This window comes from Streptomyces hokutonensis, from assembly GCF_000376565.1.
Lineage (GTDB): Bacteria > Actinomycetota > Actinomycetes > Streptomycetales > Streptomycetaceae > Streptomyces > Streptomyces hokutonensis.
In genome coordinates, this window is sequence record NZ_BARG01000025.1 from 1 (window position 1) to 112,427 (window position 112,427).

Consider the following 112,427-nt stretch of genomic DNA (forward strand, 5'->3'; position numbering starts at 1 on the left):
AACGGATCGATCCATGTCGAGTCATCCGCTGGAGTCACCCCTCCTACGCCTGCCCACGCAACAGTTGGCCCGCTGGCTACGGAACTGCCTGCAAACTCAGAGGGCAGTGCAACATCCATGAGCAGACCTTCTGTTGCTCCAGCCACTTGAAGACTTCGGCTCGCTTGTAGAGGATCTTGGCGTTCCTGCCTCGGCCGAGCTTGTAGCCCTTCAAGCCAAGTTTTGATGCCTCCCTGTAGACCCAGCTCGTGGACATATTGAGCATTACAGCGACCTGAGAAGTATCCATAGGACGGGCTCGATGCTGCGGCGCCGGTGCGACGAGTCGACATCAGAGCGAGTCTCGGCGGGATGCGACTGCGGTTCCACGTGCAAGATGGCTCCTTGAGGCTGGCCCGAGCCCTGTGACGGCGGCGCTCGCGCTCTGCTCTGGCCCAGTTCTAAACGTTCTTGACACTCGCCCCTGTGCCAGAAGCCACCGGCCGAGCTGCAGACATGGTCATCAGGGACGCCGGTCTGGCTTGGCCGTGATTCAGCGCTATATGGCCCCGCCGCGTCGGCCGCTCAGGCTTCCTGGAACTGCGGTCACCTCTTCCTGCGGGCCGGAATGAGAGAGGGGTGGCCAGTTGACCGAAGGCGGCACGTGGCCCGATTTCCGATCGTGTGACTTCGCACCTGATGACCGTCCAGACCGTCCGAGTGGCGATGCTCACTGACGTCCTTCAGATGGTGCTGGGTAGGCTCGGGTCGTCGTCGCGGTGGCGTCCGCGACAGTGATGGATGCCCTCTTCGGTCGCCTGACGAGGTGTCAGGAAAGTCGGCAAGTGGTCAGCATGAGTCCTGAAAAACCCAGGGAAAGCTGCCCGTACATGCGACTCGTTGTAGGGTGAGGAAACAGCCCTTGACCTGCAAAAACGCAGGCAGGGAGCCTACCTGTGGGAGCACCCCGATGTTGCGCACCATGTTCAAGTCCAAGATCCACCGTGCCACCGTCACCCAGGCCGACCTGCACTATGTCGGCTCCGTCACCATCGACGCCGAGCTGCTGGACGCCGCCGATCTGCTGCCCGGCGAGCTGGTCCACATCGTCGACATCACCAACGGCGCCCGCCTCGAGACGTACGTCATCGAGGGCGAGAGGGGCTCGGGCGTGATCGGCATCAACGGTGCCGCCGCCCATCTCGTCCACCCCGGAGACCTGGTGATCATCATCAGTTACGCTCAGGTGTCCGACGCCGAGGCGCGGGCGCTTCGGCCCCGGGTCGTGCATGTGGACTCCGCCAACCGGATCGTGGGCCTAGGTGCCGATCCGTCCGAGCCGGTGCCGGGTTCCGAGCAGGCGCGCAGCCCGCAGGCCGTCACGGCCTGACCACCACACCAGGAGAAGGCCCATGAGCGAGATCGAGATCCGCGACGACCGGGCGGCGGGCCGCCTGGAGGCGATCGGCGACGGTGAAGTCGTAGGCCACATCGAGTACTTCGTCCTCGAATCCCCCGCGCGCGCCCTCGTCCCCGTCCACACCATCGTGGAACCGGCCCACGAGGGAAAGGGCATCGCGGGTTCCCTGGCCCGCGAGCTGTACGGCATCGCCGCGCGCGAGGGCATCGTCGTCGCCCCGCTCTGCCCCTACGTCGTGAAGTGGGCGGCCCGCCACCCCGACGAGGCCCCGGCCGCCGACCCCGCGCTGCAGAAGGCGGCGATGGAGTGGCTGACGGCGCATCCCGGCCGGTTCTAGACGGATATCGGCAGCGGTTCCAGAAGGAAAGGCCCAGCCCGCGTGCTCGCCCTGCTCCACACCTCGCCCGCCCACGTCCCGGTCTTCGACGTCCTGCGCGACGAGGACCACCAGGGCCTGGAACTACGGCACTACGTCGAGGAGGACCTGCTCGCACGGGCCCGCCGCGAGGGCCCGGAAGCGGTGACCGACGCGGTACGGGACGTGCTGCGGGAGGCCGTCGCCGACGGTGCCCGGGCGGTGCTGTGCACCTGCTCGACGATCGGCGCGGTGGCGGAGTCGGCCGGGGTCGGTGTCGGCGTACCGGTGCTGCGCGGCGACCGCCCGATGGCGGCGGCGGCCGTCGCCGCGGGTGCGCGTGTCGTCGTGGCCGCCACGCTGGAGAGCACGCTGCGACCGACCGCGGCGCTGATCGAGGAGGAGGCCCGCCGCATCGGCCGCTCCGTCACTGTCCGCACCCTGCTCGTCGACGGCGCCTGGGCCCACTTCGAGTCCGGCGACACGGAGGGCTGCGCCCGTCTGGTCGCCGATGCGGTGAACGCGGTGGGGGACGCCGACGCGATCGTCCTCGCGCAGGGGTCCATGGCTGGCGCCCAGCAACTGACCACCACGCCCGTGCCGGTGCTGTCGAGCCCGCGGCTGGGGTTGGGGGCGGGGGCTCGGGCGGTGCGCTTCGGGTGAGTCTGGGTGGCCCGCGCCCCGCGTGAGCCCGGCCGGGTGAGTGGTGGCGCGGGTGACGGGTAGGCGGGGGAGTAGTCCAGAGCCGATGTACCCACTGGCTGGAGGACACCATGACCAACCCGTACCCCGACCCCGTGCCACCCGGACCCACTCCTGGGCCCGACCCCGTACCTCCGGGACCGACCCCGGGCCCTGGTCCCGTACCGCCGGGTCCCACACCTGGCCCGGACCCGGAACCCCCGACGCCCCGGCCCACACCGCCGCCGGGCCCCTTCCCCGGCCCGTCCCCGGTCCCGCCCGGCCCGACCCCGGAGCCCTCTCCGTCGCCCATCCCACCGGGCCCGGAACCCGTGCCGAACCCGGAGCCGGGACCGCCGCTCACCTGAAGCCGGCCGTATGAAGCCGGGCGGGTGCACGTCGCCCACCTGGAGCCGGCCGGCGACCGTGACGCCCGCCGGCCGCGCTCAGCGCGCCCTCCTGGCAGGATGGCCGACATGGAACGTGTGCTTGGAATCGGCGGACACTTCATGCGGGCCGGTGACCCGGCGGCGCTCGGCGCCTGGTACCGCGACTGCCTCGGCCTGGACGTCGACGAGCACGGGCTGTGGCAGCAGGAAGCCGGGCCGACGGTGTTCGCGGCCTTTCCGGCCGACACCGACTACTTCGGGTCCCGCACCCAGCAGACCATGCTCAACTTCCGCGTCCGCGACCTCGACGCGATGCTCGCGCAGCTGCGCGCCAAGGGCGCGGACGTGGACGCGGAGACGCAGGACATGGACGGCGTCGGACGGTTCGGCTGGGTCACCGACCCCGAGGGCAACCGCATCGAACTGTGGCAGCCCGCCTGACCGGATCCCCGGCAGGCGGGCTCGGCACAGCGGCAGACGTCAGCCCGTGACCTCCGAGCGGTCACCGCCCCAGAGGGTGTGGAACGAGCCGTCCCGGTCCACCCGCCGGTACGTGTGCGCCCCGAAGAAGTCCCGCTGCCCCTGTGTGAGCGCCGCGGGCAGCCGCTCGGCGCGCAGGGCGTCGTAGTAGGCGAGGGCCGCCGAGAAACCGGGCGTGGGGACGCCCTGGCGGGTCGCCGCGACGACGACTTCGCGCCAGTCGTCCTGCGCCGCCGCGATCTCCTGCGCGAACGTCTCGTCGGACAGCAGGCTCGGCAGGTCCGCGCGGGCGTCGTACGCGGCGCGGATACGGTCGAGGAAGGCCGCGCGGATGATGCAGCCACCGCGCCAGATCGAGGAGACCGCGCCGAGGTCGACGTTCCAGTCGTACTCCTCGCTGCCCGCAGCGATCTCGTGGAAGCCCTGCGTGTACGACACGATCTTCGACGCGTACAGCGCCTGCTCGACCCGGTCCGCGAAGGCCCCCGCCTCGGCCTCGCCCAGGGGAGTCGCCGTCGGTCCGGCCAGCCCGCGTGAGGCCTCGCGCAGCGCCGCGTGCCCGGAGAGGGAGCGGGCGAAGACCGCCTCCGCGATACCGGAGACCGGGACGCCCAGGTCGAGGGCGATCTGCACCGTCCAGCGGCCGGTGCCCTTCTGCTCGGCCTGGTCGACGACGACGTCCACGAACGGCTTGCCGGTGGCCGCGTCCACGTGGGACAGCACCTCGGCGGTGATCTCGATCAGGTAGGAGTCCAACCGGCCCGTGTTCCAGGTGCGGAAGATCTCCGCGATCTGCGCGGGGGAGTACCCGGCGACATCGCGCAGCAGCTGGTACGCCTCGCCGATCAGCTGCATGTCGGCGTACTCGATGCCGTTGTGCACCATCTTCACGAAGTGCCCGGCACCGTCGGGACCCACATGGGTCACACAGGGCGCCCCGTCCTCCGCCTTCGCGGAGATCTTCTCCAGCATCGGACCGAGCGAGTCGTACGACTCCTTCGGGCCGCCCGGCATGATGCTCGGCCCGTTCAGCGCGCCCTCCTCGCCGCCGGAGACGCCCATGCCGACGAAGTGGATGCCCTGTTCGCGCAGGTCGCGCTCGCGGCGGCGGGTGTCCGCGAAGTGCGCGTTGCCACCGTCGATGATCATGTCGCCGGGTTCGAGGAGCGGGGCGAACTCCTGGATCACCGCGTCCGTCGGCTCACCGGCCTTGACCATGATGACCAGGCGGCGCGGACGCTCCAGCGCGGTCACGAAGTCCTTGGCCGTCTCCGCCGCGATGAAGTCGCCCTCGCCGCCGAACTCCTCCACCAGGGCATGGGTGCGGGACGCGGTCCGGTTGTGCACGGCGACCGTATAGCCGTTGCGCGCGAAGTTCCGGGCGAGGTTGCGGCCCATGACCGCGAGGCCCGTGACGCCGATCTGCGCTGAAGTGCTCATTCGGTTGGCTCCTAAGGATCAGGAAGGTCCTGAACATCGGTGGTACCGGTCGTGCTCGCCAGTATTGCCGCTCGGTCCATCCTGGCCTGCCGCTACCCCGGCCGCACGTGCTCACCGCAACCGGAGCGGCCCGCTCGCCACTTGAGCCACAGGGCGGCCGGTTGCCGTCTTGTCATGGCCTGTTCGGGGCGCTTACTTTTGGCCCTCCTGACATATGTCGAGGGGGATTCTCCATGGCCGTACGCGGCCGGCACCGCCGGTATCAGCCGAACAGGATCAACCGTTCCTCGCTCCTCACGGTCACGGCGGGCGGTGCGGGCATCGCGATCCCCCTCGTCGGCGCCGGTGCGGGCAGTGCCCAGGCGGCCGATGTGAGCACCTGGAACAAGGTCGCCGCCTGCGAGTCCAGCGGCGACTGGAGCATCAACACCGGCAACGGGTACTACGGCGGGCTCCAGTTCACCCAGTCCACCTGGGAGGCCTACGGCGGCACCGCGTACGCGCGCCGCGCGGATCTGGCCACCCGGGACCAGCAGATCGCCGTCGCCGAGAAGGTGCTCAAGGGCCAGGGCCCCGGCGCCTGGCCGGTGTGCTCGGTGCGCGCCGGGCTCACCCGGGGCGGCGACACCCCCGACATCCACGTCGGCGGCACCAAGACCACCGGCACGGCGAAGGCCAAGAGCAAGGCCGAGGACGCCAAGACGCAGACCGTCAAGCGGTCCGTGAAGGACGTACAGCCGCAGACCACACCGCAGTCCCGCGCGGGCACCGTCGAGATGTACACGGTGGTGCGCGGCGACACCCTCTCCGGGATCGCCGAGACCGAGCGCGTCGACGGCGGCTGGCACGAGCTCTACACCGCGAACCGTACGACCGTCGGCGACGACCCGGACCTGATCCTGCCGGGCCAGCGGCTGAGCCTGCACTCCAAGACCGAGGCGAAGACCCGTACGGCGACGAAACCGGCCACCAAGGCCGAGACGAAGAAGACCACCACCAAGAAGTCGACGAGTCACTCCCTCGTCGCCCCTGTCAACGCCCCCATCGGCACGGCGTACCACGCGGAGGGCTCCGCCTGGTCGAAGGGCTACCACACAGGCGTCGACTTCCTTGTCCCCACCGGCACTTCGGTGAAGGCCATCGAATCGGGACAGGTGGTCACGGCCGGCTGGGGCGGCTCCTACGGCTATCAGGTGGTGATCCGGCACGCCGACGGGCGGTACTCGCAGTACGCCCACCTGTCCGCGATCTCGGTGCGGGACGGCCAGTCCGTGGGCGCCGGGCAGCGCATCGGGCGGTCGGGGTCCACCGGCAACACCACGGGCCCGCATCTGCACTTCGAGGTGCGGACGGGGCCCGGGTTCGGTACCGACATCGACCCGCTCGCCTATCTGCGGGCCGGTGGCGTCACGATTTGACTCGGGTGCGATGCCGGTCGTGGACCGGCATCATCACGTACAGCCCGGCGTGGAACGGGCCGAAGTAGCCCGGCGCTTCGGCCGAGCCGGCCGGTTCCAGGGTCCCGTAACCCTCGTCGGCCGGGATCGCCGCCGGGGCCGGGACGAGAATGTCCCCGGCCGTGACGCCGAGCTCCGCGTCGACGTTCGCGCTCACGTCGACGGGCTGTCCAGGGAGGGCGTCGAGCAACTCCTCGATGGGCGACGGCGCGAGGGGAGGCGCCGTGGTGGACGGTGCGTGCTCGCTCTCCAGCCGCTCCGTGGTCAGCAGGATCAGGCCACCGGCGGCGACCACTCCGGCGCTCAGGGCGAGCAGGGTGCCCGTCGTGCCGTAGCGGAAGGTCTCGCCGAACATCGTGATGCCGACGACGGCCGCCACCACCGGGTTGACGACCGTCAGGACGGCCAGCGGAGCCGCCAGGCCCGCGCCCCGGTAGGAGGCCTGCGAGAGCATCAGACCGGCGACCGCGAACACGGCGATCACGGCCAGGAAGGGGATGTCGGTCGCCGATATCGCGCCGTTGTCCCAGTCGACCGTCACCGTCTTCGTGAACACCGAGGACATGCCGAACGCTATGCCGGACGCGGTCGCCAGCAGCACGCTGCGCACCGCCGGGTGCCGGTGTGCCGCGCGGCCGGCGATCATCAGGGTCGCGACCACCGCGCCGGTGAACACCGCCACGGACACCCGCTGGGCGGTGCTCAGCGAGTGGCTGTCGGACGCGCCGACCAGGGAGAGCAGACCGGCGAGACCGATCGTCGCCATGATCGCGCCGCGCCAGGCCGTGGAACCGGCCTTGCGGCCGACGAAGAGGGCCGCCATCGGCAGCGCGAACACGATGGTCAGCGCGCCCAGCGGCTGCACCAGGCTCAGCGGGCCGTAGGCCAGCGCCACCACGTGCAGCAGACCGCCGGTGCCGTTCAGCGCGACCGCCGCCCACCAGCTCGGGCGGCGCAGCGGCGCGTACTCCTGGTCGGGAGAGGACACCGCGACGCGCTCCTGCACGATCGCTCCGCCCGCGTAGGCCACGGCGGAGACGAGCGACAGCACGATGGACAACGCGAGGGCGCTCATCGGCAGCTCCTCTGCGTCAGGCGGGCACCTCTGGCACCACGCGGCGAACGGTCGGCTTTCATACAGAACACGATGCCTGTCGATGTTCTTCCCGTCGTCGTACCTGAGCACCGATTGGGTAGTACTGCCGATGGAGTACGAAACCGCCCTTGTCCTCCCCAAGGTGGGTGACATCAGGGGGACACCCCCTGGGTGGAACCCCTAGAAGCCTTGGTACTACTGCTGTTCGTGGACCTCGACCCCGAACTCGCCGCGCTCCGCGCCCTCGGCGGCTTCTTCGTACTACGCACGGGCGCGGCCCCGAACGGCCCGCTGCCGACGCTCGCGGCGACCTACGAAAACCCGGTGCCGGATGTTTACGGAAATTCCCTGACTTTCCGTGTCCATGCCGTCGCGGAACGTCTCCAGGCCCCTGAGGTGCGGATTGCCGCCTCGATCGCACAACAGGCGCTCGCGGCCCGCTTGTGGTCGGCTGCGCTGGGCTGCGCCGCCCTCTACGGCCGCATCCCGGACCTCGACCCGCGCCTGCTGCACTGGGACGCGGGCAGCAGCGCCCCGGACGACCTGTGGCTGGCCGAGGTCCGCCCGCTGCCCGTCGACGCCCTGGTGGACGTCGTGCTCCACGGCCACCTGGAGCCCCTGAACGCGGCCCTGGTCGCCCACCACCACATGTCCGCCGGCCTCCTGTGGGGCAACGCGGCCTCCGCGCTGGCGGGCGCGGCCCGTGAACTCGACCGGTGGGCACGCGCGCGTGGCCGTCCGGAAGTGGCCACGCGCGCGCGTGCCCTCACGGCGGAACTGCTCGCCCATCCCCTCCTGGCGGGCACCGGAACCCTCACCGGAACCGCCTTCCGGCGCCGCAGCTGCTGCCTCTACTACCGGGTCCCCGGGGGCGGGGTCTGCGGCGACTGCTGCTTCACACAGCCGCCCGGCCCTTCCGCGAAAGCCGCTTCTGGGTGACCATGAGTGCAATCAGCCGCTGAGAACAAGGGGTTACGGGTGCGAGTGGGACTGCTGACCCGGGAGTACCCGCCGGATGTGTACGGCGGCGCGGGCGTCCATGTGGAGTTCCTGGCCCGGGAGTTGAGGCCCCTGGTCGACCTCGACGTGCACTGCTGGGGCGAGGGCCGTACGGAGGGCGTCGTACGCCACCGCTCCTGGCCGACCCTGGACGGCGCCAACGACGCCCTGCGCACCTTCTCCGTGGACCTCTCCATGGCCGCCGCGCTCGAAGGCCGCGAACTCGTCCACTCCCACACCTGGTACGCCAACCTGGCCGGCCACTTCGCCAAGCTCCTCTACGGCGTCCCGCACGTGATGACCGCCCACTCCCTGGAGCCGCTGCGCCCCTGGAAGGCCGAGCAGCTCGGCGGCGGATACGCCCTCTCCAGCTGGGCCGAGCGCACCGCGATCGAGGCGGCCGACGCCGTGGTCGCCGTATCGGGAGCCATGCGCGAGGACATCCTCGCCTGCTACCCGTCGCTGGACCCGGCAACGGTGCGGGTCATCCACAACGGCATCGACACCACGCTCTACCGCCCCGACCACGGCACCGACGTCCTCACCCGGCTCGGCATCGACCCCGACCGCCCCTACGTGCTGTTCGTCGGCCGGATCACCCGCCAGAAGGGCGTGCCCCATCTGCTGCGCGCGGTGCGCGGCCTCGACCCGGCCGCGCAGGTCGTGCTGTGCGCGGGCGCTCCCGACACGCCGGAGATCGACCGGGAGTTCCGCGACCTCTTCGAGGAGCTGAGCCGGGTCCGCGAGGGCGTGCACTGGATCCCCCAGATGCTGCCCCGCCCGGAGGTCATCCAGCTCCTCACCCACGCCACCGTCTTCGCCTGCCCCTCGGTCTACGAGCCCCTGGGCATCGTCAACCTGGAGGCGATGGCCTGCGGTACGGCCGTGGTCGCCTCGCGTGTCGGGGGCATCCCCGAGGTGGTGGCGGACGGCGAGACCGGCCTGCTGGTGTCCATCGAGGAAAACTTCGAGGAGAACCTGGCGGCGGCCCTCGACTCCGTGCTCGCCGACCCGGAGACTGCGAAGCGCATGGGCGAGGCGGGGCGGAAGCGCGCGGTGGGCGAGTTCGGCTGGGACGCCGTGGCGCTGCGCACCGCGCGGCTCTACGAGGAGATCCTCAAACAGGCTTAGTGTGCGCTGCTCAGGGGCAGGCTGGGATCAACCAGGGTGAGGGGAGCGGCCATGCGTCGTGGTGGTCCTTCGGTGCTCGGAATCGTGCTCGCGGGCGGTGAGGGCAAGCGACTGATGCCCCTGACCGCGGACCGCGCGAAACCGGCGGTCACGTTCGGCGGGACGTACCGTCTCGTGGACTTCGTGCTGTCCAATCTCGTCAACGCCGACGTCCTGCGCATCTGCGTCCTCACGCAGTACAAGTCGCACTCGCTGGACCGCCACATCACCACCACCTGGCGCATGTCCAGCCTGCTCGGCAACTACGTCACACCGGTCCCGGCGCAGCAGCGCCTGGGCCCGCGCTGGTACCTCGGCAGTGCGGACGCGATCCTCCAGTCGCTGAACCTGATCTACGACGAGCGCCCCGAGTACGTCGCGGTCTTCGGCGCCGACCACGTCTACCGCATGGACCCGCGGCAGATGCTCGCCCAGCACATCGACAGCGGCGCGGGCGTCACCGTGGCCGGAATCCGCGTCCCGCGCGCGGAGTCCTCGCAGTTCGGCGTGATCACCCCGGGCTCGGACGGCCAGACGGTCGAGCGCTTCCTGGAGAAGCCCGCCGACCCGCCGGGCCTGGTCGACGACCCGGAGTGCGTCTACGCCTCGATGGGCAACTACATCTTCACCACCAAGACCCTGATAGAGGCCCTCCAGCGGGACGCCGAGGACATCGGCTCGGTGCACGACATGGGCGGCTCGATCCTGCCCGCGCTCACCGACCGGGGCGAGGCCGCGCTGTACGACTTCAGCGCCAACCACGTCCCCGGCGAGACCACCCGCGACCAGGGCTACTGGCGGGACGTCGGCACCCTGGACGCCTACTACGACGCCCACATGGACCTGATCGCCGAGCGCCCCGCCTTCAACCTCTTCAACCGCAACTGGCCCATCTACACCCACTCCGGCCAGCTCTCCCCGGCCCGCTTCAACGCCGGCGGCATGGCCAGCGAGTCGATCATCAGCTCCGGGTGCCTCATCCGCGGCCAGGTCACGCGCTCGGTGCTGTCCCCGGGCGTGGTGGTCGACCCGGGAGCCGTCGTCCAGGGTTCGATCCTGCACGACAACGTCCACATCGGGCGGGGTGCCGTGGTCCGGGGCGCCGTCCTCGACAAGAACGTCGAGGTGCCGCCGGGCGCGACGATAGGCGTCAACCCGGAGCGCGACGCCGACCTGTACACGGTCTCCAAGGGCGGGGTCATCGCCCTCGGTAAGGGCCAACTGGTCACGTAGATACCGAAGATCGGCCCCGGTGCGTCTCGACCGCACCGGGGCTTCGCCGTGCCCTGACCCTGGCTTGTCATGTCCCTGGACGGAAGGCGGAATCCGTGTTGTCATGCCAACTGCTGCCCATGACAACGTTGTTATGGAGGTTCCATGCGCATCAGACGTCTCAGAGACCGACTCGCGCTCCTGCTCGCCCTGGCACTCGGCATCGCCGCCCTGGCCGCCGTCCCCGCCGCGAGCGCCACTACCGCCGACGACCCCGTCGAGATCCACGGCCTGAAGGGTGAGTACTACACCCAGTCCGCCCCCGGCGCCTTCGACTTCGCCGACCTCAAGGCCACCGGCGTCGACCCGAACCTCGACTTCGACAACCTCGAACCCCGACTCGCCTTCACCACCGGCCGGTCGGACGACGTCAGCATCCGCTGGACCGGAAAGATCGTCCCGACGAAGTCCGGCCCCCACACTTTCTCGATCATCGGCGACAACGGCTTCCGCCTCTGGATCGGCGGACAGCTCGTCATCGACCACTGGGTCGACGACTGGGACACCGAACAGACCGCCGCCCCCGTCGAGTTGACCGCCGGCACGGCCTACGACATCAAGGTCGAGTACTTCGAGCACTACGGCGGCTCCAACCTCCACCTCCGCTGGACCGAACCCGGCGGCACCAAGGTCCCCGTCCCGCAGTCGGCCTTCCGCCTTCCCGACGGCTACGACTACGACGGCGCGATCGCCACGACGGTCACCAGCACCGGCCGCACTCTGAAACTCGACTTCGCCCAGCCCCTCGCCACACCCCCGGCCGACCTCACCGACCACCTCGAAGCGGTGATCGGCGGCGCCAAGTGGCCCCTGGGGACCGCTCAGTTGGACCCGGCGGACGCGCGGACCCTGCTCATCCCGCTCACCGAACCCGTCGTCGGCAACAAGACGGGCACCGCCCCCGGTACCGCGGACATCCGCTACGACGGCGCAGCCGGCCTCGGCACGGCCAATGGCAACGTTATCAACGCCTTCTGGAGCACCGGCCCCAACCACTCCACCCACGAACTGCGCACCCAGTGGGCCGACCAGGTGGGCCCGCACAACGCCCTCCCCGAGTACCCGCGCCCCCAGCTCACCCGCACCGACTGGCGCAACCTCAACGGCAGTTGGCAGTTCGCGGCGGCCACAGCGGGCGAGTCCCCGCCCGTCGGCCGGACACTCGCCGAGCGCATCCTCGTCCCGTACCCCGTCGAGTCCCAGCTCTCGGGCCTGGAACGGCACGAGGACCGCATGTGGTACCGCCGCACCTTCACCGTCCCCGCCGACTGGAGGATCGGCTCGGGCAAGCGGCTGATGCTCAACTTCGGTGCCGTCGACTGGCGGGCCGAGGTCTACGTCAACGGCACGAAGGTCACCGAACACCAGGGCGGCTACGACAAGTTCGGCGTCGACGTCACCGACGCCCTGAAGCCCGGCCGCACCCAGGAACTGATCGTCGGCGTCTACGACCCCACCGACGCGGCGAACGGCGAGAACCCGCCGATCGGCAAACAGCGCCTCGACCCGAGCGGCATCTGGTACACCCCCACCTCGGGCATCTGGCAGACGGTCTGGATGGAACCGGTCGCCCCCGACCACGTCGACTCCCTCAAGCTCACCCCGGACGTCACCAAGAGCCAACTCACCGTCGAGGCAAAGGGAGTCCGGGACGGCGTACCGATCACGGCGACGGCGTACGACGGAAAGCGAGCGGTGGCCACCGCACATGGCCGCACCGGTGACCCGCTCACCCTGACCATCACGAACCCCCGACTCTGGTCGCCAGACAACCCGTTCCTCTACGACCTGAAGGTCACCGTCGGCCAGGACCGCGTCGGCAGCTACTTCGGGATGCGCTCGATCGCCGTCGAGAAGGTCAACGGCGTCCCGCGCACGGTCCTCAACGGCAAGCCCATCTTCATGATGGCCACCCTCGACCAGGGCTTCTGGCCGGACGGCCTCTACACCGCGCCGACCGACGAGGCACTGGCCCATGACCTCGAGGTGCACAAGGAGTTGGGCTTCAACGCGGTGCGCAAGCACATCAAGGTCGAGCCCGACCGCTGGTTCTACTGGGCCGACCGGCTCGGCCTCATGGTGTGGCAGGACATGCCCGCGATGACCGCCGGGGTGAACCCGTCGCCCGCCGCCCGCGCCGAGTACGAGCGGGAGATGAAGCAGATGATCGACCAGCACATCAGCAGCCCGTCGGTCGTCATGTGGGTGACGTTCAACGAGGGTTGGGGCCAGTACGACGAGGCCCGCATCGCCGACCAGGCGAAGGCCTGGGACCCGACGCGGCTCGTCAACAGCATGTCCGGCATCAACCTCGGCGTGGACGGCGGCACCGGCGACATCATCGACGAGCACGGCTATCCCAGCCCCGCCCTGCCACCCCACCCGGACGGTCAACGCGCCCTGGTCAGCGGGGAGTACGGCGGTCTCGGGCTCGCGGTGCCCGGACACGCCTGGTCGGTCCAGCAGTCGTACGTCGACGTCGACCCGGCCGCCTACACCGACGACTACCTCGCCAAGCTCGCCGAGGTGCACGCCCTGACGTGCCAAGGGAGCAATGGCGCGGTCTATACGCAAATCTCCGACGTCGAGGGTGAGTTGAACGGCCTGATGACGTACGACCGCCGGGTGCTCAAGCCCGACGCGCAACGGGTGAAAGCCGCTCAGCAGGCCCTGATCCGCGACGCCTCGCAGGCGACCCCCGCAGGGTGCCCCACCACCTGAACTCCCCTGGAGGACCCATGAGATGGACCCGGCGCCTGCGGTTGTGCATGGCGGGGGCGGTGGCAGTCTCCGCGCTGTTCGCCGCCCCCGCCGCAGCCGAGGCCTCTGTCGACGGTCAACTCACCGACCTGGTCAACCCGTTCATCGGTACCGAGAACGACGGCAACACCTATCCCGGGGCCGCCGTGCCCTTCGGCATGGTGCAGTTCTCGCCGGACACCGGCCACAACACCGGCTACGACTACTCCCAGAACCACATCCGCGGCTTCTCCCTCGTGCACCTCTCCGGCGTCGGCTGCGGCCTCGGCGGCGATCTGCCCGTACTGCCCACGACCGGCGAGGTGACGCAGACGGACTACGCCCAGTACGCGGCCGAGTTCAGCCACGACGACGAGCACGCGAGCCCCGGCTACTACCAAGTCGGCCTGAAAACCGGCATCGAGGCCGAACTGACGGCGACCACGCGCACCGGCGTTCAGCGCTACACCTTCCCGGCCACCGACAAGGCCAACGTGCTCCTCAACGCGGCCCAGTCGCTGCACAGCGGCGTCGCCTCGAAGGTCGAGGTCCTCGACAACAGGACCGTGCGCACCACCATCACCGGCCGCGGCTTCTGCCAGGACACCAAGCCGTACACCGTCTACACGGTCACGCGCTTCGACCGGCCTTTCACCGCGTACGGCACCTGGAACGGTCCAACGGTGACCGCCGGTTCCAGGACCGGGAGCGGCGGCGCGTACGTCCGCTTCGACACGACCAAGGACCGTACGGTCGAGGCGACCACGGCCCTGTCGTACGTCGACGCGCACGGCGCGGCGGTCAACCTCCGTACGGAGGGCGGGAGTTCCTTCGACGCCGTCCGCCACCGGGCCCAACGGGCCTGGGAGGGCCGGCTCGACGACGTACGCGCGCAGGGCGGCTCCGACAGTCTGCGCCGGACCTTCTATTCGTCCTTGTACCGGTCCTTCCTCGCGCCGAACGTCGGCAGCGACGCCGACGGCCGCTACACAGGCTGGGACCAGAAGATCCACCGCGCGAAGGGCTTCACGTACTACCAGAACTGGTCCCTGTGGGACACCTACCGCACCCAGTCCCAGCTCCTCGCCCTGCTCGCACCCCGCGAGGCCCGGGACATGGCGATCTCGGTGATCAAGATCGACGAGGAGAGCGGCTGGCTGCCCAAGTGGGGCTACGGCACGGTCGAGACGAACATCATGACCGGCGATCCGGTCACTCCGTTCCTCACCAACGCTTACCAGCAAGGCCTGTTGAAGGGCTACGAGGAGCGCGCCTACCGGGCGTTGAAGCAGAACGCCGACGGCGTGCCGCCCACCGAGTCGGCGGCGGTCGGGCGGGAAGCGAACAGGGAGTACATCGCCGAAGGCTTCGCGCCGTACATCAAGGACCGTCCGCACGCGAAGCCCGGTGACTCCGACTACGACCACGGGGCCTCGGCCACCCTCGAGTACGCCCTCTCGGACGCGATGCTCGCGCAGATGGCCCGCGACCTCGGGCACGGCGCCGACGCCGCCCGCTATGCCGCCCGTGCCCAGAGCTACCGGAACATCTTCGACCCGTCGACCGGCTTCTTCCGCGCCCGCGACGCCTCCGGTGCCTTCGTCGGTCCCGCCGACCCGGCGCAGAGCGAGGGCTTCCACGAGGGCACGTCGTGGCAGTACCAGTGGCTGGTGCCGCAGGACCTGCCCGGCATGGTCGACCTCATCGGCGGGCAACAGGCGGCCAACGCCCGGCTGGACTCCTTCTTCGCCTACGACCAACTGCTCGCCGACCCCGCGAAGACGGCCCGCGAGGTGTGGGTCAACGGGCCGTACGACTACTACAACGCGGACAAGTACAACCCGCAGAACGAGCCGGACCTGATCGCCCCGTACACCTATCTGTCGACCGGACAGCCGTGGAAGACGACCGATGTCGTCCATGCGGCGCTGACCCTGTTCACGGACGGTCCGACCGGCATGACCGGCAACGACGACCTCGGCACGATGTCCGCGTGGAACGTGCTGTCGTCGATCGGGATCTTCCCGGTCCAGCCCGGCTACGACACCTGGGGCCTGTCCACGCCCGTCTTCGAGCGGGTCGACCTGACTCTGGACCGCCGCTACTACCCGCACGGCGCCCTGACCATCAAGGCGCCCGGCACGTCCGCCGGCGACCGTTACATCCAGGCGGCCCGGACGGACGGGACGTCGTACGACCGCACCTATCTGACCACCGGGCTGCTGAGGTCCGTACGGTCGCTGGACTTCACGGTCGGCCCGCACCCGTCGGAGTGGGGTACGTCACCCCAGGCGGGACCGCCGGCACTGAAGTGACCTCAGGCGCCACTGGAGTCCCGCCCCTCCCACGGGGGCGGGACTGGGGCTGGATGTAATCTGCTGTTAACTGTGCGTAGCTTGATCGTACTTGACCGTAATCGCTTGTCGGCGCTTGACTGCTTGCTCACCCCTAGTCGACGCGAGGCAAGCCTTTGACTTCTGACCTGCTCGCTCCTCTCGACCTGGCGTTCTGGAACATCGAGTCCGACCGGAACCCGATGCACCTGGGCGCACTCGGCGTCTTCTCGGCACACTCGCCGACCGCGGGAGCCCACGCCGCCGACCTCCTCGCCGCCCGTGCCGCCGCCGTTCCCGGGCTGCGGATGCGCATCCGGGACGTGTGGCAGCCGCTGTCCCTGTCCTTCGGGAGCGCCACCCGCGAGGAGGACCCCGACTTCGACCCGCTGCACCACGTCCGGCTGCACGCCCCGACCGCCGACTTCCAGGAGGTCGCGGGCCGGCTGATGGAACGTCCGCTGGAGCGCGACCGGCCCCCGTGGGAGGCGCATGTGCTGCCCGGCGAGGACGGTGTCTCCTTCGCCGTGCTGTTCAAGTTCCACCACGCCCTGGCCGACGGACTGCGGGCGCTGACCCTCGCCGCCGCGATCCTCGACCCGATGGACATGCCCGAGCGGCGGCCCCGCCCCGAGGAGCCCGCGCGCGGCCTGCTGCCCGATGTGCGCAAGCTGCCCGGGCTGCTTCGGGGTGCCCTGTCCGATGTCGGCCGGGCCCTCGACATCGGGGCGTCCGTCGCCCGCTCCACGCTCGACGTCCGCTCGTCGGCGGCGCTTGCCTCCGAGCCGTCGGGCACCCGTCGTACGGCCGGAGTCGTCGTCGACCTCGACGACGTGCACCGGATCCGCAAGACCGTCGGCGGGACCGTCAACGACGTGCTCATCGCCGTCGTCGCGGGCGCCCTGCGCCGCTGGCTCGACGAACGCGGCGACGGCAGCGAGGGCGTCGCGCCCCGTGCCCTGATCCCCGTCTCCAAACGCCGTCCGCGCAGCGCGCAGCCGCAGGGCAACCGGCTCTCCGGGTATCTGATACGGCTGCCCGTCGACGACCCCGACCCGCTCGGGCGGCTCGACTCGGTGCGCGCCGACATGGACCGCAACAAGGACGCGGGCCCCAACCGGGGCGCGGGCGCCGTCGCCCTGCTCGCCGACCACGTACCGGCGCTCGGCCACCGGCTCGGCGGACCGTTCGCCGCGCAGGCCGCCCGGCTCTGGTTCGACATCCTCGTCACCAGCGTCCCGCTGCCCAGCATCGGTCTGAAGCTCGGCGGCAACCCGGTCACCGCGGTCTTCCCGTACGCCCCGCTGGCCCGTGGCCAGTCCCTCGCGGTCGCCGTCTCCACCTTCCGCGGGCACGTCCACTACGGCCTTGTCGCGGACGCGGCGGCCGTACCGGATCTCGATCTGTTCGCCCGCGCGCTCACCGAGGAGGTGGAGACACTCATCACCGCCTGCGGGTCGTGACGTGGAACGAGTTTGGTGCTGCGGCCCGGCGCTCCGTAAAATTCCCTGTTCGACGGCCGGTGCGCTCTGAGCGCCGCCGCGGACGACCCAAGGAAACGGCAGCGCGATGACGGTGACAGAGAACGGCTCCACGACCCCGGACGAGGTCGTGTACGGGCCCGGCATCGACCCCGAGCGGCTGGCCGTCTGCCTCAGCGTGCTCGACGAACTCGAGAAGATCGACGTCGACCACCCCGACGCGATCACCGTGCGCCGGGCCACCGCCGGCATCTACCGCAGCGTCAAGCAGCGCCGCCGCCAGGAGCGCCGGGCCGCGAAGACCGCGCACGACAAGGCCGTCACCGAGTCCACCGCGACCGGCTCCGCCCAGCGCATCGACGACGAGACCGAGGGACTGCTCCCGTCGTCGGTGACGGAGGAGGGCCGCATCGCCGGGATACTCCAGCGCCCGCGCTCCTGCTACACCTGCAAGACCCGGTACGTGGAAGTCGACTACTTCTACCACCAGCTCTGTCCCGACTGCGCCCGCCTGAACCGCGAGAAGCGCGACGTCCACGCCGACCTCACCGGCAAGCGCGCGCTGCTCACCGGCGGTCGCGCCAAGATCGGCATGTACATCGCGCTGCGGCTGCTGCGCGACGGCGCGCACACGACGATCACCACGCGCTTCCCCAAGGACGCCATCCGCCGCTTCAAGGCCATGGACGACTCGGGGGACTGGCTGCACCGCCTGGAGGTCGTCGGCATCGACCTGCGCGACCCGGCCCAGGCCGTCGCCCTCGCCGACCAGATGGCAGAGGCGGGCCCGCTCGACATCCTGATCAACAACGCGACGCAGACCGTACGACGGCTGCCCTCCGCCTACGCCGCGCTCGTCGACGGCGAGAGCGCGCCGCTGCCCGCCGGTGAGCTGCCCGCCCACCACGTCATCGGCGCGTTCGGCTCCGGCGCGGTCGACGGCCTCGCCGCGCTGCCCGTCGGGATCTCCGGCCTCGACGCCCAGCAGGTGGCCGACCTCGCCCTGGTCGCGGGCAACGCCAGCGTCGCCCGGCACCTCGACGGCACCGCCATCGACGCCGGCGGTCTGGTCCCCGACGTGGTCGACACCAACACCTGGGTGCAGACCATCGAGCAGATCTCCCCGGTGGAGCTGCTGGAGACCCAACTCTGCAACTACACCGCGCCGTTCATCCTGATCAGCAAGCTCCGCCCGGCCATGGCCACCGCCGCGAAGACGGCGACGAGCGGGCGCTCGTACATCGTCAACGTCTCCGCGATGGAGGGCGTCTTCGGCCGCGGCTACAAGGGCGCCGGACACCCGAACACCAACGCCGCCAAGGCCGCGATGAACATGGTGACCCGCACCAGCGGCCAGGAGATGTTCCAGACCGACGGCATCCTCATGACCTCCGTCGACACCGGCTGGATCACCGACGAACGCCCCCACTACGACAAGCTCCGCCTCGCCGAGGAGGGCTTCCACGCCCCGCTGGATCTGGTCGACGGGGCGGCCCGGGTTTACGATCCGATTGTGCGCGGCGAGCAGGGCGAGGACCTGTACGGCGTCTTCCTGAAGGACTACGCGCCCGGCAAGTGGTAACCCGCCGCCCCGGACCCGGGCCCCGGTGACCGCCGGTCCCGGCCCTGGTGAGGACCGCGCGAGGAGTTCCCATGGCCAGTTCACACGGCATCGATCCGAGGGCCTTCGAAGACCCGCGCAACCACTACCCGACCGACGACCAGTTCTACGCGAGCGACCGTCCGGCACACCCCGTACTGCCGGAGGACCGCCCGCGCGGCGGCGGGCCCACGACCGCGGTGAAGCACCGCGGGACCTGGGCCACGGTCGCACTCGTCGCCGGGATCGTCCTGCTGATCCTCGTGGGGATCGCCCTGTTCCCGTGAGCGAGTCGGTCATGAGTGCGGCGGCCCCGCCGACCTCAGCCGGTCGTGGACGGCGTACCCGCCCGACGTGTACGCCGCCCGCACCCGGGTCCCGCCGTCCACCAGCAGATCCGCCCCGGTGATCCACTCGGCTTGGTCGGAGGCCAGCCACAGCACGGCCTGTGCGATGTCGGCCGGTTCCCCGATCCGGCCGAGCGGCAGCCCGGCGGCGACCTCCGCCTCGCCCGGCTCCCACACGAAGCGCGCCATCTCGGTGCGTACGAGTCCGGGGGAGACGGAGTTGACCCGCACCCCCGGCGCGAGTTCCCCCGCGAGCTGCTGCGTGAGGTGAAGGAGCGCCGCCTTGCTGGTGGAGTACGCCCCCACGTTCGGCCCGACATGCCCGGCACCCTCGGTGCACACGTTGACCACCGACCCGCCGTGCTCCCGCATCCACGCCCGCCAGGCGCACTGCGTCAACCGCAGTGGCGCCTCGACGTTCACGGCGAACGCCGTCCGCCAGGCATCCGGATCGGCTTCCATCAGCGGGCCGTACGGCTGGTTCGTCGCCGCGTTGTTGACGACCACGTCGATCCGCCCGAAGGCGCGCAGCGCGAACTCGGCCAACTCCCGGGGGTGTTCGGGGTCGCCGACATCCCCGGCCAGTCCGACCCCGCCCAACTCCTCGGCGGCACGCGCCACTTCACCGGCGTCCCGCGCGCTCACGCACACCAGCGCCCCGGCCCCGGCGAACGCCTCGGCGACCGCGCGCCCGATCCCGCGCGTACCGCCGGTGACCAGGACGGCCCGACCGCGCAGACCGTACGACGACGACGTCATCGCCGTACGATCTCATGACGGACCGTCAGTCGACAGCCCCCAGGCGGGAGTTGGGCAGATGCGAGTTCCTGGCGGCCACTATGCCCAGGACCGTGCGCCAGTCCTCCAGGACGCCGGCGTCGAGGCCGACGACCTTGGCCGCGTCGTCGGCCTGGCGGAGGGTGATCGCGTCGTCGGCGAGCGGATCGCGCTCGAAGGCGGCGGCCTCGGCGTGGGACATGGGGCCGCCCTGGGCGCGAAGGGTCAGCGTGCTCTGCGCGGACAGGTCGTGGTCCGGTGAGGCGGTGGCAAGGTAGCGCTTCGCGGGTACGTGCAGCCGGACCAGGTGGGCGACCCGGTCGCCGAGCAGGGCGTGGACGGCGTCCGCCGCGTGGCCGGCGTGTCCGGCGTCGTCACCGGGTTGCAGGAGATGCCCGATGTCGTGGACCAGGCCGGCGACCTGGAGTTCCTTGTCGGCGGGGCGACTTCGGCGCAGCAGCGCCGCCGTCTGCAGTGCGTGGTCGTGCAGATCGACCGGATCACCGCTCCGGTCCGGGGTGTCCCAGGCGCCCCGGCAGGCGTACAGCAGGTCCATCAGCTCCTCGACGCTGCGCAACTCCACGCGTCAGTCCTCCCGCGAGACAGCCTGTGCGGAACGCCAGGAGATCATGGCGAGCTTTCGGACCGGCCAACGGGACTTGAACTGCGCGACGCCTTCAGTGACGTAGTTCATGCGCTGACGCGGGTGTTGGTGTCACCGGGAGTCGGGCCGTGTGCGGGCGGAGGCCTGCCCGGCCAAACCGTGCAGAAGCGTGTCGACCATCCGCTCGATCCGGTCCTCCTCGACGGGCTGCCGGACGAGCAGTGCCCTGAAGTGCAGCGGTGCGACGAGCAGTTCGAGGGCGAGCTGGTGATCGGCGTCGGCCGGCAGCTCGTGGCGGTCGATCGCGCGGTCCACGATGACTCGGGTGACGTCGTAGCGGGTCCCCCAGAACTGGGCGCGGCTCTCGGCCAGTTGGGGATCCTCCTCGGCCGTGGCCATCGCCTGGGCGAGTGCGACGCCCAGGGGGGTGTTCAGGTAGGCCGCGATCAGCCGGGCCAGCGCGACCATGTCGTCGCGGAGGTTTCCGGTGTCGGGGACCGGCAGTTGTTCCTGGCTGTAGGACAGCAGCGCGTCCAGGATCAGGTTCGGCAGGGCGCCCCAGCGCCGCTGGATCGAGGTGGCGTGGACACCCGACCGCCGAGCGATCTCGCTCACCGTCAGGCTGCTCGTGCCGTTCTCGGCGAGCGCCTCCAGGGTGGATCGCAGGACGTCGGCGCGGACCCGCGCGGACCGGCCGCCCGGACGGCGGGACGCCTCTGTCTGCTCGCTCATCTCGCTCTTGCTCACCGCCTCACGTTAACGCACAAATCTTGCGTTTGCGCACGAGAGGGCGTAGCGTCCACTAACGCAGAATATCTGCGTTAGCGACTCTGTTGCGGAACGAACGGAAGGAGCCGTCATGCCCTACCAATGGCCGCTGGACGCGTCGGAGCTGTTCGGCGAGCGGTATCCGCAGATGGTCAACACCGGGCTGCCGGTGGCCGACGTCGACGCCGTGCGGGCCGCGGTCACCGAGATGTGGGCGGACGCTCCGGGCGGCTGGGTCCACGAATGGTCGAAGCTGGCCGCGGCCTACGCCGACGCGGGAGCCCATGAGCAGGCGGCGCTGGCCTACGGATGGGCGAAGTTCCCCACCCTGGCCGACGAGAGCAAGCGCGTCGCGCTCGCCAAGCAGCTCGAGCAGTACCGGCTCGCCGCTCCCGGCTTCGGGGTCGAGTTCCAGCGGTACGTGCTGGAACTGCCGTACCAAGGGAACACGACCAGCGTGCCCGTTCACCTGCTCGCGCCCTTCGACCTCCCCGCCGATCGGCCGGTGGTGCTCGCCAGCGGGGGCGTGGACAGCTGGAAGATGGATGTGCACGGGCTGATAGTGCTTCTCGCCGTCCACATCCGGGCCCGGGTGCTGGTCTTCGACATCGCGGGGACCGGTGAATCGACCGTGCCGATGACCGGCGCCGGTGGCGCGGAGCTGGTCACCGGGCTGATCGGGCACGCCCGGTCGCTCGGCAACGGCGTCGTCGCGCACATGGGCATCTCCATGGGCGGATATTTCTCGGCCCGGTCGGGGCTCGGCGGTGAGGTCGACGCCGCCGTGGTGCTGGGCGGGCCGGTCGAAGCGGCGTTCACGGATGAGCGCAAGGACGCCTTCGGGATGGACGGGATCCTCGGCAACGCGATGGGCTTCGACGCGCCGCCCACCCCCGGGCAACTGGTCGCGGGCAGAGCCGAGTTCTCCCTCCGCCCGCTGCTCGACCAGGACCGCAACAGCCCCATGCTGGTGGTCAACGGAGCCGACGACGTCCATGTGCCGCAGCACGACACGCTGGTCTTCCAGGGCCGCCGCGACACCGTCGTGAACCTCGTCCCCGACACCGGCCACTGTGCGGTGAGCAAACTGCCCGAGGTGTTCCCGACGATCATCGGCTGGCTGGACCGCGCGCTGGCCGCCACGGCGGAGACGGACCGGTGAGCGGCCGTATTCCGGCCGGTCATGGCTTCCGGGTGGCCCGGTGTACGAAAGCGGGCGGGAGGTTCGGCCACACCACGGTCGAGCGTTCCAACTCGCCGAAGCGGCAGGCCAGTTCGGCGGTGAAGTGCCGGGCGGGTGGGGTCCAGGACGCGTGCAGATAGGCGAAGGTGGTGAACCGGCCCCCGGGCGTGAGGACTTCGGCCACGGCGTCCAGGATGCGCCCGCGCTGTTGCCGAGGCATGACCGTCCACGGCAGCCCGGAGACGACCGCATCGGCCGGTTCGCCTGCCACGGCCGCCAGTTCGGCCGCCGAGCCTCGCACCACGGTCAGGCGTGTGTCGCGCCGGGTCGCCGACAGCCGTGCTGCGAGCACCGGGTTGAGCTCGATCGCGACGAGTCGTGCGGTGGGCGCGAGCCGGGCGAGGATCGCGTCGGTGAACACCCCTGTTCCCGGGCCGAGTTCGACCACGAGCCGGGCCTCCTCCAGGCCGATGCCCTCGGTCATCGCCGACGCGAGCCGTCGTGAACTGGCCGCCACGGCACCGGTCATGAGGGGCCGTCTGAGGAATTCGGTGGTGATCGACATGGCGGCCATGGTGGAAGCGCCCGGGGTGGCCGTACGTCGTGTCCCCGGCCGGTGCGTGTACGACCGTGGGAGGACCCCATGACGCCCGCCGGGACGATGTGGGGGAGCGGCCCCGGCCGTAGCGTGAAGTCGTGCTTCGGCTGATCGAGACCCTGTCCCGCCTGCGGCGGAGCCACCCGTGGCTCGCGGACGCCCTGCTGGTCGTGCTGGTGGCCGTGCCGCCGGTGATCCGACCGGAGCCGGGCTGGCGGCCGGTCTGGGTGCAGGTGGTCGTGTACGTCGCCCTGGTACTGCCCCTGTTGTGGCGTCGCCGTCGGCCGGTGCTGGTCGCGGCCGTGGTGACGGCGGTGTTCTGGGCGCAGTTCCTCGGACAGGTGTGGGGGCAGGAGCCGGGACGCGGCGCCGTCGCCCTGGCCGCGGCCCTGGCCACCCTCACGGTGCGCGGCCTGCGCCGCGCCGCCGCCGTGACGGTGGTCTGCGCCGCCGGCTGCGTGCTGCTGTGGATTCCCGCGTGGCAGCGGGACTACGGCGGCGGCCCGGGCGCCCGGGGGGCATGGCTCACTCCGCTCGCGGTGGGGCTCCTGCTGGCCGGGGCCTGGGTGTTCGGCGAGTACGTCCGGGCCCGGCGCGCCTACGTCGCCGAGTTCGAACGGCGGGCCGCGCTCGCCGAGTCCGAACGCCTCGCCCTGGCCAGGGTCGCCGTCGCCGAGGAGCGGGCGCGCATCGCCCGCGAGATCCACGACGTCCTCGCGCACAGCGTGAGCGTGATGGTGCTGAACGCCGAGGGCGGCAGGCTGATGCGGCAGATCGACCCAGCCGTCGTCGATCGCACCCTCGAGGTCATCAGCGCGACGGGCCGCGAGGCCCTGGGCGAACTGCGCCGGCTGCTGGAGGTGTTGCGCACCCCAGACGCCGACGCCCCCGACGGCGACTCCGGCACCGGTCCCGACGAACACCTCTCGGCCGATCTGCGGCGGCTGGTCGGACGCCTCAACTCGGGCGGAAGACAGGCCAAGTTGGACCTTCGCGGAGAACGGGACGGCCTTCCGCCGGATGTCACCGCGCAGACATACCGCATCGTGCAGGAGGCGCTCACCAACGTCGTCAAACACGCCCCGCCGGACGCCACGGTCCACGTACGGGTCGACACCGGTAACCAGGGGCCCGGGCGGCTGGTCCGCGTCAGGGTGGAGAACTCGGCCGGAGCGAGCGCCGGAGCGTCGGCCGGGCGTCCCGCCCCGCTGCTCCCGTCCGGTCGCGGACTCACCGGTATGCGCGAGCGCACCGCCCTGTACGGCGGACGCGTCGACGCGGGCCCCACGCCCGACGGCGGCTACCGCGTCGTAGCGACCCTGCGTCCTGCCGAGCCCGGGCCCCAGCCCACTGGGGCGACCCCATGACCGGCCTCGACCAGGCCCCGTCATCGTCCCGTGTGCTGATCTGCGACGACCAGGAGCTGATCCGGATGGGGCTGCGCATGGTCGTCGACAGTCAGCCCGATCTCTCCGTGGTGGGCGAGGCCGCCGACGGCGACGCGGCGATCGCGGGGGTGGCCGCGCTGGAGCCGGACCTCGTCCTGATGGACGTCCGCATGCCCGGTCTGGACGGGCTCGCCGCGACCGAGATCCTCTGCGCGCTGCCCGATGGGCCGCGCATCCTCCTCGTCACCACCTTCGACCTCGACGAGTACGCCTACGCGGCGCTGCGGGCCGGTGCGAACGGCTTCCTCGTCAAGGACGCCCCCGCCGAGGAGATCCTGGTGACGGTCCGCGCGGTGCTGCGGGGCGAGACCATGGTGGCGCCCTCGCTGACCCGGCGCCTGGTCGAACGCTTCGTCCTGCACGCCCCCGCGACCGAGCCCGCCCAGCGCGGCCGCCTGGCGGCCCTCACCGAGCGGGAACGGGAAGTCCTGGCCCTGGTCGCCAAGGGACTTGCCAATGGCGAGATCGCGGACCGCCTCTTCGTCGGCGAGACGACCGTCAAGACCCACCTCGGCCGGATCCTGACCAAACTCGGCCTCCGGGACCGTGTCCACGCGGTGATCTTCGCCTACGAGAGCGGGCTGGTACGGGTCGGGGACTGAGTGGTGAGGCCCCGAAAATCGGAATACGGACACTACCTCCGATGGCTACAGTGAGTGACATGACGATCACGTTCCGCCCGGCATTCGGGAGGGTGGTGGCGGCCGCACTCCTGGCCGTGGCCGCCCTCCCGGCGACCGCGGTCGCTGTCCCGCAGGCCTCGACCACACCCGCCGACCTGTCGCCGGACCACCGGCACCTCGTCTGGAAGACCTGCACCCGTGGTCCCGACGACGACACCGGCAAGGCTCTCGACAGGGCCGGCGCCCAATGTGCCGACCTGACGGTCCCTCTGGACTACGCGTCGCCCGGCGGCCGGACGATCGGCATCGCGGTGGCCCGCCTCCGGGCCGCCGACCCCGCGCACCGCATCGGCACGCTGCTCTACAACATGGGCGGACCGGCGGATCCAGCGATCGAGTCCCTGCCGGCCGTCGGCGCGGCGATGGGGGAGACGGCCCGCCGCTACGACATCGTCGGCGTGGACCCGCGCTTCACCGGCCGCAACACACCGCTCAACTGCGGCTGGCGGACCGAGACCTACTTCCGCTCGGCGGGATCGGACCGGGCGGGTTTCGAGCGTATGCGCGCCTTCGAGCGCGGCCTCGCCGAGCAGTGCCGCGACCGTGCCGGAGCCCTGCTGCCCTACGTCTCCACGCGCAACGCGGCCCGTGACATGGACGCCGTCCGCGCCGCCCTCGGTGAGCGCCGGATCTCCTTCTACGGCGTTTCGTACGGCACTTATCTGGGTGAGGTCTACACGGCGATGTTCCCCGGCCGTACCGACCGTGTCGTCCTCGACGGCGTGCACGATCCGAGCCGCCTCGCCCCCTGGGCGGAGTACGGCACGGAGCAGGTCAACGAGGACGCCCTGCGCCACTGGGCGGGTTGGGCGGCGGCCCACGACCGTACCTACGGGCTGGGCGCCACCGCCGACGCCGTGCTCGCCACCCTCGACGGCATCCAAGCCGCGGCCGTCAGGCGGCCGTTGTCCATCGGCGCGTACCGGGTGGACCGGCACGTGGCACCGCTGTTCGACTACGCGGTCCTCGGCGACGACACGGAGGAGGGGGACGCGCTCATCGCGGGTGTCTTCCGCACCCTCAAGCAGGCCGCCGACACCGGGCACGCCGAGCCGGACGCGTTCCTCACCGCCTTCCTGGCGGCGACCCTGACCGGCGACGGCTCCTCGTACGGCAGCACCCAGACCGCGTACCTGTGCGCCGACACACCAGGGCCGCGCGACACCGAGGTCCACTGGCGCGCGATCGAACGGACCCGGGCCCGGCACCCGCTGTTCGGCCCGATCCTCAACAACGTCACCCCGTGCTCCTTCTGGCCGCGGCCGAAGGAGCAGCCGATCACCACCGTCCACAACAACATCCCGGCCCTCATGGTCAACACCACCGGCGACCCCCGGGTGCCGTACTCGGAGGCCCGGCAGATGCACGCCCGCTGGCCCGCATCCCGGCTCGTCACCGTCACCGGCTCCTACCGGCACGGGGTGTACGGCACGGACTACGGCGACGCCTGCGTCAACGACACCGTCAACGGCTACCTCGCCACCGGGCGGCTCCCCACGGCCGACCTCAGGTGTGGGCCCGTACGGCCGACGCGGCCATGAAGGGGCGTCGCCCCGGTCTCCCGAACCCGGAAGTGCCGGTACGCGGCACCGAACTGACTGTCCGTCAAGCTGCGGGGTCAGAAGGGAGACCCGCTGTGGCGACGGGGCTCTGCCCGCCTGCGGCGGGGACGAGATGGTGGGCGACGCTGCGCAACTTCTCGCAGGTTTCCTCGTGTTCGCGTTCGGGCCGGGACTGCGGTACGACGCCGGCCCCGGCCTGGATCCAGCACCGGCCGTCCTGCCGGAAGACGCTGCGCAGCACGAGGGCGGCGTCGAGGGTGCCGTCGGCGTCGCAGGTCAGGACCGCGCCCGCGTACAGGCCCCGGGGCCTTCCTTCGAGGGTCCGGATCAGGGGATACGCCGGAGCCTTGGGGATTCCGGTCGCGGTGACCGCCGGGAAGAGGGCCGCGAACGCGTCCCAGGGGCCGCGGCCGGGTCGGAGACGGCCGGTGACGGTGGAGGCCAGATGCTGGACGGTGCCGCGGTCGAGGACGGTCATGTATGCGCTGACATTGGTGTCGTCGCACACCGTGTCGAGCTCTTCCAGCGCGAGTCGGACCGAGATGGCGTGCTCGTGGATCTCCTTCGGGTCGCCGAGGAGGGCGGCGCGCAGCCGGGCGTCGTCGGCGGGCGTTCCGGTCCTGGCCCGGGTGCCGGCCAGCGGGCGCGTGGTGACACGGCCGTCGGCCGTGACCTCGGCCACCGTCTCCGGACTGAACCCGGCCGCCTGGATGCCGCCGAGGTCGAGCAGGAACGAGCGCGCGGGGGTGTTGGCCCGCCGCCCCGCGACATAGCTGGCGACCAGGTCCACCGCGGCCGGCACGGGGACCTGCCGGGAGAGGATGACCTTCTCCAGCGGGCCCTGCCGCCGCAGTTCCACCAGGGCAGCCGCGACCGCGGCCCGGTAGTTGCCGGTGTCCTCCAGGGGGAGTGCGATCCGTCCGGGCGGTTCCGGTGGCGCGCCCGGGGCGGGGGACCGGACCAGGTCGGCGATCAGGTCCAGCCGTCCGGGGACGGCGGACCGGACGAGGACCTCCGTCCCGTCGGTGCGCACCTCGTCGGTGGGCACGATCAGGTGCAACAGGGTCTGCGTGGGGTCCGGGTCTTGCTCGGCCAGTACGGCGCCCAGTTCGAACGCGGCCCAGCCGTACGCCCGCCAGCCCCGCACCGGAGTCTCGGCGAGGCGTGCCCCCACGCTGCCGAACTCTGCGGCGTCCTCTCCGGTCAGCCTGACCGAGGCCAGGACGCCGCCGGCCAGGGACCAGCCGACGCCGCTCTCGTACACCACGTACGGGTCGAACAGGCCGCTGCGGACCAGCCGGGCCATCAGTGGCAGCGGGTCCTCCCGCAGCGGCAGGCGCAGTTCCCGGTAGGTGTCGCGGGTCATCGGGGTCCGTCCTTCTCGCTCTCGTGCGAGCGGCGGCCCCGCGCGCTGATCAGGGGGTAGGAGTTGACGACGAATTCCGGGTGCCTCAACAACGCCTGGAACCGGGCCAGTTCAGCGGCCGACACACCGGAGCGGGCCAGGCCGTCGGCGACCTGGTCGGTGTTGTGCCGGTGCAGGGCGATGCCGGTACTGCCGCCCGGCCATGCCTCGGCGTAGGTGCTCGCGGTGATGTCGCTCAGTCCGGCGGCCGCCATCGCTCCCAGCGTGCGGCGCCCCCACAGCGGATCGGCCCCGGCCTCCGCCAGCAGGTCCATCAACGCCGTGTGGACCCGGTCGAACAGGGCCGCCGACGAGGCGTCGGGCGCGGCCAGCACCGGGGTCCAGCCGCAGTCGAACTCCTCCAGCACCAGCCACCCGCCCGGTCGCAGAGCCGCCACGAGCTTCTCGAGCACCCCCAGCCGCTCCGGCAGGTGGAGCAGTACCAGCCGGGCATGGACGAGGTCGTAGTCCATGCCCGGCAGCGGATCGTGGACGATGTCGTGCCGCAGCAGACGGACATGATCCGGACGGTGCCGCGAAGCGGCCCACCGCGGTTCGAGCTCGGTGACCGTCACCTCGCCCCGTGGTCCCACCCGTTCCCCGAGCCAGTCGCCCAACGAGGCACTGCCGCCGCCGACTTCGAGGCATCGCCAGCCCGTGGCGAGCCCGGTCAGTTCCAACTGACGGCGGGAGACGGGGTCGTAGCACGACTCCAGAGCGGAGAAGCGGCCGGCGGCCTGCGCGGCGGCGCTGTCGAAGAGGTAGTGGGACACGGACTGCCTCCATGTACAGGAGGGAACAGTGCTTTCCCATGGTCACGGAGTGAGCGGGAGTCAATACACGGCGCTCAAGAGGCAGCCCGGTCGAAAGGCGTACCCTGGCTCACTCGCGGGCCGGACGGTTGTCGAACTCCGCGTCCTGGCTCCGTAGTTCACACACGGCGGGCCGGTCCCGCCCTCGTCAGGCCTCCTCCTGCCGTGCGAAGTCGGGGAGTTCGGTGGACAGGAGGTGTTCGGCGCCGCCGTCGAGGAGCCGTTGCATCTCGGTGGAGCGGGGCAGCAGGGTCTTCTCGTAGGCGCGGAGGGCGTCGTCGACGCAGTGGTGGTTCGCGAGGGCCAGGGCCAGTTCGCAGGCGTCGAGCATGGCGAGGTTGACGCCGACGCCGAGCGGGGGCATGAGGTGGGCGGCGTCGCCGAGCAGGGTGACGGTGGGGTTGTGGTCCCAGGTGTGCGGGACGGGCAGGGCGTGGATGGGGCGGTCGACGTAGCGGCCGTCGTTGTCGCCGATCAGCCGACGCAGCGCCGGTGACCAGTCGCGGAACCGTTCGAGCAGCAGTGCCCGGATGCCGTCGGTGTCCTGGACGGTCAGGCCGCTCGCGGTGATCCAGTCGGCGGGGACGCGCTGGATGACGTAGACGCGGATGTGGTCGCCACTGCTGCGCTGGGCGAACAGCGCGCGGTCGCCGTCGGCCGCGGTGGCGCTGCCCTGGCCGACGAGCTGGGCGATATAGGGGTGCCGGTTCTCGACGTCGTGGAACCAGGCTTCGAGGAAGCTGACGCCGGTGTACCGGGGGACGGCGGGGGAGAGCGCACGGCGGACCCGGGACCAGGCGCCGTCCGCGCCGATGACGAGGTCGGCCTCGACCGTGGTGCCGTCGGCGAAGTGGAGCTGCCGGGGGCCCTCTTCGGGACCGGCGACGGCTTCGAGGGTGCGGCCCCAGCGGACCGTGCCCGGCCGAAGGGAGTTCAGGAGGAGGTCGCGCAGCTGGCCGCGGTCGATCTCCGGCTTGAAGCGGTCGCCTTCCCCGGCGGTGTGGTGGAAGAGGAGCGTGCCCTGCGGGTCCAGTTGGCGCATCTCCTGCCCTTCGGGGCGGGACAGCCGGAAGAACTCCTCCAGCAGTCCGGCTTCGCGCAGGGCGATCTGGCCGTTGTCCTCGTGCAGGTCGAGGGTGCCGCCCTGATCGCGGGCGTCGGGACCTGAGGCGTGGTCGTGGACGGTGACGTCGATGCCGTGCAGCTGGAGAATCCGGGCGCAGGTCAGGCCGCCGGGTCCGGCGCCGATGACGGCGATGCGAGGGGTGGGTGAGGTGTTCATGGTGGTGTTCCGTTCATGTCGTGGGAGGCCGCGGTGAGGGTCGGTCAGCCGGCCGCAGCGGCGGGGGCGGTCTTGATGCCGTCGGTGTCCTTCGCGGGTCCGCCGGCCTTCTTCAGCGGGACCTCGATGACGAGGAGCGCGGCGAGGAGGGCGAGGGCGGACAGGATCGCGCCGGTCAGGAAGATGTGGCCGGTGCCGTCGGTGACCGCGTGGAGGTAGGCGTCCCGGGCGCTCGCAGGGAGTTTCCGCAGGGCGTCGGCGTCGGTGCCGCTGCCGGGCAGGTGGGACTGGACGGCGCGGGTGAACATCGAGCCGAACACGGCGACGCCGAGGGAGCCGCCCAGGGTGCGGAAGAGGTTGACCGAGCTCATCGCGGCACCCATGTCCCGCATCGAGACGCTGTTCTGCGCGATGGTGCCGGCCATCTGCAGGGTGAAGCCCAGGCCGATGCCGATGAGCGCCATGTAGAAGCCGGTCAGCAGGCGTGACGTACCGGTGTCCATGGTGGCGAGCAGAGCCAGGCCGCCGGTGAGGAACGCGGCCCCGAGGACGGGGAAGACCTTGTACCTCCCGGTGGCGGACATGATCTTGCCCGCGAGGGTGGACACGATCACGACCGGGATCATCATCGGCAGCATCAGCAGACCGGAGTTGGTGGCCGAGGCGCCCTGCACGGTCTGCTGGAACAGCGGCAGATACAGACCCGCGCCGAACATGACCACACCGGCGACCAGGAGCATGACCATCGCGAGCGGGTAGTTGCGGTGGCCGGTGAACACGGAGAGGGGCAGCAGCGGTTCGCTGACGCGCTTCTCCACCAGGACGAACACCGTCAGCCCCACGACCGCGGCGGCACCGAGGCAGAGGATCTGCCAGGAGCCCCAGGCGTACGTGCTTCCCGCCCAGGTCGCGGCCAGCACGATCGCGGAGATGGCGAGGGTCAGCAGGGCGATGCCCGCCCAGTCGATCCGCGCCTCGATGCGCTGGGCGGGGGTGTGCAGCTTCAGCCACAGCCACACGAGGGCCACGACGCCGAGCGGCAGGTTGATGTAGAAGGCCCATCGCCAGTCGAAGTGGCCGGTGATGAACCCGCCGAGCAGCGGCCCTCCGATGGTGCCGATCGCCATGACGGAGGCGGTCATGCCCTGGTACCTGCCCCGCTCACGAGGCGGCACGAGAGCGCCGATCAGCGCGAACGCGCCCGCACCGATCCCGCCGGCACCGACACCCTGCACGACACGGAAGGCGATCAGCTCGCCCATGGACTGGGCGGCGCCGCACAGCGCGGACCCGGCGATGAACACGGCGATCGACGCGAGATACATGGGCTTGCGGCCGTACAGGTCACCGAACTTGCCCCAGACCGGGGTGGTGACGGCCGTGACCAGCGTGTAGGCGGTCACGACCCAGGAGATGTGCTCCAGGCCGCCCAGGTCGGACACGATCGTGGGCATCGCCGTGCTGACGACCATGTTGTCGAGCATGGACAGCAGCATCGCGAGCATCACGCCGAGCAGGACCCAGCGCACGTTCTTCGGCACGGCCTGCTCGGCGTCGGCGGACGCGAGCGACTCGGTCGTAGGCATGACTGATCACTCCTTTCGGAGGGAGAGGCGAAGAGGTAGGGGGCCGGCCGGGCAATGCCTCGCGGCCGCGGCTCCAGAAAAGCACAGCTGCTCAATAAGTGCAACGACTCAACTTTTGAACTCGGTTCACCATGGGGGGTAGGATGGTGGTCATGACCGAGACCCGGAGCGAGCCCGTCCCGGTGGGACGCCGCGAACGCAAGAAGGCCGCCACCCGCCAGGCCATCGCCGACGCCGCCCTGCGGCTGTTCCTGGAACGCGGCTACGACGACGTCGGCATCCGCGAGATCGCGGACGCCGCGGACGTCTCCACCACCACCCTTTTCAAGCACTTCCCCGTCAAGGAAGCCCTGGTCTTCGACGAGGACGCCGACCAGGAGACCCGGCTGCTCGCCGCCGTACGCGAACGCCCCGACGGTCAGTCGATCCCCGCCGCCCTGCGCGAGCACGCACTGCACCACCGCAGGGCCGCGGCCGGTGATGACCCCCGTTTCACCGCCTTCTTCGACCTGATCAACAACACCCCGGCCCTGCGCGACTACGCCCAGGCCATGTGGCTGCGGCACAGCGCCGCCCTGGCCCGGGCCATCGCCGAGGACAGCGGCCTTCCCTCCGACGACCCCGCATGCGCCGCCCTGGCCCACTTCGCCCTCGAAGCCCCCCGCGCCGCCCGCGGGCACGGCGACACCGAGGAAGCCGTCACCCGCGCCTTCGACCTGCTGGACAAGGGCTGGAGCGCGGTCGCCGCCGGCCGGTGAGCCGGGCGCCCTTTCCCGCACCGATCGGCCCTCTTCGGTAGGTCGGGAGCCGCTCGGACGCTCACCCGTCCGGCCCGGTCCTGCTGCACGGAGCGGGCCTTCGGCCGAGGCTGAGGTGGCTGACCGCGCGCCGGTGAAGCGCCCGCGCGTCCGCGTGAGCCGCCCGGGGCGCAGCATCGAAAGGACGGCGTTCATGGCGAAGGCGTATCTGGTGGGAAGCGGTATCGCGTCGCTGTCGGCGGCGGCGTTCCTGATCCGTGAGGGCGGGTTCGCCGGGTCGGACATCGTGATCCTGGAGGAGCAGGACCGCAAGGGCGGCAGCCTGGACGCGGCCGGCTCGCCCGAGACCGGCTACACGATGCGCGGCGGCCGGATGTTCGAGGTCCACTTCGACTGCACCTACGACCTGTTGGGCTCGATCCCCTCCCTGGACGACCCGTCGAAGTCGGTGACCGAGGACACCTTCGCCTTCCACGAGGACTTCGCCTGGGACGACCACGCCCGGCTCGTCGACGCGGCGGGCAAGGTCGTCGACTCGCACTCGATGGGCTTCTCCGAGCGCGACCGGCTGGAACTGGTCAAGTGCGTCGGCACCCCGGAGAAACTGCTCGACGGCAAACGCATCACCGACTGCTTCAGCGAGGGATTCTTCCGCACCAACTTCTGGTGGATGTGGTGCACCACGTTCGCCTTCGAACCCTGGCACAGCGCCATCGAGTTCCGCCGCTATCTCAACCGCTTCGTGCACCTCTTCAAGACCTTCGACTCCATGTCGGGGATCTACCGGACCCGCTTCAACCAGTACGACTCCATCGTCCGCCCGCTCCTGAAGTGGCTCACCGGGCAGGGCGTGACCGTCCAACTCGGCACGCGGGTCACCGACTTGAGGCTCGCCGAGGGCGACGCTCTCACCGTCGAGGCGTTCACCTGGACGCGGGAGGGCCGCAGCGAGGAGACGGTTCTCGCTCCCGGCGATCTGGTGCTGGTCACCAACGGCTCGATGACCGCCGACTCGACACTCGGCTCGACCGACACGGCGCCCGTGCTCGACACCTCCGGCGCGGCCGGCGCCTGGCAGTTGTGGAAGACGCTCGCGGCGAAACGACCGGGCCGGCTGGGCGACCCGTCGGTCTTCAACTCCTCCATCACGGACTCGACTTGGGCGTCCTTCACGGTGACGACGAAGGACCCGACCTTCTTCGAGCTGATGGAGAAGTTCAGCGGCAGCGAGGCCGGCAAGGGCGGGCTGATCACCTTCAAGGACTCCAACTGGCTGCTGACCATCGTCCTCAACCACCAGCCGCACTTCCGTGAGCAGCCCGAGGATACGTTCGTGTGGTGGGGCTACGGCCTCTTCCCGGACAGGGAGGGCGACTTCGTCCGCAAGCCGATGCGCGAGTGCACCGGCCGCGAGATCCTGGACGAGGTGCTGCGGCATCTGCGGTTCGAGGAAGGCCCGCAGATCCTCGACCACTCGATCGTGATCCCGGCGCTGATGCCGTACATCACCAGCCAGTTCCTGGTCCGCAGCGCGGGAGACCGCCCGCAGGTCGTCCCGGAGGGCTCCACGAACCTGGCCTTCATCGGCCAGTACGCCGAGGTCCCCGACGACGTCGTCTTCACCGTCGAGTACTCGGTCCGCACCGCCTGGACCGCCGTGGCGGGACTGCTCGGCCTGGACCGGCAGCCGCCACCGGTCTACAAGGGCGGGCACGACCCGAAGGTCCTGGTCGAGGCGCTGGGGACCATGCACCGCCGGTGAGTTGACGGCTTGCACGGTTGCGCCGGTCCTGGTTGTCCCGGGGCCGGCGCAGCCGTGTGTGCCGCCGGGCGCGCGGTCGTCGATGTCTGCCCTCGCGTGATTTCCGCGTACGTCGAGTGCGGACCGGCCGGCTCCTGAACAACCCTGGGCCGGGTCGGCCCGCGAAAGACGAAGTGGAGTCCCGGCGTGGACAACCCCCGCTCCGGCGCGCTCAGTCCGGACGGGTGGTGCACGTTCGGCCACGCAAACACCGGGCTCCTGCACACCAAGCTCCGCGAATCTCCCGCACCGGACGGCCCCCGCGTGTCGCCCTTTGCACAGGCGGTCGTGAGCACGACAGAATCGCCCTCGAGCGTGAGGACGGTGATCGCCGGCGCCCGCTCAAGGCCATCGCGGACCAGCGCAGGCGACCGCGGACGACCACGACGTCTTCGACACTTCGACGTCGTAGCGGCCGCGCAGGAATTCACCGCCCCAGTACCGGAAGGACGACATGACGGCCTCCTCCGAGGATCCGACGGGGGAGGCCGCCACGGCCGCCCGGACCGACCAGCCCGACACCGCGCCGCTGCCCCTGCCACGCCGGTCGAGGGGCCCCTCGGCGATCGCCGAGGCCGCCGCCGCGCTGGGACCCGCTCCCGCTCCCGCCTCCGACCCCGGGTCCGCGCCTCCGCCGCCCATGTCTGCGGCGGCGGCCGAGTTCGCGGCATCCACGGAGCGCGCGCCGGACGCCGGGACATTAGGGAGACGTACCGACCTCTTCGCAGGCGATCTGACCGACCGCCGCGCCGGCGCCACACCCGCCCCGAGCCGCTCCGTCCCCCGACCCGCACAGCGCCGCCGCCGGATGCTGTTCGCCGTCGCGGCAACCGCCGCCGTCCTGCTGACCGGCACCCTCTTCCTCATGGACGACGACGGCAAGGGACGTTCGGCGGCCGGCACCGGATCGGACACCGTCCGGGGCAGCGGACAGAACGAGGGCGTGACCGACTCGTCCGACTCCGCCTCGCCGTCGGGTGAATCCTCCGCACTTGAAGCCGACTCCACCCGGCAGCCGACCCCGAAGGCCGGTTCGTCGGCATCAGGGAAGAACACCGCTGATGCCACGGCCAGTTCGAAGGCCGGCACCAAGAACGGCGTTGCGCCGTCCGGGAGTTCCTCGCCGGCCGCCGATTCCGCCGCCGCTGCCAAGGGTGTTCTGCTCCGGGGGCACGGCTCCGGCCGCTGCATCGACGTGACCGGAGGCAAGCCGGTGGACCACACCCGCCTGCAGATCTGGGACTGCACGGGTGCCGCCCGGCAGAAGTGGCAGTTGGGGGCGGACGGAACGGTTCGCGCTCTGGGCAAGTGCATGGACGTCGACGGCGGTTCGCGGTCGGACGGCGCGTGGATCAAGCTCGTCACCTGCAACGGCACCGGGGCCCAGCGGTTCCGGCTCACCGCCGCGGACGATCTCGTCAACATCCAGGCCGACAAGTGCGTCGACGTCACGGACGCGGGGACCGCCAACGGCGCGGAACTGCAACTGTGGAGCTGTACCGGCGGGGACAACCAGAAGTGGAGCACGGGCTGACGGCACATCCCCTGGGTGTGTTGTCCGGAGAGGTTGGCTGACGTGGGCACGCGGGGGCGGGGCTACCGATACGTCGGTCCGGCCGAGTTGAAGGCCGCGGTGCGGCCTGGTGGCGGCGGGCGTCGGATCGGCTCGGCGAGTGATTTCGCCGGCTGGATCGTGGAGCAGTCCGTGGCGGAGCTGACCGAGCCGTTCACGTTCGTGGTCGGTATGGACGGCGCGCTGAGGCTGGCGCCCCGGCGCAGCGAGCACGTGGCCTGTGCCGGCGGGGACATGGTTCTGGGCGCCGGCGAGATCAGCTTCCTGTGCGAGGCGGGCCGGTGGACCGTGAGCGAGGTCAGCAACCAGTCCACCGGGTACTGCCCGGACGTCAACTCCTGGGCGGAGGTGGCCCGTTCACTGGATGCTGCGGAGCTCCGGAGGCCTTCCGGCTTCACCTACGAGGTCGTGTTCCGGCGGTGCCCCGACTGCCGGGAACACAACATCGTGCGTGAGGACGACTTCGTCTGCGTCTTCTGCGGCAGCGATCTGCCCGCCGCGTGGAACGTGGATCCCACGGCGTGACGGCCGAGGATCACAGAAACCGATACACCGCCTAGGCGGACGCGGACGCCACGAAGAACGGAATCGCGACGAGGAAGCGGCCCGCCTCCGCACGACGACGCTGTTCCGCGAGCCACTCGTCCGCCCGGTCACGGTCGACGGCGCCGCCTGCGCAGGCCGGTTCGGCGAGCCGCGCGAGGAGCGGGAGCATCGCGGGGGCGGTGAACACGCCCGGCCGACCAGCCGCCTCAGGACGCGTCCCGCACCGGGAACTCCAGCCGCAGTTCGTAGCCGCCGTCGGCCGTGGGGCCCGCGCTGACGCTGCCGCCGAGCAGTTCGGCACGCTGGCGCAGGCCGACCAGGCCGTGGTGGGAGCCGGGGAGGGGGAGCGCGGGGCGTTGCGGGGCGGAGTTGACGACCACGACGTGTACGGTCCCGTCCTGCTGCCCGATCCGGATCGCGGCCCTGGAACCGGGAGCGTGCTTGCGAATGTTGGTCAGCGCTTCCTGGACGGTGCGGTAGACCGCGCGCTGCACCGCGGGCGGGAGTTCCTGCGGCAGTTCGGCCCGTAGTTCGGCCTCGATGCCGCTGCCGTCGACCAGTTGGGGCAGGTCGGCGAGCAAGGGCTGCGGCGTCAGTTCGGTGGGGCGGCTGCCGGCGGCGCGCAACACGCCGACCATGTGCCGCAGTTCGTCCAGCGTCCGCACGGCGAGCCGCCGGATGTCGGCCGCGGCCTCCTTCGTCTCCGGGTCCCGGTTGCCCACCTGGAGCGCCCCCGCCCGTACGGCGATCAGGCTGACCTGGTGGGAGACGACATCGTGCATCTCCCGGGCCAGTTGGGCGCGTTCCTTGGCCAGCACGTTCTGGGCGAGCAGCCGGCGTTCGTGCTCGCGCGCCTCGGTGATCTCGGTGAGGCGCAGTCCGAGTTCGCGCCGGGCCTGGACGAGCTGTCCGAGGAAGACGGGGGCCGTCGCCGTGGCCAGACTGTAGGTGATCGTGATGAGCGTCGAGGCGTCCGTCGGGTCGGCGAACTCCGGTACCGGCCACGACCACGCCGTGGTGTCGCCGACCGTGAACACCGCCGCGCAGCCGGCCAGCAGGACACGGCGGCGGGAGAGCGAGGCCAGGGTGTACAGCGCGGCGAGGGTGGCGAACACGGAGTCCGTGACGAAGGTGGCCGGCAGCGCCAACAGATAGGTCAGCAGCGGCAGTCGGTGACGCAGCACGAGGGAGAAGGCGCCCAGCAGGGCGCAGGCCATGGCGATACGGTCGCCGGGGTCGACGTGGACCCAGACGTCCAGCAGGGCGGCGGCGAGCAGCGCGGCGTCGAGCCAGGGAGCGGGCGGGCGGCGGGGAGTCATCGGCCCTCCGGCGCCGGCGGCGATTCCCTGAGCAGGCCGGCGCGGTCGGCGAGCAGCGCCGCCTGGACCCGGCTGCCCACCTCCAACTTGGCCAGGACGGCGCTCACATGGTCCTTGACCGTCGCGGAACTGAGGTGCATCCGCTCGGCGATCCCGGTGTTGGACAGCCCCTCGGCGACCAGGACGAGCACGGTCCGCTCGCGCTCGGTCAGCCGGCCGATGCCGAGGGCGGCCGGGCCGCGCGGATCGGCGTCCAGATAACCGCCGACGACGGTACGGGTGACCTTGGCCGACAGGACGACCCCGCCGTCGGCCAAGGAACGTATGAGATACGGCAGTTGCTCGGGATCGGTGTCCTTCAGCAGAAAGCCGGACGCGCCGGAGCGCAGGGCCGCCGCCACGTACTGGTCCATGTCGAAGGTCGTGAGCATCGCGACCACCGGCGGCTCCGCCATGCGGCGCAGTTCGGCCAGCACGGTGAGCCCGTCCACGTCCGGCATCCGGATGTCGAGCAGCACGACGTCCGGACGCGTCTCCCGCACGGTACGGACCGCCGCGCCGCCGGACACGGCCGCCACCACCTCGATGTCGTCCGCGGCATCGAGGATGTGCCGGAAGCCCGTACGGACCATGGCCTCGTCGTCGACCACCAGAACCCGGATCATGTGCGCACCGCTCCCCGCCCGATCACTGTCGGACCGCTACGACGCCGGGATCCGCCCAGCGGTTCCGCGAGTGCTTCCGCGCGCCGCCCCTCGGCGGGGGTGCCCCGCCGATCGGCGGGGTCAACTCCGGTCAGCTGCCGGATGGTTGGGAAGCCCGCCGCGCCCGATCCTGAAGCACATGACACAACCAGCGCCGCCGGTCTTACCCCACCCGCCCCCGCAACCGCCCTCGCACACACCGGACCCCCCGCCGCCCTCCCGCACACCGCCGACAGGACGGCTCGTCGCCGTCGACCTGGCCCGCGGACTCGCGGTCCTCGGCATGTACGCCGCGCACGTCGGCCCCGATCCCGCCGTCGGCGGGCCACTGGGCTTCGCCATGGAGCTGGCACGCGGCCGTTCCTCCGCCCTGTTCGCGCTGCTCGCCGGGTTCTCGCTGGTGCTCATCACCGGTCGCCCGGAACCCCGCACCGGACGCGCGGGGCGGCAGGCCGTGGGCCGGATCGTCGTCCGCGCGCTCGTCCTGATGGCACTGGGCTACGCCCTGACCGCGCTGAACACCGACGTCGACGTGATCCTGTCCTGCTACGGCCTTCTCTTCCTCCTCCTGCTGCCGCTGCACCGGCTGAGCGCCCGGACACTGGCGGCCGTCGCCACCGCCGGCGCGCTCGTCCTGCCCCAACTGCTGTACGCGGTACGGCAGTCCATCGAGGGCGGCGACTGGGCCGACGCCGTCGTCGCCGCCGATCCACTCGCCGGGGTCACCGGCACCGACGGCTTCATGGACCTGCTCTTCACCGGCGCGTACCCGGTGCTCACCTGGATGCCGTTCATGGTCGCGGGCATGGCACTGGCCCGCCTCGACCTCACCCGGGCCGGGCTCCGCTCCCGCCTGCTCCTCACCGGCGGCGCCCTGACCGTGCTCGGCTACGGCGGTTCCTGGCTGGCCCTGCACCTCGTCCCGCACGCGCTCACCGCGGTCGGCGCGGCGACGAACGGCGGTTCCGCATCCTCGGCCTGGTGGTCCGACACCGTAGGAGACCTCGGCGACGACACCCCGGCCGCCTGGCTCCTGGTGGCCGCACCGCACAGCCAGACGACGTTCTCCATCCTCGGCAACACGGGCGTCGCGCTCACCGTCGTAGCCCTCTGCCTCTGGACGACGGACCGGCTGCCCCGGCTCACCCGCTTGACCGCATCCGTGACCTCGGTCGGCATGACCGCGCTGACCGCCTACGTCCTGCACATCCTCGCCATCCGCGCCGTCGGCATGGAGGAGTCGACAGGCCCGGCGCTGCTGTCCCTGTTCGTCTTCATCACCACCTCCCTGCTCCTGGCGACCGCCTGGACCCGACGGTTCCGCCGCGGCCCGCTGGAACACCTGCTCCACGGCACGACCCGCATCGCCGACCGCATCATGTGATCCCGCCGGCCGGACCCGGTGGCTTCGTGCCGGTCACTGTGACTCCTAGGATGAGGCGTTGCTGGCTGCCCGCCTTGAGGGCGCCGACCATGGGGGCCATGACCCCGTCATCCCGTTCTGCGGCCGCCGTCCGAAGCGCGGGCGGTTCCGCGCAGCCGGCCGTCGGCCTGACCAGGGCCGGTCTCGCCGTGCTGATCACCGCGGTCTTCCTGCCTCAGGTCGACTTCTTCATCGTCAACGTCGCACTCCCCACGATCCAGTCGTCGCTCGCGGCGAGTCCTGGCGCGCTCGAACTCGTCGTCGCCGGCTACGGGACCGCCTATGCCGCGACACTGGTTCTCGGCGGGCGGCTGGGCGACATGATCGGCCGCCGGCGGATGCTGCTGACAGGGCTGTCCGCCTTCGTGCTCACCTCGCTGGTCTGCGGCGTGGCTCCCGGGATCGGTGTTCTGCTCGCGGCGCGGATCCTGCAGGGGGTCGCGGCGGGCCTGGTCGTCCCCCAGGTGATCGCGACGCTCCACGCGACGCTGAGCGGTGAACGGCGGCACCGGGCCCTGGGGCTGTACAGCTCGGCCGCGGGCGCGGCGATCGTGGTCGGCCAGCTCGTCGGTGGCCTGCTGGTGACCGCCGACGTCGCGGGCACCGGATGGCGGCCGATCTTCCTGGTCAACGTGCCGGTCGGTGCGGTGGCCCTCATCGCGGCCCGGCGTCTCGTCCCGGCGTCCCGCTCACCGCACCCGCTCGGGCTCGATCTGGTGGGGACGCTGCTGTTCGCCGGGACGCTGGTGGCCTTGCTGGTGCCGCTCGCGGAGGGACCGACGATCGGTTGGCCTCCGTGGAGCTGGGGCGTGCTGGCGCTGGTACCGGTGCTCGCGGCGGCGACGGTCGTCGTGGAACGCCGCGCCGAGGCGGCCGGGCGGGTTCCGCTGTTGCCTCCTTCGCTGCTGCGGCTGCGGTCGATGAGGCGCGGCTTCACGATGCACCTCCCCTTCATGCTCACCTACGGCGCCTTCATGTTCGTGTTCGCCCTCACCGTCCAGACGGGCCTGCACAGCGGGGTGCTCGGCGGGGGTCTCGCGGTTCTGCCGCTGGCGGTCGCCTACTTCACCGGGTCCCTCGCCGCGCCGCGCGTCATCGCCCGGTTCGGCGCTCGTCGCGTCGTCGCCGTCGCCGCGGTGGCCGTCGCCCTCGGCCTCCTGGTGCTCGTCCTGGTCACCGTGACCACGTGGCCGTACACCGACTACTGGGCGTTCGCACCGGGACTCGTACTGGCCGGGGCCGGCCAGGCGCTCGTCTTCGCCTGTCTCTTCCGGCTGATCCTGCTCGACGTTCCGGAGCATCTGGTGGGGGTCGGGGGCGGTGTGGTCACCACGGTGCAACAGTCCGGTCTGGCGCTCGGGGTGGCGACACTGGGCACGTTGTTCGTCGGGCTCGAGAAGACCGGCGTCGGCACCGCCTTCGTGGTGTCGCTCGCGGTCCAGGCCGCGATCATGCTCGCGATCGCGGCCGGCTCGTTCGCCCTGCCCCACCTGAATGCGCGACCGGGGGAGACCGGGGTCGTGGTCGATGTGTGACCGCCCGCGGACCGCAGGAGTGGCGTGGCCCAGAACGGGTTGATCCGCCGCCGCGGCTGATCGTCGGGCACGCGCCGCTGACCGGGGGGCGAACGGCGAGACGGTGGCCGATGCCGCTCCGGCCGGTCTGCTGCGCAGCGGGGGGCTGACCCGACGACGGGGCCGACTGAGCGCGGGGCCGGCTCAGCCGGCGTCGGCGACCAGCCTGGTCAGCCGCTCGTCGGTGTCCGGGTCCGCGGGGAGCAGCACCTGTAGCCGGGTCGTAGAGCCGGGCGCGACCCACGTGTTGGAGACGGTGAAGGTCATCCGACCGACCTCCGGGTGGTCGATCCGGCGCGGCACACCGGCGTCGACTCCGCGGACGGAGTGCCGGTCCCACAGTTCGGCGAACTCCGGCGACTCCGCGCGCAGCCGCGAAACCAGCGCCTTCCATCGGCCGTCGTCGACGTGCTCGGCCATCGCGACGCGCAGATTCGCGACCTGGCGAGCAGCGGCCTGCTCCCAGTCGACGACGCGCTCGCGCCAGCGGGGCTCGGTGAAGGTGAGCCAGACGCAGTTGCGCTGTGCGATCGGCACCTCGTCGAGGTCGGTGATCAGCAGGCGCATCGCGCTGTTGTAGGCGAGCAGGTCGAACTTGCCGTTCTGGACGCAGGCGGGGTACGGGTCGAGCTTGTCCAGCACCGCGTGCAACTCGGTGCTCACGGCGTTGCACTCCACGACCACCGCGTCGTCCGCGGCACCGGCGAGCCGGTAGAGGTGGTGGCGCTCGTCGTGGTCCAGGCGCAGCGTGCGGGCGAGGGCGTTGAGCACCTGCGGCGAGGGGCGTACGTCGCGGGCCTGCTCCAGGGCCGTGTACCAGGTGACGCTCATCCCGGCGTGCTGAGCGACCTCCTCCCTGCGCAGACCGGGGGTGCGCCGCCGAGTGACCGCCATGACACCGAGCTCGGTCGGCGACATGCGCTCGCGCCGGCTGCGCAGGAAGACGGCCAGCTCTCGGCGCCGCACAGCCGCGCCGTCGGAGGCGACACGGCTCTCGAGACCGATGGCACGGGCGGAATCGGGCGACGGGTCGGCAGGCTCCTCGGGCCGCGGCACGGTGTACACAACCATCAGGATCCTCCGGAGACCGATCGGCCTCCACTCAGTCGTGAAACTAGTATCAGCAGTGACTTGATACCAGTCTTGAAGGCGGAAACGATACGGCCATCGGCCTTGTGCACCCTGCTCAGAAGGAGCTCTCCCATCGTGTCCGCCGTTACGTCCTCCGCGCCGCATCCCGCTGACGCACGCCACCTGCTCGTGATCGGTGCCGGCCCCGGCATCGGTGCCGCCACCGCTCGTCGCTTCGCCCGCGACGGATACCGCGTGACCCTGGCGGCCCGGCACCGGGACAAGCTCGAGGAACTCGCCGCCGACCTGCGCCCGACCGGGGCCGAGGTGGCCGTCCTCCGCGTCGACGCGGCCGACCCCGGGCAGCTGCGCGAGGCGTTGGGCTCGCTCTACGCGGCTCCGAACCCGCCCGGCGTCGTGCTGTACAACGTTGCCCAGCTGACGCCCGACGACCTTCTGTCGGCCGCGCCCGAGGACCTGCTGGGCGCCTACACGGTCGACGTCGTCGGTGGGGTGGTGGCCGCCCAGGTCGCGGTGCCGGCCCTGCGAGCCGCCGGCGGCGGCACCTTGTTGTTCACCGGTGGCGGTCTGGCCGACCAGCCGCACCCGAGCCTCGCCACGTTGTCCCTGGGCAAGCTGGGGCTGCGCGGGGTCGCGAACCTGCTGGGCACCCAGCTGGCCGACGAGGGTATTCGGGTCTTCACCCTCACGGTCAACGGGATGGTGGAGCCGGGCACCCCGTTCGACCCCGAGCACATCGCTGAGCGGTACCGGCGGGCGATCGATGACGCCAAGCCGGGATTCACCGACGAACACTTCAACGGCGTCTGAGCGTCGAGGCAGCCGACCTCTGCGGCTAGCCGAGCGCCTTGGCGATGGCCCGCATTGCTTCCGCGAGATCGGGCAGGGTCGAGCGCGGGACGTGATCGAGGACGCGCGCGCGGACGCTGCCCAGGTGCACGGGGTAGGCCCGCTGCAGTCTCTCCAACCCCTTCGCCGTGAGGATGACCTCGACACCCCGCGCGTCACCCGCGGAACGTCTCTTGATCACCAGGCCGTCGGCAGCGAGGGCGTCGACCAGACGCGTCGTCCTGCTGCCCGACAGGTAGACACGGTTGGCGAGTTCAGTGACCCGCAGTACCTGATCGGGTGCTTCGGACAGGTGCGTCAGGGCACTGTACGTACTGAGTGAGATGTTCGCGCCGCGTTGCAAGTCGTCGTCGAGGTACCGCGGCGCCAGCACGAAGAAGCGGGCGAGATCTCGCCATGCCGGCTCCTCCACATCGTCCAAGGGCTGAAGGTTCGTGGGTGGGCCATCCGTCATGCCGTCAGCATACTTGCAGTTGCAGGCAGCTATTTCATGCCGATACCTCAACCTGCCCGGGGCCGCCGTCGCCCCGCTCCAGGTCAAACGATTTGAGAGCGTCACGCTTGGTGCCGAATAGAAGCCCCGCCATCACACAACGTTACTTGCCTGCGCAGACATCGATTGCTAGGTTGGCTGTTGCCGCAGCTGGAATGGGGAGCCGTCCCACGGCTCGCGGCAGTTCTGACACGCCACTCGACGAAGGGCACCCATGTCATGTCGACTTCCGCGACCGCTCTCCAGGCGCCGCCGACCGGGCGGTACATCATCGACGGCTCGGCATCGACCGTCACCTTCACGACCAGGCACATGTTCGGCCTCGGCAAGGTCCGTGGCCGCTTCACTGTGACGCACGGCGTGATCGTCGTCCCCGACCAGGTCGACGACTCCACCGTGGACGCCGAGATCTCCGCTTCGAGTTTCTCGACCCGGAACTTCATCAGGGACCCCCAGGTGAGGTCCTCCCTGTTCCTCCATGTCCGCCGCCACCCGACGATCTTCTTCCGGACCAACGGCATTCAGCGCCGGACGGACAGCTGCACGGTCTCGGGAACCCTGACGGTGAAGGGCAAGCCGGCGCTCGTCGATCTCACGGTGACGGACATCGACGTCACGGGCTCGTCGGCCGTCTTCACGGCCCACGGGACGATCGACCGGTACGCGCTCGGAATCACCAAGATGCGCGGCATGGCGGCCCGCTATCTGTCCGTCGAAATCAGCGCCCGTGCCAACAGGGCCTGAACAGCCCCGGCACGCGAACCGTTCGACGCCCTGAAATCCCGTGCGTCGCTCGAGCAGGCACCCGCCTGCCCCAGTACCGGCTGAACGGCGAATTCAGGTACTGCGTTCCGCCGGAACTGCCCATGTACCCCATCGGTTTGCCCAAGACCCCTTTCTGCCCATCCGGAAGAGAGACCATGGCAAAGATCATTGTCACGGCAGGCCCTGTGCCGGGCCATGTCGTACCCCTCGCGGCGATCGCGGCCGACCTGACGAAGCGCGGACATGAGGTTCTCTTCTACACGGGGGCCCAGTTCGCAGAGCCGATCAGCGCGACCGGGGCGCGGTTCGTCCCGCACCCGGCGGAGGTCGACGTCACGGTCGGCGCCCTGGACGCCGAGCTCAAGGAGCGCGAGAAGCTCGCCCCGCTCGACCGTATCGTTTTCGACATCAAGCACCTCGCGGCCGACCAGGCGCCGATCCACGACAGGCGCCTCCAAGAGCTGCTCACCGAGTTCCCCGCGACCGTGGTGATCAGCGAGCCGATGTCCTTCTGGACGCTGCCGACGGCCCTGCGCGCTTCCCGCGGTCGGCGTCCCCTCCTGGTGAACATAGGTATCGCGCCGCCCGCCTTCGGCAGCGTGGACACCGCGCCCTTCGGGCCGGGGCTGCTCCCGCCCACCACCGACGAGGAACGTGCCCGTTACGACGACATGCGCGTCCAGATGGGCGCGTTCTTCGCCGATCCGCAGAAGTACGTGGAAGGCGTCTTCACCTCGATGGGCGTCACATTGCCCGCTCCCCTCTTCGATGCCATGGCCACGGTCCCCGACCACCTGCTTCAGCTGACCGTTCCCGCCTTCGAGTACCCGCGCAGTGACGCCCCGGCGGGCTTCCGCTTCATAGGGCCCCTGCCGGCCGCCGTCGACAGCGAGTTCGAACTCCCCGACTGGTGGGCGGAGTTGTCCTCCGAACGGCCGGTCGTCGTCGTCACGCAGGGCACCGTGGAGAACGGCGACCTGTCCCAGCTCCTCGTGCCCACGCTCCGTGCGCTGGCGGACGCGGACGCGACCGTCGTGGCCGCGACGGCACGCCCCGACGGCCCCGACATGGTCCGGGCGGCGCTGGACGGTCAGGTTCCCGCCAACGTCCGCCTCGCCGGGTTCGTGCCCTTCGAGCAGTTGCTGCCGCTCGCCGACGTCCTGGTGACCAACGCCGGCTACGGCGGTGTCCAGACCGCGCTGCGGCACGGGGTCCCGCTCGTCGTCGGTGGTGAGACCGAGGACAAGCCCGAGGTCGCCGCCCGGGTCGAGTGGTCCGGCGTCGGGGTCAACCTGCACACGGCCCGCCCCGAGGCGGTCGCCGTCCGGGCCGCCGTGGACGACGTACTGAACGACCCGCGATACCGCAGGCGTGCGAGCGAGATCCGGAGTCAGTGCGCCGAGTACCGGCCCTTCGACGCCATCGCCGAAATCGTCGAGCGGGCCACGGCGGCGGTTGAGCAGCCACGACTCGGCCTGCGGCGGGAAGGGGACGGGCTGTGACGGTCGCACCCTTCGCTCTGATGCAGCTCAGCTCGGGGCTGTTCGCGAGCAAGACACTCGCCGTCGCTGTTCAGCTGGACGTGTTCAGCCTGGCGACGGGCGACGGGATCACCGTCGAGGAGTTCGCCGCCGCACGGGAGTTGCGGACACGTCCGGCGGGGATGCTGCTCACCGGATGCGCGGGCCTGGGGCTGCTGGAGAAGGACGGGGACCGCTTCCTGGCCTCGCCACTGGCGCGCGAGTTTCTGGTCCCCGGAACCCGCTACTACTTCGGCGATTTCGTCACCATGCTGGACGAACGGGTCTACGCGGGCTGGATGCGTCTCGCCGAGGCGGTGCACACCGACGCACCGACCGTATGGGACTCCACGCAGCGGGATTCGCTGTTCGACGACGCCGATCCCGTGACGGTGCGGACGTTCTGGCGGGGCATGCACTCGCTGTCGACGTACACGGCCCGGGCTGTCGCCGAGGCGTACGACTTCGGGTCGGTGCGGCGGTTGCTGGATGTCGGTGGTGGCGGTGCCGCGTTCACGATCGAGCTGTGCCGGGCCTATCCGAGGCTCGAAGCGACGGTCTACGACCTGCCGTTCGTGTGCGAGCAGACGGCGGAGCGGATCGCCGAGGCGGGCCTCAGTGACCGGATCACCTGCGTGGCCGGAGACTTCTTCGCCGATGAGAAGCTGCCCGGCGGACACGACGTAGCCCTCCTGTCGTCGGTGTTGCACGACTGGAGCGCCGCGGAGAACCAGGTCATCCTGGACAAGGTCGCGGCGGCGCTCCCGGACGGAGGCCGGATCCTCGTCGCCGAACTGCTGATGGACGACGACGAGTCGGGACCCGCGCCTGCCGCGCTGTTCAACCTGCTGATGCTGGTGGAGACGCGACATGGCAGGAACTACGCGGGCGCCGAGTACGAGCGCTGGCTGCGGGCGGCCGGATGTGCTGCGGTGGAACGCGTTCCGGTCGCCGGGGTGAGCGCGAACGCCCTCGTCGTGGGGACCGTCGCCCGGCCGGCGTATAGAGGGGCCGGCACACAGCGATCGATGTGAAGTCGTTGCTGGTCACCGGGCTCGGAGGAAAGCAGGGGGGCGGCGCTCGCCGGGCGGAGTGTTGGGGTTCAGCCGGCGAGGCGGGAGCGGTCCGTTGAGGTGTGGGGCGCGTCGAGATGTTCCAGCAGGAGTCCTTCGCGGGTGGACCAGGGGCAGATTTCTACGCGCTTGGCCCCGCAGGCTTCCATGAGGGCTTGAGCGATCAGGGCTCCGGCCAGGGACTGTTCGGCCCGGTGCCGGGAGATGCCCGGCAGCTTGCCGCGGCGGGACGGCTTCGCCCCGGCCAACAGGGCGGAGGAAGCGCGCAGTTGGGGCAGAGCCAACTGCCGTCCGGCTCGCGGCGCCTTGCCCCGGGCTGCGGCGAGCCGGGCGAGCTGTTCGAAGGTCTTCGAGCAGGCCAGCACCCGCACGCCGGGGTCGGCCCGCGGCAGGTCGGGAACGGCTTCGAGGGATCGCTGCAGGTACTTGCGGATCTCGGCCAGGCGGCGCGGGGACGGTGTGGTGTTGCCGGGCAGCCAGTCCCGGGTGATCCTGCGCGCGCCGAGCGGCAGCGAGTACACCGTGTCGGGCTGGTCTCCGGTGCCGGAGGCGATCTCCAGGGTGCCGCCGCCGATGTCCAGGACGAGCAGGGGACCGGCCGCCGGGCCCGCCCACCGGCGGGCGGCCACGTAGGCCAGCCGTGCCTCCTCCTCGCCGGTCAGCACGCGCAGGCGGGTGCCCGTGGTGCGTGCCACGCGCGCGATGATCGCGTCACGGTTGGGGGCGTCCCGGATGACGGAGGTGGCGAAGGCGAACACTTCCGGTCCGCGCCGACGTGGATCTGCGGCGACGGCCTCGGCCACTGCCCGCTCGACGCTGTGCACGCCGGCCTGGTCCAGCCGTCCCTTGTGGTCGAGGGTCTCGTGCAGTCTCAGCCGCACCTTGCGGGAGAACACCGGCTCCAGCACCGCACCCGGGCGCCGCCGTACGACCGTCAGCAGAGCACTGTGGCATCCGACATCGAGCACACCTGCCTGCCGCACCCCATCGCCTCCTCTGACCCCGCGCTCGGCATGACCGGCTTCGTCTCCCGTCCTCCGACAGTCCGGACGACGGCATGACGGCGATTCCGGCCCATCCCATGAGCATATCGTCACCGGTCGTACACCCTCCGACCGGTTCCCGGAGCAGTGGCCCTGATCGCGGGCGGGTGCTGACGCCCGGACCGGCGGGAGGAGGCCCGCGACCTCCTCCCGCGGCTGTCAGGCGTCGGCCCGGACGTCCACCTGGTCCGTGTAGAAGGCGACGTGACCGGCGATGTCCGCGACGGCGTCGTACGGCTCGGGGTAGAACCACACGGCGTCGGCCCGCACGCCGTCGGCGAGGGTGAGGCTGTAGTACGACGCGTCGCCCTTGTAGGGGCAGTACGTGCGGGTGGCGCTGTCCGTGAGCAGGGTCCGGTCGACGTCGTCGAGCGGGATGTAGTGCACCGGCGGGTAGTTGGCCTCGCGCAGTGTCAGGGCCCGCGCGGTGTCGGCGACGACATGTGTGCCGACGCGGGCCACCACGCGCACGCCGGTGGCCTCGATGGTGATCGGGTGGTCGGGTCCGGGGATCTTGGGTTGCCGTGTCGTCATCGTCATCTTCCTTTGTCCTGTGGGTGGTTCAGCCGGCGATGAGGTCGAACTCGTTGCCCTCGACATCGGCGAACGTGGTCCACCGGGCACCGCCGTGTACGACGTCGTGGAGCCTGGTCGCCCCGAGGGCGATCAGGCGCTCGGTCTCGCCCTCGTAGTCGCCGGTGATCAGATCCGGGTGGAACCGGTTCTTGACGCTCTTGGCCTCGGGTACCTGGTGGAAGGCCAGCCGCGGTCCGCCGGCGGGGTCGCCGGCCTCCACGACGGCATCGTGCTCGTCGGCCCCGTCGGCGACCTTGCGGTCCAGGACAGCGGCCCAGAACTGCGCGGCGCGTGCGGCGTCGGTGGCGTCGAAGGACACGCCGAAGAAGGTCGTACTCATGCTCCACTCCTCAAACCTGCGGATTGATTAGACCAGTCTGTCTGTGCAGTGTCGCAACCGTAGATGCCGCCTCTGGTGCACGTCAAACGCCATCGATAGAGGCGCCTGGCAGGAGATCTTCCGTGGTGGAGTTGACGAGACCAGACAGGTCTGTTTAGCTCATTCACGAGAGCAGACAGACCGGTCTACTCACTCAGAAGGAAGTGCGGCCATGACCGACACACATACAGCCCTGGTCACAGGCGCGACGTCCGGGATCGGCCGGGCCGCGGCGCTGAAGCTCGCCCGGGACGGATTCAAGGTCCTGGTCCACGGCCGCGACGCGGACCGCGGGGCCGCGGTGGTCAAGGAGATCGAGGGGGCAGGCGGCAGCGCCGAGTTCCTCGCCGCCGACCTCACCGACGTCCGCGCGATCATGCAGCTGGGGGCCGCGGCCAAGGGCGTCGACGTCCTCGTCAACAACGCCGGGTTCTCCTGGTTCAGGCCCACCGCGGACCTGGAGCCCGACACATTCGACGCGCTGTTCGACGCCAACGTGCGCAGCGCCTACTACCTCACGGCCGTCATCGCGCCGGCGATGGCCGAGCGCGGCGAGGGCGTCGTGATCAACCTGGGCAGCATGGCCGGGCAGATCGGCCTGGCAGGCGGCGCCGCCTACAGCGCCACCAAGGCCGCACTCACCTCGCTGACCCGTTCCTGGGCCGCCGAGTACAGCCCGCGCGGTGTGCGGATCAACACCATCGCCCCCGGACCCGTCTACACCGGCGGCTCCGACAGGGAGAACATCACGGCCCTGGGCACGACCACCCTCCTGGCCCGCGCCGCGGAAGGCGAGGAGATCGCCGACGTCATCGCGTTCCTGGCCTCGCCGGCCGCTCGCTATGTCACCGGCGCCGTCGTCCCCGCCGACGGCGGACGCACCGCCGTCTGACCGCCACCACACCTACAGAAACCGAGCACAGCAATGGACAACCCCGTCGTACTGATCACCGGCGCGCTCACCGGCATCGGCCGCGCGGCCGCCGTCGCCTTCGCCAAGCAGGGCGCGAACGTGGTCGTCGCCGGCCGCCGTGACGAGGCGGGCAAGGCGCTGGTCGAGGAACTGCGCGGGCTCGGCTCGTGGGCCGAGTTCGTCAACGCCGACGTCCGCAACGAGGACGAGGTGCGCGCCATGGTCGACGAGACCGTCGCACGGTTCGGCCGGCTCGACGTCGCGGTGAACAACGCCGGCACCGAAGGCCGGCCCAGCCCGATCACCGACCAGAGCGCGGAGACGTACAACGCGACGTTCGACACGAACGTCCTGGGCGTGCTCCTGAGCATGAAGCACCAGGTCCGCGTCATGCAGGAACAGGGCAGCGGCAGCATCGTCAACATCTCCTCGACCTACGGCCACGAGGGCGCCGCCGGGGCCTCGGTCTACGTCGGCAGCAAGCACGCCGTCGAAGGCATCACCAAGTCGGTGGCCCTGGAGGTCGCCGCCTCGGGAATCCGGGTCAACGGCGTGGCTCCGGGGCCGACGGACACCGGCATGCTGACCCGCTTCACCGGCACGCCGCAGAACAAGGCGGCCCTGGTGAGCGAGGTTCCGCTGGCCCGCCTCGGCCTGTCGGAGGAGGTCGCCGCCGCGATCGTGTTCATCGCCTCCGACGAGGCGTCGTTCATCACCGGCCACATCCTCAACGCCGACGGCGGCCACAGCGCCAACTGAGCCGCTCCCGACGCAGAACCCCTGCGTGCCCGGACGGCCCACCGCCCCGCCTCCACACGCTGATCCGAGGAGAAGCGCCACCATGACCGACCACACCCACGACACCGCCCCCACCCGGTTCGCCGAGGCCGGCGGCATCCGTTTCGCCTACCGCCGCTTCGGCAACGCGGCCGCAGGCCGGACCCCCGTCGTCTTCTTCCAGCACTTCATCGGCAACCTCGACGACCACGACCCGGCGATCAGCGACGGATTCGCCGCCGACCGCGAGGTCATCCTGTTCAACAACACCGGAGTCGCCTCCACCAGCGGCCTCGTCCCGGACACCGTCGAGCAGATGGCCACCGACGCGGGCATCTTCGTCGACGCCCTCGGGCTGACGAGAGTGGACCTCGTCGGCCACTCCATGGGCGGCCTGGTCGCCCAGCAGGTCGCCATCCAGCGCCCCGACTTGGCCCGCAGGCTCGTCCTGGTCGGCACCGGCCCGCGCGGTGGCGTGGGCATCGGCGAGACGTCGGCGGAGACCGCCGCCCTGTTCACCGTCAAGCTGCCCCGGCAGGAAGACATGTGGCTGCCGGTCCTGTTCGCCCCGACGCAGACCAGCCAGAAGCTGGGCCGCGCCTACGTCGAGCGGATCGTGGCCCGCAAGGACCGCGACGACTCCCCGTTCGGCGAGCAGGTCTACGCCGGCCAGGGCGCCGCGATCCACACCTACGGCGCCACGAAGGACCCCGCGTACGCGGTCCTGAAGAACATCACGATCCCGGTCCTGGTGGTCAACGGCACCGACGACATCGTCATCCCCACGATCAACTCGTACATCCTCCAGCAGTTCCTCCCGGACGCCGAGCTGATCCTCTACCCGGACGCCAACCACGGAGCCCACTTCCAGTACCCCGAGCGGTTCGTCACCCACACGAAGCTCTTCCTCGACCGATAGGACCTCACCGGCGACATAGAAGGCCCCGCACGAGCAGAGGCGGTCACCGCAGCACGGTGACGGCCTCTGCCCTGTAGCGCGGGAAGACAGGTCTGTCTGGCTTTGTTGCACGGGGTGGGAGGCGAACGGGCCCTCCGCAGGGAGTCGTAGACTGGACCGTCAGTCTGAAAGAAGGAAGTGACCATGCCCACCAAGGCCACCGCCTCGAAGCCGTCCGTGCGTGAACGTCTGCTGGCCGCCGCCGACGAGCTGTTCTACAGCGAGGGCGTGCAGACGGTGGGCATCGACCGCATCGTGCAGAAGGCCGGCGTGGCCAAGGCATCGCTCTACAACCTGTTCGGCAGCAAGGAGGAGCTCGTGCAGGCGTACCTCGACGCCCGCCACGACCGCACCCGTGAGCAGATCGAGCGTGTCCTGACCCGGTTCCGGACGCCGCGCGAGCGGCTGCTCGGCGTCTTCGACGGGCAGGGCCAGCTGTTCACCGAGCCCGGCTTCAACGGCTGCGCGCACATGACGGCCAGCGCGGAGGTACGACCCGGCAGCCCTGTCGAGGGCGCCGCCGACCGGTACCGCCTCTGGGTCCGGACCCTGTTCACGGACCTGGCGCGGGAGGCCGGCGTCGCCGATCCCGAAGAGCTGGCACGCCAGCTCCATCTGCTGTACGACGGCGCCGGGATCTCGGCCCGGATGGACCGCGACCCGTCCGCGGCAACGACCGCCCGCGCGGCAGCCGCAGCGCTGTTCGACGCCGCGGTCAAGAACAAGGAACCGGGCGACGCCGGGCAGTGACCGGGTGAGACACCGAAGCCCTCGCCGACGACTGACATCGCGGCGGTGGTGACGGCCCCCGGCGCGTATCAGGCGCCGTCGTCGGTCCTGGCCTGCCATGCGCGCGGGGACATCCCGTACGCCGCCCGGAACACCCTGCTGAAGTGCGCGGGGTTGGCGAAGCCCCAGCGGTGCGCGACGGCGGACACGGTCGGGCTCATGCGGCCGGGGCGGCTCAGCTCGCGCCGGCACTCCTCCAGGCGGCGGTGCTGGATCCAGCGGCTGACGGTGGGGCCCTCGTCCTGGAAGAGCCGGTGCAGGTAGCGCACGGAGATCCGGTGGGCGGCGGCGATCGATTCCGGCGAGAGGTCGGGATCGGCGAGGTGGTGGTCGATGAAGGACCGGATGCGCACCAGCAGTGCGCGGTGGGCGGCGTCCGTGTCGGCGGTGTCCCGGCCGAGGTGCTCGGCGATGAGGGTGGTGAGCAGGTCCACGGCGTTGCGCGCGAGCATTTCGCCGACCGGAGGGCGGCAAGCAGTGGCTCCGGCGGCGAGACCGGCCAGGAAGGGTGCCACCAGGGCGGCCGGTCCCTCGTCGCCGCGGAGGGTGATGCCGGTGATGCGCCGCAGGTCGGACTCCCGGAGCCCGAGCGCCTGGCGCGGCAGCTGGAAGACCTTCATCTGGAAGCGGTCGGGGAAGCTCAGCGTGTACGGCCGGGTCGTGTCGTAGAAGGCGAAGTCGCCCGGCCGCAGGACGGCGTCCCGGCCGTCCTGGGTGATGACGGCGGGGCCGTACCCCTGGAGGCCGATGAGCATGTACTCGGCGCTGTCCCGGGCGATCAGCCTCGGAGTACGGAAGACCCGCTCCGGGTCGGCGTCCACGGTGGAGATCTGGAGGTGGCCGAGGCGGTCGGTCCTGACCGCTCCGGAGAAGGGCGCGTCCGAGGGGGTCTTCGGGGTGGAGACGTCCAGGGGCACGAACGTGCGCCAGACGGCATCGTGCCAGTAGGCCCGCCGCTCGCCCGCGGGCACGGAGTCCGTGGAAAGGACAAGGCTCACGGCGCCTCCACCGGTGACCGACGTGCTCGTCCTATATAGCCTCGCCCAGCGCTTCTCCGGGGTCACGTGCGCGTATCGGTTTTGTGACCCACCGGCCCGCGAAGGCGCGAGTTCCCTCTCGGGCAAGTTCCGGTGCGCTGACGGTCAAGTCGCGGCCGTCGGGCGGATCACGCTTCGGGTCACGGACAGTTCGTCGAAGGAGCGCGCCATGCCGAGAACGGCCCCACCGGGGCACACCCCTCGCTTCACCGCCTACAGCGCCCGGTTCCCGCAGGGCACGGACGCCTTCGTCTTCGCGCAGTACGGCTGCCAGGCGCCGTCCCGGGAGGAGGCCGAGAAGGGCGCGGCGGGCCTCGCCGCGCTGTTCACCGGGCCGGACGGGCCGGACCTGGTCGACCGCGGATCGTTCCACGACACCGCCGGAGCGCACAACGTGGCGTTGCTGGCGTACTGGTACGACCCGAGCCGCCACCGGCGCTGGCGGGAGTCGGAAACCGTCCGCGCCGCCTGGGACGGCCTCCCCGCGCTGGGTCCGGTCGGGCACTGGCGCGAAGAGTCGGTCATCCCCGTCGAGCGGAACGAGACACTGCACACCCACCGCCGTGAGGACTACGCGACCAGCGGTCTTTCGCAGTCCGGCGCCCTCGGACTCCCCGAGACCCAGGTGCACGACTACTGGGGCGCCGCCCGCGACCGCATCGAGGCGTCGGCCACCGAGGCGCTGGAGCCCGAGCTGCCGGTTTTCGAACCGCAGGATCCCGGGACCCGGGAGACCCGTGGCCGCCGTATCAGCGTCGACGTGCCGGGAAACGTGGCGCTGATCCGCACCGCGCAGGACTGGTCGGCCAGCACGCTCTACCGCGAGACGTACCTGGCCGACGTCAAGCCGGTCAAGGACCGGGGCGTCGACTTCCTGGCGGAGAACGCCGGATCCGGCTGTATCGCCGCCCGCAACCTCACCGAGGAGGCCGCCGACGGCGCGCCGCTCGACCGCGCCTGCACCATCGCCTGGTTCGCCTCGCTCGAACACCTGATGACCTGGTGCCGGTCGCACCGCACGCACCTGGACATCTACGCCAGCTTCTTCCGGATGGTCGGCGGCGGGGAAGGTCCGCTGGACGTCGCGTTCTGGCACGAGGTCTCCGTACTGCCGAGCGGCTCGGTGACCGCCGAGTACGTCAACTGCGACCCGCGCACCGGCTTTCTGCCGCTGTCCCCAACCACCTGACGACAGAGGAGAGTTGACCATGGTCGAGTACACAGGGGCCTTCAAGGCGGCCGCCGTCCAGGCCGAGCCGGTATGGCTCGACGCCGACGCCACGATCGACAAGAGCATCGGCCTGATCGAGGAGGCCGCCCGTGCGGGGGCCCAACTCATCGCCTTCCCCGAGACCTTCGTCCCCGGCTACCCCTGGTGGCTGTGGCTGGACTCCCCGGCCGCCGGCATGCAGTTCGTCGGGCGCTACCACGAGAACTCCCTCACCCTGGACGGCCCGCGCTTCCGGCGCCTCCTCGACGCCGCACGTACGAACTCCATCGCGGTGGCCCTCGGATTCAGCGAACGCGGCGGCGGCAGCCTGTACATGGGGCAGGCGGTCATCTCCGCCGACGGCAAGCTCGTCGGCGCCCGCCGCAAACTCAAGCCCACCCACGTGGAACGCACCATGTTCGGGGAGGGCGACGGCTCCGACCTGGTGGTCCACGACACCGAACTCGGCCGCGTCGGTGCCCTGTGCTGCTGGGAACACCTCCAACCGCTCTCCAAATACGCCATGTTCAGCCAGCACGAGCAGGTGCACGTGGCCGCCTGGCCGAGCTTCTCCGTGTACAAGGGGGCGGCCTACGCGCTCGGCCCGGAGGTCAACACCGCCGCCTCGCAGATCTACGCCGCCGAGGGCCAGGTCTTCGTCCTCGCCCCGTGCGCCGTGGTCGGCGAGGCGGCCATCGAGCTGTTCTGCGACACCCCTGTCAAGCAGCAACTGCTGCAACGCGGCGGCGGGTTCGCCCGGATCTACGGTCCCGACGGCCGCCCGCTGGCCGATCCGCTGCCCGAGGACGCCGAGGGCATCCTGTACGCCGACATCGACCTGACCGCGATCCCGTTCGCCAAGGCCGCCGCCGACCCGGTCGGGCACTACGCCCGCCCCGACGTCACCCGGCTCCTCCTCAACCGCGCCGAGCGACGCCCGGTGGAGTACGCCACCTACGGCGGCCCACCGGCCGAGCACTTCGATGACGCCGAGGCGATCATCACGGAGCCGGAGCGAGAGGCGGAGGTGACAGCGGTCGGCTGACGCCGGCTCAGTGCGTCGAGGGCAAGTACCCGACCCCGAAACGGAACTCCCGCCGCCGGCCCGGCTCCAGTGACAGGGCGGTGGCGAGTTCCGGGCGGTTGAACGCGTCCGTGGGTACCTCGACGGGCTCCAGCGCGATGGACCCGCGCCGGTCGCGGGCCAGGGTGTCGCCGGTGAAGACGTGCAGGTAGCCGCCGTACTGCCACACCCGTAGTTCGGCTCCCGACGCAGGGTCGCTCAGTACTGTCTCGGTCCTGCCGCCGGGTCCGGGGGCCAGGTCCGCGAAGCAGGCGTCGATGACGGCGTCGCCGAGCTTCCTGGGCGTGCGGAAGTCCATGTCGGGGCAGCGGTCGAGGGGCAGCAGGGCGTCCTTTCCGCGCAGGGGGATGAGGGAGGCGTCGGTACGGATCAGGGTGTGGGCGGGGATCTGCAGGACCAGGTCGTCGATGGGGCGGGAGAGGGTGAAGTACGGGTGCCAGCCCGCCGCGTAGGGAGCGGTGGTCTCTCCCACGTTCGTCGCCCGGATCTCGACGCCCAGGTCGCGGCGGCCGATCGTGTACTCCACGTCGAGGTCCAGCGCGAACGGGTAGCCGGGGTACCGGCCCGGCCTGATGCTCGTGCTGCGCAGCAGCAGTCGTGCCGAGTCGGGCGTCATGGTGGCCGCGACGAGCCGGAACGGCGCTTCACGCGCGAAGCCGTGGTAGACCGTGCGGTCCCCGACGCGGCCGGGCAGCAGGTCGTGGTCACGGCCGCCGTGGTGGTAGCGGCCGTCGGCGACACGGTTGGGGAACGGGGCGAGCAGGCCCGCCCGTACGCCGTCCTGCGACCGCAGTTCGAGCTCGTCGCGGTAGCCGTCCGTCAGTTCCGTGAGCTGCCCGGCCGTTCCGCTTCCGATCTGCCAGCTCAGCAGCGTCGCCCCGCGCAGGGCGAGGACGGCGCGCACGGCACCGTCCGGCGCGGAGACCGTCACGGTGGGTTCGTCGCCGAGGTGGCCCTCGGCGATCCGGAACGTGTCGGCCGTGGCGCCACCGCCCCTGCCTGTCACCCGGCTTCCGGGACGAGCTTCTTCGCGCCCGTCATGATGGCCACCGCGTCCTCCATGGAGTGCGACTGCGGGGTGATGACTCCGGCGCAGCCGCCGAGGCGCTGGATGTGGATGCGGTCGGCGACGTCGAAGACGTTGGGCATGTTGTGGCTGATCAGGATGATGCCGAGGCCCTGGTCGCGCAGGTCGCGGACGAGCCTGAGCACCTGGCCGGTCTCCCGGACGCCCAGCGCGGCGGTGGGCTCGTCGAGGATGACGACCCGGCCGCCGAAGGCGCCCGCGCGGGCGACGGCCACCGACTGGCGCTGGCCGCCGGAGAGCGTCTCCACGGCCTGGTTGATGTTCTGCAGGGTGCTGATGCCCAGCCGCTTGATGTGGTCGGACGCCTGACGCTTCATCTCGCCGGTGTCGAGCATGCGGAACACCGAGCCGAGCACACCCTTGCGGCGGATCTCGCGGGCGAGGAAGAGGTTGCTGGCGATGTCCAGCGCCGGGGCCACGGCGAGGGTCTGGTAGACCGTCTCGATGCCGGCCTCGCGGGCGTCCTGCGGCCGTTTGAAGTTCACCTCGGAGCCGTCGACCAGGATGCTGCCCCGGTCGGGGACGAGCGCCCCGGAGAGGCACTTGATCAGGGTGGACTTGCCGGCGCCGTTGTCGCCGATGACGGCGAGGACCTCGCCGGGGTAGAGAGTGAGGTCGACGTCGTTCAGGCCGACGACCCGGCCGAAGACCTTGACCAGGCCCTTGGCTTCGAGAACGGGGGCGGTGGGGGTCGTCACGACTTCACACTCCGGATCCACTGGTCGACGGAGACAGCCGCGATCACCAGCACGCCGACTGTCAGGACTTGGTAGTTGGGGTCGATGCCGGCCAGTGCCAGACCGTTGACGAAGACCTGGACGATGAGCGCGCCGATCAGCGAGCCGAGCACCACACCGCGTCCGCCGAACAGACTGGTCCCGCCGATGACGACGGCGGTGATGGACTGCAGGTTGGCGTTGAGACCGCTGTTCGGGTCGCCGCCGCCGACCCGGCCGACCAGGATCCAGGCGCCCACCGCGATGGCGAAACCACCGACCAGGTAGGCGCTCAGCAGCACCCGGTTGACGGAGATGCCGGCCAGGCGGGCGGCCTCGATGTCGTCGCCCACGGCGTACAGGTGACGGCCCCAGGCGGTGTAGCGCAGCGCGTAGCCGACCACCGCGTACAGGGCGATCATGAGCAGGACGCCGGTGGTCAGGTTCAACTGCCCGATGGAGACCGTGTCCGCGCTCCACATGAGGATGTTGCCCGGGTCCAGCGAGACGGTCTGGCCCTTGGCGTAGATGAGCGTGATCGCGGTGAAGATGCTGAGGGTGCCGAGCGTGACGATGAACGGTGGCAGCTTGATCCTGGTCACCAGCAGTCCGTTGACTGCTTGCGCGGCGATGGCTACGGCCGCTCCCGCGAGCAGGGCGAGCACGCCCGGCAGGTGGTTGTCCGCGACGAGCTTCGACATCAGCAGCGAGGCCAGCACCATGACCGCGCCGATGGACAGGTCGATGCCGGCCGTGAGGATGATGACGGTCTGGCCGACGGCCAACGAGCCGATGACGGCCACCTGTTGGGCGACGAGCGACAGGTTCTGCAAGGCGTAGAAGCGGTCGTTGATGAGGGAGAACACGATGGCGGCGAGCACCAGGACGATCGCCGGGCTCAGTGCCGGCTGACGGTGCAGCACCGACTGGATGCGCTGGGCCGGCGTGGCGGGCCGGTTGAGGAAGTCCTCCGCCGGCGCCGGTGTCGCTTCACTGTCCACGTGGGTGGTCACAGGGGGTCCTTCCGGTTCTGTCCCTCGTGCGGGCTTGTGGGCGCGTGTGGTACGGGTGCGCCGCCAGTGCCGGACCGGCGGCGCACCGGGCCGACCGGGTCAGCTGCCCCAGCAGGCGGAAGCGGCCTGCGTCGGGGACTGGACCGTCAGACCTCCGATGGCCTTGGCGGCGACCAGCGCGGTGCCGGTGTCGTAGAACGACTTGCCGTTGGTGACGCTGGGCTTGCTGCCGCCGCGGGCCAGTTTCGCGATGGAGCTGACGCCGAGGGCCGCCATCTTGCCCGGGTACTGCACGGCGTCGGCGGCGAACTCGCCGCTGGTGACGTTCTTCAGGCCCGCGCAGCTGCCGTCGATGGCGTAGATCGCGACGCTCTTCTCCTTGTTGGCCGCCTTCAGCGCGTTGTACGCGCCCTCGCCCGCCGGCTCGTTGATCGCGTAGACCACGTTGATGTCCGGGTTGGCCGAGAGGCAGTTCTCCATCGCGGTGCGTCCGCCGTCGATGGCGCCCTGGGTGGGCTGGTGGCAGGCGACCGTGTACGTGCCGCCCTTGCCTGCGGTGTACTTCCCGGTCTTGGCCTCCTTGCCGTTCTCGGTCTTGCTGCCCGGGTCGATGCCCATGCCCTCGAGGAAGCCGTGGTCGCGGTCGATGTCCACCGAGACGACCTGGTTGTTGAACAGGTCGAGCATGGCGATGACCGCGGGCTTGCCGTCCAGGGCGGCCGCCGCGTACTGGCCGTCGAGCTTGCCGGCCTGCTCGTTGTCGGTGGCGTAGGTGATGTCCGCGACGTTCGCCGGGTTCGGCGCGGTGTCCAGGGCGATCACGAAGAGGCCGGCCTGCTTGGCGCGCTTCAGCGCGGTGTTCACCGCGTCGCCGTTGGTGGTGATCAGGATGCCCTTGTCGCCGCGCGAGACGGCGTTGTCGATGGCGGTGATCTGGGTCTGGGTGTCGCCGTCCGACGTGCCCGCCGCCACGGTGAGGCTCACCTTGTCCTTGGCGGCCTGTGTCTTGGCGTCCTTCTCCATGCTCACGAAGTACGGGTTGCTCAGCGTCTTCAGGATCAGTGACACGCCTACCTTCCCGCTGCCGGACGACGAGGAGCTCGAGTCGGAGGAGCCGCAGGCGGCGAGAGTGGCGCCGAGGCAGACGGTGACGCCGATGGCTGCCGCCCGGGTGCGCCGACTGCGGAGGCCCGACGCCTGGCTGGAGGAGAGGTTCATGACGTGATCCCTTTCGAGCCGTCCCTTGGTCGACGCTGAGACAACGTTGACTCGACGGGATACTGAGCCCGTATGGACGAGCGCGTCAAGACACTGGTAAACATGCGTCGGCAACAAGTCGGTAACGCACAATCAGTTGGAGACAACGATGACTCAGGGCGAGCCGCCGTCGCCGTCCCCCCGCAGCCGCCCCACCATGCGCGAAGTGGCGGCACTGGCAGGCGTAGCCATCAAGACGGTCTCCCGCGTGGTCAACGAGGTGCCCACCGTCGATCCGGCCATCGCCGCCCGGGTGCGCGAGGCGGCCGACAAACTGGGCTACCGGCCCAACCTGACCGCCAGCAGTCTGCGCCGCGGGGACGGCCGTACGGCCACGATCGGGATGCTCGTCGAGGACGCGGCGAACCCCTTCTCGGCGGCCCTGAGCCGAACCGTCGAGAACGTGGCACGGGCGCGCGGAGTGCTCGTGCTGGTCGGAAGTCTCGACGAGGACCCGGCCCGGGAGCGGGAGTTGGCGCGGGCGCTCATCGACCGGCGGGTCGACGGCCTGGTGATCGTGCCGGCCGGCCGCGACCACAGCTACCTGATCAGCGAGCAGCGTTCGGGCACCTGCATGGTCTTCGTCGACCGCGAGCCCAGCCTGCTCGACGCGGACACCGTCGTCTCCGACAACCGGCAGGGTGCCCTCACCGCCGTCAACCACCTGCTGAAGTCCGGCCACCGCCGCATCGCCTACCTCGGCGACCGCGCGACCATCTCCACCGCCGCCCAGCGTTTCGACGGCTACCGCCACGCCCTGGAAGTCGGGCACATCGAGTACGACGACGAGATCGTCCGGCACACCGGGGCCAGCGAGGAGTCCGCGATCGCCGCGACCCGGCGGCTCCTGGCGCTGCCGAACCCGCCCACCGCGCTGTTCACCAGCCAGAACTTCGTCACCATAGGGGCCGTGCGAGCCCTGCGCGCCCTCGGTCTGCAGGACACCGTCGCCCACGTGGGCTTCGACGACTTCCCCCTGGCCGACATCCTCAGCCCCGGGATCTCCGTCATCGCCCAGGACGTCGAGCAGTTGGGCAGGACGGCCGCCGAGATGCTCTTCAGCAGACTGGACGGCGACCGGTCACCCACCCGCGCGGTCACCATTCCGACCCGGCTGATCGAGCGGGGATCCGGCGAGATCGCGGTCGGCGGACCCCGCCAAGACTGAAGCCCTCAGCCGTGTGGCGTGCCCGCTACCGGTCGGCCGCGAGGAAGTCCTCCAGGATCTCGACGAACCGCGCCGGCTGCTCCTCTGCCGGGTAGTGGCCGCAGTCGTCGAGGACGACCCCCGTGACGTCGTCGGCCGCCGGCCGCATCGTCTGGGCGGCGTTCTCGCCGCTCCACAGCGCGCCGCCGACGCCGAGCACCGGCAGCGTCAGCCGTGTCTTCCCGCGCTGCTCGTTCTGCGCGATCGTCTCGTCCAGCGCCCGGTAGTACGCGAAGCTCGCCCGCAGCGCGCGAGGATCCGCGGTGATCGCGTCGACGTAGACGTCTACGGCGTGTGCCGGGATCGCGGTCGGCGTGGCGGCCTTGGTGGCGAACTGCCAGCCGAAGAAGAGCCGTTCCCGTCCCCGGACCAGTTCCTCGTTGAGGTCGTCGAGCCGGTTGAAGCCGAACTGCCAGAGCCTCAGGTTGGCCGCGGCCGGGCCGAAGAACGGCGGGGACGGCGTGAGACCGGGGATCACCGCTTCGACGATGGCGAGCCGGCCCACCCGCTCGGGGTGATCGGCGGCGAGGGCGTATGCGGTCCACGTGCCGATGTCGTGGCCGACCACGTCGTACCGGTCGTGCCCGAGCGCGGCCATCAACGCGACCAGGTCGGCGGCGAGCGTGCCGGCGTCGTACCCGTCGTCGGGCTTGTCGGAGAGCCCGGCGCCGCGTGAGTCGACGGCGACGACGGTGTGCCGGCGGGCGAGCGCGGGCATCACCTCCCGCCAGGCGTACCAGGTCTGGGGCCATCCGCCGATCAGCAGGAGCGCCGGGCCGTCCCCGCCGGTGACCGCGTGCAGCCGTAGCCCGTTCACCTCCACGAACCGGCTGGTGAAGACGTCGAGGAATCCGTCGGGCAGTCGCAGCGCACTCAGGGTTGTCATGCCGGCGAGCCTACCCATCTTTGAACGATCGGTACAAGATGTGTAGGCTGAGAACCATGGCAGGCCGCAAGCAGTTCGACGTGGACGAAGCGCTACGACGTGCGATGCATGTCTTCTGGCGCTGGGGTTATTCGGAGGCCTCGATCGATCGCCTGACCGAGGGCACGGGCCTGGGCCGGGGCTCGCTCTACGGCACCTTCGGCGACAAGAGCGCCCTCTTCCGCAAAAGCCTCCAGCGGTACGCGCAGACCTACCACCCGCAGTACGAGCAGGCACTGTCCGGCCCCCACCCGGGCCCGGGCGCCGTTGTGGCCGCCTATCTGCAGGTCGCCCTGAACCGCATCGCCGACCCGGCGGTCCCGGACGGCTGCCTGCTCACGGTGTCGGCGACGCAGATCCCGGCGCTCGACGCGGAGGGGCGGGCGATGGTCCGCGCCATGATCGACGGGTTGCGGACGATGCTGGAGGAGGCGTTGCGGGCGGCGGGGGCCGGTGAACAGGAGGCGGCGGAGCTGGCGTTGTGCACGCTGGCGACGAACAAGTCCCTGGCGGTGCTCAGCCGCGCCGGCTTCTCGGGCGAGGACCTGGCGACCGTCGCGGCCGCCGCCGCCAGGAATGCGGAGGCTGTGCCGAATCGGCCGGCCGAACCGTCGGGGCCGCGACAGGCGGGAACGACTCCGCGAGGTCGGGCCAGTTCTTGAGGTGGGCGAAGCCGCGCTCAACGCTTCTCCCGGCGACGGGCTGTCCAACGTGTCCAAGGAGATGGCTTCTTGGGCTTGGCGCGGATCCGCCGGCCGGGGGCGCTGTAGCTCTGGATCGCTGCCGGCATGCCGGGCGCGGTTCCCGTTCCGGGCGCCGGAAGCGGGCCGGCGGGCCGATGCCGGCGAAAGCCCACTCCTGCTCCTCGGGGTCGAGGCCGGCGGTGAAGGTGCGTACGCCGAAATGGCGGAACGACGGGCTCCACGGACGGGGACCGACCACTGCCGTGGCAGCTCCCAGCCGGCGTGGCCCTTGACCTGGAGCGGCATCGGCGCCGTGGCGTTCCCGACGATCACGCCTCCCGTGAGCGGGGGGCGGCGTAGAAGAGCAGGGAGACGCCGAGGCCCTCCACCTGGACCAGACCCGGATCCGCCGTTTTGCGCAGCGTGAGTGCCCCGGGGCACTTCGTGAACGGAGTCCGGAGGCACCTGGCACCGGTCGGGGCGGCTCCCCGCTGAGGCAGGGGAGCGGACGGCCATGGACAGGGCGGTGAGGTCGATTCCGCCACCGAGGTCGACGGTTGCTGCGCGGCGAAGGGCCGGGTTTCAGTCGTCCCTCCGGTCGGGTGCCGTGGCCCAGCCGATGAGCGCGCCGCGCAGGGCGGCCACAAGGCGGGACGCCGCCTCGTCCTCGGTGCGTCCGCTTTTGATGAGGTCGAGGATGTCGCGGGGGTCGAACAGCGTGTTCCACAGGTACAGGGCCTCGTCGCCGAGGTCGCCGAGGCCGAGGTCCTCGGTGGTCTGCCGGAGCGGTTCGGTGAGTGCTTCGGCCTGGGGAGTGAGGTAGCCGGTGTTCTCACGCAGCCGTTCCAGGTAGCCGCGGTGCGAGCGCATCTGTGCCATCGCGCCGCCGTGTTCGAGGACGAGTGACACCCAGTGGCGGGAGACCGCTTCGAGGCGTTGCCTGCCGCGGGTGGTCTGCTGCGCGCTGAAGTCCCCGCAGTTCAAAGCCGACTTGGGCGCGGAAGGCGTGCAGGACGTCCTCGACGGAGGAGAAGTGCCGATAGGCCGTCGCGGTGGACACCTCGGCGCGCTTGGCGATCTCGGTGAGGCTCACCGGTGTCGGCGAGTTCTCGAACAACTCGGCGGCGGCCTTGATGAGTTGCCTGCGGTTGCGCTGGGTGTCACTGCGCATGGGTCGACTCCCCGGTTCCCGTACTGGCACCCGCCGATCACCGTCGTCGACAACGGAGCCCGCGACCTCGGCGAACTCGCCGCGGAGCAACTCCTGCGCCGCATCGACAACCGCCCCGACAACGGCGACACCGGTGAGGAGGGTGTCGGTCGACTGATCCGCGTCGGCTCCCGGCTGGTGGTGCGCGACTCGACGACGGTCACGCGTCGATCGGGGTGACGGCCCGTCACCGACCGCACCGACGGGTGGCGGCCATGACCGGGGCCGCCACCCCGCTCACCCCTTGAGGTCGTCGTGGCCGTGCTGCCCACACCGGGCGGTTGGAAGCCCGGTGGAGCGCAGGATGGTGGCGATCTCCTCCATCTCCCCGGGCCCGCTCGATGCGGGGAGGAACGTGGAGCAGTGCCACGAGTCGACGTCGTAGGGGTGGCGCGGGACGATGGAGACAGCGGCCCTCGGAGGCGCAAGCGGCGCACGGGCCGTGGTCAGCAGAGGGAGGCCACCATGGCCCGTGCCGGATCCGTGACAGCGCGCAGGACTCCCGTCGTCATCGAGGAGGGCGGCACCCTCTCGGGCGACCATCCCTGGAAGATACGCCTGGTCAAGCATCCCAAGCGGGACGAGTCGCCGGACTTCCGCGCGGCGAAGACGACGGCGGGCAAGATCCTCCAGGAGATGACGGCGGCCGACGCCGCCCTGCCGTACGGGCCCGGGCCGTATGAGATGCACCACGGCGGGAGCCTGTGGGTCAAGGCGGCGGGCGGCTGGCGGATGTACCGGGCCAGGGTCGGCATCGAGTGGAGCATGCAGTTCTGCGCCGACCCCGCGAAGGTCGACCGGCTGCGGCAGGAGGCCGCCGATCTCATCGACGCCTTTCCGCTCACGCTCCCGGCGTTGGAGGCCCTCGGATACAAGCGTGCCGCCAGTCTCCTGCGCACCCCGATCACGGACGCCGGCGAGGTCGCGGCGTGGACCGACTCCCTCTTCAACGCCTGTGTACCGCTGACCAAGGAGAACCACCAGGGGATCCTGCCCAAGGCGGCCGGCGAGCACCACTACCCCTGGCCGATCAAGGGCGCGGACTTCATCAAGGTCGACGACTTCCAGCTGTGGGTGACCCTGCCCGACGGCACCCACGCCGGTGTCACCCCGATGGGGCGGCGCGGCTCCGGGGACGGGCGGGTACGCATCGTCCACGCCCGGCACGGGACGCCTGCGGGAGACGCCCTGGCCGAGGCTCAGAGCAAGGGTGAGATGGCCGTCCTCCCGCCGGACAGCCCCATGGCTCTCGCGGCGTTCGAGCAGCAGATAGCGCCCGGAGCGGCGACCGCGGACGGTCCGCTGGTCACCGGCCGGGCCCGACGCGTCGCAGGCGCGCGGCGCGGAAACAACCGGCCTCCCGGTTAGCCCACCGGCTTCCGGGCTGGGCACCGGCTTTCCGGTGGGACACCAGCCTCCCGGTGGGACACCGGCTCTCCCGGTTGGGAGAGGAGTGACCATGCCACGCAAGATCGTCATCTGCCTCGACGGGACGGGCAACCAGGTCGGTGCCAGGAACCCGACCAACGTGGTCAAGCTGTTCGAGATGCTGGCGGCGGGCGACCCCGCACGCCAACTCCTGTACTACGACCCCGGAGTCGGGACCATGTCGGCGGCCACCGCACGCGGGCCGCTCGGCCGCGGACTCTCCCGGACGAGCGGACTCGCGTTCGGAACGGGGCTGCGGGCCAACCTCGTCGAGGCGTACACGTACCTGATGCAGCACTGGCAGCCGGAGGACTCCGTGTACGTCTTCGGGTTCAGCCGCGGCGCCTACACGGCCCGCGCCCTCGTCGGGATGCTGAACAAGCCCGGACTCATGCGCCCCGGCTCGGAGAACCTCGTCCCCTACGCCGTGGCGAGATACGCCTTCAACCAGAACATCGACCAGAGCATGGAAGCGGTCGCACGCTTCTCGCACGCCTTCTGCCGGATCACCGAGAACGAGCCGCTGTGGAACAGGGTCAAGCTCAACAACCGGCAACAGGTCTCGCGCTACGCCCTGCCCATCGCCTACCTCGGCCTCTGGGACACCGTGAAAGCGGCCGGCATCCTCCGCCTCGGCAACCTCCACTGGCCCTACACCCACCAACTCCCCAACGCCGCCCGCATCCGCCATGCCGTGTCCCTCGACGAGAAACGGCGCCCCTACCGGGAGTTCCTCGTCACCCCGCGACCGGAGCCGGTTCGCAACACGCTGGAGGAGGTGTGGTTCGCGGGTGTGCACTCCGATGTCGGCGGGACGTTCGACCACAGGGAACATGCACCGCTGCTCTCCACGATCACCCTGAAGTGGATCACCGACGGTGTGTGCGGGACAGCGGCCGGAGTCGAGGGCCTGGACTTCCGGCCCGGTGCATACGCCGAAGCGACCGCGCTGAACGAGGACTTCGCCTCCGCGCCCGTCCACGACAACGGCCCGCTGTGGATCCTTGTCGGCCGGCGGTCGCGCGCCGTACCCGACGACGCGGTGTTTCACGCGAGCGTCGGACTCCGGCACGAGCAGGACCCCACGTACCGTCCGGACCTGCCCGCACCGGACGCCCCCGGCCGCTGGGCGGACCCCGACTGGGTGAAGCCGGCCTGCGACTGACCGGGCTCCTGACTACGGCACCAGGGCGCCGCCGTCCGCCGAGCCGAGTTCCGCAGTGCCCCCAACAGGGCGGCTGCCGCCGGGATGCGCAAAGTGTCCGGCCACAGCAGGGCGAAGACACGGCGGACCGGCCAGTCGGTGAGGGGGCGGGCCACGCCCGGGGATCGAAGTGTGCCGTCACGCCGAGTTCGTTCATGACGGCGAGACCGATGCGGTTGGCGACCAGGGCTGTGCAGCGTGAGTTGGTCGTCGGCGGTGGCCGCTGTCCGGGGCACGAACCCGGCGTCGCGGCACGCGGCCAGGAAGCGGGTACGGCCGGACTTCAACACCCGGCGCTCGCCCGCGAGTTCGGCCAACGACACCGTGGGCGAGGCGGCGGCCGGATGGTCGGCCGGGAGCAGGACGCAGCGGCGGTCGGTGAGCAGCGGGACGCGGCGCAGGCGGGGGGTCCACGGTCACGGACGGGTCGTCGGCGCTGTAGGGTGCGCCGCCTGTGCTGTCGGACCGGTCGGCGGCCCGTGCCGCCTCCTTCTCTCCTTCCTTCTCCCCGCCTTTCTCCTGCTCCTTCTCCGTGAAGTCCAGGTCGCACATCACCGCGAGTTCTACCGCGCCCTCCAGCAGCAGACCGTGCGAGATACGGCACTCGGACTGGGTGACCGTGACCTCCAGCTCCGGACGGGTCCGGCGGAGGGCGCCGAGGGCGCGGGGGACCAGACTCACACAGCTGCTCTGCATCGCGGACAGCCGGATTCGGCCGGCCTCGGGGGCGGTCAGTGCGGCCAGTTCGTCCTCGGCGGTACGCAGCGCGGCCAGTACCGTCTCCGCGTGGCGGGCCAACGCACGCCCTTCCGGGGTGAGTTGAACACCTCGCCCGCGGCGGGTGACCAAGGGGGCGCCGACCGACCGCTCGAGCATCCCCATCTGATAACTGACGGCGGGCTGGGTGTAGTCGAGGGCATCGGCCGCGGCCGTGCAGGTGCCGGTGCGGGCGACCTCTGCCAGGACTGAAGAAGCGTCAGGGCGAGAACCTCGCAGCATCCTGACCGCACATCGAGGGCCGTCGGTGGCCTCTTCCGGAGCAGTACGGAGTGACCACCGACGCGGCCTCAGGGATCGGACGTCATGCTGCTGTCGCGCGGCGGTTCTGTCCACTCCCTCGCCGAGGCCGGCGGGAGCGAACACCGTGGACTCCGAGGGCGTGTCCTCCGTGGTCACGGCGGCGGGCCCACCGCCGACCACAACATCGGTGGCGCGGCGTCGCCCGTCCTGCCGGAAGCGGCGCTCGTGCCCAGTGCCGAGCGCGTTCGTCGATCAGCCGCCACACTGGTCGAGAGGTGAGAAATGTGCACGGCTCCGGCGGCCCACGTGTCCGGGCCGGTCCGACCCGGTGGCTGAGCGTTGCTAATTTTTACTCCATGTTTTCAGCCCCATCGAGCGGCAGCCCGCTCATTTGGTTAGTCTGGGGCGGACGGACAGCAACAAGGGGTCCCACCCACACCCATGGTCCGTCCCGGGGCAAGCCGTTCACAACGGCCTGCTCTCACACGAGTAACCGGCGCCACCGCGTCCGAACTGCCTTTAACCCACACCCGAGCGGGCCTCAGGTACCGGACCGGAGAACGGCCGGTATGCCCCGAGGGTGACCCGACACATAAGGAGTGCGCGGTGACACCGGAGAAGACGAATCGCGAGCAACGCCCCAAGGAACCCACGGAGCGTGCGGGCCACCGGTCCGACGAGCTCGGCAGCCTGGCCGTGTGGGCACGGTCCGCCCCCATCCGTCTCGCGGGCTACGAGGACGACCTCGCCGAGCCCCACATCCTGCCCAGCGTGGACTGACCCCAACGGGACCCATCGCGATCGCCGACAGCATGGGCGTGCGAAAATCGCGCCCATGCTGATCAGAGAAGCCGCGGCCGACGACTGGCCGCGGATCTGGCCTTTCTGGCACCGGATCGTCGCCGCCGGCGACACCTACACCTGGGCCCGGGACACCTCCGAAGAGGCGGCCCGGGCCCTGTGGACGTCCCCGCCCAAGCGCGTGTACGTCGCCGAGGACGAGAGCGGGACGATCGTCGGCTCGGCCTTTGTCACCCCCAACTACGGCGGCCCCGCCGACCGCATCGCCAACGCCGGCTTCATGGTCGACCCCAACCACGGCGGCCGGGGCATCGGCCGAGCCCTCGCCGAACACATCCTCACCGCCGCCCGCGAGCAGGGCTTTCGCGGCATGGTCTTCAACGCGGTCGTCGAGACCAACCCCGCCGTCAAGCTCTGGCGCTCCCTGGGCTTCACGATCCTGGGCACGGTGCCGGACGCCTTCGACCATCCCCGGGACGGCCGCGTGGGCCTGCACATCATGTACCGCGCCCTCTAGCCGGGACCGTCAGTCGAGCGGCGCCGTCCGCACCCACGGGCGCAGCTTCTCCAGCTGCTCCGCCAGCTCCAGCAGCGCCGCCTCCGACCCCGGCCGCCCCACCAGCTGTACGGCACAGGGCGCCCCCGACGGCAACGTGCCGAACGGGACCGACATCGCGGGCCAGCCGGTGAGGTTCCACGGGGGAGTCATCGGCGAGTAGTTGGTGTTGGCCAGCACGTTCCGCAGCCAGCCCCGCTCGTGCCACGGCCCGGCCTTGGGGGAGCGCCGGGCCAGCGCCGCCGTCAGCAGGATGTCGTGCTCGGCGAAGAACGGCGTCAGCCGCTCCCGCAACTGCTCCCGGCTCCGCCCGGTGCGGACGCTCTTCACGAACCGCCGCCCGATCGCCGCGTGCACCCGGGTCCGCCGCGCCAGCTTCCGAGGGTCGAGCCCCGCCGCGTCCACCGAGGTGCCCGCCGTCCAGTGCGCCAGCGAGGTGGTGCTCAGCGACAGCGGATACGGCGGATCGGCGCGGTGCAGCGCGTGCCCCGCCTCGGTCAGCAGCCCGGCCGCCTCCCGGACGGCGGTCGTATACGGCTTGCTGACGGCGACTCCGGCGAGCGGGCTGCGCACGGACACGGCCACCTTGCGGGAAACGGACTCGTCGGGACGTACGACCTCGATGTCCGCGATGACCGAAAACATCAGCCGGGCGTCCTCGACGGTCGTCGCCAGGGGGCCGTTCTCGGACATTCCGAACCAGTCGCCGTCACCGATCCCGGCCGGGACGACCCCGAACCCCGGCTTGATGGTGACCAGACCGCAGTTGGCCGCGGGGATGCGCAGCGAACCCATGCCGTCGTTGCCGAGGGCGATCGGCACCATGCCCGCCGCGACCGCCGCCGCGCTCCCGCCCGAGGAACCCCCTGCGGTGCGGGTGGTGTCCCACGGGTTGCGGGCGGTGCCGTAGACACCCTCGGTGGTGCCGAAGACACACAGCTCGGGCACGTTCGTGAGGCCTACGACCACCGCGCCCGCCGCCCGCAGCCGCGCCACGATGACATGGTCGTGGTCGGCGGGCGTGTCCGGGGTCGCGGCGGAGCCGACGCGGGTGGACTCGCCGGTCACGGCGAGGTTGTCCTTCACGGCCACCGGCACGCCCGCGAGCGGCAGTTCGGCCAGATTGGCCCGTGCGCCCACCGCGTCGGCCTCCGCGAGCGCGGCCTCGGCCCGCACCACCCGGAACGCGCCGATCCGCCCGTCGAGCCGCTCGATCCGGGCGAGATGCTCGGCCACCACCTCACGGGGCGTGGCCCGCTTCTCGCGTACGGCGGCGGAGATCTCGGCGGTGGTACGGCCGATCCAGCTGGTCACGGGCGCGCTCCTTCAATCTACTGGCGAGTACGTAGGGAGAACTGTGCCTCGGCAGAGGCGTCGCGTCGAGAGGTGGTCGGCCTTGGACATTCGCTCCCGTCTTGTTGGACTTTTCACGAGCCGGTGCCGGGCGCGTGCCGACTGACCTGCTGGTCATCCGATCAATGGCTCAACTTGGCTGCTCCCAGCACCCGTTGACAGCCCCCGAGCACAGTCCAATCATCAGTCGTCCGATCAATCGCGACCGGTGGAGAGTCATGGCTGAGCGAGGGAAGAGACGGTTCCGGCTGGTCGGCTTCGCGGCGGTGTTCGCGCTGCTCATGGCACCCGCGGTGCCGGCGGTCGCGACCCAGCAGCAGACGGCACCCCCGGTGACCGTCCCCGCTCTCTCCAACTGGACGCCGGAGCGCGGCAGTTACGACTTCGGGCCCAGGACCCGGTTGGTGGCCGGCAGCGCGAGCGAACGCAGGGTCGCCGACACCCTCGCCGACGACCTGAAGGCGGCGGGCCACGGCACAGTGCCCGTCGTGCGAGGTGGTGCCGCCCGGTCCGGCGACATCGTGATCCACGTCCGGCCGAAGCAGGGCTCGTTGGGCACGGAGGGCTATCAACTCCAGGCGGGCAGAAGGCTGTCGGTCACCGGCGCGACCGAGACCGGCGCCTTCTACGGCACCCGCACCCTCCTCCAACTCCTCGCCCAGAGCGACCACATACCGGCCGGACGCACGGTCGACGTACCGCGCTACAAGGAGCGCGGAGTCGGAGTCTGCGCCTGCTACATCCACACCTCCCTGCCCTGGCTGGAGAACCTGGTGCGCGAGATGGCGTACCACAAGCTCAACCAACTGCTCCTGGAAATCAAGGTGAAGAGCGACGCGCACCCCGAGGCGAACACCTGGGGCTACTACACCAAGGACGAGCTGCGCGGCCTCGTGGCCCTCGGCGACAGGTACCACGTCGAGATCATTCCCGAGATCAACTCCCCGGGCCACATGGACCCGTGGATAGAGAACCGCCCCGACCTCCAGCTCACCGACAGCGACGGCAACAAGCAGCCCGCCCGGCTCGACGTCACCCAGCAGGCCGCGTTCGACTACTACACGAGCCTGATGGACGAGTACGCGCAGGTCTTCACCGCGCCGTCCTGGCACATGGGCGCCGACGAGTACATGCTCGGCTCCGACTACTCCAAGTACCCGCAGATGCTGCGCTACGCCCAGGAGAAGTACGGCGCGAACGCCACCCCGCAGGACGCCTACATCGACTTCATCAACCGCGTGCAGGCCTACGCCGCGAGCAAGGGCAAGCAGCTGCGCATCTGGAACGACGGGCTCACCGGCGCCAACACCGTTCCGGTGGCGGCGGGCACGACGGTCGAGCACTGGCTGAACGTCCAGGAGAAACCGAGCCGACTCATCGCCCAGGGCTACCCGTTGATGAACGCGGCCTACTCCCTCTACCTGGTGCGCGGTGGCTTCCACAGCGACACCGAGTCGCTGTACGACCAGAGCTGGGACCCGCGCAGTTTCGAGGGCGAGAAGCTCACCTCCAGCACCGGCATCACCGGCGCGAAGATCAGCCTCTGGCCCGACAACGGGCGCGGCGAGACCGAGAACGAGGTCGCCGCAGACACCGAGCCCGCGCTGCGCCACCTCGCCCAGGCGACCTGGGGCGACCCGCACCCCGACGCCACCTACGCCCAATTCACCGCGCGCGGCACCGCAGTTGGGAACGCCCCCGGATGGCGGGACCTGACCCGGGTACCGGTCGCGGACGGGACGTACACCTTCCGGACGGCGGGTGCCTCCCTCGACGCCACCGTGGAGCGCACTCAGGATGGCTACGCCACGGTGCGGACCGCCGACGGCTGTCTGGAGATACAGGGCGGCAAGCTCACCCTCAACGTGCCGCTCCAGCCGGGAGTCGCGGCCACCCCGCAGCCCTGCGACACCGCGAACACCGTGCAGCGCTGGGAGTTGGCGCCCGTGCCGGGCGGCTACCGGCTTGTGAACGCCATCACGCAGATGGCGCTGAGCGTCGCCGACGACGGCCGCCTCGTCCAGTACCCGCCGGACCAACACCGGCCCGCCGTCTGGCACTTGACCGCCCCCTGACCAGAGGAGTCCCACCCCCATGGCCCTCTCCAGACGTCTCTTCGTCCTCTCGGCCACGGCACTCGCCGCGACCGGCACCGCCACGACCCCCGCCCTCGCGACGCCCCAGCCTCCGTCCGACTCCCGCTACCGCATCCCCGTCAGCGCGGACGACACCGAGGCCGACCTGGTCCGCAAGGCCTCCCAAGTCCGGCCCACCGCACGGCAGGTGGCCTGGCAGCAGCTGGAGCGGACGGCGTTCCTGCACTTCGGTGTGAACACCTTCACCGGTCTTGAATGGGGGACCGGCGACGAGGACCCGAACGTGTTCCAACCGACCGGCCTCGACACCGACCAGTGGGCCCGAGCCCTGCGCGACGGCGGCTTCAAGCTCGCCATCCTCACCGTCAAGCACCACGACGGCTTCGTCCTCTACCCCTCCCGCTACACCAACCACACGGTGGCCTACAGCAGTTGGCGTGCCGGGCAGGGCGACGTACTGCGGTCCTTCGCCGACTCCATGCGACGGTACGGCCTCAAGGCCGGCGTCTATCTCTCGCCCGCCGACGAGAACCAGTACCTCCACGGCGTCTACGCCAACGGCAGCGCACGCGCCACCCGGACCATCCCCACGCTCGTCGAGGGCGACGACCGCACCCCGGACGCCTTCTACACACTGGACGCGACCGACTACGGCGCCCACATGCTCAACACCCTCTACGAAGTGCTGACCGAGTACGGCCCGATCGACGAGGTCTGGTTCGACGGCGCCCAGGGCCGCATCCCACCGGGCCACGTCGAGGACTACGACTGGGACAGCTGGTACACCCTGGTCAGATCACTCGCCCCGGACGCGGCGATCGCCGTGACCGGCCCCGACGTGCGCTGGGTCGGGAACGAGGGCGGCACCGCGCGGGAGGACGAGTGGAGCGTCCTCCCGGTCAAGGAGGAGCAGTACGGCCGCACGGACTGGGCGCTGTCCTACGACACCCCCGACGAGGGCAGTCGTAGCGCCCTCGTGGCGGCGCAGCCGAACACCGACTACCTGCAGTGGTGGCCGGCCGAGTGCGATGTGTCGATCCACGACGGCTGGTTCTACCACCCGGGCCAACTTCCCAAGAGTGTCGACGAGTTGATCGACATCTACTTCGGCTCCGTGGGCCGCAACGCGGTCCTGCTGCTCAATGTGCCGCCGGACACCGACGGCCTGCTCGCGGACCCGGACGTGGCGCGGCTGCGCGAGTTCCGCGAGCGCGTGGACCGGGAACTGCCCGAGGACCTGGCACGCGGAGCCCGGACGGCCGTCTCACCGGGGCGGGTCACCGTCGACCTCGGCACCCAACAGGCGGTCGACCGCGTCCGGTTGGCGGAGGACGTCCTGCGCTACGGCCAGCAGGTCGAGGCCTTCGTCGTCGAGGCGTACGTCGACGGGAGCTGGTCCGAGGTGACCCGGGCGGGCACGATCGGCGCCAGTCGCATCCTGTTGCTGCCCGCACCCGTACGCGCCCGGCGCTGGCGGGTCCGCGTGACAGCGGCCCGCGACACCGTACGGATCGCGGAGTTCAGGCTGTACCGCTCGCGGGCCTGAGGGACAGGGCTCACATGTCCTTGAGGAGCTTCTCCAGGAAGACCACCGACTCGGGGCCGGGCAGCGCCACCAGGCTCAGCCGGTCCATGACCGCGAGATAGCGGTCGACCTCCTCCGCCTTGTCCAAGTACAGGGCGCTGGTGAGCTGTTCGAGATAGACGATGTCCGGCAGGTCCGGCACCGGGAAACGCAGCACGGTGATCGGACCGCCGGCCGCCGCATGGCCGCCCACCTCGAAGGGCAGCACCTGCAGCGTGACGTTCGGCAGGGCGGCCGTCTCGACGAGATGCCGGAGCTGGTCGCGCATCACCTCGGCCCCGCCGAGCGGCCTGCGCAGCGCCGCCTCGTCCACCACGACCCACAGCCTCGGCGCTCCGGGCCTGGTCAGCAACTCCTGGCGGGTCATGCGGAGTTCGACGCGGCGCTGGATCGAGTCGGGGGAGTCCACGGGGCGGCCGAGCCGGATGACGGCCTCGGCGTACCCGGCGGTCTGCAACAGGCCCGGGATGAACTGGACTTCGTAGGTGCGGATGAGGGAGGTGGCCTCCTCCAGCCCCAGGTGCTGCTCGAACCAGGCCGGGAAGTAGTCGCCGTAGGCGCGCCACCAGCCGGGTTCGTTGGCGCGGCGGGCCGAGTCCAGGAACTCCTGGCGGGCCTCCGGCTCGTGGAGGCCGTACAGCGTCAACAGGTCGGCCACGTCACGCTCTTTGAAGCCGACGCGGCCCAACTCCATGCGGCAGAGCTTGGCGTCCGAGGCGCGTATGGCCGAAGCGGCCGTGTCCCGGGTGATGTTGAGGGACTCGCGCAACCGGCGCAGCCGGGTGCCCAGCATGATGCGCTGGACCGTCGGACCACCGCGCTGAAGGCTCAGCACGTCCGTACCCAGGGGGGCGTGTTCCGGTTGAGCTGCAGTCATGTTCATCCCCTCGGCGATCGCGCCGATACTGCCCGCAGATTTTCGGGACTCAAAAGAGGATCGTAGCACCGAGGTTCCGGATAACTGCGGGGAGTGAAGGAGCCGGAAGGTGCCGGCCTGTGTCCGGCGCCTTCCGGCCATCCGCGGGTCTGCCTGACCTCAGCGGCCGGGGAGTAGGCCGTCGAAGTCGCCGTCCTTCACACCGCGGACGAACGCGGAGATCTCGGCGCTGGTGTAGACGAGCGCCGGACCTTCGGGATGGCGCGAGTTGCGTACGGCGATGTGGCCGTCGGAGAGCGCGGCCAGCTCGACACAGTTGCCCTCGGGGTTGCTGTGGTGGCTCTTGCGCCACTCCGCGCCGCTCAGCAGGGTCGCCGACATGCCGTTCGCGTGTTCTGTCTGAGGCCTCATCGCTCCCCCGGAAGATCGAATGCAATTGCAGCTTCAATTGCACCCATTGGTGATGTGGAGGACGATAGCCCTCGGGAGGACCGCCCGCAAGATCGTCTGCAATTGCAGCAGTAATTGCCGATGCACTTGCGTTCGCAGGGTCAGTCGGAGGACCATGTTCCGGACAGGTGTAGTGCGCGCAGTTGTTCTCTTGGGGTCTCAGGGGTCGCGATGTCCGCAGAGCAAGTCGTACGGCCGGTCGACTCCCTGCGGATCGAGGGCACTTGGCAGTGGCTGTGCCGCGCCGTCGACGAGGTGGGGTGCCCCGCGCCGGGGCAGACCGTCACCCTGGTCCCCACCGTCGGAGACGGGGCCAACCCGGCTCTCTGCTCCGTCCTGGTCGTCCCCCCGATGCCTCAATCGGCGCATGTGGCGCGGGACTTCACCCGCGCCGCGCTGGCCGACCGGGCCGGGGACGAACTCGTCGACGACATGGCGGTCACCGTCTCGGAACTGGTGAGCAACGCGCTGCGCTACGGCCGGGCGCCCAACTCCCCGCTGGAGCCGCAGCCTTCACTCTGGCTCGCGGTGTGGGACCGGCTGCCGTACGCGGTGTGCGCGGTCACCGACGACAGCGACCGCATACCCGTGGAGGGACACCCCGACGAGTTCGCGGAGTCCGGACGCGGCCTCCAGGTGGTCTCCGCGCTCAGCGACTCATGGGGCTGGAACCTGCGGGCGGGCGGCGGCAAGACGGTGTGGGCGCTGTTCCGGCTCTGACCCGACGGACAAGCAGAGAAGCGGGGTACCGGCCCAACGCCGGTACCCCGCTTCTGTGTTGCCGCTCAGACCTTGCGGCCGATGCCGCAGATCGTGTCCACGACTTCGGACGGATCACGGCCCACGTCGACAGGCTCGGGCCGCCACCGCGAGATGGGGACGATTCCGGGCTCGACGGGCTCGAGACCGTCGAAGAAGGCCGTCACCCGTGCGGGGCTGCGCAGGTAGTAGGAGCTGGCGGAGTTGGCGTTGTACACCGAGATCGCCTGGTTGAGCGCCGGGTTGGTGTCGGTGCCGTCGGTCAGCGCGAGATAGCTGCCCGGGGGCAGCGCGTCCAGGAAGCGGGCCACGACGCGCTCGGGCTCGTCCGAGTCGGGGATCTGGCCCAGGATGCCCAGCATCGTCAGCGCGATCGGCTTGCCGAAGTCCAGTGTCCTGGCCGCCGCTTCGAGGATCGTCTCGGGATCGCGCACATCGGCCTCGACGTAGGCGCAGGCACCCTCGGGCGTGCTGGTGAGCAACGCCTGCGCGTGCACCAGCACCAGCGGGTCGTTGTCGACGTACACGATCCGGCTCTCGGGCGCGATGCGCTGCGCGACCTCGTGGGTGTTGTCGACGGTCGGCAGGCCGGTCCCGATGTCGAGGAACTGGCGGATGCCCGCCTCCGCGGCGAGATGGCGCACGGCCCTTACCAGGAAGCCCCGTTGGAGGCGGGCCAGCAGGGCGATGTCCGGGAACATCTTGATGATCATTTCGCCGGCTTCCCGGTCGGCGGCGTAGTTGTCCTTGCCGCCCAGGAGGAAGTTCCACACACGGGCGGAGTGCGGCCGGTCGAGCTGGAGCCGGTCGGCCAGCGGGTCTTCGGAGGTCATGGGCAAAGCCTCACACGAAGTACCCGGCGGTGTCCGGCGATTCGGGCTCGAACCGGGAGACACAGCACTTTCACACCCGTGCCGGTCCCGTGCTGTCCCGCTCGATCAGCCGCGGCACCGGCACCCGCACCGTGCGCGCCGGTCCGCCGTCCAGCAGCGCGGTCAACTCCTGGGCGGCCGTACGGCCGAACTCCACACTGTCCCGGGACAGCGCCGACAGCCACGGCCGGACCATCCGGCACAGCGCGGAGTCCTCCCAGGCGACCACCGACACGTCCCCCGGTACGGAGAAGCCGAGTTCGGTCGCGGCGGCCACCCCGGCGACGGCCATCACGTCGTTGTCGTAGATCAACGCGGTTGGCGGAGCAGGGACTTCGAGGACCCGGCGGGTCACGGCGGCGCCCGCCGCGTCCGAGTAGTCGGTCGTCACCGAGTGCACCTCGGTCAGCCCGCGGCGCCCGGCCTCGGCGCGCAGGGCGCGGATCCGGCGCTCGGTGTGCGCGAGGCCCGGCAGACCGGCGATGTGCGCGATCCGGCGATGGCCGCGCGCGGACAACTCGTCGACCACCGACGCCATCGCGCCCGCGTCGTCCGCCCACACCGTCGACAGACCGGGATGCCGTTCGTCCGGCGCACCGCCTATGACGACGGCGGGCAGACCCAGTTCGTCGAGGAGGTCGGGGCGCGGATCGGCGGTGCGCGGGTCGGCCACCAGGACGCCGTCCACCCGGTGTTCGGCCCACCAGCGCCGGTACACCGCGCACTCGTCCTCGACGTCCTCGGCCATCTGGAAGAGCAGCCCGAGATGACGCTCGGCCAGTATCTCCTGGATGCCCGAGACGAGTTGGAGGAAGAAGGAGTCGACGCCGAGGGTGTCCGCGGGCCGGGCCAGCACGAAACCGACCGTCGCCGCGCCCTCCCCGGACAGCGCCCGCGCGGCCGTGCTGGGCCGCCAGCCGAGCTGTTCCGCGACCCGGCGCACCCGGTCGCGGGTGATCTCGGAGACGCCGGGCCGGCCGTTGAGCGCGAAGGAGACCGCGCTCTCGGACACGCCGGCGCGCTGCGCGATGTCCTTCATCGTCGGCCGACGCGCGGGTGACCGCTTGCCTGACAAGCCCGCTCTCCATTCCCTCGGAGCCGTGCACTAATGCGCTTGAGCCAGCACACCCTAAAGCGCATTAGTGATCCACCGCAAGAATGCAAACACACCTCGCTGAGCTGGGCTGTTGTCCGGATCGCGCCAACTAATGAATTTAGCTGAGCGGAATCCATTGACGGGCCCCGCGAACAGCGTGCAAGGTCTGCCCCGGCACGATTGGCCAACCCCCACTGCAAAGGAGCGATCCGCCGTGCGCATCTCCCGCAGAGCCTTCGCCGCCGCTGCCGCCGCCGTAGTCCTCATGCCGCTGAGCGCCTGCGGCTCCGGAGGAGACGGCGGCGGATCGACCGACGCCTCGGGCAAGGTCGAGGGCGACATCACCTTCCAGACCTGGAACCTCCGCGCCAACTTCAAGTCCTACTTCGAGGGCGTGATCTCCGGCTTCGAGAAGCAGTACCCCGGCACCCATGTGAAGTGGATCGACCAGCCCGCCGAGGGCTACGCCGACAAGATCAGCGCCGACGCCGCCGGCGGCACCCTGCCCGACGTCGTCAACGTCTCCCCGGACCTGGTCGCCCCGCTCGCCAAGGCGGGCCTCGCGATGGACCTCGACAAGGCCGCCTCGAAGTACAGGAGCGAGTACCTGTCCGGCGCCTGGGCCAGCCACCAGATACCGGGCATGACCGGCACCTACGCCTTCCCCTGGTACCTCAACACCGGCCCGCTCTTCTACAACAAGTCCCTGTTCAAGCAGGCCGGACTCAACGCGGACCAGCCGCCGAAGACATACGACGAACTCTTCGCCCAGGCACTCCAGTTGGCGAAGAAGACCGACGGCAAGGTCGCCACGCTCGCCAACGTCCCCACCGTCGAGGACTTCGGCCGCTACGGCGTCGAGCTCATGAACAAGGCCGGCACCGCCTTCGCCTTCAACGACGCCAAGGGCATCGAACTCCTCACCAAGTACAAGGAGTTGTACGACGCGAAGGCCCTCGACCCGCAGGCGCTCACCGCCACCCCCGAGTCGTCCGGCAAGAAGTTCCTCACCGGGGCCGTCGCCATGAACCCGGGCAGCGCGCTCGACCTCGACAACTTCAAGAAGCAGGCGCCCACCCTGTACAAGAACATCGGCATCACCGACCAGATCACCAGCACCGGCCACGTGAACATGTACGTGATGGGCGTGATGGTCAACTCCAAGACCAAGCACACCCCGGCCGCCGTGGCCTTCGCGCACTACGTCACCGACGCCCAGCAGCAGATGTCGTTCGCGAAGAAGGTCGCCATCTTCCCGAGCACCGCGGGCTCCCTCGACGACCCGTACTTCACCAAGGAGGACGGCACCGACGAGACCCGGGTGCGCATCGCCGCCGCCAAGTCCCTGAAAAACGCGGTCAATTACACGCCGGTGCTGTTCAGTGAGCAGATGAAGACAGCGCTGCGCAACGAGGTGGCCAAGGCCCTGCAGGGGAAGGAGAGCCCCAAGACAGCTCTTGACAACGCTGTCAAGCAGTGCAACACGCTCCTCCAGCAACAGGGGTAGTCCACGATGGCCCTCTCCACCGTCTCCCGGGTGCGGCGCCAACTGCCCATCAGCCCCTGGCTGTTCGCCGCCCCCGGACTGCTGATCACCGGCGCCTTCATCCTCTACCCGTTCGGCTCCACGCTGGCCAACGCCTTCACCGACCGGCGCACCCTGATCCCGGGCCACTTCGTGGGCTTCGCCAACTTCCGCGAACTGTGGCACGACGACATGTTCTGGACCGGCCTGCGCAACAGCACCCTGTACATCCTCGGGGTGGTCCCCGCACTCGTCGTACTCCCGCTGCTGCTCGCCCTGTTGGTGCAGAAGAACATCCCCGGCATCACCTTCTTCCGGTCCGCCTTCTACACCCCGGTCGTCGCGTCGATCGTCGTGGTCGGACTCATCTGGGTGTGGCTGCTGGACGAACGCGGCCTGGTCAACTCGCTGTTGGAGACGATCGGCGTCGGCCGGATCGGCTTCCTCAGCGACCAGTGGCTGCTGCTCCTGAGCGCCATGGCCGTCACGGTCTGGAAGGGCCTCGGCTACTACATGATCATTTATCTGGCCGCGCTCGCCAACGTGCCGCGCGAACTGCACGAGGCCGCCTCGGTCGACGGCGCGGGCGCGGTACGCCGGTTCTTCACGGTCACCGTGCCCGCCGTCCGCTCCACCATGGTCCTCGTCGGGGCGCTGTCCTCGGTCGCCGCCTTCAAGGTGTTCTCCGAGGTCTATCTGATGGCGGGCCCCAGCGGCGGACCGGCCGGCGAGGACACCACCCTCGTGATGCTCGTCCAGCGCACCGGCACCGGCCTCACCGGCCGGGTCGGCTACGCCTCCGCGCTCTCGGTCGTCGTCTTCGTCGTCACCGTCGCACTGATGCTGCTCGTGCTGCGGGCCGACCGGAAGGAGGACGCTTGAGCGTCATCGAGCGCACAAGACCCGTCCAGAAGGCGGCAGTTCGCGAACCCCGCGTCACCGACGAGCACGGCCGCCGCATCCGCGTCTGGGAACTCGCCCTGCGCTACACGCTGTTGCTCGCCGTTCTCGCCATCACGGTCGGCCCCTTCCTGTGGCAGCTCTCCACCTCGCTCAAGGGCCCGACCGAGGACATCTACAGCTCGCCGCCGACCTTCCTGCCCGAACACCCCACCCTGCACAACTACAAGAGGGTCGCCGACACCATCCCGGTCTGGGACTACGCCTTCAACTCACTGAAGGTCGCCTCCGCCAACGTCGTGACCAACTGCGCCGGTTCGGCCCTCGCGGGATACGCACTCGCCCGGCTGCGCTACCGGGGCCGCCGCGTGGCCACCCTCGTCTTCATCCTCGCGATGCTCGTGCCGGTGGAGGGCATCATCATCGCCCAGTTCACCACCATGAGGGAGCTGGGCCTCAACAACACCCTGATCGGGGTGGTCCTCCCGGGCTGCATCGGCGCGATGAACGTCCTGCTGATGCGCAACGCCTTCCTCAACCTGCCGTACGAGATCGAGGAGGCTGCCTACGTCGACGGCGCCAACGTCTGGCAGCGGTTCCTGCGCATAGCCCTGCCGTCCGTGAAGGGCACGATCGCCGTCGTCGCGATCTTCGCCTTCATGGGCGCCTGGGACGACTTCCTCTGGCCGCTCATCGTGCTCAGCGACCCGTCCAAGTTCACGCTCACCATCGGCCTCAACTATCTGCACGGAACCTTCGCCAACGACGAACGCCTGGTCGCCGCCGGCACGGTGATCGCCGTGGCCCCGCTGATCGCCCTCTTCGCCTGCCTCCAGCGGTACTTCTTCCGAGGCGTGGGCGAAGGCGCGGTGAAGGGCTGACGTCTCCTTGCCTTCAGACACGCACTACAGAACCAGGATCCCGATGTCTTCTGCCGTGCGCTTCGGCGTCAACTACACCCCCAGCCAAGGGTGGTTCCACCACTGGCTCGACTTCGACCTCGACTCCGTACGCGCCGACCTCGACTCGATCGCCGAACTGGGCCTCGACCACATCAGGGTCTTCCCGCTGTGGCCGTACTTCCAGCCCAACCGCACCCTGATCCGCCCGAAGGCCGTGGAGCAGCTGGCCGAGCTCGTCGACGCGGCCGGTGAGCGCGGGCTCGACGTCAACGTGGACGGTCTGCAAGGGCACTTGAGCAGTTTCGACTATCTGCCCGCCTGGACCCGGACCTGGCACCGGCGCAATCTCTTCACCGACCCGGACGTCCTCGACGGCCAGGCCGCCTATCTGCGCACCCTCGCCGCCGCCCTCGCCGACCGGCCGAACTTCATCGGCATGACCCTCGGCAACGAGATCAACCAGTTCTCGGCGGGCCCGCATCCGGACCCCGACCGGGCGACCGGGGACCAGATCGACGCCTGGCTGGAGCGGATGCTCGCCGCCTGCGCGGAGGGCGCGCCCGGCAAACCGCATCTGCACGCCGAGTACGACGCGACCTGGTACCAGGACGACATGCCGTTCACCCCGGCCCAGGCCGCCCGCCGGGGCGCGATGACGGCCGTGCACTCCTGGGTCTTCAACGGCACCGCCCAGCGCCACGGCCGTGCCTCCGTGCCGAGCGAGCATCACGCCGCGTATCTCGTCGAGTTGAGCAAGGCCTGGGCCGACGAACCGCACCGGCCCGTCTGGCTCCAGGAGGTCGGCGCGCCCCAGCCGCTCGTCCCCGCCGAGCACGCGGCCGACTTCGCCTCCGCGACCATCGCCAACGCCCTGGACTGTCCCGACCTCTGGGGCATCACCTGGTGGTGCTCCCACGACGTGTCCCGCGAGCTCGCGGACTTCCCCGAACTGGAATACGGGCTGGGCCTGTTGACCAACGACCGGCGGGCCAAGGACATCGCGCTCGTGCTGGCCGAGGCGGCCCGGGAGCCCACGTACGCACCTGCCCCCCGCAGCACGGCGCTCGTGGTGCCCGCCGACCCGCAGGTCCGCTCGGTCTGCGCTCCGGGTGGGCCGGTCTTCGACGCCTACTTCCGACTCGTCGCCGACGGCGCCCGCCCGGCGACCGTCCTCGACGTGCGCGCGGACGACAAGGAACACCTCGCCGCGCGCGGCATCACCGAGGTCGTCACTCCCGATCAGGTACTCCCCACCCCACAAGGAGACACCAGCTCGTGAACCCCACCAGACGCACCGTCCTGCTCGCCGCCGGCGCGGCGGCCCTGCTGCCCCAACTGCCCCTGCCCGCCTACGCGGCAGGGCAGGTCGCGGCCACCGCGACCCCGCCGTACGCCAGTTACTGGTACCCGGACTCCCTGCCCTCCGGCACCCCGGGCACCGGCATCACCTGGCGCAGCCTGAAGACCTGGACGGCCGCCTCGGACACGAACCTGGCCTTCAACGCCGCCGCCGTCCCGCTGGCCGCGCGCTTCACCCCGACCCCGGCCAACAGCACCGCCCGTTCGGGCCAGGCCCGCATCCAGTCCCTGGTCTCCTTCGGGCCGACGTCGAGCAACCCCTCCCAGGGCGCGGCCACCGCCGACTACTACGCGCTCACCCACTGGTCCTACCTCGACGAACTCGTCTTCTGGGGCGGCTCCTCCGGCGAGGGCATCATCCTCGCCCCCAACGCGCCGATCGTGGACGCCGCCCACCGGCACGGCGTACCCGTCCTCGGCAACATCTTCCTGCCGCCCGTCGCCTACGGCGGTCAACTCCAGTGGACCCGCGACCTGGTGCAGAAGGACTCCGCCGGGCACTTCCCGCTCGCCGCCCAACTCGTCGCGGTGGCCGCCGCGTACGGCTTCGACGGCTGGTTCGTCAACGCCGAGACCAGTGGCGGCAACACCGCGCTCGGCACCGACATGCAGGGCTTCGTCAGCGAGTTGAAGTCCCTCGCCGCCGCCCAGGGGCAGCGGGTCACCTGGTACGACGCGATGGCCGTGAACGGCACGGTCAGCTGGCAGGGCGCGCTGAACACCTCGAACCAGGCGTTCTTCCAGGCCGCGAACGACATGTTCATCGACTTCCGGTGGAGCACGAGCACACTGGCCGCCTCCGGCACGAAGGCCGACGGACTGGGCCGCAGCCGCTACGAGTTGTGGGCGGGCGTCGACGTCGAGTCCAACGGGTCGAACACGACGGTGAGTTGGGACGCGATGGTGCCGACCACCAAGGCGCACATCACGTCCGTCGGCTTCTACCGGCCCGAGTGGACCCGCAACCACCTCCCCGCGACCCGCACCCCGGGCGACTTTCACGCGGCCGACGACCGCTTCTGGACCGGGCGTTCACTCGACCCGTCGAAGCCGGACAGCACCGACCCCTGGCGAGCCCCGGCGGTCTCGGTCGTGGACCGGTCCACGGTGGGCGGCGCACTGCCCTTCGCGAGCGTCTTCAACACCGGCCACGGGCTGCGCTGGTACGAGGACGGCGCGGTCACCTCGGACGCGCAGTGGAACCACCTCGGCCTCCAGGACCGGCTGCCGTCCCGCCGCTGGGCGGTGCGTACGACGGGCCAACGGCCCACCGTCACCTTCGACTTCGCGGACGCGTGGCGCGGCGGCAGCAGTGTGCTGGTCTCGGGCGCACTGGACCAGCCGACGACGCTGGACCTGTATGCCACTCAACTGCCGGTCACCGATGACACGGTGGTCGACCTGACCTTCCGCACCGACACGGGCAGCGCGACCGTCGAACTGGCCGTCGCCACCGCCGAACCCAGCACGGTCGGCGCGACAGCGCCGTACAGGTATCTGCCAGTGGCGGCCTCGGGCAGCGGCTGGCAGACGGTGAGCGTGCCGCTCGCCGGCTTCTCCGGGACGCTGCACGCCATCGGTGTACGGCTCACCGCGACGCAGGGGCCGGTCAATTGGCGGCTCGGCGGACTCGCCGTGCGCGATGCCGACGCGGCACCGACGCCCGCTGCTCCCGCCAACTTCCTTATCAGCGCGGCCACCGGCGGCAACCTGCGCTTCGCCTGGGACGCCGCGCCCGGCGCCGTACGCCATTACACGCTCCACCGTCTGCTGCCCGACGGCACCCGGCGCTTCCTCGGCGGCACCTGTCAGCGCGCCTTCTACGTCGGCGGGCTGACGGCCGAACAGGGCGAGCAGCAGGCGTGGTTCGAACTGCGCGCGACAGGGGAGCTCTACACAGCGTCGGCCCCCGTGACCGTCGCGTACGCCTGGTAACACCCGTAGTCCCACCCGCAACCGAGCCACGGAGCACCCGACATGCATGACGACCGCAGCCTGGTCGAAGCCCGCCTCAAGCGTGTTCTCGAAGAGCGCATCCGTCCCGCCGTGTACCCCGAGTCAGTGCCGCTGGAAGTGGCCGTCTGGCACGCGCCCGACGAGCCGGTGCCCGTGGCCGAGGGGCTCGCGGGCACACCCGAACCGATCGAGGTGGGCGCCCGGTGGGGTGCTCCCTGGGGCACCAGCTGGTTCCGTGTCACCGGGACCGTCCCGCAGGAGTGGGCCGGGAAGACCGTCGAGGCGTTGCTCGACCTCGGCTTCGACGAGAACATGCCCGGCTTCCAGTGCGAGGGCCTCGTCTACCGGCCCGACGGCACCCCCGTGAAGGGCCTCAACCCGCGCAACCAGTGGGTCCGGATCGGCGCGCCCGTCGCCGGCGGCGAGGAGGTGCGGCTGTACGTCGAGGCCGCGTCCAACCCGGTGGTCATGGACTACCACCCGTTCGTGCCGACGCAGTTGGGCGACAAGGAGACCGCCGGCAGCGAGCCGCAGTACACGCTCACCCGTATGGACCTCGCCGTCCTCGACGAGAACGTCTGGCAGCTCGTCCTGGACCTGGAGGTGGTCGGCGAGCTGATGGCCGAGCTGCCGGTGGACTCGGCGCGCCGCTGGGACCTGCTGAGGGCCGTCGAGAAGACGCTCGACGCGGTGGACCTCCAGGACGTCAACGGCACGGCGGAGCAGGCCCGTTCACAGCTGACGGCCGTCCTGTCCACGCCCGCCGTGCCGTCCGCGCACCGCATCAGCGCCATCGGGCACGCGCACATCGACTCCGCGTGGCTGTGGCCGCTGCGGGAGACGGTCCGCAAGGTCGCGCGGACGACGTCCAACATGACGGCACTCCTTGAGGACGAACCCGACTTCATCTTCGCCATGTCCCAGGCCCAGCAGTGGGCGTGGGTGAAGGAGCACCGGCCCGAGGTGTGGGCGCGGGTCAAGAAGGCGGTGGCGGACGGGCGGTTCGTGCCGGCCGGCGGGATGTGGGTGGAGTCGGACACCAACATGCCGGGCTCGGAGGCGATGGCCCGTCAGTTCGTGCACGGGAAGCGGTTCTTCCTCGACGAGTTCGGCATCGAGAACGAGGAGGCCTGGCTGCCCGACACCTTCGGCTTCGCCGCCGGGCTCCCGCAGATCATCAAGGCCGCCGGCTCCAAGTGGCTGCTGACGCAGAAGATCTCCTGGTCGCAGACGAACAAGTTCCCGCACCACACCTTCCGTTGGGAGGGCATCGACGGCACCCGCATCTTCACCCACTTCCCGCCCGTCGACACCTACAACTGCTCCATGCAGGGCCGCGAAATCGCCCACGCGGCACGCAACTTCAAGGACAAGGGCGTTGCCCGCCACTCCCTCGCGCCCACCGGCTGGGGCGACGGAGGCGGCGGCACCACCCGCGAGATGGTCGCCAAGGCGGCCCGCCTGCGCGACCTCGAAGGCTCGGCGACCGTGGCCTGGGAGACCCCGAAGGAGTTCTTCGAGAAGGCCGAGGCCGAATACCCCGAACCCCCCGTCTGGGTCGGCGAGTTGTACCTCGAACTCCACCGCGCCACCCTCACCAGCCAGGCCAAGACCAAGCAGGGCAACCGGCGCAGCGAACACCTCCTGCGCGAGGCGGAGCTGTGGGCGGCCACGGCCGCCGTACGAACCGGATTCCCTTACCCGTACGAGGACTTGGACCGGATCTGGAAGACGGTGCTGCTGCACCAGTTCCACGACATCCTGCCCGGCTCCTCCATCGCCTGGGTGCACCGCGAGGCCCGGAAGACATACGAGGGACTGGCCGCCGAGCTGAACGGCATCATCGACGCGGCCCAGCGCGCCCTGGCGGGGGAGGGGACGCGCGAGCTGGTGTTCAACTCGGCGCCCCACACCCGCGACGGCGTCCTCGCGGGCGGCGCCCAAGTCCCGGCGGTGGAGGGCGAGTCGGCACTCGCGTCCCGGGTCGGCGGCGGACACGTACTCGAGAACGGCCTGCTCCGTATCGAGATCGACGGCCGGGGCCTCGTAGTCTCCGCCTACGACATCGAGGCCGACCGCGAGACGATCGCCCCCGGTAGGGCCGCCAACCTGCTCCAACTCCACCCGGACTTCCCGAACATGTGGGACGCCTGGGACGTCGACGAGTTCTACCGCAACACGGTCACGGACCTCACGGACGCGGACGAGGTCGTCGCCGACGGGGACGCGGTGCGGATCGTACGGTCCTTCGGCGCGTCCAAGGTCACCCAACTGCTGTCCCTCGCACCTGGAGAGCGGCGGCTGCTCATCGACACCGAGGTCGACTGGCACGAGACCGAGAAGTTCCTCAAGCTCGCCTTCCCGCTCGACGTGCACGCCGAACGGTACGCGTCCGAGACCCAGTTCGGGCACTTCCACCGCCCCACGCACACCAACACCTCATGGGAGGCGGCCAAGTTCGAGGCCTGCAACCATCGCTTCGTCCACCTGGAGGAACCCGGCTGGGGTGTCTCCGTCGTCAACGACTCGACGTACGGCCACGATGTGACCCGGACGGTCCGCACCGACGGCGACGCCGGTACGACCACCACCGTCCGCGTCTCCCTCCTCCGCGCCCCGCGTTTCCCGGACCCCGAGACCGACCAGGGCGTCCACCGCTTCCGGCACGCGCTGGTGCCGGGCGCGGGCATCGGGGACGCGGTGCGGGAGGGCTGGCGGATCAATCTGCCGGAGCGGCGGGTCACGGGTGGTCAGGAGGTCACGCCGCTGGTGAGCGTGGACCGGGACTCGGTCGTCGTCACGGCCGTGAAGCTGGCGGACGACGGCAGCGGGGATGTGGTGGTCCGCTTCCACGAAGCCCACGGGGGACGGGCCAGGGCGACGCTGACGGTCGGCTTCCCCTTCGACTCCGTCGAGGTCACCGACCTGCTGGAACGTCCGTCGGCCGATGCCGGCGAGGTGACCCGTGAGGGCGATCAACTGGCCCTGCGGCTACGGCCGTTCGAGCTGGTGACGCTGCGGTTCCAGCGGGCCTGAGCGTCCTGAGAGGCCCGGCTTCCGCCGTGCCCCCTCCGCCCGGCGCGCTGGCCGGGTGGAGGGGAGCGGGGCGGTCAGGCGGTGAGGCTCCGCACGGCCTCGCGGATCAGGTCCGCGACCTTCTCGGGGTGCGCGACACATGCGCACCGGACCTCAGAACAGCCCGTTGGAGTGCGGCAGTTCGGCCGGGACCGGAGCGATGACGTCCCAGTGCTCGACGATCCTGCCGTCGGCGACGCGGAACAGGTCCCAGTAGGCGACCGGCACCCCGAACTCGCCCTCCGACTGCAGGAGTACGAGGTCGCCCTCGGCCACGACCTTGTGGACGTGCTTGTAGACCAGGTTCTTGCCCTGCTCGGCCCACTTGGCCGCGGCGGCGCCGAAGCCGGCCAGACCGTCGGCCGCCTCCGGGTTGTGCTGGCGGTAGGTCTCGGTGGAGATGTAGTCGGTGAGCACGGAGTAGTCGGCGCCCTTGAGGACCTTCTCCGCGAACTCGGCGACCAACTCGCGGTTGGACTCGGTCCGTTCGAGATCGGTCGGCTCGCCGGGACCGTCGGTCTGCGAGCGCCCGGAAGCGGTCGTCGTCACGACGGGCGTCAGCGCGTCCCAGTGCTCGGCGAGCCTGCCGTCGGCGTCCACCCGGAACAGGTCGAAGGCGACCAGGGGCTCGGGGCCGAAACCGTGGTACGTGCCGTGGAGCGCCACCAGGTCGCCGTCGGCGATCACCCGTGCGCCCTCGTAGCGAAAACCGTCCGGCAGCCCGGCGACCAGCTGCCGCAGTGCCTCCGGGCCGTCCGCCGCGAGGCTGCTGTGCTGACGGTAGTCATCGGCCACCCAGCGGTCCACCGCGCTCGGGTCATTGTCACCGAACAGCTCGCCGGCCGCCTTGAGGACGATCTCCTTGTTGCTCATGGCACCTCTCCTGTCTGTGGGTTCCGGCGACGCCTTGCCCGCCGGACTGCGTCCACTCTCTCGGCCGGCCCGCCCCGACGCACGGTAGAGTCGGGCATGGCCATGGTCGAAATAGGACACGTGCCGGTGATCGAGCGGGGTTACCGCAACCCGCTCCGGCCGGATCTGCTGATGGAGGTCCTCACCTTCGCGGACCTCGCTCGTCGCCTCTCGGGAGCGGAGTTCGGGCGGGTGCACCGGCTCGACTTCCACCACCTCACGTTCGTCCACGGCGGCGAGGCGACCGGCATGGTCGACTTCGTCGACGTGCCGCTGCGGCCGGGAACACTGCTGTACATCCGGCCCGGCCAGGCACAGCGCCTGCCGACGGCTTCCGGCGACGCTCGGCCGGACCTGGATGCCACCGTCGTCCTGTTCACCCCGGACTTCCCGCCCCGGTTTCCCGCGACCGTGCGGGTGACGGACGACGTCTTCGGGCCGGCCCACTGGCTGCTCGGCCCGGACGACCACGACCGGCTCCGCCGCGCCCTGGCCGATCTCGCCGCCGAGTACGCCGACCTCCCCCGACAGGACCCCGAGATCACGAAGGAACTGCTGCGCCAGCTCCTCGCGGCCCTCCTGCTGCGCATCGCGCGACTCCCCGCCCCCGACGGCCGCGCGACAGCGTCCGTGGAGGAGCCGTACCGCCTCTTCCGGCACGAACTGGAACGATCCTTCGCGGTCCTGCGCCAGGCCCACGACTACGCCGCCCGGCTCGGCTATTCCCTCAAGACGCTCAACCGCGCCTGCCAGCGGGCCACCGGCCACACCGCGAAGCAACTCATCGACGCCCGGGTCCTGTTGGAGGCCAAACGCCAACTGGCCCATACCGACCTGCCCGTCGCGGCCATCAGCCACCGGCTCGGCTTCACCGAACCCACCAACTTCAGCAAGTTCTTCACCCGGGTGACCGGTCTGACCCCGGGCGCCTTCCGCGAGAGCCAGCGCTGACCGGGCGAACCGTCCGCCGCCGACCACGGGTTCCTGGGTGTCAGGACAGCGCCGGCACCTGAACTCCCGCCCCTACGCCCCGAGTTGCGACCGCAGCCACTCCTCGACCTCGCCCACGTGCGAGGCCGCCGCCGCCCGCGCCGCCTCCGGGTCGCGGGCCACCAACGCCCGGTGGATGGCGGCGTGTTCGCGGCGGGTGCGGGTGAAGGCGCCCTCTTCCTGGTAGCCGCGCCAGACGCGGGCGCGGAAGGTCCGGGACGACAGGCCCTCCAGGATCGCGGCCATGGTGTCGTTGCCCGCGGCGGCGGCGATCTCGCGGTGGAAGGCGAGGTCGTGGGCGAGGATCTCCTCGGGGTCGTCGGTCGCGTTCATCGCCGTGAGGTGTTTCTCCACCTCGGCCAGCTGGTCGGGGGTGATGCGGGCGGCGGCCAGGGCGGTCGCCGTCGACTCCAGGATGCGGCGGACCTCCAGGAGTTCCACCAGACGCGGGCCGCGGGAGAGGTCGGCGACGACACCGAAGGTCTCCAGCAGGTCGCCGGCCTCCAGCTGGGTGACGTAGATGCCCGAACCGTGCCGGGCCTCAAGGACGCCCAGCACCGTGAGCGCGCGGATCGCCTCGCGCATCGAGCTGCGGGAGATGCCCAGCTGGGCCGCGAGATCGCGCTCGGTGGGCAGCCGCTGGCCCGGCTCCAGACGGCCCTCGCCGATCAACGCCTTGATCGAGTCGATGGCGCGCTGCGTCACGGTGCCCTTCGGCGGAGCCGTCTCGTCCACGCAATCCTCCACTCACCGGGTGCGCCGCAGTCTAACCGCTCATGTGGTCCGACCACTACGGCGGAAATCCCGGAAAAAGTGCCTCTGCGGGGTGTTGTTTCGGGGAAGTGGTCTGATAAATATGCGGTCATCTGCTCGAACACGCTCAACGAGGAGCCACCAAATGCTCGGCAGGACAGTGGGGATACGCAGCAGGTTGCGCACGGTCGGTGCGGTGGCCGCGGTCACGGGTACCGCGCTCGTGCTCACCGCGTGCGGCAGTACCAAGGACACCGGCGCGAGCAGCGCCGGCGGCAGCAGCGGCACGGGCAAGGTGGGGGTGATCCTGCCCCTGCTGACCTCGCCGTTCTGGCAGTCGTACAACGACTACGTGCCGAAGATGGCGAAGTCCGAAGGTGTCGACGCGCTGAAGACGGTCAACTCCAACAGCGACCCCTCGCAGCAGATCACCGACATCAACAACGAGCTGAACCAGGGCGTCAAGGGCCTGGTCGTCGCCCCGCTGGACAGCGCCGCCATCGAAGCCGGCCTCGACCAGGCCGACCGCAAGGGCGTACCGGTCGTCGCCGTCGACGTCGCGCCCGACAAGGGCAAGGTCGCGATGGTCGTGCGCGCCGACAACGTCGCGTACGGCGAGAAGGCCTGCGAGTACCTCGGGGCGCACATCACCAGCGGCAAGGTCGTGCAGATCATGGGCGACCTGGCGTCCGTCAACGGCCGTGACCGGTCGGAGGCGTTCAGGGACTGCGTGAAGAAGAAGTACCCGAAGCTGAAGGTCCTGGAGATCCCCGCCAAGTGGGAGTCCGACACGGCGGCCTCCAAGCTCGACACGCTCCTCAACGCCAACCCCGACATCAAGGGCATCTACATGCAGGCGGGCGGCGTCTATCTCGCGCCCACCCTCCAGACCCTCAAGTCCAAGGGCATGCTGAAGACGGCGGGCCAGGCAGGGCACATCACGATCGTCTCGAACGACGGCATCCCGCAGGAGTTCGACGCGATCCGCAAGGGAGAGATCGACGCCACCGTCTCCCAACCGGCCGACGCCTACGCCAAGTACGGCATGTACTACATCAAGGCCGCGATGCAGGGGAAGACCTTCAAGCCCGGCCCCACCGACCACGACTCCACGATCGTCAAGCTGCCCAGCGGCATCCTCGAGGACCAGCTGCCCGCGCCCCTGGTCACCAAGGACAACGTCGACGACCCCAAGCTCTGGGGCAACACGGTCAAATGAGTACCCCACTTGTAGAGGCGCGGGGCATCGTCAAGCGGTACGGCCCGACCGTCGCCCTCGCCGACGGCCAACTGACCGTGCTGCCCGGCGAGTCCCACGCCCTCGTCGGCCGCAACGGCGCCGGCAAGTCCACCCTCGTCACCGTCCTCACCGGCCTGGCGGCCCCCGACGAGGGCACGGTCCGCTTCGACGGCGAGCCCGCGCCCGCGCTCGCCGACCGTGACGCCTGGCGCGCCAAGGTGGCCTGCGTCTATCAACGGCCCACCGTGGTACCCGAGTTGACGGTCGCCGAGAACCTCTTCATCAACCGTCAGCCGACCTCGCGCGGCGGAGTCATCAGCTGGCGCAGGCTCCGCACCGAGGCCGCCGCACTCCTCGACACCTGGGACGTGCGCGTCGACCCCGAGGCGCGCACCGCCGACCTCAAGGTCGAGGACCGCCAAATGGTGGAGATCGCAAGGGCGTTGAGCTTCGGTGCCCGGTTCATCGTCCTCGACGAACCGACCGCCCAGCTCGACAACCGGGAGATCGAACGGCTTTTCACCCGGATGCGGGCGCTCCAGGAGTCCGGTGTCACCTTCCTGTTCATCTCGCACCACCTCCAGGAGGTGTACGAGGTGTGCCAGACCGTCACCGTGCTGCGCGACGCCCGCTGGATCACCACCGCACCGGTCGCCGACCTCCCGCGCCGCGCCCTGGTGGAGGCCATGGCGGGGGAGTCGATCGCCGAACTGGAGGTGCAGCTGCGGGAGTTGGACGACGCGGCACCCGTCCTCCTCGAAGCGCGAGGGCTCTCCTCCGAGTCGTACGAGAACGTCGACCTCACCGTCCGGCGCGGCGAGGTCGTCGGACTCGCCGGCTCGAGTGGCAGCGGCAAGATCGAGCTGGCGGAGTCCTTCACCGGGCTGTACACACCGACCGGTGGGACCGCTCGACTCGACGGTGAGAAGCTGCCGTTCGGGGATGTGCAGGCCGCGTTGAAAGCCGGTGTCGGCTGCGTCCCTCGTGACCGCCATGGCCAAGGTCTGGTCTTCGGGATGAGCATCGGCGACAACGCCACCATGACGGTCCTGGACCGGCTCGGCCGCTTCGGCTTCGTCGGCACCGACCGCAAGCGCGGCTTCGCCACCGAGCTGATCGACCGGCTCGACATCCACGCCGAGGGGCCCGACCAGCCCGTCTCCGACCTGTCCGGCGGCAACGCGCAGAAGGTCGTCATGGCCCGCGCCCTCGCCTCCGACCCCAGGCTGCTGGTCCTGATCAACCCCACCGCGGGCGTCGACGTGAAGTCCAAGGAGTCACTGCTCGCCCGTATGGACAGCGCCCGCGACGACGGCACCGCCGTGCTCGTCGTCTCCGACGAACTCGACGACCTGCGGCGCTGCGACCGCGTCCTCGTTCTCTTCCACGGCCGTGTCGTCGCCGAGCACCCGGCGGGCTGGCGCGACCACGAGCTGATCGCCTCCATCGAAGGAGTGGACCATGGCTGACACCAAGGCGGCCCCGCCGCTCGCCGCCCCACGCGCCACCGGGGCGGCCTCGGCCCGCACGGTCCTGCTCCGCCGGGCCCGTGAACTCGCCCTCGTACCGGCCCTGTTGGTGCTCCTGGTGCTCGGCGCGATCGTCAACGACTCGTTCCTCACCGAACGGAACCTGATCTCCATCCTGGGCGCCTCGGCCGCGCTCGCGATGGTGGTCCTCGCCGAGTCGCTGATCCTGATCACCGGCAAGATCGACCTCTCCCTGGAGTCGGTGGTCGGCATCGCGCCCGCCATCGGCGCCCTACTGGTCCTTCCGTCCGCCGAGTCGGGCTGGGGCACGGAGTGGTCGGCGCCGCTTGCCCTGGTCGCGATCCTCGTCGTGGGCGGGATCATCGGCGCCTTCAACGGCATCCTGGTGGTGAAGTTCAAGCTCAACGCCTTCATCGTCACCCTCGCGATGCTGATCGTGCTGCGCGGACTGCTCGTCGGCGCCACCAAGGGCAAGACGCTGTTCGGGATGCCCGACTCCTTCTTCACCCTGGCCACCAGTACGTTCCTGAGCGTCCCGATGTCGGTGTGGCTGGCGGCGGTCTGCTTCGCGGTCGCCGGGTTCGTGCTGAAGTACCACCGCGTCGGGCGCGCCCTGTACGCGATCGGCGGCAACCAGGAGGCGGCCCGCGCGGCCGGCATCCGCGTCGACCGGATGCTCCTCGGAGTGTCGATCGTGGCCGGTGTGCTCGCCTCGGTGGGCGGGATCATGCAGACCGGCTACGTCGGCGCGATCAGCGCCAACCAGGGCAACAACATGATCTTCACGGTGATGGCGGCGGCGGTCATCGGCGGCATCAGCCTCGACGGCGGCAAGGGCACCATGTTCGGCGCCCTGACCGGCGTACTCCTCCTGGGAGTCGTGCAGAACCTGCTCACCCTCGCCCAGGTCCCCTCCTTCTGGATCCAGGCCATCTACGGCGGGATCATCCTGGTCGCCCTCATGATCGCCCGCGTCACCACCGGCCGCGCCCAGGACTGACCCTCCGGCTTCCGGCACCCGCACGGCACCGGATCCCTGTACCCGACCGAAAGGCCTTCCGTGTCACCGATCCCCGGCCCTCCCGTTCGCGTCACCGCGGTCGACACCTACGACATCCGTTTTCCCACCTCGCGCGAACTCGACGGTTCCGACGCGATGAACCCGGACCCCGACTACTCGGCGGCCTACGTCGTCCTGCGCACCGACGCGGCCGACGGGCACGAGGGGCACGGATTCAGCTTCACCATCGGGCGGGGCAACGAGGTCCAGGTCGCCGCGATCCACGCGCTGCGGGACCATGTGATCGGCCGGTCGGTCGACGAACTGTGCGCGGATCCGGGGACGTTGAACCGCGACCTGATCGGCGACAGCCAACTCCGCTGGCTGGGGCCCGAGAAGGGCGTGATGCACATGGCGATCGGCGCCGTGATGAACGCGGCCTGGGACCTCACCGCCAAACGTGCGGGCAAGCCCCTGTGGCAGCTCCTCGCCGACGCCGACCCCGAATGGCTCGTCAGCCAGATCGACTTCAGGTACATCACGGACGCGCTCACCCCGGACGAGGCCCTGGACATCCTGCGGCGCGGCCGGGCGGGCGCCGAGGAGCGCCGAACCCGCCTGCTGGAGACGGGATTTCCCGCCTACACCACCTCCGCCGGCTGGCTCGGCTACGACGACGAGAAGCTCACCCGGCTCGCCGTGCAGGCCGTACGGGACGGCTTCCGCCAGATCAAGCTGAAGGTCGGCGCCGACCTCGACGACGACATCCGGCGCTGCCGCGTGGCCCGTTCGGCCGTCGGCCCCGACATCAGGATGGCGATCGACGCCAACCAGCGCTGGAACGTGGACGAGGCGATCCGCTGGACCAAGGCGCTCGCCGAGTTCGACCCGTACTGGATCGAGGAACCCACCAGCCCCGACGACGTCCTCGGCCACGCCGCCATCCGCGCCGCCGTGGCCCCGGTGAAGGTCGCCACCGGCGAACACGTCCAGAACCGTGTCGTGTTCAAGCAGCTGCTCCAGGCCGGCGCCCTCGACATCCTCCAGATAGACGCGGCCCGCGTCGGCGGAGTCAACGAGAACCTCGCGATCCTGCTGCTCGCCGCCAAGTTCGGCGTCCCCGTCTGCCCGCACGCGGGCGGGGTCGGACTGTGCGAACTCGTCCAGCACCTCTCGATGTTCGACTACCTCGCCGTCTCCGGCACCACCGACAACCGCGTCATCGAGTACGTCGATCATCTGCACGACCACTTCCTCGATCCGGTGGTGATCCGCGAAGGTCACTACATGGCACCCACCACACCGGGCTTCTCGGCCACCATGCGGCCCGAGTCCATCGCGCGCTACACGTTCCCCGGCGGCACCTTCTGGGCCGCCGACCTCGACAGCCAGAAGGGACACGCGGCATGACCGACTTCGAGGGCCTCAAGGCCCTGGTCACCGGCGGCGCCTCCGGCATCGGCCGGGCCACCGCCGAACTCCTCGCCGAGCGGGGCGCGTCGGTCGCCGTCCTCGACCTGGACCCGAGCAGTGTCGAGAAGCCGCTGCTCGGCTACCGCGCCGACGTCACCGACGACGCCTCCGTACGACAGGCCGTGGCCTCCGCGGTCGCCGACCTCGGCGGACTCGACATCGTCGTGAACAACGCGGGCATCGGCGCCCAGGGCACCGTCGAGGACAACGACGACGACGAGTGGCACCGCGTCCTGGACGTCAACGTCGTCGGCATGGTCCGCGTCACCCGCGCCGCGCTCCCACATCTGCGCGAGTCCTCCCACGCGGCGGTCGTCAACACTTGCTCCATCGCCGCCACCGCCGGACTGCCCCAACGCGCCCTCTACAGCGCCACCAAGGGCGCCGTGCAGTCCCTCACCCTCGCCATGGCCGCCGACCACCTCCGCGAGGGCATCCGTGTCAACTGCGTCAACCCCGGTACGGCGGACACTCCTTGGGTCGGCCGCCTCCTCGACTCGGCCGCCGACCCGGCCGCCGAGCGCGCCGCCCTGGCCGCCCGCCAGCCCTCCGGACGGCTCGTCTCGGCGGCCGAAGTCGCGGGTGCCATCGCCTACTTGGCGAGCCCGCTGTCCGGCGCCACCACCGGCACCTCGCTCGCCGTGGACGGCGGCATGCAGGGCCTGCGACTGAGGCCGGTGGGCCAATGAGCACCCTCGGCGCCAGCGGGGTCGAGGTGGGCGGGCTCGGCCTCGGCGCCGCCCCGCTGGGCAACCTGTTCACCGAGGTCGACGACGAGCAGGCGTACCAGGCCGTCGACACCGCCTGGCAGCAGGGCATTCGCTACTTCGACACCGCACCCCACTACGGCATCGGCCTGTCCGAGCGGCGTCTCGGCGCCGCGCTGCGCGACCGTCCGCGCGCTCAGTACACGATCTCCACCAAGGTCGGCCGCCGCCTCGAACCCGTGGGGACGGTGACCGGCGACGACCTCGCCGACGGCTTCGCCGTGCCCGCCACCAGCCGCCGCGTCTGGGACTTCACCGCCGACGGGATACGGCGCACCCTGGACGCCAGCCTGGAACGGCTCGGCCTCGACCGCGTCGACATCGTCTACCTCCACGACCCCGACGACCACGCCGAACAGGCCTTCCGCGAGGGCTATCCCGCCCTGGAGAAACTCCGCGCCGAAGGTGTCGTCGGCGGCATCGGCGCGGGCATGAACCAGGCCGGGATGCTCGCCCGCTTCATCCAGGACACGGACGTGGACGTGGTGCTCTGCGCGGGCCGCTACACGCTCCTCGACCAGAGCGCCCTCGCCGAACTCCTCCCGTCCGCCGTCGCACGTGGCAAGTCCGTCGTCATCGGCGGCGCCTTCAACTCCGGCCTGCTGGCTGACCCGAAGCCGGACGCGACCTACAACTACGCCCAGACACCTGCCGAGTTGCTCGACCGGGCGCTCCGCATGAAGGAGGCGGCCGAGCGGCACGGCACGACCCTGCGCGCCGCCGCCCTGCAGTTCTGCGCCGCGCACCCGGCCGTGGCGAGCGTCCTGGTCGGCGCCCGCTCGGCGGCCGAAGTCCGGGACTGCGCCGAGCAGTTCGCGGCCAAGGTACCGGGCGCGTTCTGGCAGGAGCTGCGGGACACGGGACTGCTGTCCACCGACGCCCCGGTCCCGACCGGGGAGTTGTCATGAGAGTGGCCCTCCACACCAAGGTGCGCGCCGACCGCATCGACGCGTACGAGAGCGCCCACCGCGAGGTCCCCAAGGAACTCACCGCCGCGATCCGGGCCGCCGGTGCCACCTCCTGGACGATCTGGCGCAGCGGCACCGACCTCTTCCACGTCCTGGAGTGCGCCGACTACGCCCTTCTGCTGGCCGAGCTGGACCAGCTCCCGGTGAACGTCGCCTGGCAGGCCCGCATGGCCCAACTCCTGGACGTGGTGCACGACTACACGAGCGAGGGCGCCGACGCCGGCCTGCCCGTCGTATGGGAGCTGCCATGACCGTCGACGCCCACCACCACGTCTGGGACCTCTCCGTCCGCGACCAGGACTGGATCACCGGCCCCGAACTCCAGCCGATCCGCCGCGACTTCACCGTCACCGACCTCGAACCCGAGGCACGGGCGGCCGGCGTCGACCGGACCGTCCTCGTCCAGACGATCACCGTCGCCGAGGAGACCCCGGAGTTCCTCGCCCTCGCCGACACGCACGACCTGATCGCCGGAGTCGTCGGCTGGACCGACCTCACCCGCCCCGACATCGCCGACGAACTGGCCCGGCTGCGCGAACTCCCCGGCGGCCACTACCTGAAGGGCATCCGCCACCAGGTACAGGGCGAACCCGACCCGAACTGGCTGCTGCGCCCCGACGTACGCCGGGGCCTCGCCGCCGTGGCCGACGCGGGGCTCGTCTACGACCTGCTCGTGCTGCCCCACCAGTTCCCGGCCAGCGTCCAGGCAGCCGCGTCCCTGCCCCAACTCACCTTCGTCCTCGACCACTTGGGCAAACCGCCCGTCGCCTCGGGCCGGCTGGAGCCGTGGGAGGCGGCCCTGCGCTCCCTCGCCGCGCTCCCCAACACCCACTGCAAACTGTCCGGCCTGGTCACGGAGGCCGACTGGAAGACCTGGAGCACCCAGGACCTGCGCCCCTACACGGACGTAGCGCTCGACGCCTTCGGGCCGGACCGGCTGATGTTCGGCACCGACTGGCCGGTGTGCACCCTGGCGGCGAGCTACGGCGAAGTCGCCGCAGCGGCAAGTGAGTTGACCGAAGGTCTGAGCGAGGCGGAACGGGCCGAGGTCTTCGAGGGCACCGCAACCCGCGTCTACGGCCTCTGAACCACCTTAGCCAGCCTGGTCGGCGGGAAATACTCCCGCACGAACGTCCGCTCCCAGCAGGCGCCCGTCTCCCTCAACTCCCGCCAGGTCGTGTAGCGGTAGCGGAAGAGACGGGCCCGGACGTAACGCGGGGGCGCCTCCGGCGGGAACGGCGAGCGGCGCAGCAGCCGTAGCGTGTCCCGGTCGTTCTCCAGGAGCCGTTCCACCAGGGCGCCGAACCACGGGTCGGCGTAGCCGGGGGAGAGCGCCGCGAACCACATCATCCAGTCCAGCCGCAGATGGTACGGCGCGAACTGCCGCGGCCAGTGGCGCGGTTGGCCCGGCTTGCCCCGGAACTCGTACTCCCGCCAGTCCGAGTCCTCGCGCGGGACGGCGTCCGTCGTGCCCTCGACGACCACCTCGTAGCGGATGCGGCTGACGTTGCCGAACGCGCCGTAGGTGTTGACCAGATGGAGCGGGTCGAAGGAACGGTTCATGATCTGGTGGCGGGAGACCATGTTGCGGACCGGGCGGTGACTGAGCCAGAGCAGCAGGGCGGCGACGGCCAGGACCACCACCTCGTACCAGACGGGCGGTGGGCCGGGGGCGGGTGACGGTGCCGTGCGGGGGAGTCGGACCGCCGAGAGGGCCAGTGCGATGGTGATCCAGTTCAGCCAGGCGAAGTTGCCGGACAGGACCAGCCACAGCTGGGTCGCGATCATCAGGGACGCGGCGGCCGTCGCGACCGGCTGCGGGGTGAACAGCAGGACGGGCACGACGAGTTGGGTGAGATGGTTGGCGGCGACCTCGATCCGGTGCAGGGGCCGGGGGAGATGGTGGAAGAACCAGCTCAGCGGGCCCGGCATCGGCTGTGTCTCGTGGTGGAAGTCCAGACAGGTCAGCTTCCGCCAGCACGCGTCGCCGCGCAGCTTGATCAGACCCGCGCCGAACTCGACCCGGAACAGGATCCAGCGCAGCAGGGACAGCACCACGATCGGCGGCGCCACCTCGTCGTTGCCGAGGAGGACGGCCAGGAAACCGACCTCCAGCAGCAGCGACTCCCAGCCGAACGCGTACCAGGTCTGGCCGACGTTGACGATCGACAGATACAGCGCCCACGGCAGCAGCCACAGCAACATCCCGCCCCAGAGGGGGAGTCGGGAGTCGAGCCCGGCGGCGAGCGCGAGCGACACCGCGCAGCCCGCCCACGCGCAGAGCGCGAAGAAGCGGTCGGTGTAGTGGAGTTGGAAGAGGCTCGGGGCCCGCCCGAACGGCATCCGGCGGACGAACCGGGGGACCGGCAGCATGCCGCGCTCACCGATCAGCGCACGGAACTGCAGCGCCGCCGTGAGGAACGCGACCAGATAGACACCGGCCAGGGCCCGCTGGAAGACCAGCCGGCTCAGCCAGTAGTCGGGTGCGGTGAACCATCCCACGACCGTGCGCTCCTCCCTCCATCGTCACACCCCGTCCGACCGTCACTCTGTGTCTTCCATGCCTCCGGTTGCGTAACCCAAGCGAGTGAAGCAGACAATAGTGGCGAATCACCCGGCTTGAGGCGGGAGAACACGGTGCGCACATCGACCGGAACCATCGCCACGGCCTGCGCGCTCTCGGCGGCGCTCCTCGTCGCCGGCTGCGGCGGCGCCCACGGCATGAAGTCGAGCGGCAAGGCCACGAAATCGAACGACGAGGTCTTCCTGCAACCCGTCGCGGCCCAGGGCCCCGACCCCTTCACGGACTCCACGGCCACCGCGCCGAGCGCTCCGCCGCGGGTCACCCGAACGCCGCAGTCGACGCCCACGGGGCCCGCTCCCGCATTGCCGACGCCCACGCGGACCTTCTCCGGCGCCACACCCGGCCTCTACGGCGGCACCGCGCGGAGCGGCAGCTGCGATGTCGAGCGGCAGATCGCGTACCTCACCCGCGACCAGGCCAAGGCCGGCGCCTTCGCGCAGGCCGAGGGGATCTCCCGGAGCGCGATTCCCGGCTATCTGCGCGGGCTGACCTCGGTCGTGCTGCGCGCCGACACCCAGGTCACCAACCACGGGTACCGAGACGCGAAGGTGACCGGCTTCCAGTCGGTCCTCCAGGCCGGTACCGCCGTCCTCGTCGACAACCGGGGCGTGCCCCGCGTGCGCTGCGCCTGCGGCAACCCGCTCAAGGCGGGCGTGGCGGGCGGGAACTCCGGCAGCAGCGGACGGGGCTGGACCGGGTACCGGCCCGCCGAGGTGATCGTAGTGACACCGGCGCCACAGGTGATCACCAACATCACGATCGTCGACGTCGTCGACAACACGTGGATCGAACGGCCCCTCGGTCATCGCGGGCCGCACCACGACCACGTCGTACGGCCGCCGGACCATGTGCCGTCGGCGACGCGGCCCGGCACCACGCCGGCCCCGCACGGAAGCACCTCTCCGCGCCCGCACGACAGCCATTCCAGCGCCCCGACCGGAGGAACCGGCACCCCGTCCAGCGGGACGGGCCCTTCGTCGAGCGCCTCGCCGGACCCCTTGCTGAGCGTCTCCCCGAGCGCCTCCTCGAGCGTCTCCCCGAGCGACGGGAGCGCGTCCCCCGGTGACGGCCGTAGCACCGCACCGGACAAGCCCACCACCCACTGCACGACCCCGACCGTCACCGTCACCCCGGGCGCGGCCGGCGGAACGGCGGCCCGGATACCCGCCCCGGGTGCCACGGGCTGCCCCACCGCCACCGTCACGGCCACCCCGAGAACGGTCGCGCCCCAGCCGTCCCAGGACCCCGGCTCCCCGGACGAGATCGGCCCGCCGACCGTCCCGGAGACCCCGGATCGGCCCGACGGCGGTGGGCCGATCCCCGGCGACACCACCAGCAGCATCTTCGACAGCCCCACGGGCGTCTTCGGCGGCTGACCGAGCGGTCGGCCGTAGGGGTCCGAGAAGTCGAATAATCGGGTAAATCCTGGCAAGGTGGGCCGCATGGTTGATCGGGGAGCGAGCGCCCTGTCACTCCCGGACGACTGGCCCGCCCACCCGGACCCGATCCTGGCGCTCAACCGCATGGGCAGCTTCGACTGGGACCTGGACAACGGCCTGTTCCACATGGACGCCCAGGCCCACGAGGTCTTCGACCTGCGCCCCGACGAATACGACGGACGGCCCGAAAGCCTGGCGATCCGGGTACCGCCGCCGGAGGGCTACCGCCTCGACGGTCTCGTCTCCCAGGCGATGAAGGACGGCAGCGAGAACTACGGCGCCTACTTCCGCATGCGGCTGCGCGACGGCACCCTGCGCTGGACCCACACCCAGGGCTACATCCGGCGCGACGAGACGGGCCGCCCGCGCCGGATCATCGGCATCATCCGGGACGCCACCCAGGAACTCGCCGAGAACGCGGCCCGCCGTGAACAGGCCGCCCTGGACGCGGCCCGGCGCGACCAGACCAACGTCGTCCAGCTCACGACCGCCGCACTCGCGCATGCCCGTACCGTCCAGGACGTCATCGACGTCCTCATGGACACGCACGGGCTCGTCCACCTCGGCGCGACCAGACTGGTCATGGGGCTGGTGGAGGCCGGCCGGATCCGCCTGGTCGCCGAGGGCAGCGTCGTACCCGGCAAGGAGGTCCTCCGGATCGACGAGCCGTACCCGATGACGGAAGTCGTACGGACGCTCAAGCCGGCGTTCATCGAGTCGCCCGAGGAGTTCGCCGAGCGGTACCCGCTGCTGTGGCAGCACATCGCCGAACTGCACATCACCGCGGGCGCCTATCTGCCGCTGATCGCCCAGGCCCGGCCGATCGGCACGATGGGCCTGCTCTACAGCGACCGGCGCGGTTTCTCGGCGGAGGAGCGCAATGTGCTGGTCGCGCTGGGCAGCAGCATCGCGCAGAGCCTGCAGCGCGCCATGTTCTACGAGCAGGAGAAGGACCTCGCCCAGGGCCTCCAGCAGGCGATGCTGCCGCGCGCCATCCCGAGCGTGCCGGGCGCCGACGTCGCGGTGCGCTACCGGTCGGCAAAGCTCGGGCGGGACATCGGCGGTGACTGGTACGACCTGATCCCGCTGCCCGGCGGGCGGGTCGGCGCGGTCATCGGCGACGTCCAGGGCCACGACACGCACGCCGCCGCCGTCATGGGGCAGCTGCGGATCGTCCTCAAGGCGTACGCGGCGGAGGGGCACACCCCGGCCACCGTGATGGCCCGTGCCTCCGTCTTCCTGCACGAACTCGACACCGACCGCTTCGCCACCTGCCTCTACGCCGAGGCCGACCTGTCCACCGGAGTGGTCCAGGTGGTCCGGGCCGGTCATATCGACCCGCTGGTGCGGCAGTTGGACGGGACCTGCCGTCGTATGCCCGTCGTGGGCGGGCTGCCGCTGGGTCTGTCCGCGGAGTTCGGGCGGCTCGAATACCCCGTCTCCACCCTCGAACTCGACCCCGGCCAGACCCTGGTGCTGTGCACCGACGGCCTCGTCGAACAGCCCGGCGCGGACCTCGACGACGGACTGCAGACCCTCACCGCGCTCATCGCCTCCGGCCCCGACGACGTACGCGACCTCGCCGACCTGCTCATCGACGTGGCCGAGGAACGCGGCGGCGAGGACGACGTGGCACTGCTCCTGCTGCGCCGCCGCGGCCTCGACGCCCCGCGCTCCGGCGGGCGGCTCCAGCAGCATGTGGCGCCTGGCGACTCCGAGGCCCTCACCGAGGCCCGGCACATGATCCGGGCCGCCGTCCGGGCCTGGGGCGGGCGTGAGCGCGCCGACGAGGTCGAACTCGTCGCCGACGAGCTGATCACCAACGCCCTGATGCACACCGAGGGCTCCGCGATCGTCACCCTCAGGGTCCTCAACGGCCCCGACCGCCGGCTGCGCGTCGAGGTCGAGGACTCCTCCAGCGCCCTCCCGCGCCGCCGCGAGGCCGGCGAGGACGGCGTCTCCGGGCGCGGTCTCCTCCTCGTCGACCTGCTCACGGACGTGTGGGGCGTGGAGGCGCGCGGCAGCGGCAAGTGCGTGTGGTGCGAGTTCGTGGTGCCGGACCGGAGCTGACCCCACGCGCCGCTGATGGCACCCTGGACGTATGCCGGAACTTCCCGAGGTCGAAGCGCTGAAGGACTTCCTGACCGAACACCTCGTCGGCCACGAGATCGTACGGGTGCTGCCCGTCGCCATCAGCGTCCTGAAGACGTACGACCCTCCGCCCACCGCGCTGGAGGGACACGAGGTGGTGGCCGTGCACCGGTACGGGAAGTTCCTGGACGTCGAGACGGACGGCGGCCCGCACTTCGTGACCCACCTCGCCCGGGCGGGCTGGCTGCACTGGAAGGACCGCCTCCCCGACGGCCCGCCCCGCCCCGGCAAGGGCCCGCTCGCGCTCCGCGTGGCCCTGGAGACCGGCGAGGGCTTCGACCTCACGGAGGCGGGCACGCAGAAGCGCCTCGCGGTGTACGTCGTGACCGACCCGCAGTCCGTCCCGGGCGTCGCCCGCCTCGGCCCCGACCCGCTGGCCGACGACTTCGACGAGCCGCGCTTCGCCGGACTCCTCAAGGACGAACGCCGTCAGCTCAAGGGCGCGCTGCGCGACCAGACCCTGATCGCCGGGGTGGGCAACGCGTACAGCGACGAGATCCTGCACGCGGCGAAGATGAGCCCCTTCAAACTGGCCGCGTCCCTGACCCCGGCCGAGACCCACACGCTCTACACGGCCCTGCGCACGACACTCCTCGACGCCATCGAGCGCTCCCGGGGCGTCGCGGCGGGCCGCCTCAAGGCGGAGAAGAAGAGCGGCCTACGCGTCCACGGCCGCACCGGCCAGCCCTGCCTGGTCTGCGGCGACACCATCCGCGAAGTCTCCTTCAGCGACTCCTCCCTCCAGTACTGCCCCACCTGCCAAACGGGCGGCAAGCCGCTCGCGGACCGACGGATGTCGCGACTGCTCAAGTAGCGGGGCCCTGCTGCCAGAGGTCGGTCCCGTCACGTCCGCCGGGGTCCGCAGCCAACAGGTCCTCGTGCAGCCCCGGGAGCACCTGCCCGGTCGGTGAACCGTCCGTGTGCGTCGCCACGACCACCCAGCCGCCGACCGCGTCCGGGTCGTGCCCGGGGCCGCCCTCGTCGAGGGTGTCGAGCGTCGCGAACACCGCCTCGTACGCGACGGCCCGGACCAGGCGGAGGAGATCGTCCCTGTCCGCCCCGGCGGCAAGCAGCCTTTGGGCGGCCGGGAGTTGATCCAGCGCGCCGGGGGCGCCCCAGCCGTCGATCGCGTCGCGCCACAGGCCGCGCAGCAGTACGGATCGGGTGGCCTGAGCCGACCCGGTGTCGTCCATCGCCACAGGATGCCCTGCCGATCGGCTCACCAGGGCACTTCCGTCCCGTCCCACGACACGAACCGCCCCGTGGGCCCGTCGTCCGGCAGCAGGGCCAGGTCGACGGCGCCGCGTGCCGCTTCCGCCGGGTCTCCGTCGCTCGCGGCGGCCCGTTCGTTGAGGTCTGTCGTCCGCAGGCCCGGGGCGAGGGCGTTCACCTTGAAGCCGTCGGCCGCCAAGGACTGCGCGTAGAAGAGGGTGAGGGCGTTGAGGGCCGTCTTCGAGGAGCGGTACGCGGCACCCGCTCCGGCGTGGGCGGCGAACTCCCGGGCCGGGTCGGCGCTCCAGGTCAGGGAGCCGGTGCCGCTGGAGATGTTGACGATGCGGGGGCGCGGGGAGCGGCGGAGCGCCGGGAGGAACGCGTTGGTGACGGCGAGGACTCCGAAGACGTTCGTCTCGTAGGTGCGGCGGATGTCGTCGAGGGCCGCCCGGGGTGCCGGGCCGTCGCCGGACATGATGCCCGCGTTGTTGACCAGGACGTCCAGGGCGGTGACCTCCTGTGCCGCCGCCGCGATGCTGTCGGCGTCCGTGACGTCCAGGACCAACAGGCGGGCGCCGGCGCCGAGTTCGTCGACCGCCCGCTGTCCCCGGCCCGCGTCGCGCGAGCCGACGTACACGGTGAACCCTTCGGCGACGAGCAGGCGGGCGATCTCCTTGCCGATGCCCTTGTTGGCGCCGGTGACCAGTGCTGTGGAATCGTTCATGGGGACGACGATTCCGCGTCCGGCGCCGTCGAACCAGGGACTACCGGTCCCTGGCAGCCGGAGGGAGGCCCCGTGAGCGACAGACAGGAACTGGCCCGATTCCTGCGCGGGCGGCGGGAGCGGCTGGTGCCGGCCGACGTGGGGCTGGCGGGGGAGCCGTCCCGGCGGACCTCCGGGCTGCGCCGGGAAGAGGTCGCGGAACTGGCCCACATGTCCGTCGACTACTACGCCCGCCTCGAACAGGCCCGCGGCCCCCGCCCGTCGCCCCGCATCCTGGACGCCCTCACCGGAGTCTTCCGGCTCACCCCGGCCGAGCGGAGCCATCTGTTCCGGCTGGCGGGGACCCAGGTGACGCCTCTCGCCGCGCCGGTGCGGACCGTCCGCCCGCATGTGGCGGCCCTGCTGGAGCGCATCCCGGACACCGCGGCCATCGTCACCGACGCCACCTACGACGTCATCGCCTGGAACCCGCTCGCGGATACCGTGCTCGGCGGGGATCTCGGCACGCGGCCGAACCTCGCGCGCCGCCGCTTCCTGGACCGACCGATGCAGAGTTCGAGCGCCGAGGAGTTCGCGCACATCGTGGTCTCCCGGCTGCGCCGTGCCGCCGACCGCTATCCGTACGATCCGGGTCTCGCCCGCCTGCTGGCCGAACTGCGCGCCGGCAGCGAGGAGTTCACACAGATCTGGGACATCGACCCGGTGCACGCCCCCGGCCACCGCACCAAGACCCTCACTCATCCGAGGGTGGGCCCGCTGCGGGTGAACTGCGATGTGCTCACCGTCCCGCACGACGACCAGCAGGTCGTCTTCCTCACCGCGGACCCTGGCACCCCGTCCGCGCGAGCCCTGCGGCAACTGGCCGCCGCAGGGCGGGACTTCAGTGCGAGGTGAGTCGCACCAGCTGTTGGCCGTCGGCCGTCCGGACGTCGTAGTGGTCGATCTCGTCGGGGTGCATCGCCGCGCCACCCTGCATCGTGATCATCGTCGCGTCGTGGGCGGGAACGTTCCAACTGGTCACGACCTGCTCGGAACCGTCCCGGCCGACGACCACGAGACGACAGGAGCGGGGGCCCGCGCCGTCCTTGATCTTGAGGGACACATCACTGCCGTAGTTCTCGTTCGCGGCCGTGACCTGTGCCCACACGCCGGACTTGGCGTCGGTCGCGGTGAGTTGCACCGCCCCGTCGCCGCCCCCGGCGAGCGTCGCCACCGCGGGGCCGCCCACGGCCAGTACCACCGAGGCGGCCACGGCGTAGAGAAAACGCCGCCGTCCGGCCCGTTGACGGGCGGACACCTCGCCGAGCAACCGGTCGAGCAGCCGGGGCCCGGGTTGCGCCATGGGGTGCACGTAGCGCGGCGTCGCACGCCGGTACAGCATCAACTGCCGTGAGGCGGGACCGAATTCGGTCACATGAGCCGCGCAGCTGGTGCACTCCATGAGGTGATCCTCGAAGCGGAAGGCCTCCGCCTCGTCCAGCACGCCGAGCGCGTACGCGCCGACGTCGCGATGCCTTTCCAGGGACCTCATGACGAATCCTCGTGCCGTTAGGTGCGGGTGGGGTTACTCCTTGCTCCCATCGGTACGCACCAGCCCGTCGAATCACTCAAGGCGCACACAGAATCGCCATCACGAATTCGTAGCGGTCGAACCCATGGATTGGTCCCTGTTTCAAAAAAGATGGATGGCGAGATGGCCGAGCGGCAGACCCAGCTGCCAGGCGGGCGTCCAGACCTTCGGCCCGTCGTCCTCACCGGTCACCGGACCGCCTCCCGGCACCGCGTCCAGATCGGGCGCGAGCAGCTCGGTCTCCTCCAGCCAGCGCCAGGCGTTCTCCGCCAGCGCCAGGTCCGGTGCGTCGACGCCGGCCTCGACCGCCTCCGCCGTCAACTTGGACATACGTTCACCGACCCAGTCCTGCCACGGCTGGTCGTACGCCGTGAGCGAAAGCCAGGTCTCAAGTTGGGTGACCACCCTGATACCGGACAATTCCCCGTCCGTGTCGGAGAGGAAGATGGTCAGCGCCAGCGCGTCCCGTCCCGCACGGAACTCGAAGGACGTCGGCGGCATCAGGTCGCCGGTCCGCAGCAGTTCGTCGGCGATGTACTCGGCGTACAGCCAGGCCATGGGGACGGTGAGTTCACCGCCGCCGGTGCCGTCCGTGCTCTCTTGACCTCTGTGCAGCATCCCTTCCTGCCTTCCTCCGGTGCGTGCGCGTCGCCCGGCCCGAGGCTCCGTCAGGAACCCCGAGCCCCCCAGTCCGGAACACGGATGAGGACAGCCGATTACTCAACCAGGGTCCTGAGCAAGGCGCTTTACGGAGGTTTGACTAAGGAGTTGGTTTCACCGCAGGTCGGCCGCATAGCCGGGAAGCACCCGGCGCAGGGCGCGGAGCGCGTAATAGGCACGGGACTTCACCGTACCGGGCGGAATCCCGAGGGCCGCCGCGGCCTCCGCCACACTCGCCCCCTGGAAGTACACGAGCACCAGGACTTCACGGTGCTCCGGAGTGAGAGTCTTCACAGCCTCCCGCACATCGAGCGTCGCCGCCGACCGTTCCGCGTGATCGGCACAGACCCGCGCGTTCTCCAGCACCGCGTCCCCGACCTCGGGCGGTCGCGCCTGCCGGGCCCGCCGCGCGTCGATGGCGAGCCGCCGGCCCACCGTCAGCAGCCAGGGCCGTACGGAATCGAAGTCGTCGGCGCGCAGCGCCTCGGGGTGCTGCCAGGCCCGTACCAGGGTCTCCTGGACGAGGTCCTCGGCGCGCTGGCGGTCGCCGTCGCAGAGCCGGAGCAGCAGCGCGAAGAGCGGCCTGCCGTGCTCGCGCTGCAGTGTGGCGAGCTCGTGCTCGGCGGTCGTTCCGTGGGTGAGCGTGGGTCCGGCCGTCATGGCCGTATGGCATCGCAGGGGGCCGTCCGGGGACAGGGGGCGCACGAGGGGCGTGCGGCGGACGGTCGATCGCGTCGGCGAACGGTGCGACGAACGGTCCGCGCCCCCGGGGATCCCCCACACGCGCACACCGGACGGGTCATCGGGGGCCGGAAGCCGTTTGCGGGGGCGCTGAGGTTCATACCTATCGGTGGGTAAATATGACCACAGTGGGGTGAATTGATGATCGCACGCAGACGACAGGTGGCCGTCGCCCTGGCGGGGGTTCTCACCGCGGCCGCCGCCTGCCAGGCCCAGCACCACGACCCGAAGGCCGCCGGCCGTCCGGCGCCCCCCGCCGCCCGCGGCTTCACCCTCGTCGCCGCCGGCGGCATCCTCCCGCACAGCGCCGTCCTTGACCGCGCCCGCTTCGACGCCGGCGGCACCGGCTACGACTTCGGGCCCATGCTCTCCGCCGTCCAACCCCTCGTCTCGCGGGCCGACCTGGCGCTGTGTCACATCGAGACGCCCTACGGCGACCGCATCGGCTCCCCGTTCTTCGACTCCCCGCCCGAGGAGGCACGGGCCCTCGCCGCGACCGGCTACGACGGTTGCTCCACCGCCTCCGAACACAGCCTGGACGACGGCCCCTTCGGCATCCAGCACACCCTCGACACCCTCGACGGCGCCGGCGTACGGCACGCGGGAACGGCGCGCGGCGACGCCGAGGCGCGCACGGTCGCACTGCTGCGCGCCGGTCCGGCGAAGGTCGCCCACCTCGCCTACACCGCCGACACGAACGGCGTCCCGCTCCCGGCCGGAGAACCCTGGTCCGTCAACCTCCTCGACCCCGCCCGCATCCTCGCCGATGCCCGCAACGCCCGGCGCGCGGGCGCCGACGTGGTCGTCGTCTCCTTGCGCTGGGGCACACCGGGCCAGAACGCGCCCGACCCGCAACAGGTCGCGCTGGCCGGGGAACTCACCGCCGCCCGCACCGACGGCCGCCCCGACATCGACCTGATCCTCGGCACCCACGCCCGCACCCCGCAGGCGTACGAGAAGGTCAACGGCACCTGGGTGGTGTACGGGCTCGGCGACCAGGTCACCGGTGAGATGTACGACAACGCGGGCACCCAGAACCCCGGCGGCAACACCAGTACCCTCGCCCGCTTCACCTTCGTACCGCCCGTCCGGCCGGGCGCGCGGTGGGAAGTGGCCAAGGCGGAGTTCGTCCCGCAGCTCTTCGACGTCGACGCGGGCCGGGTCGTCGACGTCAACCGGGCGATCGGCCAGGGCGCCGAGCTGACCGCCGACCGCGACCGCATCCGCGAGGTGGTGCTGGGGCGGGGCGCGGCGAAGGACGGGCTGCAGATGGGGAAGTGACGGACGGTCAGTCCCCGTCCACGTCCACATGGTCGAAGGTCCTGAGGATCTCGGTGAGCACCCGCACGCACGCGCTGACCTCGGCGTCGGTCAGATCGCCGCCGACCTGGCGGTTCAGGGAGTGCTCGCGGCCGAGGACGGACGTGATGACGGACCGGCCCTCCTCCGTGAGCCGGATCAGGGAGGACCGCTGGTGCGCGGGATTGGGCGTGACCTCCACCCAGCCGTGGGCCGCCCCTTCGTTGACCATGCGCTGCACGAACTGCCGGCTCAGGGCCAGGGTCAGGCCCATCTGGGGCACCGTCATGGGCCCGTGCTGTCGCAGCAGGTCCAGTACGGCACGCACGCCGACGGAGACCCCCTCGACCGGTTCGCCCTGCTCGACCTTGCGCAGGGCGCGCCGGTAGAGCGGGCCGACCAGGTCGAACACCTCGGTGAGGCGGTGGCCGAGTTCGTCGGGGGAGAGGGGAGCGGAGTCGTTCACGGCCCCATCATGACACCTGGGTTGCCAACCTCCTCCGAAGATGACACCTTGGTTGTCATGACAGCTGCTTCGGAACTTGCTTCGGAACTGAGCTTCTTCGCATCTGCCGACGGGGACCTGGCCTACCTCGACGTGGGCACCGGCGACCCCGTGGTCCTCCTCCACTCCGGCTTCGCCGACCACCGCGTCTTCGACGACCAGATACCCGCCCTCGCCCGCGACTTCCGCGTCATCGCCCCGGACATCCGCGGCCACGGCTTCTCCGCCAACGCGAGCAGGCCGTTCCGCTGGGCCGACGACCTCGCGGGACTTCTGCGCCACCTCGACCTCGGGCCCGCGGTCCTGGTCGGCCTGTGCATGGGCGCGGCCGTCGCCACCGACACCGCGCTGGAACACCCCGAACTGGTCCGGGCGATCGTCGTCTCCGGCGCCGGCACCAGCGCGTTCGAGTACACCGACCCCGAGTTGCTCGAACGCCAGGCCCGCGTCGGGCAGTTGCTCGCCGCCGGTGACATCGAGGGCTGGCTCGACCACTTCGCCCAGGGCGTGGCGGGCCCGCACCGCACGCCGGACGAGGTCGACCCGTCCGTCATCAGCCGCCTGCGCGGACTGACCACGCACACGCTCCTCAAGCACACGCCCGGCGAGAAGGACTGGTACGTCCCGCTGGGCGACCCCTGGCCCCGCGTCCCGAAACTCGACGCCCCGGTCCTCGCGATCCACGGCGCCCTCGACTGGCCCGACAGCCTCGCCATGGCGAACCGCTTCACCGACACGGTCCCGAACGGCCGCTCCACCACGATCGAGGGCGCCGCCCACTACCCGAACATGGAGAAGCCGGAGGAGTTCAACGCGGTCCTGACGGAGTTTCTCGGCACACTCTGACGAAGCGGAGCGACGGGCCGACCGGGGCGCGGCCGTCGGCGACTACGGGCGACTACAGGCGACTACAGGTACGACCGGCTACGGCACGGCCGCTGCCGGGCCAGGGCGCCACCGCCGCCGACTACGCCGTCACCAGTACCACTGTCACCGGTTGCGCCAACACCACACGGCCATCACCCAACATCGCCCCGGTCACCGACCGCCCCTGCCCGCCAGGGCACCACCACCCCACCCTCGCATCGCCGTCGGAGGCTGGGCCGTAACCGCCCGGCCACCGCCCGACACCGCCGCCGGCCGCCCCTCTCCGGTCACGGCATCCCCCGGCCCTCCCCGTATAGCCGCCGGAGGCTACGGCACCACGGTCACCGGCCACCGCCCCGCCTTCACCAACCGCACCGCGACCGAGCCGACGATGCGGTGGCCGGCCTGTTCCGACGCGCCGACGATGACCGCGTCGGCCTTCAGCTGGTCGGCGGCCTTCACCAGGCCGCCGTAGGGGTCGCCGCGGAACGTGTGGAACTCCCAGCGGATGTCGAATATCCCCTTCACCCGCTCGGTCTCGTGCCGGATCTGGGAGACCAGGTCCTCGGCGATCTCGTCGGTCGTCTCGGCGACCGGTGCCCCCATGGCCGCGCCCGCCGCCAGCACCGGCTGCACGTACACGATGGCGAGCAGCGCGTGCTGCCGCCGGGCCAGGCCCGCGGCATAGGCCGCGGCCCGCAGAGAGGACTCGGAGCCGTCCACCCCGGCCACGATGACCTTCGGCCCGTCCGTGCCCCGCTCGAACTGAGTTGGCTGCTGTTCCGTCACGGCTGGCAGGCTATCGGAACCCGCAGGTCCCGAACCTGCCCGGGAGCTCTCGACGGGCGCGCGGCCCGCCCTGTTCCTACAGTCGGAAGCATGACTGCCACCGTGGAGGCGCCCGGGTCCAAGGACACCAAGGCTCCGGTACGGCCGCCCGGACACGGCTTCCTCAGCAGGGTGCCGGA

The 112,427-nt window shown here is 70.7% G+C and carries 107 protein-coding genes and 2 pseudogenes (1 of these 109 running past the window's edge); 65 read left to right on the plus strand and 44 right to left on the minus strand.

Translation table 11 applies throughout. From position 1 onward, the window contains the following. Positions 1 to 76: 76 nt before the first annotated feature. Positions 77 to 289: a helix-turn-helix domain-containing protein gene (locus tag SSP08S_RS60715; RefSeq protein WP_369407091.1), complete on the minus strand. Its 213-nt coding sequence runs from the start codon at positions 287 to 289 to the stop codon at positions 77 to 79. A 660-nt stretch (positions 290 to 949) separates the two neighbouring features. Here SSP08S_RS60715 and panD point away from each other — a divergent pair. The 4 genes from panD to SSP08S_RS13970 all read left to right on the plus strand — a co-directional run bounded on the left by panD (position 950) and on the right by SSP08S_RS13970 (position 3,265). Continuing rightward, entirely contained in the window at positions 950 to 1,369 is a 420-nt protein-coding gene (panD, locus tag SSP08S_RS13955) for an aspartate 1-decarboxylase (protein ID WP_019068223.1), read from the plus strand. Between the two features lie 22 nt (positions 1,370 to 1,391). Beyond that, complete coding sequence (locus tag SSP08S_RS13960; RefSeq protein WP_019068224.1) at positions 1,392 to 1,736, plus strand: GNAT family N-acetyltransferase; 345 nt, start codon at positions 1,392 to 1,394, stop codon at positions 1,734 to 1,736. 42 nt (positions 1,737 to 1,778) lie between these two features. Further along, entirely contained in the window at positions 1,779 to 2,417 is a 639-nt protein-coding gene (locus tag SSP08S_RS13965) for an aspartate/glutamate racemase family protein (protein WP_019068225.1), read from the plus strand. A 494-nt stretch (positions 2,418 to 2,911) separates the two neighbouring features. Continuing rightward, positions 2,912 to 3,265 carry a VOC family protein gene (locus tag SSP08S_RS13970; protein WP_019068226.1) on the plus strand — a complete coding sequence of 118 codons (354 nt, stop codon included), beginning with the start codon at positions 2,912 to 2,914 and terminating at the stop codon, positions 3,263 to 3,265. A gap of 39 nt (positions 3,266 to 3,304) precedes the next feature. On the opposite strand, the gene gnd is transcribed toward SSP08S_RS13970, so the two are convergent. Further along, a complete protein-coding gene (gnd, locus tag SSP08S_RS13975) occupies positions 3,305 to 4,744 on the minus strand; it encodes an NADP-dependent phosphogluconate dehydrogenase (RefSeq protein ID WP_019068227.1) in 1,440 nt (479 codons plus the stop codon). A gap of 233 nt (positions 4,745 to 4,977) precedes the next feature. Here gnd and SSP08S_RS13980 point away from each other — a divergent pair, with 233 nt between their 5' ends. Then, positions 4,978 to 6,162, plus strand: coding sequence for a transglycosylase family protein (locus SSP08S_RS13980; RefSeq protein WP_019068228.1), 1,185 nt, complete (start codon positions 4,978 to 4,980; stop codon positions 6,160 to 6,162). Here SSP08S_RS13980 and SSP08S_RS13985 read toward each other — a convergent pair. Then, positions 6,152 to 7,276: a DMT family transporter gene (locus tag SSP08S_RS13985; protein ID WP_019068229.1), complete on the minus strand. Its 1,125-nt coding sequence runs from the start codon at positions 7,274 to 7,276 to the stop codon at positions 6,152 to 6,154. The two genes, SSP08S_RS13980 and SSP08S_RS13985, sit on opposite strands and share 11 nt — an antisense overlap. Before the next feature lie 210 nt (positions 7,277 to 7,486). Between SSP08S_RS13985 and SSP08S_RS13990 the strand changes: the two genes are divergently transcribed. The 8 genes from SSP08S_RS13990 to SSP08S_RS14025 all read left to right on the plus strand — a co-directional run bounded on the left by SSP08S_RS13990 (position 7,487) and on the right by SSP08S_RS14025 (position 19,178). Continuing rightward, the gene (locus SSP08S_RS13990) at positions 7,487 to 8,236 is read left to right on the plus strand and encodes a (2Fe-2S)-binding protein (protein ID WP_019068230.1); all 750 of its coding nucleotides are present in this window, start codon (positions 7,487 to 7,489) and stop codon (positions 8,234 to 8,236) included. Between the two features lie 39 nt (positions 8,237 to 8,275). Beyond that, positions 8,276 to 9,427 (plus strand): glycogen synthase, encoded by a 1,152-nt coding sequence (gene glgA / locus SSP08S_RS13995; RefSeq protein ID WP_026178476.1) that lies wholly within the window; start codon positions 8,276 to 8,278, stop codon positions 9,425 to 9,427. Positions 9,428 to 9,478: 51 nt separating this feature from the next. Next, entirely contained in the window at positions 9,479 to 10,699 is a 1,221-nt protein-coding gene (glgC, locus tag SSP08S_RS14000) for a glucose-1-phosphate adenylyltransferase (protein WP_051105905.1), read from the plus strand. Positions 10,700 to 10,843: 144 nt separating this feature from the next. Beyond that, on the plus strand, positions 10,844 to 13,459 hold the full coding sequence (locus SSP08S_RS14005; protein ID WP_019068233.1) for a glycoside hydrolase family 2: 2,616 nt from the start codon (positions 10,844 to 10,846) through the stop codon (positions 13,457 to 13,459). A 17-nt stretch (positions 13,460 to 13,476) separates the two neighbouring features. Then, complete coding sequence (locus tag SSP08S_RS14010; protein ID WP_026178477.1) at positions 13,477 to 15,792, plus strand: GH92 family glycosyl hydrolase; 2,316 nt, start codon at positions 13,477 to 13,479, stop codon at positions 15,790 to 15,792. A gap of 155 nt (positions 15,793 to 15,947) precedes the next feature. Further along, positions 15,948 to 17,273, plus strand: a complete 1,326-nt coding sequence (locus SSP08S_RS14015) for a wax ester/triacylglycerol synthase family O-acyltransferase (protein ID WP_019068235.1) — start codon at positions 15,948 to 15,950, stop codon at positions 17,271 to 17,273. Between the two features lie 106 nt (positions 17,274 to 17,379). Further along, entirely contained in the window at positions 17,380 to 18,873 is a 1,494-nt protein-coding gene (locus SSP08S_RS14020) for an SDR family NAD(P)-dependent oxidoreductase (RefSeq protein ID WP_019068236.1), read from the plus strand. A gap of 71 nt (positions 18,874 to 18,944) precedes the next feature. After that, on the plus strand, positions 18,945 to 19,178 hold the full coding sequence (locus tag SSP08S_RS14025; protein ID WP_019068237.1) for a hypothetical protein: 234 nt from the start codon (positions 18,945 to 18,947) through the stop codon (positions 19,176 to 19,178). A gap of 9 nt (positions 19,179 to 19,187) precedes the next feature. Here SSP08S_RS14025 and SSP08S_RS14030 read toward each other — a convergent pair whose 3' ends face one another. From SSP08S_RS14030 to SSP08S_RS64175, 3 genes are all read right to left on the minus strand, one after another. Next, the gene (locus SSP08S_RS14030) at positions 19,188 to 19,997 is read right to left on the minus strand and encodes an SDR family oxidoreductase (protein WP_019068238.1); all 810 of its coding nucleotides are present in this window, start codon (positions 19,995 to 19,997) and stop codon (positions 19,188 to 19,190) included. A gap of 25 nt (positions 19,998 to 20,022) precedes the next feature. Continuing rightward, on the minus strand, positions 20,023 to 20,598 hold the full coding sequence (locus SSP08S_RS14035) for an HD domain-containing protein (RefSeq protein WP_019068239.1): 576 nt from the start codon (positions 20,596 to 20,598) through the stop codon (positions 20,023 to 20,025). A gap of 132 nt (positions 20,599 to 20,730) precedes the next feature. Then, complete coding sequence (locus SSP08S_RS64175) at positions 20,731 to 21,366, minus strand: TetR-like C-terminal domain-containing protein (RefSeq protein ID WP_019068241.1); 636 nt, start codon at positions 21,364 to 21,366, stop codon at positions 20,731 to 20,733. A gap of 112 nt (positions 21,367 to 21,478) precedes the next feature. Between SSP08S_RS64175 and SSP08S_RS14050 the strand changes: the two genes are divergently transcribed. Beyond that, positions 21,479 to 22,549 carry an alpha/beta hydrolase gene (locus SSP08S_RS14050; RefSeq protein WP_019068242.1) on the plus strand — a complete coding sequence of 357 codons (1,071 nt, stop codon included), beginning with the start codon at positions 21,479 to 21,481 and terminating at the stop codon, positions 22,547 to 22,549. 19 nt (positions 22,550 to 22,568) lie between these two features. Here SSP08S_RS14050 and SSP08S_RS14055 read toward each other — a convergent pair whose 3' ends face one another. Further along, entirely contained in the window at positions 22,569 to 23,135 is a 567-nt protein-coding gene (locus SSP08S_RS14055) for a class I SAM-dependent methyltransferase (RefSeq protein ID WP_026178478.1), read from the minus strand. 131 nt (positions 23,136 to 23,266) lie between these two features. On the opposite strand from SSP08S_RS14055, the gene SSP08S_RS55290 reads away from it, so the two are divergent. From SSP08S_RS55290 to SSP08S_RS14070, 3 genes are read left to right on the plus strand one after another with little or no spacing between them, the layout of a single operon-like run. Then, a complete protein-coding gene (locus SSP08S_RS55290) occupies positions 23,267 to 24,535 on the plus strand; it encodes a sensor histidine kinase (RefSeq protein ID WP_019068244.1) in 1,269 nt (422 codons plus the stop codon). Continuing rightward, positions 24,532 to 25,218 carry a response regulator gene (locus SSP08S_RS14065; protein ID WP_019068245.1) on the plus strand — a complete coding sequence of 229 codons (687 nt, stop codon included), beginning with the start codon at positions 24,532 to 24,534 and terminating at the stop codon, positions 25,216 to 25,218. The genes SSP08S_RS55290 and SSP08S_RS14065 overlap by 4 nt, the downstream gene beginning before the upstream one ends. Positions 25,219 to 25,277: 59 nt before the next feature. Then, positions 25,278 to 26,840, plus strand: a complete 1,563-nt coding sequence (locus SSP08S_RS14070) for an alpha/beta hydrolase (protein ID WP_019068246.1) — start codon at positions 25,278 to 25,280, stop codon at positions 26,838 to 26,840. 64 nt (positions 26,841 to 26,904) lie between these two features. Here SSP08S_RS14070 and SSP08S_RS14075 read toward each other — a convergent pair whose 3' ends face one another. The 4 genes from SSP08S_RS14075 to SSP08S_RS14090 form a co-directional block, all read right to left on the minus strand. Then, on the minus strand, positions 26,905 to 28,227 hold the full coding sequence (locus SSP08S_RS14075) for a salicylate synthase (RefSeq protein ID WP_019068247.1): 1,323 nt from the start codon (positions 28,225 to 28,227) through the stop codon (positions 26,905 to 26,907). Then, entirely contained in the window at positions 28,224 to 29,039 is an 816-nt protein-coding gene (locus SSP08S_RS14080) for a class I SAM-dependent methyltransferase (RefSeq protein ID WP_019068248.1), read from the minus strand. The genes SSP08S_RS14075 and SSP08S_RS14080 overlap by 4 nt, the downstream gene beginning before the upstream one ends. A gap of 187 nt (positions 29,040 to 29,226) precedes the next feature. Then, positions 29,227 to 30,360, minus strand: a complete 1,134-nt coding sequence (locus SSP08S_RS14085; protein ID WP_019068249.1) for an FAD-dependent oxidoreductase — start codon at positions 30,358 to 30,360, stop codon at positions 29,227 to 29,229. A 44-nt stretch (positions 30,361 to 30,404) separates the two neighbouring features. Continuing rightward, entirely contained in the window at positions 30,405 to 31,946 is a 1,542-nt protein-coding gene (locus SSP08S_RS14090; RefSeq protein ID WP_019068250.1) for an MDR family MFS transporter, read from the minus strand. A 152-nt stretch (positions 31,947 to 32,098) separates the two neighbouring features. Here SSP08S_RS14090 and SSP08S_RS14095 point away from each other — a divergent pair, with 152 nt between their 5' ends. From SSP08S_RS14095 to SSP08S_RS14110, 4 genes are all read left to right on the plus strand, one after another. After that, the gene (locus SSP08S_RS14095) at positions 32,099 to 32,704 is read left to right on the plus strand and encodes a TetR/AcrR family transcriptional regulator (protein WP_019068251.1); all 606 of its coding nucleotides are present in this window, start codon (positions 32,099 to 32,101) and stop codon (positions 32,702 to 32,704) included. Between the two features lie 193 nt (positions 32,705 to 32,897). Next, positions 32,898 to 34,466 (plus strand): oleate hydratase, encoded by a 1,569-nt coding sequence (locus SSP08S_RS14100; protein ID WP_019068252.1) that lies wholly within the window; start codon positions 32,898 to 32,900, stop codon positions 34,464 to 34,466. A gap of 493 nt (positions 34,467 to 34,959) precedes the next feature. After that, a complete protein-coding gene (locus SSP08S_RS14105; RefSeq protein WP_019068253.1) occupies positions 34,960 to 36,039 on the plus strand; it encodes a ricin-type beta-trefoil lectin domain protein in 1,080 nt (359 codons plus the stop codon). A gap of 42 nt (positions 36,040 to 36,081) precedes the next feature. Beyond that, complete coding sequence (locus tag SSP08S_RS14110) at positions 36,082 to 36,603, plus strand: hypothetical protein (RefSeq protein ID WP_019068254.1); 522 nt, start codon at positions 36,082 to 36,084, stop codon at positions 36,601 to 36,603. 31 nt (positions 36,604 to 36,634) lie between these two features. On the opposite strand, the gene SSP08S_RS62535 is transcribed toward SSP08S_RS14110, so the two are convergent. Genes SSP08S_RS62535 through SSP08S_RS14125 form a run of 3 tightly spaced genes read right to left on the minus strand, consistent with a single transcriptional unit; the run spans position 36,635 to position 38,608 of the window. Next, a complete protein-coding gene (locus tag SSP08S_RS62535) occupies positions 36,635 to 36,811 on the minus strand; it encodes a hypothetical protein (RefSeq protein WP_019068255.1) in 177 nt (58 codons plus the stop codon). Between the two features lie 19 nt (positions 36,812 to 36,830). Then, the gene (locus tag SSP08S_RS14120; protein ID WP_019068256.1) at positions 36,831 to 37,943 is read right to left on the minus strand and encodes a sensor histidine kinase; all 1,113 of its coding nucleotides are present in this window, start codon (positions 37,941 to 37,943) and stop codon (positions 36,831 to 36,833) included. After that, a complete protein-coding gene (locus tag SSP08S_RS14125; protein ID WP_019068257.1) occupies positions 37,940 to 38,608 on the minus strand; it encodes a response regulator in 669 nt (222 codons plus the stop codon). The genes SSP08S_RS14120 and SSP08S_RS14125 overlap by 4 nt, the downstream gene beginning before the upstream one ends. Positions 38,609 to 38,786: 178 nt before the next feature. On the opposite strand from SSP08S_RS14125, the gene SSP08S_RS14130 reads away from it, so the two are divergent. Next, positions 38,787 to 40,031 (plus strand): DUF418 domain-containing protein, encoded by a 1,245-nt coding sequence (locus SSP08S_RS14130; RefSeq protein ID WP_043259449.1) that lies wholly within the window; start codon positions 38,787 to 38,789, stop codon positions 40,029 to 40,031. Between the two features lie 98 nt (positions 40,032 to 40,129). After that, the gene (locus tag SSP08S_RS55295; RefSeq protein WP_019068259.1) at positions 40,130 to 41,605 is read left to right on the plus strand and encodes an MFS transporter; all 1,476 of its coding nucleotides are present in this window, start codon (positions 40,130 to 40,132) and stop codon (positions 41,603 to 41,605) included. 183 nt (positions 41,606 to 41,788) lie between these two features. On the opposite strand, the gene SSP08S_RS61700 is transcribed toward SSP08S_RS55295, so the two are convergent. Further along, on the minus strand, positions 41,789 to 42,715 hold the full coding sequence (locus SSP08S_RS61700) for a helix-turn-helix transcriptional regulator (protein ID WP_019068260.1): 927 nt from the start codon (positions 42,713 to 42,715) through the stop codon (positions 41,789 to 41,791). Between the two features lie 135 nt (positions 42,716 to 42,850). On the opposite strand from SSP08S_RS61700, the gene SSP08S_RS61705 reads away from it, so the two are divergent. After that, on the plus strand, positions 42,851 to 43,546 hold the full coding sequence (locus SSP08S_RS61705) for an SDR family NAD(P)-dependent oxidoreductase (protein ID WP_019068261.1): 696 nt from the start codon (positions 42,851 to 42,853) through the stop codon (positions 43,544 to 43,546). Positions 43,547 to 43,571: 25 nt separating this feature from the next. Here the strand turns inward: SSP08S_RS61705 and SSP08S_RS55305 are convergent, their stop codons facing one another. Beyond that, on the minus strand, positions 43,572 to 44,039 hold the full coding sequence (locus SSP08S_RS55305) for a MarR family winged helix-turn-helix transcriptional regulator (protein ID WP_043259450.1): 468 nt from the start codon (positions 44,037 to 44,039) through the stop codon (positions 43,572 to 43,574). A 258-nt stretch (positions 44,040 to 44,297) separates the two neighbouring features. Here SSP08S_RS55305 and SSP08S_RS14155 point away from each other — a divergent pair, with 258 nt between their 5' ends. The 3 genes from SSP08S_RS14155 (at position 44,298) to SSP08S_RS55310 (ending at position 47,397) form a co-directional block, all read left to right on the plus strand. Next, on the plus strand, positions 44,298 to 44,822 hold the full coding sequence (locus SSP08S_RS14155) for a YceI family protein (RefSeq protein WP_019068263.1): 525 nt from the start codon (positions 44,298 to 44,300) through the stop codon (positions 44,820 to 44,822). Between the two features lie 176 nt (positions 44,823 to 44,998). After that, on the plus strand, positions 44,999 to 46,345 hold the full coding sequence (locus tag SSP08S_RS14160; protein ID WP_026178483.1) for a glycosyltransferase: 1,347 nt from the start codon (positions 44,999 to 45,001) through the stop codon (positions 46,343 to 46,345). Next, positions 46,342 to 47,397 carry a methyltransferase gene (locus SSP08S_RS55310; RefSeq protein ID WP_019068265.1) on the plus strand — a complete coding sequence of 352 codons (1,056 nt, stop codon included), beginning with the start codon at positions 46,342 to 46,344 and terminating at the stop codon, positions 47,395 to 47,397. Before SSP08S_RS14160 ends, SSP08S_RS55310 begins: the two co-directional genes overlap by 4 nt. 68 nt (positions 47,398 to 47,465) lie before the next feature. Here SSP08S_RS55310 and SSP08S_RS14170 read toward each other — a convergent pair whose 3' ends face one another. The 3 genes from SSP08S_RS14170 to SSP08S_RS14180 form a co-directional block, all read right to left on the minus strand. Continuing rightward, positions 47,466 to 48,419 carry a Ppx/GppA phosphatase family protein gene (locus SSP08S_RS14170; protein ID WP_019068266.1) on the minus strand — a complete coding sequence of 318 codons (954 nt, stop codon included), beginning with the start codon at positions 48,417 to 48,419 and terminating at the stop codon, positions 47,466 to 47,468. 219 nt (positions 48,420 to 48,638) lie between these two features. Next, complete coding sequence (locus tag SSP08S_RS14175) at positions 48,639 to 49,013, minus strand: DUF427 domain-containing protein (RefSeq protein ID WP_019068267.1); 375 nt, start codon at positions 49,011 to 49,013, stop codon at positions 48,639 to 48,641. Positions 49,014 to 49,041: 28 nt separating this feature from the next. Then, entirely contained in the window at positions 49,042 to 49,395 is a 354-nt protein-coding gene (locus SSP08S_RS14180; RefSeq protein ID WP_019068268.1) for a VOC family protein, read from the minus strand. Positions 49,396 to 49,606: 211 nt separating this feature from the next. Here SSP08S_RS14180 and SSP08S_RS14185 point away from each other — a divergent pair, with 211 nt between their 5' ends. The 4 genes from SSP08S_RS14185 to SSP08S_RS14200 all read left to right on the plus strand — a co-directional run bounded on the left by SSP08S_RS14185 (position 49,607) and on the right by SSP08S_RS14200 (position 52,832). Further along, the gene (locus tag SSP08S_RS14185) at positions 49,607 to 50,326 is read left to right on the plus strand and encodes an SDR family NAD(P)-dependent oxidoreductase (RefSeq protein WP_019068269.1); all 720 of its coding nucleotides are present in this window, start codon (positions 49,607 to 49,609) and stop codon (positions 50,324 to 50,326) included. A gap of 33 nt (positions 50,327 to 50,359) precedes the next feature. Next, positions 50,360 to 51,106: an SDR family NAD(P)-dependent oxidoreductase gene (locus SSP08S_RS14190; RefSeq protein WP_019068270.1), complete on the plus strand. Its 747-nt coding sequence runs from the start codon at positions 50,360 to 50,362 to the stop codon at positions 51,104 to 51,106. Between the two features lie 82 nt (positions 51,107 to 51,188). Next, the gene (locus SSP08S_RS14195; RefSeq protein ID WP_019068271.1) at positions 51,189 to 52,043 is read left to right on the plus strand and encodes an alpha/beta fold hydrolase; all 855 of its coding nucleotides are present in this window, start codon (positions 51,189 to 51,191) and stop codon (positions 52,041 to 52,043) included. A 183-nt stretch (positions 52,044 to 52,226) separates the two neighbouring features. Continuing rightward, positions 52,227 to 52,832, plus strand: a complete 606-nt coding sequence (locus SSP08S_RS14200; protein ID WP_019068272.1) for a TetR/AcrR family transcriptional regulator — start codon at positions 52,227 to 52,229, stop codon at positions 52,830 to 52,832. A 68-nt stretch (positions 52,833 to 52,900) separates the two neighbouring features. Here SSP08S_RS14200 and SSP08S_RS14205 read toward each other — a convergent pair whose 3' ends face one another. Then, entirely contained in the window at positions 52,901 to 53,869 is a 969-nt protein-coding gene (locus tag SSP08S_RS14205; protein WP_019068273.1) for an AraC-like ligand-binding domain-containing protein, read from the minus strand. Between the two features lie 208 nt (positions 53,870 to 54,077). Here SSP08S_RS14205 and SSP08S_RS14210 point away from each other — a divergent pair, with 208 nt between their 5' ends. Continuing rightward, positions 54,078 to 55,097 (plus strand): phenylacetaldoxime dehydratase family protein, encoded by a 1,020-nt coding sequence (locus SSP08S_RS14210; protein WP_019068274.1) that lies wholly within the window; start codon positions 54,078 to 54,080, stop codon positions 55,095 to 55,097. Positions 55,098 to 55,116: 19 nt separating this feature from the next. Next, positions 55,117 to 56,163: a carbon-nitrogen hydrolase family protein gene (locus SSP08S_RS14215; RefSeq protein ID WP_019068275.1), complete on the plus strand. Its 1,047-nt coding sequence runs from the start codon at positions 55,117 to 55,119 to the stop codon at positions 56,161 to 56,163. A gap of 7 nt (positions 56,164 to 56,170) precedes the next feature. On the opposite strand, the gene SSP08S_RS14220 is transcribed toward SSP08S_RS14215, so the two are convergent. The 4 genes from SSP08S_RS14220 to SSP08S_RS14235 all read right to left on the minus strand — a co-directional run bounded on the left by SSP08S_RS14220 (position 56,171) and on the right by SSP08S_RS14235 (position 60,236). Next, entirely contained in the window at positions 56,171 to 57,208 is a 1,038-nt protein-coding gene (locus tag SSP08S_RS14220) for an aldose 1-epimerase (protein WP_019068276.1), read from the minus strand. Continuing rightward, positions 57,205 to 57,987, minus strand: coding sequence for an ATP-binding cassette domain-containing protein (locus SSP08S_RS14225; protein WP_019068277.1), 783 nt, complete (start codon positions 57,985 to 57,987; stop codon positions 57,205 to 57,207). The genes SSP08S_RS14220 and SSP08S_RS14225 overlap by 4 nt, the downstream gene beginning before the upstream one ends. After that, a complete protein-coding gene (locus SSP08S_RS14230) occupies positions 57,984 to 59,018 on the minus strand; it encodes an ABC transporter permease (RefSeq protein WP_019068278.1) in 1,035 nt (344 codons plus the stop codon). Before SSP08S_RS14230 ends, SSP08S_RS14225 begins: the two co-directional genes overlap by 4 nt. 99 nt (positions 59,019 to 59,117) lie before the next feature. Next, a complete protein-coding gene (locus SSP08S_RS14235; RefSeq protein ID WP_019068279.1) occupies positions 59,118 to 60,236 on the minus strand; it encodes a substrate-binding domain-containing protein in 1,119 nt (372 codons plus the stop codon). A gap of 148 nt (positions 60,237 to 60,384) precedes the next feature. Here SSP08S_RS14235 and SSP08S_RS14240 point away from each other — a divergent pair, with 148 nt between their 5' ends. After that, positions 60,385 to 61,443, plus strand: a complete 1,059-nt coding sequence (locus tag SSP08S_RS14240; protein WP_019068280.1) for a LacI family DNA-binding transcriptional regulator — start codon at positions 60,385 to 60,387, stop codon at positions 61,441 to 61,443. A 25-nt stretch (positions 61,444 to 61,468) separates the two neighbouring features. Here SSP08S_RS14240 and SSP08S_RS14245 read toward each other — a convergent pair whose 3' ends face one another. Continuing rightward, positions 61,469 to 62,368: an alpha/beta fold hydrolase gene (locus SSP08S_RS14245; protein ID WP_019068281.1), complete on the minus strand. Its 900-nt coding sequence runs from the start codon at positions 62,366 to 62,368 to the stop codon at positions 61,469 to 61,471. A gap of 56 nt (positions 62,369 to 62,424) precedes the next feature. Here SSP08S_RS14245 and SSP08S_RS14250 point away from each other — a divergent pair, with 56 nt between their 5' ends. Beyond that, entirely contained in the window at positions 62,425 to 63,069 is a 645-nt protein-coding gene (locus SSP08S_RS14250) for a TetR/AcrR family transcriptional regulator (RefSeq protein WP_019068282.1), read from the plus strand. Positions 63,070 to 63,672: 603 nt separating this feature from the next. Here SSP08S_RS14250 and SSP08S_RS55315 read toward each other — a convergent pair. Then, on the minus strand, positions 63,673 to 64,074 hold the full coding sequence (locus tag SSP08S_RS55315) for a hypothetical protein (RefSeq protein ID WP_019068283.1): 402 nt from the start codon (positions 64,072 to 64,074) through the stop codon (positions 63,673 to 63,675). A 79-nt stretch (positions 64,075 to 64,153) separates the two neighbouring features. Next, a pseudogene (locus tag SSP08S_RS63380) lies at positions 64,154 to 64,261 on the minus strand (TetR/AcrR family transcriptional regulator); the annotation flags it as partial. Between SSP08S_RS63380 and SSP08S_RS14260 the strand changes: the two are divergent. The 3 genes from SSP08S_RS14260 (at position 64,229) to SSP08S_RS14275 (ending at position 66,893) form a co-directional block, all read left to right on the plus strand. Beyond that, positions 64,229 to 64,480, plus strand: coding sequence for a substrate-binding domain-containing protein (locus SSP08S_RS14260; protein ID WP_019068284.1), 252 nt, complete (start codon positions 64,229 to 64,231; stop codon positions 64,478 to 64,480). The pseudogene SSP08S_RS63380 and the gene SSP08S_RS14260 sit on opposite strands and share 33 nt — an antisense overlap. A gap of 285 nt (positions 64,481 to 64,765) precedes the next feature. After that, complete coding sequence (locus SSP08S_RS14270; RefSeq protein ID WP_019068286.1) at positions 64,766 to 65,668, plus strand: DUF6424 family protein; 903 nt, start codon at positions 64,766 to 64,768, stop codon at positions 65,666 to 65,668. 91 nt (positions 65,669 to 65,759) lie between these two features. Next, positions 65,760 to 66,893, plus strand: a complete 1,134-nt coding sequence (locus SSP08S_RS14275) for a T6SS phospholipase effector Tle1-like catalytic domain-containing protein (protein WP_019068287.1) — start codon at positions 65,760 to 65,762, stop codon at positions 66,891 to 66,893. Here SSP08S_RS14275 and SSP08S_RS64495 read toward each other — a convergent pair. Further along, positions 66,776 to 67,333: a LysR substrate-binding domain-containing protein gene (locus SSP08S_RS64495; RefSeq protein ID WP_369407092.1), complete on the minus strand. Its 558-nt coding sequence runs from the start codon at positions 67,331 to 67,333 to the stop codon at positions 66,776 to 66,778. The two genes, SSP08S_RS14275 and SSP08S_RS64495, sit on opposite strands and share 118 nt — an antisense overlap. Before the next feature lie 157 nt (positions 67,334 to 67,490). After that, positions 67,491 to 67,931 (minus strand): annotated as a pseudogene (locus SSP08S_RS64500) (LysR family transcriptional regulator); the annotation flags it as partial. Between the two features lie 627 nt (positions 67,932 to 68,558). Here SSP08S_RS64500 and SSP08S_RS62540 point away from each other — a divergent pair. Both SSP08S_RS62540 and SSP08S_RS14290 read left to right on the plus strand, forming a co-directional pair. Continuing rightward, a complete protein-coding gene (locus SSP08S_RS62540) occupies positions 68,559 to 68,732 on the plus strand; it encodes a hypothetical protein (RefSeq protein ID WP_019068289.1) in 174 nt (57 codons plus the stop codon). 55 nt (positions 68,733 to 68,787) lie between these two features. Next, positions 68,788 to 69,270 carry a GNAT family N-acetyltransferase gene (locus tag SSP08S_RS14290; RefSeq protein WP_019068290.1) on the plus strand — a complete coding sequence of 161 codons (483 nt, stop codon included), beginning with the start codon at positions 68,788 to 68,790 and terminating at the stop codon, positions 69,268 to 69,270. 9 nt (positions 69,271 to 69,279) lie between these two features. Here the strand turns inward: SSP08S_RS14290 and SSP08S_RS14295 are convergent, their stop codons facing one another. Then, positions 69,280 to 70,623 carry an amidase gene (locus SSP08S_RS14295; RefSeq protein WP_019068291.1) on the minus strand — a complete coding sequence of 448 codons (1,344 nt, stop codon included), beginning with the start codon at positions 70,621 to 70,623 and terminating at the stop codon, positions 69,280 to 69,282. Between the two features lie 257 nt (positions 70,624 to 70,880). Here SSP08S_RS14295 and SSP08S_RS14300 point away from each other — a divergent pair, with 257 nt between their 5' ends. Next, positions 70,881 to 72,737, plus strand: coding sequence for a glycoside hydrolase family 20 protein (locus tag SSP08S_RS14300; RefSeq protein WP_019068292.1), 1,857 nt, complete (start codon positions 70,881 to 70,883; stop codon positions 72,735 to 72,737). 19 nt (positions 72,738 to 72,756) lie between these two features. Beyond that, positions 72,757 to 74,304: an alpha-L-fucosidase gene (locus SSP08S_RS14305; RefSeq protein WP_019068293.1), complete on the plus strand. Its 1,548-nt coding sequence runs from the start codon at positions 72,757 to 72,759 to the stop codon at positions 74,302 to 74,304. Between the two features lie 10 nt (positions 74,305 to 74,314). Here the strand turns inward: SSP08S_RS14305 and SSP08S_RS14310 are convergent, their stop codons facing one another. Next, positions 74,315 to 75,220, minus strand: a complete 906-nt coding sequence (locus SSP08S_RS14310; RefSeq protein ID WP_026178484.1) for a Sco1979 family transcriptional regulator — start codon at positions 75,218 to 75,220, stop codon at positions 74,315 to 74,317. Positions 75,221 to 75,379: 159 nt separating this feature from the next. Continuing rightward, positions 75,380 to 75,631 (minus strand): DUF397 domain-containing protein, encoded by a 252-nt coding sequence (locus tag SSP08S_RS14315; RefSeq protein WP_043259451.1) that lies wholly within the window; start codon positions 75,629 to 75,631, stop codon positions 75,380 to 75,382. A 210-nt stretch (positions 75,632 to 75,841) separates the two neighbouring features. On the opposite strand from SSP08S_RS14315, the gene SSP08S_RS14320 reads away from it, so the two are divergent. Further along, the gene (locus SSP08S_RS14320; protein WP_019068296.1) at positions 75,842 to 76,390 is read left to right on the plus strand and encodes an ATP-binding protein; all 549 of its coding nucleotides are present in this window, start codon (positions 75,842 to 75,844) and stop codon (positions 76,388 to 76,390) included. Between the two features lie 65 nt (positions 76,391 to 76,455). Here SSP08S_RS14320 and SSP08S_RS14325 read toward each other — a convergent pair whose 3' ends face one another. Together SSP08S_RS14325 and SSP08S_RS14330 are read right to left on the minus strand one after the other, a co-directional pair. Further along, positions 76,456 to 77,262: an SAM-dependent methyltransferase gene (locus tag SSP08S_RS14325; RefSeq protein WP_019068297.1), complete on the minus strand. Its 807-nt coding sequence runs from the start codon at positions 77,260 to 77,262 to the stop codon at positions 76,456 to 76,458. A 70-nt stretch (positions 77,263 to 77,332) separates the two neighbouring features. Then, a complete protein-coding gene (locus tag SSP08S_RS14330; RefSeq protein ID WP_019068298.1) occupies positions 77,333 to 78,340 on the minus strand; it encodes a LacI family DNA-binding transcriptional regulator in 1,008 nt (335 codons plus the stop codon). A gap of 271 nt (positions 78,341 to 78,611) precedes the next feature. Here SSP08S_RS14330 and SSP08S_RS14335 point away from each other — a divergent pair, with 271 nt between their 5' ends. Genes SSP08S_RS14335 through SSP08S_RS14360 form a run of 6 tightly spaced genes read left to right on the plus strand, consistent with a single transcriptional unit; the run spans position 78,612 to position 88,075 of the window. Next, entirely contained in the window at positions 78,612 to 79,904 is a 1,293-nt protein-coding gene (locus SSP08S_RS14335; RefSeq protein WP_019068299.1) for an ABC transporter substrate-binding protein, read from the plus strand. A gap of 6 nt (positions 79,905 to 79,910) precedes the next feature. Beyond that, entirely contained in the window at positions 79,911 to 80,804 is an 894-nt protein-coding gene (locus SSP08S_RS14340) for a carbohydrate ABC transporter permease (RefSeq protein ID WP_019068300.1), read from the plus strand. Further along, positions 80,801 to 81,703 carry a carbohydrate ABC transporter permease gene (locus SSP08S_RS14345; protein ID WP_019068301.1) on the plus strand — a complete coding sequence of 301 codons (903 nt, stop codon included), beginning with the start codon at positions 80,801 to 80,803 and terminating at the stop codon, positions 81,701 to 81,703. The genes SSP08S_RS14340 and SSP08S_RS14345 overlap by 4 nt, the downstream gene beginning before the upstream one ends. 43 nt (positions 81,704 to 81,746) lie before the next feature. Next, positions 81,747 to 83,003 (plus strand): glycoside hydrolase 5 family protein, encoded by a 1,257-nt coding sequence (locus SSP08S_RS14350; RefSeq protein WP_086021975.1) that lies wholly within the window; start codon positions 81,747 to 81,749, stop codon positions 83,001 to 83,003. Next, a complete protein-coding gene (locus SSP08S_RS14355) occupies positions 83,000 to 85,018 on the plus strand; it encodes an endo-beta-N-acetylglucosaminidase (RefSeq protein ID WP_019068303.1) in 2,019 nt (672 codons plus the stop codon). Before SSP08S_RS14350 ends, SSP08S_RS14355 begins: the two co-directional genes overlap by 4 nt. A 42-nt stretch (positions 85,019 to 85,060) precedes the next feature. Next, a complete protein-coding gene (locus SSP08S_RS14360; RefSeq protein WP_019068304.1) occupies positions 85,061 to 88,075 on the plus strand; it encodes an alpha-mannosidase in 3,015 nt (1,004 codons plus the stop codon). Between the two features lie 153 nt (positions 88,076 to 88,228). Here the strand turns inward: SSP08S_RS14360 and SSP08S_RS14365 are convergent, their stop codons facing one another. Then, positions 88,229 to 88,987, minus strand: a complete 759-nt coding sequence (locus tag SSP08S_RS14365) for a nuclear transport factor 2 family protein (RefSeq protein WP_019068305.1) — start codon at positions 88,985 to 88,987, stop codon at positions 88,229 to 88,231. A gap of 96 nt (positions 88,988 to 89,083) precedes the next feature. On the opposite strand from SSP08S_RS14365, the gene SSP08S_RS14370 reads away from it, so the two are divergent. Continuing rightward, positions 89,084 to 89,977, plus strand: a complete 894-nt coding sequence (locus tag SSP08S_RS14370; RefSeq protein ID WP_019068306.1) for an AraC family transcriptional regulator — start codon at positions 89,084 to 89,086, stop codon at positions 89,975 to 89,977. Positions 89,978 to 90,049: 72 nt separating this feature from the next. Here SSP08S_RS14370 and SSP08S_RS14375 read toward each other — a convergent pair whose 3' ends face one another. Then, positions 90,050 to 90,751: a FadR/GntR family transcriptional regulator gene (locus SSP08S_RS14375; RefSeq protein ID WP_019068307.1), complete on the minus strand. Its 702-nt coding sequence runs from the start codon at positions 90,749 to 90,751 to the stop codon at positions 90,050 to 90,052. Between the two features lie 163 nt (positions 90,752 to 90,914). On the opposite strand from SSP08S_RS14375, the gene SSP08S_RS14380 reads away from it, so the two are divergent. From SSP08S_RS14380 to SSP08S_RS14415, 8 genes are read left to right on the plus strand one after another with little or no spacing between them, the layout of a single operon-like run. Then, a complete protein-coding gene (locus SSP08S_RS14380) occupies positions 90,915 to 91,988 on the plus strand; it encodes a sugar ABC transporter substrate-binding protein (RefSeq protein ID WP_019068308.1) in 1,074 nt (357 codons plus the stop codon). Next, positions 91,985 to 93,478 carry a sugar ABC transporter ATP-binding protein gene (locus SSP08S_RS14385; protein ID WP_019068309.1) on the plus strand — a complete coding sequence of 498 codons (1,494 nt, stop codon included), beginning with the start codon at positions 91,985 to 91,987 and terminating at the stop codon, positions 93,476 to 93,478. The genes SSP08S_RS14380 and SSP08S_RS14385 overlap by 4 nt, the downstream gene beginning before the upstream one ends. After that, positions 93,471 to 94,499, plus strand: coding sequence for an ABC transporter permease (locus SSP08S_RS14390; protein ID WP_019068310.1), 1,029 nt, complete (start codon positions 93,471 to 93,473; stop codon positions 94,497 to 94,499). Before SSP08S_RS14385 ends, SSP08S_RS14390 begins: the two co-directional genes overlap by 8 nt. Positions 94,500 to 94,559: 60 nt before the next feature. Beyond that, positions 94,560 to 95,909, plus strand: a complete 1,350-nt coding sequence (locus SSP08S_RS14395) for an L-fuconate dehydratase (protein WP_019068311.1) — start codon at positions 94,560 to 94,562, stop codon at positions 95,907 to 95,909. Then, the gene (locus SSP08S_RS14400; RefSeq protein ID WP_019068312.1) at positions 95,906 to 96,661 is read left to right on the plus strand and encodes an SDR family NAD(P)-dependent oxidoreductase; all 756 of its coding nucleotides are present in this window, start codon (positions 95,906 to 95,908) and stop codon (positions 96,659 to 96,661) included. The genes SSP08S_RS14395 and SSP08S_RS14400 overlap by 4 nt, the downstream gene beginning before the upstream one ends. Beyond that, complete coding sequence (locus SSP08S_RS14405) at positions 96,658 to 97,647, plus strand: aldo/keto reductase (protein WP_019068313.1); 990 nt, start codon at positions 96,658 to 96,660, stop codon at positions 97,645 to 97,647. Before SSP08S_RS14400 ends, SSP08S_RS14405 begins: the two co-directional genes overlap by 4 nt. Continuing rightward, positions 97,644 to 97,958 carry an L-rhamnose mutarotase gene (locus SSP08S_RS14410; protein ID WP_019068314.1) on the plus strand — a complete coding sequence of 105 codons (315 nt, stop codon included), beginning with the start codon at positions 97,644 to 97,646 and terminating at the stop codon, positions 97,956 to 97,958. The genes SSP08S_RS14405 and SSP08S_RS14410 overlap by 4 nt, the downstream gene beginning before the upstream one ends. After that, the gene (locus SSP08S_RS14415; protein WP_019068315.1) at positions 97,955 to 98,794 is read left to right on the plus strand and encodes an amidohydrolase family protein; all 840 of its coding nucleotides are present in this window, start codon (positions 97,955 to 97,957) and stop codon (positions 98,792 to 98,794) included. The genes SSP08S_RS14410 and SSP08S_RS14415 overlap by 4 nt, the downstream gene beginning before the upstream one ends. Here SSP08S_RS14415 and SSP08S_RS14420 read toward each other — a convergent pair. Beyond that, positions 98,782 to 100,209, minus strand: coding sequence for a lipase maturation factor family protein (locus SSP08S_RS14420; protein ID WP_019068316.1), 1,428 nt, complete (start codon positions 100,207 to 100,209; stop codon positions 98,782 to 98,784). The two genes, SSP08S_RS14415 and SSP08S_RS14420, sit on opposite strands and share 13 nt — an antisense overlap. A 135-nt stretch (positions 100,210 to 100,344) precedes the next feature. Here SSP08S_RS14420 and SSP08S_RS14425 point away from each other — a divergent pair, with 135 nt between their 5' ends. The 3 genes from SSP08S_RS14425 to SSP08S_RS14435 all read left to right on the plus strand — a co-directional run bounded on the left by SSP08S_RS14425 (position 100,345) and on the right by SSP08S_RS14435 (position 104,695). Continuing rightward, positions 100,345 to 101,667, plus strand: coding sequence for a DUF6777 domain-containing protein (locus tag SSP08S_RS14425; protein WP_019068317.1), 1,323 nt, complete (start codon positions 100,345 to 100,347; stop codon positions 101,665 to 101,667). Between the two features lie 66 nt (positions 101,668 to 101,733). After that, the gene (locus tag SSP08S_RS14430) at positions 101,734 to 103,800 is read left to right on the plus strand and encodes a SpoIIE family protein phosphatase (RefSeq protein ID WP_019068318.1); all 2,067 of its coding nucleotides are present in this window, start codon (positions 101,734 to 101,736) and stop codon (positions 103,798 to 103,800) included. A 31-nt stretch (positions 103,801 to 103,831) separates the two neighbouring features. Continuing rightward, positions 103,832 to 104,695: an Fpg/Nei family DNA glycosylase gene (locus tag SSP08S_RS14435; protein ID WP_019068319.1), complete on the plus strand. Its 864-nt coding sequence runs from the start codon at positions 103,832 to 103,834 to the stop codon at positions 104,693 to 104,695. Here SSP08S_RS14435 and SSP08S_RS14440 read toward each other — a convergent pair. Continuing rightward, complete coding sequence (locus tag SSP08S_RS14440; protein WP_102133343.1) at positions 104,688 to 105,074, minus strand: hypothetical protein; 387 nt, start codon at positions 105,072 to 105,074, stop codon at positions 104,688 to 104,690. The genes SSP08S_RS14435 and SSP08S_RS14440 overlap by 8 nt on opposite strands. 26 nt (positions 105,075 to 105,100) lie before the next feature. Next, positions 105,101 to 105,817 carry an SDR family oxidoreductase gene (locus SSP08S_RS14445; RefSeq protein ID WP_019068321.1) on the minus strand — a complete coding sequence of 239 codons (717 nt, stop codon included), beginning with the start codon at positions 105,815 to 105,817 and terminating at the stop codon, positions 105,101 to 105,103. 72 nt (positions 105,818 to 105,889) lie between these two features. Here SSP08S_RS14445 and SSP08S_RS14450 point away from each other — a divergent pair, with 72 nt between their 5' ends. Next, positions 105,890 to 106,711: a helix-turn-helix transcriptional regulator gene (locus SSP08S_RS14450; RefSeq protein ID WP_019068322.1), complete on the plus strand. Its 822-nt coding sequence runs from the start codon at positions 105,890 to 105,892 to the stop codon at positions 106,709 to 106,711. Here SSP08S_RS14450 and SSP08S_RS14455 read toward each other — a convergent pair. The 3 genes from SSP08S_RS14455 to SSP08S_RS14465 form a co-directional block, all read right to left on the minus strand. Then, entirely contained in the window at positions 106,698 to 107,348 is a 651-nt protein-coding gene (locus SSP08S_RS14455; RefSeq protein WP_019068323.1) for a zf-HC2 domain-containing protein, read from the minus strand. The genes SSP08S_RS14450 and SSP08S_RS14455 overlap by 14 nt on opposite strands. A gap of 141 nt (positions 107,349 to 107,489) precedes the next feature. Then, complete coding sequence (locus SSP08S_RS14460; RefSeq protein ID WP_019068324.1) at positions 107,490 to 108,005, minus strand: hypothetical protein; 516 nt, start codon at positions 108,003 to 108,005, stop codon at positions 107,490 to 107,492. Positions 108,006 to 108,161: 156 nt separating this feature from the next. Further along, entirely contained in the window at positions 108,162 to 108,707 is a 546-nt protein-coding gene (locus SSP08S_RS14465) for a sigma-70 family RNA polymerase sigma factor (RefSeq protein ID WP_019068325.1), read from the minus strand. A 222-nt stretch (positions 108,708 to 108,929) separates the two neighbouring features. Here SSP08S_RS14465 and SSP08S_RS14470 point away from each other — a divergent pair, with 222 nt between their 5' ends. Next, on the plus strand, positions 108,930 to 110,069 hold the full coding sequence (locus tag SSP08S_RS14470) for a CapA family protein (RefSeq protein WP_026178485.1): 1,140 nt from the start codon (positions 108,930 to 108,932) through the stop codon (positions 110,067 to 110,069). Positions 110,070 to 110,076: 7 nt separating this feature from the next. On the opposite strand, the gene SSP08S_RS14475 is transcribed toward SSP08S_RS14470, so the two are convergent. Beyond that, the gene (locus SSP08S_RS14475; RefSeq protein WP_019068327.1) at positions 110,077 to 110,553 is read right to left on the minus strand and encodes a MarR family winged helix-turn-helix transcriptional regulator; all 477 of its coding nucleotides are present in this window, start codon (positions 110,551 to 110,553) and stop codon (positions 110,077 to 110,079) included. Positions 110,554 to 110,610: 57 nt separating this feature from the next. Here SSP08S_RS14475 and SSP08S_RS14480 point away from each other — a divergent pair, with 57 nt between their 5' ends. Continuing rightward, complete coding sequence (locus SSP08S_RS14480) at positions 110,611 to 111,438, plus strand: alpha/beta fold hydrolase (protein WP_019068328.1); 828 nt, start codon at positions 110,611 to 110,613, stop codon at positions 111,436 to 111,438. A 348-nt stretch (positions 111,439 to 111,786) separates the two neighbouring features. On the opposite strand, the gene SSP08S_RS14485 is transcribed toward SSP08S_RS14480, so the two are convergent. Then, positions 111,787 to 112,248, minus strand: a complete 462-nt coding sequence (locus SSP08S_RS14485) for a universal stress protein (RefSeq protein WP_019068329.1) — start codon at positions 112,246 to 112,248, stop codon at positions 111,787 to 111,789. A 90-nt stretch (positions 112,249 to 112,338) separates the two neighbouring features. Between SSP08S_RS14485 and lysX the strand changes: the two genes are divergently transcribed. Beyond that, positions 112,339 to 112,427 carry the beginning of a bifunctional lysylphosphatidylglycerol synthetase/lysine--tRNA ligase LysX gene (gene lysX, locus SSP08S_RS14490; protein WP_026178486.1) on the plus strand. 3,190 nt of this gene lie beyond the right edge of the window, so 89 of the gene's 3,279 nt are visible here — the first part of the coding sequence; it begins with the start codon at positions 112,339 to 112,341; the stop codon falls past the right edge of the window.

Excerpts from the sequence above, each read along its gene's own strand:
- SSP08S_RS60715 (WP_369407091.1), bottom strand. The coding sequence starts at position 289 with ATGGATACTTCTCAGGTCGCTGTAATGCTCAATATGTCCACGAGCTGG.
- panD (WP_019068223.1), top strand. The coding sequence starts at position 950 with ATGTTGCGCACCATGTTCAAGTCCAAGATCCACCGTGCCACCGTCACC.
- SSP08S_RS13960 (WP_019068224.1), top strand. The coding sequence starts at position 1,392 with ATGAGCGAGATCGAGATCCGCGACGACCGGGCGGCGGGCCGCCTGGAG.
- SSP08S_RS13970 (WP_019068226.1), top strand. The coding sequence starts at position 2,912 with ATGGAACGTGTGCTTGGAATCGGCGGACACTTCATGCGGGCCGGTGAC.
- gnd (WP_019068227.1), bottom strand. The coding sequence starts at position 4,744 with ATGAGCACTTCAGCGCAGATCGGCGTCACGGGCCTCGCGGTCATGGGC.
- SSP08S_RS13980 (WP_019068228.1), top strand. The coding sequence starts at position 4,978 with ATGGCCGTACGCGGCCGGCACCGCCGGTATCAGCCGAACAGGATCAAC.
- SSP08S_RS13985 (WP_019068229.1), bottom strand. The coding sequence starts at position 7,276 with ATGAGCGCCCTCGCGTTGTCCATCGTGCTGTCGCTCGTCTCCGCCGTG.
- glgC (WP_051105905.1), top strand. The coding sequence starts at position 9,479 with ATGCGTCGTGGTGGTCCTTCGGTGCTCGGAATCGTGCTCGCGGGCGGT.
- SSP08S_RS14005 (WP_019068233.1), top strand. The coding sequence starts at position 10,844 with ATGCGCATCAGACGTCTCAGAGACCGACTCGCGCTCCTGCTCGCCCTG.
- SSP08S_RS14010 (WP_026178477.1), top strand. The coding sequence starts at position 13,477 with ATGAGATGGACCCGGCGCCTGCGGTTGTGCATGGCGGGGGCGGTGGCA.
- SSP08S_RS14020 (WP_019068236.1), top strand. The coding sequence starts at position 17,380 with ATGACGGTGACAGAGAACGGCTCCACGACCCCGGACGAGGTCGTGTAC.
- SSP08S_RS14025 (WP_019068237.1), top strand. The coding sequence starts at position 18,945 with ATGGCCAGTTCACACGGCATCGATCCGAGGGCCTTCGAAGACCCGCGC.
- SSP08S_RS14030 (WP_019068238.1), bottom strand. The coding sequence starts at position 19,997 with ATGACGTCGTCGTCGTACGGTCTGCGCGGTCGGGCCGTCCTGGTCACC.
- SSP08S_RS14050 (WP_019068242.1), top strand. The coding sequence starts at position 21,479 with ATGCCCTACCAATGGCCGCTGGACGCGTCGGAGCTGTTCGGCGAGCGG.
- SSP08S_RS14055 (WP_026178478.1), bottom strand. The coding sequence starts at position 23,135 with ATGTCGATCACCACCGAATTCCTCAGACGGCCCCTCATGACCGGTGCC.
- SSP08S_RS14065 (WP_019068245.1), top strand. The coding sequence starts at position 24,532 with ATGACCGGCCTCGACCAGGCCCCGTCATCGTCCCGTGTGCTGATCTGC.
- SSP08S_RS14070 (WP_019068246.1), top strand. The coding sequence starts at position 25,278 with ATGACGATCACGTTCCGCCCGGCATTCGGGAGGGTGGTGGCGGCCGCA.
- SSP08S_RS14075 (WP_019068247.1), bottom strand. The coding sequence starts at position 28,227 with ATGACCCGCGACACCTACCGGGAACTGCGCCTGCCGCTGCGGGAGGAC.
- SSP08S_RS14085 (WP_019068249.1), bottom strand. The coding sequence starts at position 30,360 with ATGAACACCTCACCCACCCCTCGCATCGCCGTCATCGGCGCCGGACCC.
- SSP08S_RS14090 (WP_019068250.1), bottom strand. The coding sequence starts at position 31,946 with ATGCCTACGACCGAGTCGCTCGCGTCCGCCGACGCCGAGCAGGCCGTG.
- SSP08S_RS14095 (WP_019068251.1), top strand. The coding sequence starts at position 32,099 with ATGACCGAGACCCGGAGCGAGCCCGTCCCGGTGGGACGCCGCGAACGC.
- SSP08S_RS14100 (WP_019068252.1), top strand. The coding sequence starts at position 32,898 with ATGGCGAAGGCGTATCTGGTGGGAAGCGGTATCGCGTCGCTGTCGGCG.
- SSP08S_RS14105 (WP_019068253.1), top strand. The coding sequence starts at position 34,960 with ATGACGGCCTCCTCCGAGGATCCGACGGGGGAGGCCGCCACGGCCGCC.
- SSP08S_RS14120 (WP_019068256.1), bottom strand. The coding sequence starts at position 37,943 with ATGACTCCCCGCCGCCCGCCCGCTCCCTGGCTCGACGCCGCGCTGCTC.
- SSP08S_RS14125 (WP_019068257.1), bottom strand. The coding sequence starts at position 38,608 with ATGATCCGGGTTCTGGTGGTCGACGACGAGGCCATGGTCCGTACGGGC.
- SSP08S_RS14130 (WP_043259449.1), top strand. The coding sequence starts at position 38,787 with ATGACACAACCAGCGCCGCCGGTCTTACCCCACCCGCCCCCGCAACCG.
- SSP08S_RS55295 (WP_019068259.1), top strand. The coding sequence starts at position 40,130 with ATGACCCCGTCATCCCGTTCTGCGGCCGCCGTCCGAAGCGCGGGCGGT.
- SSP08S_RS61700 (WP_019068260.1), bottom strand. The coding sequence starts at position 42,715 with ATGGTTGTGTACACCGTGCCGCGGCCCGAGGAGCCTGCCGACCCGTCG.
- SSP08S_RS55305 (WP_043259450.1), bottom strand. The coding sequence starts at position 44,039 with ATGACGGATGGCCCACCCACGAACCTTCAGCCCTTGGACGATGTGGAG.
- SSP08S_RS14155 (WP_019068263.1), top strand. The coding sequence starts at position 44,298 with ATGTCGACTTCCGCGACCGCTCTCCAGGCGCCGCCGACCGGGCGGTAC.
- SSP08S_RS14160 (WP_026178483.1), top strand. The coding sequence starts at position 44,999 with ATGGCAAAGATCATTGTCACGGCAGGCCCTGTGCCGGGCCATGTCGTA.
- SSP08S_RS14175 (WP_019068267.1), bottom strand. The coding sequence starts at position 49,013 with ATGACGACACGGCAACCCAAGATCCCCGGACCCGACCACCCGATCACC.
- SSP08S_RS14180 (WP_019068268.1), bottom strand. The coding sequence starts at position 49,395 with ATGAGTACGACCTTCTTCGGCGTGTCCTTCGACGCCACCGACGCCGCA.
- SSP08S_RS14185 (WP_019068269.1), top strand. The coding sequence starts at position 49,607 with ATGACCGACACACATACAGCCCTGGTCACAGGCGCGACGTCCGGGATC.
- SSP08S_RS14190 (WP_019068270.1), top strand. The coding sequence starts at position 50,360 with ATGGACAACCCCGTCGTACTGATCACCGGCGCGCTCACCGGCATCGGC.
- SSP08S_RS14195 (WP_019068271.1), top strand. The coding sequence starts at position 51,189 with ATGACCGACCACACCCACGACACCGCCCCCACCCGGTTCGCCGAGGCC.
- SSP08S_RS14200 (WP_019068272.1), top strand. The coding sequence starts at position 52,227 with ATGCCCACCAAGGCCACCGCCTCGAAGCCGTCCGTGCGTGAACGTCTG.
- SSP08S_RS14210 (WP_019068274.1), top strand. The coding sequence starts at position 54,078 with ATGCCGAGAACGGCCCCACCGGGGCACACCCCTCGCTTCACCGCCTAC.
- SSP08S_RS14215 (WP_019068275.1), top strand. The coding sequence starts at position 55,117 with ATGGTCGAGTACACAGGGGCCTTCAAGGCGGCCGCCGTCCAGGCCGAG.
- SSP08S_RS14235 (WP_019068279.1), bottom strand. The coding sequence starts at position 60,236 with ATGAACCTCTCCTCCAGCCAGGCGTCGGGCCTCCGCAGTCGGCGCACC.
- SSP08S_RS14240 (WP_019068280.1), top strand. The coding sequence starts at position 60,385 with ATGACTCAGGGCGAGCCGCCGTCGCCGTCCCCCCGCAGCCGCCCCACC.
- SSP08S_RS14245 (WP_019068281.1), bottom strand. The coding sequence starts at position 62,368 with ATGACAACCCTGAGTGCGCTGCGACTGCCCGACGGATTCCTCGACGTC.
- SSP08S_RS14250 (WP_019068282.1), top strand. The coding sequence starts at position 62,425 with ATGGCAGGCCGCAAGCAGTTCGACGTGGACGAAGCGCTACGACGTGCG.
- SSP08S_RS14270 (WP_019068286.1), top strand. The coding sequence starts at position 64,766 with ATGGCCCGTGCCGGATCCGTGACAGCGCGCAGGACTCCCGTCGTCATC.
- SSP08S_RS14275 (WP_019068287.1), top strand. The coding sequence starts at position 65,760 with ATGCCACGCAAGATCGTCATCTGCCTCGACGGGACGGGCAACCAGGTC.
- SSP08S_RS14290 (WP_019068290.1), top strand. The coding sequence starts at position 68,788 with ATGCTGATCAGAGAAGCCGCGGCCGACGACTGGCCGCGGATCTGGCCT.
- SSP08S_RS14300 (WP_019068292.1), top strand. The coding sequence starts at position 70,881 with ATGGCTGAGCGAGGGAAGAGACGGTTCCGGCTGGTCGGCTTCGCGGCG.
- SSP08S_RS14305 (WP_019068293.1), top strand. The coding sequence starts at position 72,757 with ATGGCCCTCTCCAGACGTCTCTTCGTCCTCTCGGCCACGGCACTCGCC.
- SSP08S_RS14310 (WP_026178484.1), bottom strand. The coding sequence starts at position 75,220 with ATGACTGCAGCTCAACCGGAACACGCCCCCCTGGGTACGGACGTGCTG.
- SSP08S_RS14315 (WP_043259451.1), bottom strand. The coding sequence starts at position 75,631 with ATGAGGCCTCAGACAGAACACGCGAACGGCATGTCGGCGACCCTGCTG.
- SSP08S_RS14320 (WP_019068296.1), top strand. The coding sequence starts at position 75,842 with ATGTCCGCAGAGCAAGTCGTACGGCCGGTCGACTCCCTGCGGATCGAG.
- SSP08S_RS14325 (WP_019068297.1), bottom strand. The coding sequence starts at position 77,262 with ATGACCTCCGAAGACCCGCTGGCCGACCGGCTCCAGCTCGACCGGCCG.
- SSP08S_RS14330 (WP_019068298.1), bottom strand. The coding sequence starts at position 78,340 with ATGAAGGACATCGCGCAGCGCGCCGGCGTGTCCGAGAGCGCGGTCTCC.
- SSP08S_RS14340 (WP_019068300.1), top strand. The coding sequence starts at position 79,911 with ATGGCCCTCTCCACCGTCTCCCGGGTGCGGCGCCAACTGCCCATCAGC.
- SSP08S_RS14350 (WP_086021975.1), top strand. The coding sequence starts at position 81,747 with ATGTCTTCTGCCGTGCGCTTCGGCGTCAACTACACCCCCAGCCAAGGG.
- SSP08S_RS14360 (WP_019068304.1), top strand. The coding sequence starts at position 85,061 with ATGCATGACGACCGCAGCCTGGTCGAAGCCCGCCTCAAGCGTGTTCTC.
- SSP08S_RS14365 (WP_019068305.1), bottom strand. The coding sequence starts at position 88,987 with ATGAGCAACAAGGAGATCGTCCTCAAGGCGGCCGGCGAGCTGTTCGGT.
- SSP08S_RS14370 (WP_019068306.1), top strand. The coding sequence starts at position 89,084 with ATGGCCATGGTCGAAATAGGACACGTGCCGGTGATCGAGCGGGGTTAC.
- SSP08S_RS14380 (WP_019068308.1), top strand. The coding sequence starts at position 90,915 with ATGCTCGGCAGGACAGTGGGGATACGCAGCAGGTTGCGCACGGTCGGT.
- SSP08S_RS14385 (WP_019068309.1), top strand. The coding sequence starts at position 91,985 with ATGAGTACCCCACTTGTAGAGGCGCGGGGCATCGTCAAGCGGTACGGC.
- SSP08S_RS14390 (WP_019068310.1), top strand. The coding sequence starts at position 93,471 with ATGGCTGACACCAAGGCGGCCCCGCCGCTCGCCGCCCCACGCGCCACC.
- SSP08S_RS14400 (WP_019068312.1), top strand. The coding sequence starts at position 95,906 with ATGACCGACTTCGAGGGCCTCAAGGCCCTGGTCACCGGCGGCGCCTCC.
- SSP08S_RS14405 (WP_019068313.1), top strand. The coding sequence starts at position 96,658 with ATGAGCACCCTCGGCGCCAGCGGGGTCGAGGTGGGCGGGCTCGGCCTC.
- SSP08S_RS14410 (WP_019068314.1), top strand. The coding sequence starts at position 97,644 with ATGAGAGTGGCCCTCCACACCAAGGTGCGCGCCGACCGCATCGACGCG.
- SSP08S_RS14415 (WP_019068315.1), top strand. The coding sequence starts at position 97,955 with ATGACCGTCGACGCCCACCACCACGTCTGGGACCTCTCCGTCCGCGAC.
- SSP08S_RS14430 (WP_019068318.1), top strand. The coding sequence starts at position 101,734 with ATGGTTGATCGGGGAGCGAGCGCCCTGTCACTCCCGGACGACTGGCCC.
- SSP08S_RS14435 (WP_019068319.1), top strand. The coding sequence starts at position 103,832 with ATGCCGGAACTTCCCGAGGTCGAAGCGCTGAAGGACTTCCTGACCGAA.
- SSP08S_RS14440 (WP_102133343.1), bottom strand. The coding sequence starts at position 105,074 with ATGGACGACACCGGGTCGGCTCAGGCCACCCGATCCGTACTGCTGCGC.
- SSP08S_RS14445 (WP_019068321.1), bottom strand. The coding sequence starts at position 105,817 with ATGAACGATTCCACAGCACTGGTCACCGGCGCCAACAAGGGCATCGGC.
- SSP08S_RS14455 (WP_019068323.1), bottom strand. The coding sequence starts at position 107,348 with ATGAGGTCCCTGGAAAGGCATCGCGACGTCGGCGCGTACGCGCTCGGC.
- SSP08S_RS14460 (WP_019068324.1), bottom strand. The coding sequence starts at position 108,005 with ATGCTGCACAGAGGTCAAGAGAGCACGGACGGCACCGGCGGCGGTGAA.
- SSP08S_RS14465 (WP_019068325.1), bottom strand. The coding sequence starts at position 108,707 with ATGACGGCCGGACCCACGCTCACCCACGGAACGACCGCCGAGCACGAG.
- SSP08S_RS14470 (WP_026178485.1), top strand. The coding sequence starts at position 108,930 with ATGATCGCACGCAGACGACAGGTGGCCGTCGCCCTGGCGGGGGTTCTC.
- SSP08S_RS14480 (WP_019068328.1), top strand. The coding sequence starts at position 110,611 with ATGACAGCTGCTTCGGAACTTGCTTCGGAACTGAGCTTCTTCGCATCT.